Here is a 115,343-nt window from a genome sequence, read left to right on the forward strand (position 1 = left end):
CCCGGCCGCCCGGCCCGAGCCGCAGCTCACGCAGCGCCTGCGCGCAGTCCTGGCCGGGGTCGGGCAGCTTGTCGGCGGTCTCGCGGGCGAGCAGGCCGCAGGCGGCGGCCTCCTGGCGCGCGGCGAGCGCGGCGTGGAACTGCTCGGCCGCCCGCGCGGGGGACGCCGTGTCCACGGCGCAACCGACAGTAGTCAGGGCCGTCAGCGCGAGCGCCGTCACGATGAGCGGGAATCTCATGGGCCCCTGCTACCCACGGAAGAATCATGCATGCTGTCCCGATGCGGAGGAGCGAGGTGCCCGGCACCTGGGACGACCGCGCCACGCTGCTCGCCCTCCCCGCCGGGGGAGGGCGGGCGCGGCGTCAGCCGAGCTGGTCGAGCACGGGTGACACGAGCGCGTTCAGCTCGCGGGCCAGCACGGTCACCGCGCGGTGGGCGCTCTGCTCGACCCGCTCGTGCGGGCCCTCCGGCTCCGGCGGCAGGTCGTCGAGCGGCAGCGGCGCCTCCACGAGCAGCGAGGCCCGCAGGAACGGATTGCGGGCCAGGTCCTGCTGGGTCGGCTCGACGTACTGGCCGAAGGTGCGCTGCCAGCCCTGCCAGCCGCGGTCGCGCCACCACGCCCGCGAGCGCCGCAGCTCCTCGGGCAGCGGCGAGGCGAGCCTGACGCGGGCGAACAGGGAGCCGTCCCAGGTGTTGCGGTGGCAGGTGGCCTCCAGGATCCGGCGGTCCCAGCGGACGAAGCCGGGGGTCAGCGACGGCGGCGTGGCCAGCCGCCACGCCGTGCAGGCGAAGCGCACCGGCGCGATGTCACCCCACTCGAACTCGTCGAGACTCTTGCGTACGTGCACGGCATAGCGCCCGTCACGGTCCCTGTCGAACTCCTGGTCGGTCCAGAACGCCTTGCCCATGCCCCCTACGCTACGGCGCGGCCCCGCTTCTCGCGGGCGGACCCGTGATCTGCGCCGGCGGGCCGTCCGGCGCGTGGCCGGCGCCGGCAACGCCACCCATGCGGCTGCGCGACGGCGATCGCATCAGGGTGGACGGCGAGCGGGGCACGGTCGAGTTGCCGGGGTGAAAAGATCACGTCAAGTCGGCCGCCCGCCGGTCCCGCCTGTGATCACTGTGATGACCATGATCGAACAGTGGATTCTGGAAGACGAACGCGAGCTGGAGGCGCGCTGCGCCCGCTTCAGGTCCGCCCAGCTCGCGCCGGCGCGGGGAGGCGGGGAGGAGGACTCCGACGAACGCGCCGGACGGCGCCGTCCCGGCGAGGCGGACCCGGCGGCTTGACGGATGAGCCGGTAGCGGTGGCCGGTCAGCCCCGGCGCACGCTCTCCAGCAGCTCCGATCGGGGGTGAAGGGGGTGTGGCCGCCGGGGCTGAGCGCGCCGGCGAACAGGCGGCGCCCGCCGGGGGGCGGGCAGCGTGGCGGGGAAAATCGGTTGCCTCGTGGGGGGCGGTTTGATGTGCTGGCTGACCGCACGCCGAGGACGATCCAGAAGGAGCAGGAGAATGCGGACGACGTTCATGTCACCCGAGCCGGAAGAAGTCTTCTCATCGAAGGACATGACGTTCGTTGCGTATGCTCAACCTGGGAATCCTGGCGCATGTAGACGCCGGTAAGACCAGCCTGACCGAGCGGCTGCTGCACGCCGCCGGGGTCATCGACGAGGTGGGCAGCGTCGATGACGGCAACACCCAGACCGACACGCTCGACCTGGAGCGCCGGCGGGGGATCACGATCAAGTCCGCGGTCGTGTCCTTCGCCGTCGGCGACACCACGGTCAACCTGATCGACACGCCCGGCCACCCCGACTTCATCGCCGAGGTGGAGCGGGTGCTCAACGTGCTCGACGGCGCGGTCCTGGTCGTCTCCGCCGTGGAGGGCGTGCAGGCCCAGACCCGCGTGCTCATGCGCACGCTGCGCCGCCTCGGCATCCCCACGCTCGTCTTCGTCAACAAGATCGACCGCGCCGGCGCCCGCTACGACGGCGTGCTGCGCGAGCTGGCCGCCAAGCTCTCCCCGGCGGTCGTCGCCATGGGGAGCGTCACCGGCCTGGGCGGCCCCGCCGCCGCCTTCACGCCGTCCGGCGACTCGCCCGCGTTCGCCGCGGACCTGCTGGACGTGCTGGCCGCGCAGGATGACGCGCTGCTGGCCGCGTACGTGGCGGACGAGGACGCGCTCACCTGCGACCGCCTGCGCGCCGAGCTCGTCGCCCAGACCGGGCGGGCGGTGGCGCACCCGGTCTTCTTCGGCTCGGCCATCACGGGGGCCGGGGTGGACGCGCTGGTCGCGGGCATCCGCGAGCTGCTGCCCGCCGCCCAGGGCGACCCCGCCGGGCCGGTGTCGGGGACCGTCTTCAAGGTGGAGCGCGGCCCGGCGGGCGAGAAGATCGCGTACGCGCGCCTGTTCGGCGGCACGCTGCGCGTCCGCGACCGGGTGAGCTTCGGCGGCGGGCGGTCGGGCAAGGTCACCGCGATCACGGTCTTCGACGGCGGCACGGCCGTGCGGAGCCAGGAGGTGGCCGCGGGCCGCATCGCCCGCCTGTGGGGCCTGACCGACGTCCGCATCGGCGACCCCGTCGCCCCGCCGGACGCCGCCGCCTGCGACCCGCCCCCTAAGGCCCGCACGACGACGCGCTCCCCGGCCCGCGCAGGCGCCGCGCCGGCCCCGCCCGACGCCGTGGCGGGTTCGACGGGGCGTGCCGGGGCGGCGGGGCATTTCGCGCCGCCGACGCTGGAGACGGTCGTGGTGCCCGGCCGGCCGGGGGACAGGGGCGCGCTGCACCTGGCGCTGAGCCGGCTCGCCGAGCAGGACCCGCTGATCGGGCTGCGCCAGGACGACGTGCGCCAGGAGGTGTCCGTCTCGCTCTACGGCGAGGTGCAGAAGGAGGTGATCCAGGCGACCCTGGCGGCCGACTACGGCCTCGACGTCACCTTCCGCGAGACGACCACGATCTGCGTGGAACGGGTGTCGGGCACGGGCGCCGCCGTCGAGGTGATCGCCGTGGCGCCGAACCCGTTCCTCGCCACGGTCGGCCTGCGGGTCGAGCCGGGCCCGGTGGGCGGCGGGGTGGAGTTCCGGCTGGAGGTGGAGCTGGGGTCGCTGCCGTACGCGTTCATGCGCACGATCGAGGAGACCGTGCGCGAGACCCTGCACCAGGGCCTGCACGGCTGGGAGGTGCCGGACTGCGTGGTCACGCTCACCCACTCGGGCTACTGGGCCAAGCAGAGCCACTCGGGGGGCGTCTTCGACAAGAGCATGTCGAGCACGGCCGGCGACTTCCGCGGCCTGGTCCCGCTGGTGCTGATGGAGGCGCTGCGGCGGGCGGGCACCACGGTGTGCGAGCCGCTGCACCGCTTCGTCCTGGAGCTGCCCCCCGACACGGTGGGCGCGGTGCTGCCGGTGCTGGCCGGGCTCGGCGGCGTCCCGCGCGCCCGGCGGGCGGGGCTGGTGGAGGGGGAGATCCCCGCGGCCCGGGTGCACGCGCTGGAGCGGCGGCTGCCCGGGCTGACGCGGGGCGAGGGCATGCTGGAGAGCGAGTTCGACCGCTACGAGCCGGTACGCGGCCCGATCCCCGCCCGCTCCCGCACCGACCACAACCCGCTGGACAGGAAGGAGTACCTGCTGCACGTCCTGCGCCGGGTCTGACGCCAGGCCAAAGGTGCCGAAATCCTTTTCGCTCGATACGAAAATGTGACCAAGCGTTCGCTGGCTGATCAGCGGCCATGACGTCGGCCCGCCCCACGTCAGGAGCGGTGCAGCGGGTTGCAAACCCCGATTGACAGCTCCCAGGGGGCGGTCTACCTTCCCGAAAACCTTTTAGGTAGACCCGAGTCAACGGTGTTAGCGCTCACATCACTCTAGGGGCGAACGCATGAGACGACGATGGGCCGCCGCCCTCGCCGCGGCACTCCTCACCCTCCTCACCGGCGTCCGGCCCGCGCTGGCGGGCCCGCCGATCACCACCGCGATCTACACGGCCGACCCGGCCGCGCTGGTCGTGGGCGACACCCTGTACCTCTACACCGGCCACGACGAGGCGCCGCAGGGCGGCACGAACTTCGTCATGCGCGACTGGCACGTCTTCAGCTCCACCGACGCCGCCACCTTCACCGACCAGGGCGCGAAGCTGTCGATCTCGAACTTCTCCTGGGCGGGCGCGGACGCCTGGGCGAGCGAGGTCGAGCGCGGCGCCGACGGCCGCTACTACTGGTTCACCTCGGTCAACGGCAACGGCCCCGGCTGGATGAACATCGGCGTGGCCGTCGGCGACAGCCCCACGGGCCCGTTCACCGACGCCATCGGCGGCCCGCTGATCAGCGACGCCACCCCGAACTCGTCGCCGCTGAACATCGACCCGACCGTCTTCACCGACGACGACGGCCAGGTCTACATGTACTGGGGCTCCTACTACGGCCTGCGCGCCGTCCGGCTCAACGCGAACATGACCTCGACCACCGGCCCGGTCATCACCCCGAGCGGCGTGTCGAACTTCTGGGAGGCCCCCTGGATGTTCAAGCGCGACGGCGTCTACTACCTCGCCTACGCCGCCAACGACTCGGGCTGCTCCCAGCCGGGCTACGCCTGCGTGCGCTATGCCACGGCGAGCAACCCGCTGGGCCCGTGGACGCACCGCGGCGTCGTGCTCGACCAGGTCAGCTCCACCACGAACCATCCGGCGATCATCGAGTTCAAGGGCCAGTGGTACATGGTCTACCACAACGCCGCCGCCCCCGGCGGGGGGAACTTCCGCCGCTCGGTCACCATCGACCAGCTCTTCTTCAACGCCGACGGCACCATGCGGAAGGTCGTGCAGACCGGCGGGCCGGTGACCCCGGGCAACCTGGCCGCCACCGCCACGCCGTCCACCTCCTACGTCTCCCCGTGGGAGACCCTCGGCGCGATCAAGGACGGCCACACCCCCGCCGGCTCGCAGGACCGCAGCCACGGCGCCTACGGCAACTGGAACCGCCAGGGCACCGAGTGGATCGAGTACCGGTGGCCCACGGCGCAGACCATCCGCAGGTCGGAGGTGTACTGGTTCGACGACGACCAGGGCATCGACCTGCCGGCCTCCTGCCAGGTGCAGTACTGGAACGGCAGCGCCTACGTCAACGTGCCCGGCGCGTCCGGCTGCGGCGTGGCGGCCGGCACCTTCAACGCCACGACGTTCACCCCCGTCAGCACCACCCGCCTGCGCCTGAACATCACCTCCAGATCCGGCTACTCGACCGGCGTGCTCGAATGGAGAGCCTTCTCATGAGGCGTGCCCTGTCAGCCCTGCTCCTCGTCGCCGGCCTGGTCACGGCCCCCGCCGCCGCGTACGCCGACCAGACCATCGGCTACCCCGCCTTCAGCGGCCCGGCGATCCCCGCGCCGCCCGGCTCGTACACGACCGGCGACCAGATGCGCGCCATCTACGACGCCGAGAGCTCCGGCACCGACTTCTGGATGGACCGGCTGCTGGCCCGCCCGGGCAACGACCCGGCCGGCACGTGGCTCATGACGCGCGGCCGGGCGCTGTTCATGAAGACGCACACCCCGGGCACGCTCGGCTTCGCCGGGCAGGCCGCGTACTGGGAGAGCATCAGCGACAACAACGCCTTCACCGTCGCGGTCACGCCCGGCACGTTCACCGAGCAGGTCGGCTCGCGCCGGCAGGCGCCCAGCCACTGGAAGAGCCGGCACACCAGCGGCTCGATCACGATCGACCAGACGAAGTTCATCACCGACAACAACGTGGCCGTGGCCAACCTGGCCATCACCAACGGCGGCTCCGCCGCCACCACGCTGCAACTGCGGGCCACCTCGCCGTACGCGACCAGCGGCACCGGCAGCGAGCTGACCGGCCAGGTCAACGCCTACAACAACCTCACCACGCTCTACCCCCGGCTCACCTGCGACGGCTGCACGGTCTCCGGCGGCGGCCTGAACCGCTCGGTCACGGTCGCGGCCGGCGCCACGGTGACGGTCAAGGTCGTCATGGGCTTCGTCACCACCGAGATCCCGGCCTCCCGCACCGAGTACGACGCCTACGCCGGCTACGCGCCCGCCACCGCGTTCGCCACCCACGTGCGCGCCTACAACCGCTGGTGGGCCGAGAACGTGCCCTACATCGACGTGCCGGAACCGGCCATCAAGAAGAACATCTACTACCGCTGGTGGCTGATGCGCTTCAACCACCTCGACGCCGACATCCCCGGCCAGACCTTCCAGTTCCCCACCTCGATCGAGGGCGTGCTGGGCTACAACAACGCCATCGCGCTGACCCAGCCCATGCACATCGACGACCTGAAGTACCTGCGCAACCCGATCTACGCCTACGGCGACTGGCTGAGCGTCGGCCAGACCTCCAAGAGCGGCCGGTTCCTCGACAACCCCGGCGACCCGGAGAACTGGTCCAACAGCTACACGCAGTACATCGCCGAGGCGGCCTGGAAGAGCTACCAGATCCACGGCGGCCAGCCCGCCATCGCCGCGAGCCTGGCCCGCTACGCCGAGCAGGACGTCAAGGGGCAGCTCGCCCACTACGACACCGACGGCAACAAGCTCATCGAGTACGACTGGGGCGCCCTGACCGGCAACGACGCCGACGCCGTCTCCTTCCACTGGAAGCCGGGGCGGATGGACCGGGCCGAGGCCGCCTACCAGTACAGCGGCGCGCTGGCCGCCGCCCAGGCGTACGAGGCGGTGGGCAACCAGGCCAAGGCCGCGGAGATGCGCACGCTGGCCGGCCAGATCCAGAACGCCATCCTCACCGTGTTGTGGAACCCCGGCAGGCAGCTGTTCGAGCACCGGCTGAAGTCGACCAACGAATGGGTGCCGTGGAAGGAGATCAACAACTACTACCCGTTCGCCGTCGGCGCGATCCCGAACACGGCCACGTACAAGCAGGCCCTGCGCCTGTTCGACGACCCGGCGCAGTATCCGATCTTCCCCTTCTACACCGCCAACCAGGCCGACAAGGCGGCCTCGGGCACCGGCAGCAACAACTTCTCCACGATCAACTCCACCGTGCAGTTCCGCCTGCTCTCCTCGGTGCTGCGCACCTACCCCAACGAGTGGATCGACGCGACCTGGTACAAGAAGCTGCTCTACTGGAACGTCTGGGCCCAGTACGTCAACGGCAACACCCAGTGGCCCGACGCCAACGAGTTCTGGGCCGACTGGAACGGCTCCTCGATCACCTACCGCTCCTGGATCCACCACAACATCCTGGGCAGCGGCAACTGGACCGTCATCGAGGACGTGGCCGGGCTGCGCCCGCGCAACGACGCCAAGGTCGAGCTGTCGCCGATCAACGTCGGCTGGAGCCACTTCACCGTCAACAACCTGCGCTACCGCAACGCCGACCTGACCATCGTCTGGGACGACCCCGCCGACGGCGTCACCCGCTACCCCGGCGTGCCCCAGGGCTACTCGATCTACGTCAACGGCACCCGCGCCGCCACCGTCTCGACGCTGGTGCCGTTCACCTGGGACCCGGCCACCGGCGCGGTGACCACCTCCGGCACCGTCACCCACAACGCCGCCGTCCCCGGCCTCCAGGCCCCCACCCAGGTCGCCCACACCGGCGCCCGCATGGTGGACCTGCTCGGCAAGGCGGGCGTGGACCTGACCGCCGACCTCACCAACCTCGCCGCCGGCGCCACCGCCACGGCCTCCACCACCGCCTCGGGCAGCTCCGTCGCCGGCGCGGTGGACGGGCTCCCGACCAACGAGCCGTTCTGGGGCGGCACCACCGCCGGCCAGGACTGGTACGAGCTGAACTTCGGGGCCGCCCGCACCTTCAACGAGGTGCGGCTGCACGTCAAGGACAGCCGGCCGGCCGGCGCCACCTACCGGGCCCCGGCCTCCTACGACGTCCAATACCACAACGGCAGCGCCTGGGTGAGCGTGCCCTCCCAGGCCAAGACCCCGGCCACGCCGCGCGGCAACTACAACGTGGCGCAGTTCCCCGCCGTCACCGCCCAGCGGGTGCGGGTGCTGGCCACGGCCGCCGCCGGTGCCAGGACCGGCCTGACCGAGATCAAGGTCTTCAACCGGGGCGGCGTGCAGCCCCCGTCCAACCTGGCGCTGTCGGCCACCCCGACCGCCTCCTACACCTCCGCCTGGGAGAGCGTGGCCGCCGTCAACGACGGCATCACCCCGCCCTCCTCCAACGACACGGTCAACCCGCGCTGGGGCTGCTGGCCGGAGACCGGGCAGCAGTGGGTGGACCTCACCTGGTCCTCCGCCCGCACCCTGAACCGGGCCGAGGTGTACTTCTTCGACGACGACCAGGGCATCGACATGCCGGCGTCGTGGAAGCTGCAGTACTGGAACGGCAGCGCGTACGTGGACATGCCGGGCGCCTCGGCGTACACGCTGGCGAAGAACGCCTACAACACCGTCACCTTCACCGCCACCGGCACGACCCGCCTGCGGGTGCTGCTCACCGGCAACGGCGCCGGCTCCGTCGGCCTGCTGGAGGTCAGGGCCTACGGAACGTGAGATCGAGGGGGTGCGTCCGGGCCGGGCGCACCCCCGCCACGCTGCCGCTCTTGACGTCACCGGGCGTACGGGCGCACCATCTCGGTGCGACGGAGTAGTTACTTTCTCACTTTGAGTGACGGAGCGCAGCGGAAGCAGGCAGGCTGCTGTCACACCTTCGGCCGATGGGCAGGCGATCACGATGGCAGGAAAGTGGCAGGCGGGCAACCTCCCGGCGGAGCTGACGAGCCTGGTCGGGCGGCGGCACGAGCTCGACCAGGTCCGCCGCGCCTGCCGGCGCTCGCGCCTGGTGACCCTCACCGGCGTGGGCGGCGTCGGCAAGTCGCGCCTGGCCCTGCGCGCCGCTGCCGACCTGCGGCCCGAGTTCGGCGGCGGAGCCTGGCTGGTGGAGCTGTCGCCGCTGACCGACGGCACCCTCCTGCCGCACACCATCGCCGAGGCGCTGCGGCTGAGCGACCAGACCACCCGGCCCATGATCGAGGTGCTGGCCGACCACCTGTTCGGCCGGGAGGTCCTGCTCGTCCTCGACACCTGCGAGCACCTGGCCGGCGCCTGCGCCGAGACCGTGGGCACGCTGCTGGCGGCCGTGCCGGGGCTGCGCGTGCTGGCCACCAGCCGCCGCCCGCTGGAGGCGCCGGGCGAGCTGGTGCTCGTGGTCGACCCGCTGCCGGTGCCGCCCGCGGGCGCCACCGGCCCGGCCACCGGCGACGCGGTGGCGCTGCTGGCCGAGCGCGCCGCCGAGGCCATCCCCGGCTTCGACCTCGCCGACCACGACCAGGAGGCGGTGGCCCGCCTGTGCCGGCGGCTGGAGGGCATCCCGCTGGCGATCGAGCTGGCCGCGGCGCGGCTGCGCGAGCTGCCGGTCGCGCAGCTGGCCGACCGACTCGACGACCGCTTCGCCGCCCTGGAGGCCGAAGCCGCCGAAGCCGCTGAAGCCGCCGGGGGAGCCGAGGCCGCCGGGGGAGCCGAGACCGCCGGGCCTGCCGGAGCCGCCGGGCCCGCCGAGGCCGGCCTGCCGTGGCGCCGGGCGCTGCGGACCGCCATCGGCTGGAGCCACGAGCTGTGCGAGCCCGCCGAACGCCTGCTCTGGGCGCGGCTGTCGGTGTTCGCCGGCGACTTCGACGCCGAGGCCGTGCGCGAGGTGTGCACGGACGAGCGGCTGCCGGAGGCGGACATCGGCCTGCTGCTCGACGCGCTGGCCGACGAGTCGATCCTGACCTGGCTGCCGACCGGCGCGGGCGAGCGCTACCGGATGCTGGACACGCTGCGCGAGTACGGCGCCGGCTGGCTGCGCGACCTCGGCGAGGAGGAGCGCTTCAAGCAGCGCCACCGCGAGCACTACCTGTCGATGGCCACGCGCGGCGCCGTCGGCTGGCTCGGCCCCGGCCAGATCTCCTGGTACGACCGCATGGTCGGCGAGCACGACAACCTGCGCGCCGCCCTGGAGGTGGCGCTCGGCACCAAGCACGGCCTGCCCGCGCTGGAGCTGGCCGGCACGCTGGCGTTCTTCTGGTACGGCTGCGGCTACGCCAAGGAGGGCCGCCACTACCTCGGCCAGGCCCTCGCCCTGGGCGCCCGGCCCGGCCCCGCGCTGGTGCAGGCGTTCTGGGCCGACGGCCTGCTGGCCGCCACGCAGGGCGACGCGGACGCCGCCGACGCCCGGGCCGCGCAGATCGACCTCGTCGCCGACGCCGGCGACGCCTACGCGGCGAGCTGCGTCCGGGCGCTCAGGGCGATGACCGGGGTGATCCGCGGCGACCTGATCCAGGCGATGGCCGAGTCCGAGGTCGCCTACGTCACCCGCTGGGACGACGACGAGCCGCTGACCATCGCCCGGCTGATCGCGGTCCTGTGCCGGGCGCACGCCCTCACCGTGGACGGCCGGATCCAGGACGCCATCGGCGTCCTGGAGGATCTGCGCGCCCTGTGCGACCGGCGCGGCGAGCAGTCGATGCGCTCCCACGCCGACTACCTGCGCGGCCAGGCCGAGCTGAACGTCGGGCGGCTGGACGCGGCCGTCGCCTACGCCCAGGAGGCGCTGCGCACCAAGCGGCGGCTGCACGACAACTTCGGCATCGGCCTGACGGTGGACCTGCTGGCCCTGGCCGCCGGTGCGGCCGGGCGGGCGCACCGCGCGGCCCGGCTGCTGGGCCTGGCGCAGCGGATCTGGAGCACCCACGGCCAGGCCCAGGCCAGCGTGCCCGCCCTGGTGGCGGCGCGGGAGGAGTGCGAGGCGCAGGCCCGCGACCTGCTCGGCGACAACGCCTACGAGGCGGCCTACCGCACCGGGTTCGACAGCGACATCGACGCGGGCATCGCGTACGCGCTCGAACCGCAGGGCGAGGGCATGCACAACGGCTTCGCCTGAGCCCCCGCCGGGGCCGGGCCTGACCGCGGTGGGGCTCAGCGCTGCTGGGCCGGGCGGATGATCAGCTCGTTGACGTCCACGCCGGGCGGCTGGCCCAGCGCGTACGCGATGGCCTCGCCGATGCTCTCCGGCGGGATCGCATTGGCGCGGTAGGCGCGCATGGCCTCCCTGGCCTCCGGGTCGCTGATGCTGTCGGCCAGCTCCGACTCCACCACGCCGGGGGAGACCGTGGTGACCCGGATGCCGGGGTCGAGCTCCAGGCGCAGCCCCTCGGTGATCGCCCACGCGGCGTGTTTCGTGCCGCAGTAGACCGCGGCCGTCGGCACGACCTCGTGGGCGCCGATCGAGGCGACGGTGACGAAGTGGCCCTCGCCCTGCCGCCGGAAGTGCGGCAGCGCGGCGGCGATCCCGTGCAGCAGGCCGCGCACGTTGACGTCGATCATCCGGTCCCACTCCTCGACCAGCAGCGCGTCCAGCCGGGACAGCGGCATCACGCCCGCGTTGTTGACGATGGCGTCGATCCGGCCGTGCCGCTCGGCGGCCTCGTCGGCGAACGCGGCGACGTCGGCGCGGTCGGTCACGTCGAGGCGGCGCACGTCGGCCGTGCCGCCGGCCGCCTCGATCTCCTTGGCGGTGGTGGTGAGGCGGTCCTCGCGGCGGGCGCCGAGCACGACGCGGTGGCCCGCTGCGGCCAGGCGGATCGCGGTGGCCCGGCCGATGCCGCTGCTCGCGCCGGTGATCAGGACGACTTTCGACATGGTGCTACTCCTTGGTTACGGTACGTGATGATAGAAGACGTGCGGGAGTCGTGTGGGCCGGATCGGGCAGTGAAGGCCCGGATCGGCCGGTGAGAGTCCGGATTCAGGTGGTGCGGACCCCGGTCAGGCGGTCAGGCGGTGAGGCTGCCGAGGAGGGACAGCGCGTCCTGCGAGGGGCTGCCCGGGTCGGCGTGATAGACGACGAGCTGCTGGCCGGGGGCGCCGTTCACGGTCAGCGACTCGTAGTGCAGGGTCAGCTCGCCCACCAGCGGATGGCGGAAGCGCTTGGTCTCGTGGGTCTTCTGACGGATGTCGTGCCGGGCCCAGAGCCGGCGGAAGGTCTCGCTCTTGAGCGACAGCTCCCCGACGGCCTCGATGAGGCCCGGGTCGTCGGGGTCCGCGCCGGCCGCCGCGCGCAGGGCGGCGACGGTGTTGCGGGCGGCCAGGTCCCAGTCGGGGTAGAAGTCGCGGCCGTCCGGGTCGAGGAAGACCAGCCGGACCAGGTCCCCGCTGTGCTCGTGGCCGCCGAACAGCGCCCTGCCCAGGGGGTTGGCGGCCAGCACGGTCAGGCGGCGGCCCAGCACCACGGCGGGGGTGTGCGGCCAGGCGGCCATCATGCGCACCAGGCCGGGGCCGACCTCCTCGCGCCGGGCGGCCGGGCGGCGCCTGCGGGAGGAGGGGCGGCGGGCCAGCCGGTGCAGGTGCGCGGTCGCGTCCTCCTCCAGCGCCAGCGCCCTGGCCAGCGCGTCCACCACCTGCGGCGAGGGGTGGCGCTCGCGGCCCTGCTCCATCCGTACGTAGTAGTCGATGCTCACGCCGGCGAGCTGGGCGACCTCCTCGCGGCGCAGCCCCGCCACCCTGCGGCGGGTGGCGGCGGGCAGGCCGAGGTCCTCGGGGCCGACCAGCTCGCGGCGGGCGCGCAGGAACTGGCCGAGCGGGTTGCCGGTCTCGATCGCCTGAAGCTCCATGCCTTCGAGGCTAGGGGAGAAATGGGGCTGCAAAGGGTGTCCAGGGTGGGTGAGGTACTCCTACTCTCCCGTCCCCCAGTGAGCCGCCCGCCTCGCCCGGGGCCCGTCCGGCCGGACGGGCCACCCGCTGGAGCCCGTCCGGCCGGACGGCCACCCGCTGGGGTCCGCCCGGCCCGGAGACCGCTCGGCGCCGGCCGCTCAGTGCCGGCCGCTCAGTGCCGGGCGCTCAGCGCAGGCGGCCGGCGCCGGCTCCCGCCGGGACCAGGTGCCGCAGCGCCCTGGCCGGGTGCACGCGCGTGACCAGCGCCGGCGTCCAGCCGGCGTCCGTGCCGAGTGCCGTGCCGTTGGCCGTGTTGTACGCCGCCACGACGTCCACCGGCACGCCGTCCACGAGGTTGTCCATCGCCGTGATCGCCGTGCCGTTGAACACGGTCAGCACCTTCTCGGCGGCGATCCCGTCGAAGGCGTTGGCGTTGGCGTAGACCTTGGAGCCGAAGCCGACCCCGATGCTGTAGCCGTCCCCCGCGCCGCCCTTGTAGTAGTTGTTGTAGACGTGCACCTGGCCGAACCGCACCCGCGGCGTGCGCTGGCCGAGCGACTCGAAGTGGTTGTGGTGCAGGGTGACCTTGAGCTTGTCCGCCTCGGCGTACCGCGCCGGGTTGTCGGTGTTGCCGATGAGGGTCACCTTGTCGTGGCCGCTCAGGTGGTTCCAGGACAGCGTCACGTAATTCGCGCCGCGCACCACGTCGAGCAGGCCGTCGTGCACCTGGTACGGCCGGCCGAAGTACAGCGGCTGGCCCGAGTCCGGGTTGTCGCCGTCGTTGAGCGTGTTGTGGTCCAGCCAGACGTGCGTGGAGCCGGAGACCTCCACGTTGTCGAAGGAGGCGTTCCAGTTGCCCTCGGCGCCGTCGGTCGGGTCCCACTGCGGGAAGCAGTCGGCGGTGTCGGTGATGGTGAGGTTGCGCACGATGACGTTGTCGGCGTTGCTGATCCGCAGCCCGAAGCTCTTCAGCGCCGCATCCCTGCCCAGGCCCATGAGGGTGACGTTCGAGCCGATGGTGACCGTGACGTGCGCGGCCATCTTGGCGTACGACGCCTTGCGGGCCTCCTCCAGCGGCCCCGACGGCACGCTGTCCCTGCCCCAGACGGCCGGGTCGTAGGCGGCCAGGTAGGCGGGCAGGCTGTAGCCGTCCACCGCGTAGTCGTCGCAGGTCAACGGGTTGCCTGCGGCGTCGGTGTCGGCGTCGATGGCGCCCTTGACGTAGATGATCCGCGGCCTGTTGTCGGCGGTGCCGCCCAGCGCCGCCAGCAGCTCGGCCCTGGTGGAGACGGTGTGCACGTCCTCGCGGCGGGCGGCCGAGCCGCCCGTGGTGCCGGTCGTGGCCGCCGCCCAGCCGTCGCCGCGCGGCAGCACCTCGCGGCCCGGCTCGTGCCCGGGGGCGGGGGCGTGGGCGGGGCGGCGGACCGGGTTCCAGCCGTCGGCGCCCGCCAGGTACCGCTCCGGCGTGAACGCCCTGGCCTGCGCCGCGGTGAGCTGCGGCCGGTCGTCGCCGACGGCCGCGCCGGGCCCGTGGTTGCGGTACTCCGACAGGCGGGCCTCGCGCCAGTTCAGCCCCGACATGTCGGTCCAGGGCGCGTCCTTGACCTGCTGGCCCAGCCACGACTCGCGCACCACCACCTGGCCGCGTGCCGTGGCGGAGCCGCCGGCCGGCCACGGGCGGCCCAGGTGGACGGTGCGGGCGGGCGCGTCGCTGATCAGGTGGCTGCGGTGGATCAGGAAGCCGTACGGGTTGGCGAGCTCCGTGCTGGCGGCCGTGACGTAGCCGTTGTCGTCCGTGCTGCCCCGGTTCAGCGACTTGATCACGCAGCGGTCGAACACCGCGGTGGCGCGGCCGAAGATGAAGTCGACGTCGCCCTCGACGTAGCAGTTGTGGAAGTACTGCCGGGCCGTGGTGGTGGCGGAGGCGGTGTTGGCGTACAGGGTGTCCTGGTTGCCGAGGAACCTGACGTTGTCGTACACCTGCCGGTCGCCCGTCGTCCTGACCGCCACCGCCTGGCTGTTGCCGTGGGCGGCCTCGTCGTAGGAGTTCTCGAAGGTGAGGTTGCGGGCGGTGAAGTCGGGCGCGCTGATCACGTACGACGCGCTGCCGGAGGTGCCGTACGGGCCGGAGCCGTCCGGCTTCTGCTGAGACGCGGCGGCGTCGAACGTGAGCACCACCTGGCGCGGGTCGCGGGTGTCACCGGCCAGCGTGATGTGCGGCTTGTCGGCCGGGATGACCACCTGCTGCCTGTAGGTGCCCTTGCGGACCAGGATGGTGACCGGCCGGGTGTTGCCCGCGGGCACGGCGTCGACGGCGTCCTGCACGGTCGTGTGGTGGCCCGAGCCGTCGGCGGCCACCACGATCGTGGTGCGGGCCGCGGCCGCCGCCGCGGGGGTCACCGCGGGGATCATCGCGGGGACCATCGTGGTCGCGAACAGGGCCAGGGCGATCATCGGAGGGAGTAACGGAAGTCGCATGCGCGGGCCTCGACACAGAGTGCGGCAATCGGTTGCATGAAACGTTCGCCCAATCCGTTCACTCCGTCAAGGACCTGCAGTGAAACTGCACCCTTGCTGGAACAAGCGATTGCAGTGCACTCCTGGTTCGGGTGGGGTGTATTGACCGGGCATCGGGGGCGCTCTACAGTCCGCCTGATATTTATCGGCATTTCCCTGAAACTTTCATTCTCCGGATGCCCGAGGAGCCCCGTGCGCGCCCTGACAGCCCTGCTGGTCGCCGTCCTGTCATGCCTCGTGACACCGGGGCTCCCGGCCCGCGCGGCGGCCGACCTCGTCTACGACTTCGAGGACGGCACCACCCAGGGATGGGGGCCGCGCGGCGACGGCGTCTCCGTCACCGTTTCCGCCGAGGCGGCCCGTACCGGGACCGGGGGCCTGCTCACCGCCGGCCGCACGGCCACCTGGCACGGCGCGTCCCTCCCCGCGCCCTTCGCCCGCGGCCTCGGCTACACGGTGACCGCCTACGCCCGGCTGGCCCCGGGGCAGGCGGCGAGCACGATCGCGATGACCGTGCAGCGCACCCCGGCCGGCGGCGAGACCACGTACGAGCGGGTCGCCGCCGCCACCGTCACCGACGGGGAGTGGGTGCGGCTGTCGGGCGGCTACCTGTTCACCACCGAGTCCACCGGCGTGCAGCTCTACGTGGAGAGCTCCGACGCCGCCGCCGGCTACCACCTCGACGACATCGTCATCACGCCGCTCGGCGATCCCACGCGCGAGCCGATCACCAGCGACTTCGAGGACGGCACCGCCCAGGACTGGTCGCCGCGCGCCTCGGCGTCCCTCTCCGCCGGGACGGACGCGGCGCACGCCGGCACCCACGCCCTCGCCGTCACCGGCCGCTCCGCCTCCTGGGACGGGCCCGCCCGGAACGTGCTGGGCCGGATGGGCAAGGGCGACAAGTACGCCCTGTCGGCCTGGGTGCGGCTCGGCCCCGGCACCGCCTCCGGCCGGCTCGGCCTGTCGATCGAGCGCCGCACCGGCGGCACCCCCACCTACGAGCGCGTCGTGGCGCCGAAGGACGTGCCTGCGGGGGAGTGGGTGCGGCTCGCGGGGACGTACACGCTGGCGCACGACGTGGACTTCCTCAGCCTCTACGTCGAGTCCGACGCCGGCACCTTCCCCTTCTACCTGGACGACTTCACGATGACGTACGTCCGGCCCAAGCCCATCCAGACCGACCTCCCCTCGCTCAAGGACGAGGTGCCCTTCACCATGGGCTCGGCCTTCACCCGTGCCGGGACGTTCGGCGTGCACGGCGAACTGCTCGCCAAGCACTTCAACGGGGTCACCCCCGGCAACGAGCTCAAATGGGACGCCACCGAGCCCAGGGAGGGCGAGTTCGCCTTCGCCGACGCCGACCACCTGGTCGGCTTCGCCACCGGGCACGGCATGACCGTCCGCGGCCACACGCTCGCCTGGCACAGCCAGACCCCGGCCTGGGTGTTCGAGAACGCCACCAAGGAGGTGCTGCTGCAACGCCTGGAACGGCACGTGCGCACCGTCGTCACCCGCTACAAGGGCCGGATCGCCGTCTGGGACGTCGTCAACGAGGTCATCGACGAGAACCAGCCGGACGGGCTGCGCCGCTCCCCCTGGTACGAGATCGCCGGGCTCGACTTCATCCGCACCGCCTTCCGCGTCGCCCACGAGGCCGACCCGGACGCCAAGCTGTTCATCAACGACTACAACACCGAGTTCCCGCGCAAGCGCGAAGCCCTCTACAGGCTGGTCGAGCGGCTCAGGAACGAGGGCGTGCCGATCCACGGCGTCGGCCACCAGCTCCACCTCAACATCGAGCACCCGCCCGCCTCCGAGGTCGAGGCCACCATCGAACGCTTCGCCCCGCTCGGCCTCGACCAGCACGTCACCGAGCTGGACGTGAGCGTCTACACCGACTTCGTCTCCACCTACGACACGATCCCGCCCGAGCTGCTGGTCCGGCAGGGCCACCGGTACAAGGAGCTGTTCGACGTCTTCCGGCGGCAGGCCGGGCGGCTGAGCTCGGTCACCGTGTGGGGCGGGTCGGACGACGTGAGCTGGCTGCGCTCCTGGCCGATCCCGCGGCTCAACGCGCCGCTGCTCTTCGACGACGACCTCCAGGCCAAGCCCGCGTACTGGGGTGTCGTGGACCCGTCCAGGCTGGAGCCCGCGCAGCGCAGGCTGGCGGCGCCCGCCGCGACGATCCAGGTGGACGGCCGGCGGGACCTCGAATGGGACCTGCTGCCCGACGCGCCGATCGCGCGGGTCGGCGACGTGTCGGCCGGCTTCCAGGCCCGCACGTCCCGCGCCGGCCTCTACCTGCTGGCCGAGGTGAACGACGCCACCTTCGCCAGGGACGACCGCGTCACCTTCACCGTGGACGGCCGCACGCGCACCGTCACCCGCACCGCTCCCGGGGTCAGGCCCACCCCGGCCGGCTACCGCGTCGAGGCGCTGCTGCCCGGCGGCACGGACGTGACCGTGACCGTGCGCGACGGCGACACGGAGATCACCTGGACGGGCGAGGTGACCGCCGCGCCCGCCGTCAAACGCGCCACCGCGCCGCGGCGGACGGCCCCCGTCCTGGACGGGGCGGTGGACCGGGTGTGGGCCGGCGTGCCCGAGGTGCGCACCGGGACCTGGATCGAGGGCTCCTCCGGCGCGACCGCCAAGGTCCGCTCCCTCTGGCACGGCTCCACCCTGTACGTCCTGGCCCGCGTCACCGACCCGGAGCTGAGCGAGGAGTCGGCCGACCCCTGGGAACAGGACTCCGTCGAGATCTTCGTCGACCCCGAGAACGGCAAGACCAAGGGGTACGGCGACGAGGACGGCCAGTACCGCGTCAGCTTCTCCGGCCGCGTCACGGTCGGCGGCACCTTCGACGCGGGCGGGGTCAAGGACAAGGTGCGCGCGGCGGCGCGGACGGCGCCGGGCGGGTACGTGGTGGAGGCGGCCATCGACCTGCCCACGGTCACGCTCGCCGCCGGGTCGCTGCTGGGCTTCGACATCCAGGTCAACGACGCGGCGGGCGGGGCCCGTACGGGGGCGGTGACCTGGAACGACGCCACGGGCCGCAGCTACCTGGACACCAGCCACTGGGGCGTGCTCCGCCTGACTCGCTAGCTCTTTCCCCGGGGTGGGCCGTGTTCGCCCACCCCGGCCCGGGGTCAGACGATCGGGGGGCGGCCGGCGCGGGTCAGGCGGAGCACCGTGCGCCACGACATCGGGCGGCGCCCGCCGTGGCCGCCCTTCAGGCCCTCGCGGAGGCCGGCGAACCAGACGGCGAGGTTGGCGCGGGACCTGATCCTGGCGACGCTGAGCAGGGTCCAGGTGATCAGGTAGAGGGGGATCAGGGGCGCGGGCAGGCGGCGGTAGGCGAGCCAGACCCGGTTGCGGGCGACGAGGCGGTAGTAGGCGGCGTGGCGGGCGGGGTCGGTGGCGGGGTGGTGGATGACGATGTTGGGCGCGTACCAGCCGGTGCGCCCGAGGTCCCACAACTTCCAGCTCAGGTCGATGCCCTCGTGGAAGAGGAAGAAGTGGCCGGGCCAGCCGCCGACCCGCTCGTAGTCGTGGCGGCGCACGAGCACCACGCCCTCGGCCATGACGGTGATGGTGCCGGGACGGGTGGCGTCGCCGGCGCGCAGGCGCGGGACCCAGCGGCGCAGGGTGACGCCGGTGCGGGGGTCGGCGATGCGGGGCTGGACGTAGGCGGCCTCGGGGTGGCGCCGGGCCTCCGCGACGAGCCGGGCGAGCGTGTCGGGGGCGGACAGGACGGCGTCGTTGTCGAAGAAGAAGACGAACTCGCCCGCGTCCTGGCCGCCCAGCGCGTCCGCGCCGACGTTGCGGCCCTGCGGGATGCCCTCGTTGACCGGGAGGGTCACCGTGCGGACGCCGGCGGGCACGTGGTCGGGCTCGACGCCGTTGCCGACGATCACGACGCGCAGGTCGACGTCCCGCTGAGCGAGGACGCTGGCCATGGCCCGGGGGAACGCCTCCGGACGGTCGTTCATGGTGAGGACCACCACGTCCACGGTGCTCTTCTGGCTGGACATCAACTCTCCGGACGTGCGGCGCTCGGCATGGCGTGGCGGTGACACCTGCCGGTGGGGTGGACGAGAGGGCCAGGTCACCTGGTGTTCCCGCGCTCTTAACCCTGCCAACCCTAGCGATCGCACCGGGCTGACGTGCGCGGAATCGCGGGCGTGGCCCCGTCCGGCACCGGGATCGGCCGTGCGCCGTCCGTCCTGGTGGAGGGCCGCGGACGGGGGTGCGGGATCATGGGGGCGGCCTGGTCGTGGGCCGTCAGCTTCCTGTGGAGAATCGATGATCCGTAACCCCGTCCTGCCCGGTTTCCACCCCGACCCGTCCATCCTGCGGGTCGGTGACGACTACTACCTCGCCACCTCCACCTTCGAGTGGTATCCGGGCGTGCGCGTGCACCACTCGCGGGACCTGGTCAACTGGCGTTCCCTGGGCGGCATCCTGAACGAGCGCAGGCTGCTCGACCTGTCGGGCGTGCCGGACTCGGGCGGGGTGTGGGCGCCCGACCTGACGTACGCGAACGGGCTGTTCCACCTGGTCTACAGCGTGATGGACCACTACGCGCACGGCTACAAGGACGTCGCCAACTACCTGGTCACCGCGCCCGCCATCGAGGGCCCCTGGTCGGACCCGGTGCGGCTGCCGGGGCGCGGGTTCGACGCCGCGCTCTTCCACGACGACGACGGCAGCTCGTACCTGCTGACCATGGTCTTCGACTCCCGCCCGGGGCGCGGGTTCGCCGGGATCGAGCTGCAGCCGCTGGCCCTGGACGCGCCGCCGCGCCTCATCCTGGAGAACCGCAACGTCACCGAGGGGCCGCACCTCTACCGGGTGGACGGCTGGTACTACCTGATGGTGGCCGAGGGCGGCACCGGCTACGAGCACCGCGTCAGCGTGCTGCGCTCGCGGTCGCTGGAGGGCCCGTACGAGGAGGACCCGGCCGGGCCGATGCTCACCTCCCGCCACGACCCGGGCCTGGAGCTGCAGAAGGCCGGGCACGGGTGCCTGGTGCGGACGCAGGGCGGCGAGTGGTACCTGGCCCATCTGGCCGCCCGGCCCCACGGGCCGCGCGGGCGGTGCGTGCTGGGCAGGGAGAGCGCCATCCAGAAGGTCGAGTGGGTGGACGGGTGGCCGCGCGTGGCCGGGGGAGTGCCGGCCGTCGAGGTGCCCGCGCCCGGCCTGCCGCCGCACCCCTGGCCGGACGCGGGGGACGACTGGAGCACGCTGCGCCGCCCGGCCTCGCCCGACTGGGTGAGCTTCGACGGCGACCGGGTGACGATCACCGGCGGGCAGTCACCGTACGGGCGGCGCGCCCCCAGCCTGGTCGCCCGCCGGGTGACGGGCAAGAGGTGCGCGTTCGCGGCGAACGTGACGTTCGAGCCGGTCACCGTGCACCAGTCGGCCGGGATCACCGCCTACTACAACTCGCGCAACTGGTACCACCTGGCGCTCACCACCGACGGCCTCGTGCTGACCGGCAGCGATCGCGGCCACCGCACCGTGCACTTCACCGCAGGGGGCACCGCCCGCCGGCTGGGGCTGGAGTTCGACGGCCCGGTGCTGCGCTTCTCCTGCGACGGCGAGGTCGTGCCGGTGGAGCTGGACGCCACGATCCTGTCCGACGAGCACGCCGACGAGATCGTCGACGGGCTGGTGCGCTCCTTCGGCTTCACCGGCGCGTTCGTCGGGCTGTGGGTGCAGGACCTGGCCGGCGAGGGAGGCCGGGCCGTCTTCGAGGACATCACCTATCAGTCGGCGGACGGGGCCGCGGGCGCCGTGGCGGCGGCGCAGGGCGGCGCGTAGGGGCGGCCGGGGACGTGCCGGGCCCACTCGGCCCGGGTGATCGGCGTCCCCGACGTCTCGCAGACGTTCGCGGTCGCCTGCTCCACGTTCAGGCCCCAGAGCTGGGCGCCGGCGCCGGACGCGGCGGCCAGCATGGTGCCGTCGGGGCCGAGCTCCACGTCGGCGGCCGCGCTCCGGCCGCCGAGCACCGCCCACAGGGCGGGGCTGGACGGGGTGACGACGTTCCAGATCCGCACGGTCGTGTCCGCGGAGGAGGTGACGAGCGTGCGGCCGTCGGCGCCGAAGGCGAGCCCGGTCACGTCGGCGGAGTGCCCGGCCAGCTCCGACAGGCGCGTGGGGCGGGCGGTGTCGGCGACGTTCCACAGCCGGACGGTCCCGTCGGACGACGCCGTGGCCAGCGTCCTGCCGTCGCGGCTGAAGCGCAGGTCGAGCACGCGGCCGGGATGGGCGGCGAACGTGATCAGGCCGCGCGGCTCGGCCGGGGTGGAGATGTCCCAGAGCCGTACGGCGCCGGACCCCACGGCGGCGGCCATCAGCCGGCCGTCGGGCCGGAACGCGGCCACGCTCGCCTGCCCGTCGGCCGCGCCGGGCGCGGACACCCGGGTGGGACGGGCGGGCGTGGCGACGTTCCACACCATCCGCCTGCCGTCGCGGCCGGCCGTCAGGACCAGCTTGCCGTCCTGGCTGAACGTCGCGGACAGCACGTCGTCCGTGTGACCCGTCAGCGTGCCGAGCAGCTTCGGGGTCGCGGTCTCCGAGACGTCCCACAGCCTGGCCGTCTTGTCGGCCGAGGCCGTGACCAGGCGGCGGCCGTCGGCGCTGAACGCGGCGGCCAGGACCGGCCCGGTGTGACCGGACAGCGTGGACTGCGGGGTGGCCACCGCCGGGTCGGAGACGTCCCAGAGCCGGACGGTCCGGTCGGCCGAGGCGGTGGCCAGCGTGCGGCCGTCCCCGGCCAGGGCCAGGCCGTTGACCTGCCCGGTGTGCCGGGCGAGCCGGGCGTAGGGGGAGGTGCGGGAGGCGTTGGAGACGTTCCACAGGCGGGCGACGCCGTCGGTGGCGGCGGTGGCGAGGTTCTGGCCGTCCGGGCTGAACGCCACTCCTGTCACCCCGTCGGGGAACCCGGCCAGCGTGGCGGTCCGCTCGGGCGCGCCCGGGTTCTCCACGCTCCACAGGCCGGCCGTGCCGTCGGCGGAGGCGCTGGCCAGCACCGCGCCGTCGGGGCTGAACGCCACGTCGTCGACCGGTCCGGAGTGGCCGCGCGCCGTGCCGACGAGCTTGGTGGCCGTGATGTCCCACAGCTGCACCGCGCCCGTGGCCGAGGAGGAGGCCAGGGAGGAGCCGTCCGGGGCGAAGGCCACGCTCCTGACCGCGCCCTCCGCCGAGGTCAGCGTCGCCAGGCGGGCCGGCTTGGCGGGTGTGCGCACGTCGAGGAGGTGGATGGCGCCGCCGGTGGTGGCCAGCGCCACCAGGCGGCCGTCCGGGCTGAAGGCGGCCCTGGTCACGTCGGAGTCCTGCTCCACGGCGGCGACCTGGGCGGGCCTGGCCGGGTCGGCGACGTTCCACAGCCGCATCGAGCCGTCCGTGGACGCGGTGGCCAGCACGTCGCCCTTCGGGCTGAACGACACCGAGCCGAGCTGCTCCGCGTGGCCCTTGAGGGTGGCCAGGGCGCGCGGCCCCGCGGTGTCGGAGACCTCCCACAGCCGGGCCGTGCCGTCGGCGGAGCCGGTCGCGAGGATCTTGCCGTTCGCGGTGAACGCCGCCGCCAGCACCGGGCCGGTGTGACCCCTGACGACGCCGAGGGCCGCGGGGCGCAGCGGGTCGGCGACGTTCCACAGCCGGGCGGTGAAGTCGCCGGAGGCCGTGACGGCCACCCGGCCGTCGGCGCGGTACGCCACCCGCTCGACCGGCCCGGTGTGGCCGATCATCCGGGCGCCCACCGGGCGGGACAGCGAGCCGAGCAGCGCCCCGCGCGCCTCGGGGGTGGCCGACAGGCGGTAGGCGGTCAGGGCGAGCTGGGCGCCGAGCGAGGTGTCCCCGGCGGCGTTGGCGGCCGTGGCGAGCCGGCGCGACAGCGCCTCGTCGCGCTGCCTGGCCGCCTCGCCCGCCAGGCGGGCCGAGCCGCTGCTCTGGACGAGGGCCACGACGGCGCCGGCGGCGGCGGCGAGGAAGAGCACGGACAGGGAGGCGATGACGCCGCGGGTGATCGTCCGGCGCCGCGACCGCCTGCGCAGGGACGCGTCGAGGAACTCGCGCTCGACAGGGGTGATCCCCGGAGCGCTCTTCGAGGCGGCGGGCGGTGCGGTCACGGCGGCGTGCGCGGTGACGGGCGGTGCGGTCACGGCTGCCCGCGTGGTTGTGGCTGCCTGTGTGGTTGTGGCTGCCCGCGCGGTCGCGGGCAGTGCCGGCACGGCGGCCTGGGCGGTGGCGAGGCGGTCGTCGGTGTAGAGGTAGGACGCGTTCTGGCCGTCGCGCTGCCACAGCTCCGCGTCCTCGGCCAGGCGGCGCCGTACGAGCAGCGCGGCCCGGGTGGTCTCGGCCCAGTTCGCGAGCCGGGGCCAGGCCCGGATGAGCGCGTCGTGGGCGAGCTCCGCCTCCTCGCCGTCCACGGTGACCAGCCGCGCCCGCGCGAACTCGGCCAGCACCTGCCCCTCGACGGAGGCGGGGCCGGGGCTCAGCTCGGCGACCGGGACCCGCCGCCGCATGCCGCCGGCCCGCTCGTCCACGTGGACCAGCGGCACCAGCAGGGCCCGCGCCACCGGCTCGGAGGCGGCGCCCAGCCGGCGCAGCGTCTCCTCGCCGCTCAGCGCCACGGCCCGCGCCACGCCGCCGGCCGCGCGGTAGCCCGCCATGGTCAGCACCCCGCCCGTACGCCGCTGCCAGGTGGCCAGCAGCGCGTGCGAGAGCAGGGCGAGCAGGTCGTCGGAGCCCTCCAGGGCCCGCAGGTCGTCGAGGATCAGGTCGGCCAGGCCGGGTTCGAGCGAGAGCCCCGAGCGCACGGCCGGCTCCTCGATCACCTGGCGCAGCTCGGCCGCGGACAGGGGCGGCACCACCTCGGGCCGCCGCATCGTCTCCAGCAGCCCCGGAAAGGCCGCGCAGCGGCCGAAGAAGTCGCCGCGCACCGCGATCACCACGGCCGCCGACCGGGACAGCTCGGCCAGCGCCGCCACGAACCGCCGCCTGGCCGTCTCGTCGGCGCACAGCGTGAACAGCTCCTCGAACTGGTCCACCAGCACCAGCGTGCGCCGGGGCAGCCCGCGCCGCACCGCGCCCGGGTCGGACTCGATGACCGCGCGCAGCCGTTCCGGGTCGCCGCCGGTGAGCGCCGCCAGCTCGCGCGCCAGCCGCGCCATGGGCCACGCGCCGGGGGTCAGCGTGACGGTCCCGCCCACGTCGTCACCCAGGGCGGGGATCAGCCCGGCTTGCAGCAGCGAGGTCTTCCCGCAGCCGGACGGGCCGGTGAGGACGAGGGGGCCGCCGGTCCCGGGCTCCTGCCCGCCGATGGCCGCCGGGGGGCCCGCGGCGCGCAGCGCCTGGCGTACGCGGGTGGCCAGGGACCTGGCCGGCTCGTCGCGGCCGAAGAACAGGGCGGCCTGCCCGGCACCGTACGCCGCCAGGCCCCGGTAGGGGCTGTTCAGGTCGCCGGGCGAGGAGAGCGGCGGGCCCGGGCGCGTGCGGGGGGCCTGGTGGGCCGGGTTGGCGGCGAGCGGGGGCAGCTCCTTCAGCTCGCCGGCCTGCCGCCGGGGCCGCGGGAACCCCGCCCCGGGCAGGGCGCGCGCCAGGTGGTGGTGCACGTGGTCCAGGGTGAACGCGGCCGGCCCGTCGGGGTCGCCCTCGTTCAGCAGCCGGAGCAGCGCGCCGCTGAGCGCGGTGTGCCGGACGCCGGGCAACGCCCAGGAGTTCTCGTCCCTGCCGGCGGAGGCCAGCACGTACGCCCCCCGCCAGGAGGCGTCGAGCGGCTGCTCCATCGCCTTGGCGGGCACCGGCCGCGCGCCGCCGGTGAAGCAGCAGTCGAGGACCACGACGACCAGCCCGGCCCGCGACCCGGAGAGGATCCGGCGCACCATCGTCCACGGCAGCGCCTGGTGGCCGGGCGGCCCCTGCCCCAGGTCGACCGTGGCGTGCGTGGCCAGGTGCAGCTCGTTGCCGGCGCTGAACAGGCCGTGCCCGACGAAGTGGAACAGCAGCACGCTCGTGGCCTCGCGCGCCGCCCGCTCCAGCGCCTCGCCGAGGTCGGCGGGGGTGGCCGGGTCGACCAGCACGGTCAGGCCGGCGGGCGCCAGGCCCGCCCGCTCCACCAGGCACTGCCCGACGTCGGTGACGGTGGCGGGGACGGCGGGCACCTGCGGCAGCCGCGAGGAGGGCCGGTGGGCGCCGGTGCCGGCCACCACCGCCCTGGCGCCCTCGGCGGCCAGTAACAGAGGGGGACCGTTCCACCTGGAGGCCCGGACGACCCGGGTCTTCTCGAGCGTCGCTGAATCTTCCTCAGTCATCCGGCGCTCCACGCAGTGGACGGTCAATCGGCGCTGCCAGGGTACGCAGGTCTCCGCCGGTCGTCGAGTGGACTACCAGGACATGTACGGCGTGCTACCCGCCCACACACCCCGATTTAGGGCCAAAGATCACCACATTTGTGGGCAGATCATGACAACGCGGAATGCCATCTGGAACTCCAGATTTTGGGGGCGGGTCGCCCGGCCCTGGCTCACCAGTTGGCGGGCAGGCCGGGCGTCGTGGGCGGCAGCGGATGGTCCGGCGGGTGGATGACGTACGCCACGCCGCCGCTGCTGGAGCTGCGCAGCCAGACGTTCTCGAACGCGGCCCGCGGATAGACGCGCCGCACCGCCGCGTTGCTCGCCGAGGCCGGGTCGTTGGCGATCACGTCCCCCGACTCGGTGAAGCCGACGATGGCCATCAGGTGGCCCTCGGTGCCGTACCCGGCGCCGGGCAGCTCGCTCTTCTTGAACGACTGCGAGGTGATGACCGGCACCCCCGCCTTGATCAGCAGCTCCAGCTCGGTCAGCGACCGCAGCCGGGTGACGAAGCCGTCCATGCCGTAGCGCCCGGCGTAGGCCGTGTTGAACGGCCAGTTGCCCGCGCCCCCGTAGGCGTGGTCGTAGACGTGGCGGGCGGCGTGGTCGACCTCCGGGTTCGGGTCGGACGGATCGACCCACGCGGTGTCCTGCTCGCTCGGCCACCTGCCCCAGTAGCCCAGCACCATGGTGGTCGAGGTCGGGCTGCACCACGCCTCGCCGCCGCCGTTCCACTCGGGGTAGTGGCCCTCGTGGACGTTCTGGGAGCGGCGCGGCACGGCCAGCTCCGTGCCCCACGCGCCGCCGCCGGGGCTGACCGGCACGGTCTTGCGCTCGGGCACGTTGGAGCTCATCACGCCGGACGTGCGCACGCGTGGCGTCACCGCCGAGCCCGGCCGCCGGTAGAGGGTCAGGCGCAACTGGTAGCCGCTCAGCGGCTTGCCCGCCGCCGCGACCAGCGTGTCCACGGCCACCGTGGCGTCCGCGTCGCCCTGGCCCGGCACCGAGGTGCGCATGATGTCACCCTCGGCGTAGGACCAGCGGCCCAGGGAGTACCACTTCGTCAGGCCCTCCGCGTTCCTGCCCCGCGCCTCGACCTGCATCCAGCTCCCCTGCGGCACGTCCGCCGTCCAGGACGCGATCAGCTCCGTCGCCCCGAAGCCGATCGCCTGCTCGGGGCCGGTCCAGCGGGCGTACTCCCAGGTCCGGGTGCCCAGCGCGTCGGTGTGGGACACCGTGCCCGCCGCCGCGCCGAACGCCAGCCCGTCACCGGCCGTCGTGCCCTCGGGGGTGCCGGCGGTGAAGTCGGCCCGCTGGAACACGACCTCCGGCACCACCCGCCCGGCCGCCTCCGCCTCCCGCCCGGCGGCACCGGTCTTCGGGCCCGCCGGGTCGGCGAAGGCCGCGGCCAGGAGGAGCGCGGTGGACAGGATCACGGACAGCCCGGGCATGGCCCCACCTTCATCGCAGGCACTCGACGCGCCCGACACTAGGCACCCCGGCCCACCTGGGCATCGGCAAATCTACGTATCGGCCCCGCAGCCCGCGCTGTGCGCCGTCCCGGCGCATCCGATCGCCTTCGTAGGCATGAACCCGGATGGGATGGTGACGATGCTCAGAACGTGAATCATTCTCCCCGGGAAGTGGGACATGCGGAAATACGTGATCATGGGTGTGCAGGGGAGCGGCAAGGGCACGCAGAGCACGCTGCTCGCCACTGACCTCGATCTGGTGCACATCAGCGTCGGCGACATCTTCCGCTGGCACGTCAAGAACCACACCAAACTCGGCGCCCAGGTCCGCCGGCTGGTGGCGGCCGGGGAACTGGTCGGGGACGACCTGGTGGCGGACGTCGTCAAGGACCGCCTCCAGCTCCACGACTGGAACTACGGGTTCGTCATCGACGGCTTCCCGCGCAACCGGCGGCAGGCGGAGTTCTTCCTGGAGAGCTACGACCTCGACGGGGTGATCCACCTCGACCTGCCGGACGACGAGGTGCGCCGGCGCGTCCTGGCCCGCCGCCTGTGCTCGCGCTGCGGCATGGACTACAACCTCATCGCCCACCGGCCCGAGGTGGAGGGCCGGTGCGACGTGTGCGGCGGGGAGCTGGTCACCCGGGCCGACGACACCCCGGACGCCCTGGCCCGGCGGCTGGCCGACTACCACGGCAAGATCGACCCGGTGATCGAGCTGTTCCGGCGCAAGGAGTACGTCATGACGGTGGACGCCCGGGAGGACAAGGCCACGGTCCAGCGCGCCATCCGCACCCGCTTCAACCTCCCGCCGTACCTGGGGTAGGAGGCGGGAGCGGGTACGGTGGCACGCAGCGGCCGCTTCCCGGGCGGGTGGTCAACAGGTGCGGAGCATGTTGAGCAGGGCCGTCCTCTCCTTGCGGGTCACGAAGAGGCGGTAGTGGTGCTTGACGCTGATCCACGAGGTGGCGTACCGGCACCAGTGGGCGCGGCGCTGCGGACGCCAGCTCTGGGGCCCCTGGCCGCCCTTGGCGATGTTGGCGGAGTGGCTGACCGTGATCAGCTCGGGCCGCCGCACGTCGTTGGCGAACGCCCGCCGCTTGGCCGGGCTCCAGCGCTTGGCCCCGGACCGCCAGGCGTAGGCGAGCGGCACCACGTGATCGACGTCCACCTGCTTCTCGCTCTTGAGCACCTTGCCGTCGTACGGGCTGTACCAGCGGCCCCTGACCGGATGGCAGGTCTTGTCCTTGCGCACCTGCCGCCCGTCGCGGGCCAGCACGTACTCCCGCGTGCTGCACGTGCCCTTGTGCCGCGCCCAGAGCGGCTGGAACCGCTTGCGGCTGTAGCCGCGGATCGATAACGGCTCGGCGACCTTGAGTTGCGTCAGCATGCGCCGGGCGAGGGCCGCCCCCTCGGCCTGCGACCGCTCGCGCGGCTCGGCCACCGCCCGCGGGGCGGTGAGGGCGGCGGTGATCGGGAGGAGCACGAGAGCCAGCACGGCGACGGCGGCTGCCCGCCTGAAGAAGATCAAGGTACGACCCATACCCAGCGGCATGCCCGCCCACAGCGGGATTCCCACATGCCAAGGGTCACTTGCCGAGCCGGCCCGGGAGGCGAGGAAACTCGGCGTCGCATGGTGTCGTGCCGGGCCAGTCGATCACCTGCCGCCCATCAGTGATCGGAAAGAGACCGCGCGGCGAGATTCTCAGGGATGCCATCCCGATGGGGGAGGATCGAGAGAGGACGGCTCCGATGAGGCGATGGGTGACGACGATGGCCGTCGGGGTGAGCGCCGCCGTGGTGCTCACCGGACTCGGCGGCGCCGCGCATGCTCAGGCGCCGCTGACCGGTCCGGCCGAGGCGCTCCGGAGTCAATTGGCGGAGAACCGTGGTGTGACCATGTCAGAGGTCACCACATGGTGGGAAGTCGGGGACAAGGTGAGTTACCGGAAGAAGATCCGGGCCGAGTTCGGCAAGGGCATGGTGACGGCCACCGACATCAGAGACGTCCCTTCCACCGACGTCCCGGAACCCGCCCCACGGTTCCTCACGTTCAAGGGACGGAGGTACTGCCAGGGCTGGATCTGTCCCGCCCCCGAGGGAAAGACCTGGGTCCTGTCTTCCGAGAAGGAGAAGATTCGTCCCTTCCTGGAGTCCGGTGGAATCGACCTCGCCAATCCAGACACTTTGCGCGCAGTTCTGGCGACGGCCGAGGCCAGGCACGCCGGAGGGGTCTATGACGGCACTCGCACCACCGTTTACCGGGGGACGCTCACCTTCGGCGAGCTCTACAAGGTGTCTCCCGCGTTCCGCGACCAACACGGCGGGAAAGCGCCAACCGGGAAATACGCCAAGAAAGAACTCTCGTGGCGGCTGTGGCTGGGAAGGGACCAACTGGTACGAAGGGTCCGGACATCCTGGCCCGAACGACTCGGTCAGCGCCTGATCACCAACCTCCGCGACGCCCGACTGACCGGCTGGGGCGCCAAGACCGACATCGCCGTGCCCTCCGACGACGAGACGGCGGGACGGGACGATTGGAGAGACTCCCCGGCCTGAACTCTGCCGCCGATCGATGAGTCCCCACGTCGATGACCGGCGCCTCCTGGCATCCCGCTCCCAAGGGAAGCCGGTCAACCAGGCCGAGCGGCCTTTCGCCTGATCAACCAGCAGGTGGAGGCCGGTGAAGTCGCCGCCGCGCGCCGGCGCTGCGGATGGAGTCGTCAAGGTCCGGCCGGTGCCGTCCTTGCATCAGCCAATCAGCAAGATGCTCGGTGAGCACATGCAGCGCCGCCACGGCGGCCGTCACCAAAGCGGCGTCGGGAGGATCATCTCCCTCGGCCAACTCCAGGGCTCGTCTCAGATCGCCGATCTGCCGGGAGAACGCGTTTCCCGTCTCCCGCCCGAGGGAGAACATCGCGATCTCGGCCTTCAACACGTTGACCGTCCAGTTCTTGCTGTCGGTTATGTGCGGCAGCGCAGTGCCGTTGTCGAGCGATCGAGTCAGCTGTGTATCGATGTCGGCCAAGAGCACGAAGAACTCGATCGCGCTCGTCCGGGCTTCGATCTCAAGCGCGACTCGTCTCTCGTGGCGTCGCGTCGCCACGACCACGCCCCACGCGGTCATCGCCGCCACGATGCCGCCGATGATCGCGGACAAGGCCCCCTGCAACAGATTGGCCCACCAACCTTGCATACGTATCACTATGGCGACGGCCCGGAGGCCGGCCAACACGCGGCGGGCCTCCGGGCGGGGTTCTCGCTTGTCAGCCGCTACTTGGCCAGGTGGCGGCTGATGACCAGGCGCTGGATCTGGTTGGTGCCCTCGAAGATCTGCATGATCTCCGATCCCACGACATGCCACCTGGGAAACCGAGTCGATCATGTGGCTCAGCAGGGATTACGCTTGCGGACGCTTCGCATCGCTTGTCGCTGGTTTCGGTGCTCCCACGGAACAGGAACGGAACAAAGGAGGAGGTCGCCCCATGGCGATGCACGAGAAGGACTCAGGGCTCAGGCTCACCACAGTCGACAGCATCATCGACCGCGGATACGTCCAAGCCCACCTACTCCCGGGGAAACAGTTGGGAACCTATGACCTTAAGCGATGCGGTCGTGACATTCATGAAGGACCAGCACGATCCGTCCGTGAAACCCCGAGGTAGGACTCCAGTGCCTGCTTGATGACCTCGTACGGCGTGTAGTCGAGCTGTCGTGCGTGCTCATGGAGCCATACTTCCAAGTCGAGAGGGAGGTACTTCGACCGGTTGTCGAGGTTCTCCAGCTTGGTGACCCAGCGGCAGTTGTCGGGCGAGTAGCCGAGATCATTGTCGATTCGGTCGAGTTCCTTGCCTTCGACATAGCCGTGCCCCATTGCCCAGTCCCGGAATTTCTCGAAGCTGTCGGCCCACTCCGTGCAGACCGTGATCCCCCGTCCGGAGTAACGATGGGCTCCCCTGATGTTGGGGTTGGAGCAGCGCTGCTTCATAGCAGACCAGCTCCGGTAGAGCGGTGTCCCAGACTCACCGTGGGTGCGGCGCCTGGTCCGCCGGCTCTCGGTGTCGAGGCATCCGCAGCTTCGCGTGTTGGTGCTGCGCACGCTGCTCCATCGGAGCTCCTTTCGGGTCCGGTCGTGGCAGGAGCATTCGACCAGGACCCAGCGCTCGCTTCCTCGCCCAGAGAGCGCCGGTCGGAGGTCCAGCACCTCCACGACTGTCAGGCGTCCGGAAGTGAACCCGACCCTGGCACCACGGCCAGGGCGCGGAAGCGCCTCACTCCCGCCGGTCGGCGTCGCTGAGGTCGTCATGAGATTTGCTCCCTCTCAGCGCGCAGGGCTTCGAGGGCCGCTCGGATCACGGAATAGGTATCGACGTTATCCGCGGCGGCACGTGCCTCAAGCGCTTCGTGGAGTGGCATTGGGAGATACCTGGCACGGTTCAGTAGGTTCTCCAGATCAGTGACCCATCGGCAGTTGCCGGGCTCGTACCCGCGGTCGTTGTTGATCCGGTCGATGGTAAGACCGTCTGCGTAGCCGTTCTCCAAGGCCCATGCCTCGAATGCACGGAAGTTCTTCCAGCCTGGATCCACCGTTATCCCGCGGCCGCCATAACGCTTCCACTTCTCAGAGGTTGGGTTTGAGCAGCGCTCGCGCATGTTCGCCCAGATCCTATGAAGCCGGTCATAGGACTTCCCGTGATAGCGGTAGCGGTCGTATGTCTGCTGGCGGCCCTTCCATACGCGCTCTACGTGAATCCTCGCCTCGGGGTCTCCGTCGGGGCTGATGTAGCAGAAACCGCATGCTGCGGTTTTGCGCCGCTCCAGATCGTCCTCCCGGACATCGTCTTCCCATCCGCAGCCAGGGCCTGTGCATCGCAGCCGTACGAAGTAACGGTTGCGCATCTGGGATTGCCCGCTGCGACCCGGCACCAGCCGGGGAAATGGAACCGAGACGACCTCGAAGATCCCCAGATGTGTACCTATCGGCAGAGGTGTGCGGTTTCGCGCTGGCATCGGGTCCGTTCCATGGGCTTGGGGGCGGAGGAGATCCGCTGACACTATCGGCCAGCTCCGACAATTTCTCCCCCTCCGATCGAAGATGCTGGAACCGGGGGTTACGTTCCGATCTCGTACCTAGCCGACGCCGGACGCAGGTCCAGGGGTCCTGTTACTCCGCGACAGTGGTCCGGCCGTGACGTTCGCAAACATGAGCCTGATCCGGGCTCTTGCTCCCCCTTCCCTGACTCTCGCGAGATCTACTGTCGGATGCTGTTCGACAAGCGCCGACCTTCCGTTTTTTCAGGCGGACCGATCATCCTGCTCAGCTGATCGCCACCCTGGTCAGATGCGTGTAGAAGGTGGCTTGGATGCGTCGGCGTGCGGGGACGTTGCTGTCAACCCTGCTGTCACCTCGGCCAGAGATATCCGGTGGCAAGGCCCGACGTAGGAGGGCCGCGGCAGCCGATCGCCCCAGCCGCCTACGGGGAGGTCCGAAGTCAGCGATCGTCACGGCCTCCGCCGCGAACATCCCCTTACGAGTGAAGCGGGGACCCATGGTCGAGGGCCGGCGCTGCTGCCCAATCGTGTGACGGCGTACGGGACGATCAGGCTGTGCGAGGCGGCGCGGCAGCTTGAGCGTCGGTTGGTACGGCGCATCCGGCCGCAGAATCCCCAACTCATGTCCCCGGAACTCTGCGGCCGTGCTCTAGCGGCGGCGCTGCAACACCTTGATAACCCGGTCCAGCACCTCTAACGCAGCTTGACGCCTGTACTTCTTCCGCGACCAGATAGCAGGGAGCACTACGGCTCCCAAGAGGACGCATACGACCCCGAAAATCAGCGCCATAGAAGTCATGCCAGACACCACCGTGCGACTAGCGTTGACGGCTTCCTGAACTATGAGCGCATGGCTCTCCCCCGGCCAGACGCCAGAATCGCTCAAGACGACAACTTGCCGTAATCTGTTGAACAAGTGCACCTCCTAGGGTGTGCCTGCTTGAGGAAATGACGGCCTCCCGTTGCGAGCGGGGGGCCGTCGTCTTTGCGACGACCCTCGCCGTCTCCTGCTCCACGCTGGCAGAGTCAGGGAATGAGGCCAATGTAGCGCGAGAGCGGCGCTGGCGGGCGCCTAGACGCCTGCGCGACGTACGCTGCGCTACCTGGCCTTCCACACAAGAGAAGGTCGAAAATGGGGCATCTATTAGACCTTTCTCTCTCGCCGAAAAAGGCCCACTCATTCCAAGATGCTATCCGAATAGGTGTCGATAATATTCGGCACAACAAGCCACCCGCTGACGTCATGTCCGAACCAGGACGACCAGCAACGAAGCCGGATCGAATGAGATTGGAATGCGCATCTATCCCGCAAAAGGCCGCCGCGTCGCGACCTGAACACCACACTTTCGGCATGCCGACACACCACCTGCCCGCCTTTCGATCTCGGCATTAATCCAGGTGCGCAACTCTCAGATTTAATCCGAGAGAGACAAGTTTCGCGTATTGCAAGTGACGGCGCCAGCAAACCTGAGTGATGGCATCACCAGGAATGCGCTACGCAACGTGATCCGGACCGCCTCGGCATGTTCCACGACCCGCCGGTCAGTGACGAGATCAGGCACTCAGCCGCATCGGCGACCCGCCACCGAAGTCGTCCTGTCACTCGCGAGGCTGGTCCGGTTCTCTCGTACGGACGGATAGTCACGCCTTGACACAGAATGGCCGCCGCCCGTACGGCCCCGTCCCTCCACGCGGTCCGGTTCCCGCGCGGTCCGGTTCCCGCGCGGTCCGGTTCCCGCGCGGTCCGGTTCCCGTGCGGTCCGGTTCCCGTGCGGTCCGGTTCCCGTGCGGTCCGGTTCCCGTGCGGTCCGGTTCCCGTGCGGTCCGGTTCCCTCCCCGGCCCTGTCATACAAGCCCCGGACCACTCGCTGCTTTCGGGACGCTGCTTCGGCTGTCCTGTCCGGTGTCCCGTCCGGTGTCCCGTCCGGTGTCCCGTCCGGTGTCCCGTCCGGTGTCCTGCCCGGTGTCCCGTCCGGTGTTCCATCCGGTGTTCCATCCGGTGTCCTGCCCGGTGTCCCGTCCGCCGCTTCCGGTGTCCCGTCCGGTGTCCTGCCCGGTGTCCCGTCCGGTGTCCCGTCCGGTGTCCTGCCCGGTGTCCTGCCCGGTGTTCCATCCGGTGTCCCGTCCGGTGTCCCGTCGGCCGCTTCCGGTGTCCCGTCCGGTGTTCCGTCCACTGCTTCCGCACGGTCCGGTTCCCGGACGGTCCGGTCCCCGCACGTACGGTCCGGTTCCCGGACGGTCCGGTCCCCGCACGTACGGTCCGGTTCCCGCGCGGTCCGGTCCCCGCACGTACGGTCCGGTTCCCGCGCGGTCCGGTCCCCGCACGTACGGGCGGTCCGGTCCCCGCACGTACGGTCCGGTTCCCGCGCGGTCCGGTTCCCAGACGTACGGTCCGGTTCCCTCGTCTGGCTTCGTCTAACTCTTCGCATGAGCCCTCTGACAGAGTTGCAGGGCCTCAGCCCCTAGCCGAACCGATGGCGGCCGGAGGCGGTCGGTGCATCGGCATACGATCAAGCAGGACTGGCCAGGAGAACCGTCCTCGGTCACTATGCGTAGCACCCGTGAGCCGTAGATGCAGCAACACGCGTACCGTCTCATAGCAGTGAGCGGCTCTCTTCTGGGCGTCAAGAACGCCCATAGCGAGCCATCGGATTGCTGCTCCGGACCGAGCCGATATGCCCCACCTCTCCTGAAACCTCAACGAGGCGGAGTGAGCAAGTAACTCGGACAAGCTGGACGTGTCGGCCCGGGACGGTGAGGCAGATCTCATGCCTACGCAGGCTCGTAGCTGTCGTGGTCTTGTATGCAATCACCAGATTGGAGGACTTGATCAAGGAAGTCAGGATGCCCAAGCCCCCCTCCCCTGAGCCATCGAACGATCGGCCGGCCTCTGCGTAGAGACGCCCATGCTTGAGTCAGCGGAGCCAATTGGCGGGTCGGCAACCTGATGAGTGTGTGACGAACATCACAGATCAACTTGCTCTCCTGGAGGGCTCCGGCAGAGGCTTTGACGCCCGCCAGGGTCCTCGCAAGTGGCTGGATATCGAGCGCGGGCGGCGCTGGCTGCGACCGGCCGGAGAGCCGCAGCGCGGCCAGCGATCGCCCGACGCGCGGCAGGCCGCCGCAGGCGGGCTGCCCTTGAATGACGTGGAGAGAAGTTGCTTTCTGGTCTGGCCGGAGCTGTGTCTGCTGAGGTTTGAGCTACTAGTGGTGGGGCTGGGCGGTGGTCCAGATGCGGGTGAAGCTGGTGAGGTAGGTGCTTGCCGGTCCCTGGTCGTTGGTGTTGGTGAGGTGCAGGACGGGGGCGTTGGCGGCCGGGGTGGCGTAGGCGTGGGTGTTGATCAGGAGTTGGTCGTCTGCGCGGTAGAGGGAGTTGTAGAGGATCGTGCGGTGGAGCCGGAGTTCCACCCCATGAACGTCGAGTAGAGGGCGGTACAGCGTGAGGGCGTTCTTGACGCGGGCCGCCATCACCTCGGCGCCGATTCCTTCGTCGACTCCCCTTGCGGCGACTTCTGGGCTGTCGGGGTCGCCGAGGAGGATGCGGACCTGGACGCCGGCTTCGGCCCGTTCGGTGAGGATGCGCTGGGTAGCGTGGTCTTCGGCGAGGAAGAGGGCGCTGTAGGCGAGGATGTCGATCTGCTTCGTGGCGGTGGTGAAGTGGGTGCGCCAGGTCGTCTGGGGGATGGCCCAGCGATGGGGGTAGATCGTGTGGATGCCCTCGGCGAGTGCCCGGCGTTTCGGGGCGGCTTCTGGCCATAGGTCGACTTCGTCCACGTTGAGGAGGTCGGCGACGGCCCAGCGGTGGCGGGGGTAGGGGATGCGGCCGTTGAGCCATCTGCTGACGGTCTTGGGGTCGACGGCCAAGGCGGCGGCGACGTCAGTGGTGTTGAGGCGGGCTGCGGCCAGCGCGTAGCGGAGGTTGTTGTTCATGACCGGCCTGCTCCTCTCGCAGTACGACCCTGTGCTGCGACGTTAGCATTAGACGTCCCTAGACGTCCCTGAGTTGCGGTGTTCTCGACCCAGGCCGCGGAGTCAAGCTCGACGCACGGAACCGCACGGGACGTCGGGGAGGGTGAGAGTGCACAAGAGCCAGAGCATCAAGGAGCAGCAGCGGGCGTACGCGAAGAGGCTACTGGTCGCGCTGGGCGAGCAGCTCGGCGAACGGGGCGTCACACACGTACTGGTCGTCGCCCAGGATGGGCGGCCGGCGCTGGAAGTGACGGACAGCCAGTGCCGGGTGCGGCGGGTGTTCGTGCACCTGCCGTTCTGCTGGTTCTACTGGGGTGATCAGCAGGACGAGCGGGTGTCGTTCCTGAGGATGGCCACTGCGGTGGACCGGATCGAGGAGGCCGCGCGGGAGGGGTGGGCGGATGGTGAGCAGGGAGACCTGCGGGTTGACCTGGACAAGCTGCTTGATGCCTACCGTCGCTGAGCCGATGAGTGCGGGGGGATGGCTGACCGGCGGGCGGGTCTTCGTGCGGATCGCTGATCGGATGCGGGAGCGGATTCGGTCGGGTGAGTTCGCCCCCGGTCAGGTGCTGCCCTCGGAGGCGGAGCTGTGCCGGGAGTTCGGGGTGGCGCGGAACACGGTACGGCGTGGGTTGGCGATCCTGGAGGAGGAGAGGCTGCTGGTCACGGTTCCGTCCAAGGGGCGCGTGGTGCTCGGGGAAGGCGCGGCTGCCTCGTATCGGTATCGGCTGATCGCTGGGTGGTTGCGGGAGCGGATCGAGCGGCGTGAGTTCGCGCCGGGGGATCTGCTGCCGAGTGAGGCCGCGTTGCGGCGGCGGTTCGGGGCGTCGCGAAACACGGTTCGGCGGGCCCTGGCTCTGCTGGAGCAGGAAGGGCTGGTGGCGGCGGAGCATGGCCGGGGGCGTTTCGTCCAGAAATGGGACCCGAGGACGTCCCAGGACGTCTAGCCTCGCCATGGCGTTATCCGCCGACCGCCATGCCTATCGTGAGCTGCATGGTACATACCGAATGGGCATATGGCGTGGCCAAAGGCCTGCTGGAGACGACGTTGCCCCGGCGGTGGGCGCACACTCAGGGGGTCGCTGAGCAGGCCGAGTCCCTGGCGGTGGTCCTCGGTGCGGACACCGACATGTTGATCGCCGCCTGCCTGCTGCATGACATCGGCTACGCCCCTGATCTGGTCGACACCGGCATGCACCAGCTCGACGGTGCCCGCTACCTTCGCGACGTGGCCGGGGCGGATGAGCGGTTGTGCCGGCTGGTGGCGTACCACTCGTGTGCGGACAACGAGGCGCGGCAGCGGGATCTGCTCGATGTGCTGGCCAAGGAGTTCGATCAGGAGCGGCCGGACCTGGCGCGGGCGCTGACGTACTGCGACATGACGACCGGCCCGGACGGCAGGCACGTGGACGTGCTCGACCGGCTGGCCGAGATCCACTCCCGGTACGGGCCCGAGCACGTGGTGGGCCGGTCGATCACGGACGCCACCCCGTGCATCGTGTCCTCGGTGCGATCGGTGGAGGCGGCGCTATCCGATGTACGGCAGGCCGGCGCCGGTTAGGTAGTGCTCCATCCGCATCCGCATCGACCGGTCCATCGGCAGAGACAGGACCTCGTCCCGGGGCACCCAGCGGACCTCCCGGGACTCCTCGCTCGGGGTCGGCTCGCCTCCGATCTCGCGGCCGGTCAGGACGATGGAGAACTCTTGGCGGACCTCGCCGTCGGAGGTGTAGAGGATCACGTGCCGGGGGTCGCTGTAGGTGCCGACCAGGCCGGTGATCTCACACCTGATGCCGGTCTCCTCCGCCGTTTCGCGGACGGCCGCCTCTGGGATGGATTCGCCGAGGTCGATGGCGCCGCCGGGCACGGCCCAGTTTTCGTTGTCGCTGCGGCGGATCATCAGGACGTCCCCGGCCGTATTGATGACGATGACGTTCACGGACGGCACCAGGCTGTTCGGCTCGGGCGCGGTGGGGTCGTCGTAGAAGTCGATGCGCTTGGCCATGGTCAGGACTCCACCGGGACGGCTGCGGCCCAGACCTTCTCGAAGCTGTCGGCGTAGGTGGTGACCATCTCGCCGCCGGCCACCCTGCGCAGATGCAGCACGGGCGCATTCCCGGCACGGGTGCCGTACACGTGCATGTTGATCAGGTAGTCGTCATCGGCCCGGTAGATCGAGTTGTACAGGATCGTCTGGTGGAGCCGCAGCTCGAAGTTGTCCAGTCCAAGAAGCGGCCGGTAGAAGACCAGCACGCTACGGATCTGCGCGGCCATGCCATCCCCGACACCCTCGTCCTGACCCCGCTGCGCGACCTCGGCACAGTCCGGATCGCCGAGCAGGATGCGCACCCGCACACCCGCCCGCGCCTTTTCGCCGAGCAGGCGCACCATTGCGGCGTCGTCGGCGAGGAACAGCCCGCTGTAGACCAGGACGCCGATCTCCTGGGACGCGGCGGTGAACAGACGTCCCCACGTGTCCCGGGGGACGGCCCAGCGGTGAGGATAGATCGCCAGGACCTCGCTCTCGGACGCGGCGACCACCTGCTCGCGGGACAGGGCCTGCGGCCACAGGTACGTCTCGTCCACACCCAGGTACGAAGCCGTGGCAAAGCGGTGCTTACGGTACGGCTCGCGACCCTTGGTGATCCACCGCTCGACCGTCTTGGGATCGACCTCGATCGCTTCGGCCAGGTCCGCGACGCTCACGCCCTTCTGCAACAGCGCCGCGCGTAGCCGTTCGTTCGCCATCTCACCTGCTCCCAAGGACGTCCGGGGACCTGGCCATCGTAGGCCGGACGTCTTGAACATGTCCCGTCGTGTAGTGATCTCGTCCTAACGCTGCGTCGCATCCTCGGTTGCACAACGCCACAACGGCACCGACCGAAGGAGGAGATGCACTTATGAACATCGAGATCACGATCCTGGGCGAGACGCCCGCTTGCGAGTGCGGCAACGCCTTGGCCGAGGGACAGACCCGCTGCTCCAAGTGCCTGGGGCGGGATCGCTGGGCGCGTAAGGAACGGGCCAGGAACCGGCGCGGCCGGCGGCGCTCGGGGAGTCGGCGTCCCCCGCGCGCCCCTCGCGGTCTGGCTGAGGCGGGGGTGAGCTGGTCATGACCGCGATTCCCCTGATCATCGCCGGGCTCTTCGGCGTCGCGCTGCTCGTTGGGTACGTGATGGTGCTGGTCGGCATCCGCCGGGAGGACAAGCGGCTGAGCCTGCGTCAGGCGCCGGACGGGGCGTCGGCGTCGCTGGCGCGGAAGGTCACCGGCTGCTACGTCCGGAACGGCGTGTCGTGGACGTAGCCAACTGCTCCTCGACCTTCGCCAGGCGCACCGACAAGTCCTGGACGGCGGCGCGCAGCTCGGCCACCTCGTCATCGCGAGCCGGCGGCGGCTCCTCGGCCTCGCGGACGAACACGCCCTTGCCCTGCTGGCCGATCACCAGGCCCTCGTTGCGCAGGATGCCGACGGCCATCTTCACCACCGAAAGCGAAGCGTCGTACTGCTCGGCCAGTTGCGCGGTGGACGGCAACGGGGTTCCGGGCGCCAGAGAGCCGCCGCGGATCTGCGCGCGGAGATCGTCGGCGATCTGGAGGTAGCCGGGACGCCCGGTGTTCTTGACCATCGCCGTCCATCACACCACGAAAGTTCGACCAAGCCAACCGAGAGCACATTGACAACCAAGCCAACTAGGTTAACTATGTTGGTGAACGACGAAAGAGGAGGTCACAGACCATGCGTTCCGTCCCGATCCCTGTGGATGTCAGCAAGCTCGCCATCACCTGCGTCAAGGCCCCGCGCCCGCGGGTCCTCAACAAGGACACCGGCGAGATCAAGACCGACAAGAACGGCAACACCGTCTACGAGGTCACCGTCTCCGTCGAAGACGAGTTCGGCCGCATCGAACTCGTCAAGATCGGCATCACCGGCGAACCGCCCATCAGCGTCGGCGACCAGGTCAACGCCATCGGCCTGCTCGGCTACGTCTGGGAGATCGCCGGCCGATGGGGCATCGCCTACCGCGCCAACGCCCTGCTCCCCGTGCGGGAGGCCGCCGATGCGTGACGCGCTGGACGTGCTCGCAGTCCTGGCCGCTCTCGCGGCCGGGGCGTGGGCCTGGCGCCGCTACCACTACCCGTCCTTCTGGCTGGTCCTCGGCTTCCCGCTGGTGGCCCTGTCGGTACGGGCGTCCTGGCGGCGGGTCGCCCTCGGCTGCAACCTGACCAAGAAACGGCAACGCTGGTGGTTCACCACCGTCCCAGGGGCGATCGCCTCCACCGGCCTGGTCAAGGTCCGCCGCCGCTTCCAGCGGGTCGCCGTCGACACCAAGCCGTTCATGTGGCTGCCCCTGCCGACCCGGCACGGGTGGCGCGTGACCGTCCACACCTTGGAAGGTCAGACACCCGGCGACTACGCCGATGCCGCCGAACGCCTCGCCCACTCCTGGGGCGTCCATGCGATACGCGTCTCCTCACCCGGGCCTGGCCGGGTGGTCCTCATGGCCACCATGCGCGACCCGCTGGTCAAGGTCGACGAACTCCCGCCCTCATCCGAACTGCTCAAGGTCACCGTGGGACGCCTGGAGACCGGCAAGCCCTGGACTATCGACTTCCGCACCGTGCCGCACTGGCTCAACGCGGGCGCAACGCAATCCGGCAAGTCCAACCTCGCCAACGCCCTGATCGTCGGGCTGGCCCCGCAACCCGTGGCCCTGGTCGGCTTCGACCTCAAAGGCGGGGTCGAGTTCACGCCCTACAGCCCGCGCCTGTCCGCGCTGGCCACCTCACGCGCCGAATCAGGCGTACTGCTTGATGACCTGGTCGGCCTGATGGTCGAACGCATGGGCCTGTGCCGCCAGGCCGGTGCCCGCAACATCTGGCAGCTCCCGCCCGGCGTCCGCCCGGTCCCGGTCGTGGTCCTGGTCGACGAGCTGGCCGAGCTGTACCTGATGGCCGACAAGTCGGAAAAGGACGAGATCGCCAAGACCTCAACGGCGCTGCTGCGAGTCGCCCAGCTCGGACGGGCGTTCGGCATCTACCTGTTCTGCTGCGGCCAGCGCATCGGCTCCGACCTCGGCCCCGGCGTCACCGCCCTACGCGCCCAGTGCTCCGGCCGCATCTGCCACCGCGTCAACGACCCCGAGACCGCCACCATGACCCTCGGCGACCTCGACCCGGCCGCCCTGGTCTCGGCTCGCGCCATCCCGGCCGAGACACCCGGCGTGGCCATCGTCGCCAGCCAGGACGGCCAGTGGTACCGCGCCCGCTCCTTCTACGTCACCGAGCAGACCGCCGAACACGCCGCCCGCACCCACGCCCACCTCACCCCGACCTGGGACGAGATCACCGCCCACCTACCTCAGCCCATCAACGCCTGAACCACGAAGGGAGGAACGATGCGACGCTTCGCCTGCCGACTACTCGACACCGGCCCGGTCCTCGTCCTGGCCGCCATCGCGGGTGCCGGATCGTTCACCCACATCCGCGACACCGCCAGCCAGCACGGCCAGACCGGCTGGATGTCCTGGGCCGTCGCCGTCTGCATCGACCTGACCTGCGTCATGGCCGCCCGCGAACGCCAACGCGACAAGAAGCACAGCCGACCCCGGCCCGGCCGCCTCACCTGGCCCGTCCTCGTCCTGACCGGCGGCATCGTCCTGTCCCTGGCCGCCAACCTCGCCCAAGCCGACCCGACCATCTGGGGCTGGATCACCGCCGCCACCCCGGCCGCCGCCTTCCTCATCGCCATCTCGATGCTCGAACGCCGTGCGGCGAGACCCGCACGGTCCGTCACGTCAGTGGCGTCGTCGTCGTCCGTTCTGGCCTCGTCCACGACCCCGGAACTTGTCCCACACCATGCCCAGGACGAGGACCGCGGCCAGCAAGAACGGAACGGCGACCTCGCGCCCGCGCTCGTCGACTACGCCCGCCGTGTCGCCGACGACCACCACGCCAAACATGGCAAGCCCATCACCTGTGACGCCCTACGCACCCACCTGGGCGTGTCCAGCCAACTCGCCTCCGACCTTCTATGCGCCCTGCGCACCGCCTGAAAGGAGAACCGACGATGACCACCAACCACCGCACCGCCTTCATCAACGGCCTGCTCGACCTGGCCGCCTTCCTCGAAGCCCACCCCGACGTCCCCGTACCGCCCAGCGTCACTGTCCACCACTTTCCCGGCCAGGCCAGCGACGCCGACCAGTGTGCCGAGATCGACCAGATCGCCGCCTTCCTCGGCTCGGAGATCGACCACGAGGATTCGCCGTACGACCACCACGCCACCTCGCGCCTGTTCGGCCCGGTCGAATACCGCGCCGTCGCCATCCTGGCCGCCGCCCGCGCCCGCTACGACGCCGAAACCAGCTACCGCGGCTGCATCGAACCCGCCTCTTGAACAGGAGAACCGACCATGCGCATCCGCATCGACGGCACCCGAGCCGAGATCGTTGACGCCCTGTTCCGTCTACGCCTGCACTTCACCGTCATCGGCGTCTCACGCGCCTACCCCGACCGCGCCCGCCCCCACCACTGGCGCGTCTACCTCACCACCACAGCCCGAGACAGGAAGCAGCCGAGATGAACGAGGTGCTCCACTACCGCTGCTGCACCTGCCACGGCACCGGCATCGACTCCGACGACGCCCGCTGCCGCGACTGCGACGGCACCGGCATCGACAACCACGGCGCCTAACAGCGCAGCGCCCCCGGCCTGGCCGCACATCCGCCAAGACGACTGCCAGGTCGAGGGCCATCCCTTCACCCGGACGAGCGAAAGGAGGACACCATCTTGCCCACAACCCACGCCACCGCGCACGCCAAAGCGGGCATGATCGCCCGACTCAACCACCCCGACTACGACCGCTGGGCCGCTCAGGTCCGCAACACCGGCGGCTGCCGCCAGCCCATCCACCTACGCGGCAAGATCGACCACTACGACCGCGCCACCGGCCAACTCCTGCACCGCTACACCACCAAGCACGAGCCCGACGGCATCCTGCGCGTCCCGTGCAAGACCCGCCGCGCCTCCCGCTGCCCTGCGTGCGCCGAGACCTACCGCGCCGACACCTACCACCTCATCCGCGCCGGCCTCGTCGGCGGCAAGGGCGTCCCCGAAACCGTCACCAGCCACCCGACCCTGTTCGTCACCCTCACCGCGCCTAGCTTTGGAGCGGTCCATGCACGGCATGAGAAGAACGGCAAGCCCGCGCCCTGCCGCGCCCGCCGCGACGCCCAGGAGTGCCCACACGGGCGCGTCATATCCTGCACCGAACGGCACAGCAAGGACGACCCGCGTCTCGGCGAACCACTCTGCCCCGACTGCTACGACTACACCGGCTCCGTCCTGTTCAACGCCCTGGCCCCGCTGCTGTGGAAGCGGTTCGCCGACTCCGTACGCCGCCACCTCGCCAAACTCGGCGGACTCCTCCTCAAGGAACTCCGCCACCACCTCACTCTCTCCTTCGCCAAGGTCGCCGAATACCAGCGACGCGGCGTCGTCCACTTCCACGCCGTCATTCGCCTCGACGGCCCCGGCGGCCCCGAGGCACCGCCACCACCCTGGGCCACCACCGCCGTGCTGACCCAGGCCATCCAGCACGCCGCCAAGGCAGTCTCCGCCAAGGCCCCCGCCTACGCCGACCAGCCCGAACGAGCTCTGCGCTGGGGCGACCAGCTCGACATCCGCCCCATCACCCTGGACGGTGATCTCACTGACCAAGCCGTCGCCGGCTACATCGCCAAGTACGCCACCAAAGCCGCCGAATGCGTCGGCACCTTCGACCGCCGCATCAACCCTCTAGACAACCTCGACGCCTACAACCTGCGCGACCACGCACGCCGCCTCATCACCACCTGCCTACATCTCGGCACCGAACCCGACCTGGCTGACCTCCGCCTCGCCGACTGGGCCCACATGCTCGGCTTCCGCGGCCACTTCTCCACCCGCTCCCGCCACTACTCCACCACCCTCGGCGAACTCCGAGCAGCGAGAGAGCGCTTCGTTCACACCGAAGAGGTCACCCACGGACGCCTGCCCTTGTTCGACGAAGACACCGTCCTCGTCATCAGCGAATGGCAGTACGCAGGCAAGGGCCATTCCCTCGGGGACCAACTCCTCGTCGTCGCCATCACCGGAGGGTGCATATGAGCACCCTCGCCAAGCTCTGGACAGTGGAGGACGTAGCCACCTTCCTCGGCGTCCCGATCGCCACGCTCTACCAATGGCGCCACCACCGCACCGGCCCCAGAGGCCACAGAATCGGCCGACACCTGCGCTACGTGCCCGAGGACGTCATGTCCTGGGTCCAGGACCAGGAGTAGCCCATGGCCTTCGTGAAGGACCTGTGGACCAAGACAGTCCGGGACCAGGACGGCAAGCCGCGGAAGGTCAAGACCGCACGCCACGGCAAGGGCAAGCGCTGGCTCGCCGTCTGGGTGGACCCCGACGGCAACGAGCGCTCGACCGCCTACGACCGCAAGGCCGACGCCGAGCGCAAGATCGCCACCATGGGCGCCGACATCGCCCGCGGCGACTACATCGACCCGAACGCCGGCAAGGTGCTCTTCGGCGAGTTGGCCGAACGCTGGCTCGCTTCGCGCATCGTCGATCCGGCGACGAAGATCCGTTACGAGTACATCCACCGGCTCCACGTCGCGCCGGCCTTCGCCAAGCGCCAGGTGAAGACCATCAAGCCGTCGCACGTACAAGCGTGGATCAGTGACCTGAGCAGTCGCTTCGGCACCTCGACCGTCCAGACGGCCTTCCTCGTCCTCCAAGGCGTCTTCAGCCTCGCCGTCGCCGACGAGGTCATCAAGCGCAGCCCCGCCAAGTCGCCGGTAGTCCAGGTGCCCAAGCGTGCTGGCGAAGAGATCACCGCGTGGTCGGACGAGAGGGTCAACGCGGTGATCGACGCCCACCCTGTGCTGTTCCGCCTGCTGCCCATGATCGGGGCCGCCTGCGGGCTGCGGCAGGGGGAGCTGTTCGGCCTCGCCCTGGAGGACTTCGACTTCGAGGAACGTGTCCTCCGGGTACGTCGGCAGATCAAGAAGCTCGGAACCAACCACGTCTACGCCCTGCCGAAGAACGACCGGGAGCGCGTCGTCCCACTACCTGACTGGGCGGCCGAGGCAGTCAAGCGGCACGTCTCGGTCTACCGCCCGCTGGTCTGCTCCCTGCCCTGGGAGAAGCTGGACGGCAAGCCGCGCACCCACAACCTGCTCTTCCGCTGGACGGACGACCGCCACATCAGGTCCCGTACCTACAGCGAGATCGTATGGAAGCCCGCACTCGTCCAAGCGGGGGTGATCCCGCCACCCGGCAAGGACTCCCGCCAGCGCAGGCGCTACGTCACCTCCCGCAAGGAGGGCCTGCATCAGCTCCGCCACTACTACGCGAGCGTCATGTTGGCCGGCGGCGTCTCGGTCAGGGAACTCGCCGAATACCTCGGCCATGCCGACCCAGGATTCACTCTCCGCGTCTACGCCCACCTGATGCCCGGCTCCCACGATCGCGCCCGCAAGGCGATCGACGACCGCCTGTTCCGTCCACGCGAGGTCTCCCACGGAACAGGCACGGAACAGTGATCATCTAGACGCCCGATCCCCACACAGAGAACCCCGCCTCCCACCACAGGGAAGCGGGGTTTCCGCATGTCAACGGCTACTTGGCCAAGTGTCTGCTGATCACGAGCCGCTGGATCTGGTTCGTCCCCTCGAAGATCTGCATGATCTTGGCTTCGCGCATGTAGCGCTCCACCCGGAACTCCCGGGTGTACCCGTACCCGCCCAGCACCTGCACCGCGTCCGTGGTCACCTTCATCGCGGCGTCCGTGGCGACCAGCTTGGCGACGCTCGCCTGGCGGCTGTACGGCAGGCCCGCGTCGCGGCGGCGGGCCGCGTCGAGGTACGTGGCGCGGGCGCTGTCCACGGCGGCGGCCATGTCGGCGAGGAGGAAGCCGAGGCCCTGGTGGTCGATGATCTTCTTGCCGAAGGTCTGGCGCTCCTTGGCGTAGGACACGGCCTCGTCGAGGGCGGCCTGGGCCAGGCCGGTGGCGCAGGCGGCGATGCCGAGGCGGCCCGCGTCGAGGGCGCTGAAGGCGATCTGCAGGCCCTGGCCCTCCTCGCCGATCAGCCGGTCGGACTCCAGGACCGCGCCGTCCCAGTGGGCGCTGGTGGTCGGGATCGCGTGCAGGCCCATTTTCTCCTCCGGGCGGCCGAAGGTGAGGCCGTCGGCGGAGCCCGGGGCGAGGAAGCAGGAGACGCCGCGCGAGCCGGCGCCGGTGCGGGCGAACAGGGCGTAGAAGTCGGCGATGCCGCCGTGGGTGATCCACGACTTGTTGCCGGTGATCCGGTAGCCGGTCTCGACGCGTTCGGCCTTGCAGGTCAGCGCGCCGGCGTCGGAGCCGGCCTGGGGCTCGGAGAGGCTGTAGCCGCCGATCAGGCGGCCGGCCAGCATGTCGGGCAGCCACCGCGCGCGCTGCTCCGGCGTGCCGAACGCGGCCACCGGGTGGCAGGCGAGCGTGTGCACGCTGGTCGCCACCGCGACGGCCGCCCACCGCATCGCCAGCTCCTCGATCACCTGGAGGTAGACCTCGTACGGCTGCCCGCCGCCGCCGTACTCCTCCGGGTAGGCCAGGCCGAGCAGGCCCGCCGCGCCCAGCGTGGCGAACAGCCCCTCCGGGTACGTCTCCGCGCGCTCGTGCTCGTCCACCCGGCGCGCCAGCTCCTTGTCGGCGATCTCCCTGGTCAGCTCGATGAGGTCGGCGGCGTCGCGGTCGGGCAGCAGGCGGTCGACTGTCACGGTCACTCCTGAGTGGGGGTGAGGCTTTCCATGGCTTTACGGGCCCGTTCGCGGAATTCGGCGACCCGGGCGAGTTTGATGTCCTCGTACCCGCGGATGACGTCCGGCAGCCCCGCGATCTCCTCGACCCCGGCGGCGGTCTCCGGGGTGAGGCGGGACAGGGCCGTGCGCATCAGCGCGCGGTACTCGGTGACCAGCTCGCGCTCGACCCTGCGCACCTCGGCCCGGCCGAACAGGTCGAACGACGTCCCGCGCAGCACCCGTGCCGCCCGCAGGCCGCGGAACAGCACGCCGGCCGAGCGGCCCACCTTGATCTTGCGCTTCATGCCCATCGCGCGCAGCACCGGCGGGTGCAGCAGCACCGACACGACGGCGTCCGCGCCGAACTCGCGCTCGCGCCGGGCCACCTCGGCGGGGTCGAGGTGGAGGCGGGCGACTTCGTACTCGTCCTTGTAGGCCATGAGCTTGTGCAGGCCGCGGGCGTAGGCCAGGGCGATCGCGGTGCCCGCCGGCTCGCCGGCCCGCTCGACCGCCAGGTCCCGCACGCGGCGCACGTCGTCGGCGTACGTACGGGCGTAGGCGGCGTTCTGGTAGCCGGTCAGGTCGGCCACCCGGGTGGCCACCACGTCGTCCAGCCCCCGCTCCTGCGGCAGCGGGTCGTCGAGGCCCAGGGCCTTGCGCACCGCCTCCGGGTCGGACACGACGGCCCTGCCCCAGCGGAAGGCGGCCAGGTTCTGCTCGACGGCGGCCCTGTTCAGCTCGATGGCGCGCTCGATCGAGGCGGCCCCGACCGGCAGGCAGCCGTGCTGGTAGGCGGCGCCGAGCAGCAGCAGGTTGGCCGGCATGTGGTCGCCGAACAGCGCCTCCGACAGCGCGTGGGCGTCCACGCCGTGCTGCTCGCGGGTGGCCGACGCCACGCGCGCCACCGCGTCGGCGTGCCCGGGGACGGGGACGCGCCCGGTCACCATGGCGGCGGTGGGCACGACGGAGGTGTTCAGCACGGCGACCGTGCGCTCGGGGGAGGCGACGGCCAGGGTGGCGTCGGCCGCCGCGCCCAGCACGTCGAACCCGATGAGCACGTCGGCCCCGCCCCGCGAGGCGCGGACGGACCCGGCCGGCGCCCGCCGCCCGATCCGCACGTCGCTGACCACGGGGCCGCCCTTCTGCGCGAGCCCGGTCTGTTCGAGCCCGGCCGCGTGCAGCCCGTCGAGGTGGGCGGCCATCTGCAGGATCTGCGAGACGGTGACGACGCCGGTGCCGCCGATGCCGGGCATCCGGATCAGCACCTCCTCGGCGCGGGACGGCGCCGGGTCGGGCGGCTCCACGGGGAGCGGGGGCGGCGTGCGCCGCTCTTTCCTGGTGCCCGGCTCGACCAGCAGGAACGAGGGGCAGTCGCCCTTGAGGCAGCTCAGGTCGGAGTTGCAGGACGCCTGGTGGATGCGGGTCTTGCGGCCGTACTCGGTCTCGACCGGCTGCACGGACAGGCAGGTGGAGACGTCGCCGCAGTCGCCGCAGCCCTCGCAGACGCGCTCGTTGATGACGACCTTCCGGACGGGCGTGGGCAGCTTGCCGCGCTTGCGCAGCCGCCGCTCCTCGGCCGCGCACCGGTCGTCGTGGATCAGCACGGTCACGCCGCCCAGCGCGGCCAGCTCCTTCTCGACCTCGGGGAGGTCGTCGCGATGGCGGACGGAGGCGATCGGCGCCAGCCGCACCCCGCGGTACGTCTCGGGCTCGGGCGTGGTGACCACGATCCGGCGCACGCCCTCGACGGCCAGCTCGTGGGTGAGCGCGGGCACGTCCAGCCGGCCCTCCGCGCGCTGCCCGCCGGTCATGGCGACGGCGTCGTTGTAGAGCAGCTTGTACGTCATTGACACCCCGGCCGCGACGGCGGCCCTGATCGCCAGCGAGCCGGAGTGGTGGAAGGTGCCGTCGCCCAGGTTCTGCACGAAGTGCCGGTCCTCGGTGAACGGCGACAGCCCGATCCACTGGGCGCCCTCGCCGCCCATCTGGGTGATGCCGACCTGGGTGCCGCGCCCGTGCCCGTCCAGCGCGATCATCGCGTGGCAGCCGATGCCCACGCCGACCAGGGTGCCGTCGGCGGTGCGGGTGGAGGTGTTGTGGGGGCAGCCGGAGCAGAAGTACGGGGTGCGCGCCGCGACCACCGGCAGCAGGCCGCGCCGCCGGGGCTTCCTGGGCGGTTCGAGGCCGAGGCAGGCGGCGATGGCGGTGGCGACGTCCTCGGCGCCCAGCGTGCCCCGGGCGGTCAGCAGCTCGCGGCCCACGACGTCCGGCACGCGCGCGCCGCCGTACAGGGCCTGCTTGAGCTGCCCCTCCAGGAACGGCACCTTGTCCTCGACCACCAGCACCTTGTCCAGCCCGGCGGTCAGGGCGGCCAGCTCGTCGGGCGCGACGGGGAAGGGCATGCCCAGCCTGATCAGCCGGATCCCGGCCGCGTCGGCGTCGAGGCCCAGATCGCGCAGCGCGCGCTCGACCACGGTGTACGTGGCGCCGGAGGCGAGCACGCCCAGCGCCGTGTTGGCCGCGCCGGACACGACCCGGTTGAGGCCGTGGGCGCGGGCGTACGCGCGGGCCAGGTCGAGGCGGCGGGTGAGCATGTCGTGCTCGGCGTCGAGGGCGGCCGGGCCGAGCAGGATGGGCGCCGGGCCCCTGGCGCCGCCCTCGGGCGCCGGGATGCCGGCGCGCAGCGGGCCGAGGTCGACCGTGGCGGAGGCGTCGGCGATGTCGGCGACGATCTTCAGGCCCACCCAGAGGCCGCTGGCCCGCGACATGGCCACCGCGTGCAGGCCGTACTCGATGATCTCCGCGACCGTGCCGGGCGCCAGCAGCGGCATGGACAGGCTCTGGCACATCGGCTCGCACGAGCTGGGCAGCGTGGAGGACTTGCAGCCGGGGTCGTCGCCGATCCAGGCCACCGCGCCGCCGAGCGGGGCCGTGCCGGCCACGTTGGCGTGCCTGATGGCGTCGGCGGCCCGGTCGAGGCCGGGGTTCTTGCCGTACCAGAAGCCCGTCACGCCGTCGTGGCGCCTGCCCGGCACCTGCTCCAGCAACTGCGTGCCGGCCACCGCCGTGGCGGCCAGCTCCTCGTTCAGGCCGGCCTGGAAGACCACGCCCGCCTCCTCCAGGAAGCGCCTGGCGCGGCCCATCTCCAGGTCCACGCCGGCCAGCGGCGAGCCCTGGTAGCCGGTCACGTACGCCCGCGTGTCCAGGCCGCGTGCCTCGTCCAGGCGGCGCTGCTCCAGCGTCAGGCGGACCAGGGCCTGGATGCCGGAAATGAGCACCCGGCCGTCGTGCGCCGTGTACTTGTCGTCGAGCGACACGGGGGCGGGAGACTCGCTCACGCTCACGCGGACCTCCTGGGCGTCATACGTGCTCGATGGTGATTTCCAGCACAGCAATCGGGGCATGTTGTGCGCAAGTATTAGATGAGAAAGCATGCCAAAGACGCAAACAATGTGAGTTCATGGGCTGCGAGCATGACGTTATTTGCGCCTGAAGGAGGCGTTCTCCGTGCCTGACGTGGACGAGATCGATCACCAGGTGCTGCGGCTCCTGAGGGAGGACGGACGCCGGACGTTCTCCGAGATGGCCGAGCGTATCGGGCTGTCGGTGGCGGCGGTCAAGCGGCGGGTCGACCGGCTCAGGGAGATCGGCGTGATCACCGGGTTCAGCGTGCAGATCGACTACGCCAAGCTGGGGTGGGGCATCGAGGCGTTCACCGAGCTGCGCTACCCCGGCACGACGCCGGTCTCCGAGATCATCCGCACGGCCGCGGACGTGGCGGAGGTGCAGGAGGTGTTCACCATCGCCGGCGATCCGGACGCGCTGCTCCACGTACGCGTGCGGGACCTCGGGCACCTCCAGCAGGTCATCGACCGGCTGCGCCGGGCGGGGGACGTCACGGGGACGAAGACGCTGCTGGTGCTGGGCTCGTGGACGCGGGACGCGCCGGTGCCGTGACAGGCTCACCGGCCGGGCCGCCGGGCGTCGTGGCAGCCCTCGCTCGGGGCGTCGTGTCAGCCCTGGCTCCGGGCATTGCGTCAGCCGGGTCGCCGGCGGTGGCCATGCCTCCAGCGAACCGCCGGACGGGGTTCAGAGATCGGCGGTGCCCATGTCGCGGATCACCCGGGCCAGGGACAGGATGCGCTCGCACTCGGTGCCGCTGCGCCAGACCAGGCCCCAGCGCAGGCGTGGGGCGTCGCGGACGGGCAGGAACCGCACGTCCGGGCGGACGTGGTACCGGGCGGCGTGGGCGCCCAGGTGGTGGACGGCTTCCCCGGCGCCGACGATGGTGAGGATGTCGTCCATCTGCCGGACGGCCGGGCCGCGTTCGACCGGACGGCCGCTGGGGGTCTGGAACGGGATGAAGGCGTCCTCCCAGTAGTCGGGCAGGGGCTCCGACGCGCGCAGGGCGCCGAAGTCGCCCAGGGCCTCGATCGAGACGGACGCGTGTGCGGCCAGCTCGTGGCCGGGCGCGGCGAGCAGGACCCGGGGCTCGGTGAAGGCGACAGGGCCGACGGTGAGGTCGGGCTCCTCCACCGGCAGCCAGCAGACCAGGACGTCGATGTCGCCGTGACGCAGGGGGGCGAACGGGTCGATGAACGGGTTGTGGCGGATGCGCAGCTGCCACCGCGGGTGGCGGGCGCGGAACGCCTCCCAATAGGGGCGCAGGTCGTAGGCGTTGCTGCACAGCATGCCGATGCGCAGCGCGTCGCTCTCGTCCCGCGCGGCCAGCTTGGCGCGCCGCACGCTCTCGTGCAGCTCGCGAAAGGCGGGCCGCAGATCGCTGTACAGCCGTTCGCCGACGGTGGTGAGGCGGACGCTGCGGCTGGTGCGTTCGAACAGCTTGGCGCCGACCTCGCGCTCCTGCTTCCTGATCGCCTGGCTGATCCGCGCCGGACTCACGTGCAGCCGGTCGGCGGTCCTGGTGAAGTGCAACTCTTCGGCGAGTGTCAGAAAGATCTCGATGTCGCGCAGTTCCATCACACCCACCGATCATGAACCGCAGTGTTACCGGCATGGGGCAACAGCCGTTGTTCCCCTGCGGCTCCCCCTGCTGCCCGCACCGAGAAGCGGCCTCGGCAGACCCGTCCGTCGCGGACCGCGCCTTGCGGCCCACCGGCGCGGACTCGTCCGTCACAGGGCCATCGGGGGAACCTCAGGGCGTGTCGGCGACAGCATAGGCCCTCGTGTGCGCCCACAGGCCGATCGCCCCGTCGATCCGCTCGCACAGCAGGTCGGCGTGCCCGTTGTGCCGGGCGTGCTCCTCGACCGGATGAACGAACACCCAGCGCAGCGAGACGGTGCCCGTCGAAGTCCCCGTCGGGCCGGCTGCCCGCCTGACCTGCGTCACGGCAGCGGAGTGCGGCTACCAGGATTGCCGCTGGTAGGTCTTGGCGGCCTCCTCCAGCATGGCTATGTGCTCATGGACCGTCCGGCCCATGCCGTGGGTCTCGATCGTGACATGGGTCGCGCCCAGTTCGCGCCAGTGGTGGACGTAGGAGAGCCGGCTGTCCAGCGATCCGGCGGAGAGGCTGACCTTGATCTCGATGCCGATGTGCCGCGGGTTCCGGCCGGCTTCCTGGGCGGCTTGATGAATGTGGCGCAGCATGCCCTCGGCCTGGGGGCCGGGTTCGATCAGCGGCAGCCAGCCGTCCCCTTGCCGGCCGACCCTGCGGAGCGTCGCGTGTGAATGTCCGCCGAACCACACGGGTATGTGGCCGCGTACGGGGCGGGGGTTGATGCCGGCCTCCCGTATCGTGTGCCAGCGGCCCTGGAAGGTGATCTCAGGGTGGGCCCACAGCGCGCGCAGTACCTCGACCTGTTCCTCGGCGCGTCGTCCTCTGGTGGTGAAGTCCTGGCCCAGTGCTTCGTATTCGACGTCGTTCCAGCCGACGCCGATCCCCAGCCGTAGCCGGCCCTTGCTGAGGATGTCGACCTCGGCGGCCTGCTTGGCCACCAGAGCGGTCTGCCGTTGGGGCAGGACGAGGACGCCGGTGACCAATTCGGTGGAGGTGGTCAGGCCGGCCAGGTAGCCGAACAGGACGAAGACCTCGTGGAAGGAGTCGGCGCTGGTGTACCCGCGCCAGCCGGGCCGGCTTGCCGTGCCCGCGCCCAGGACGTGGTCGAAGGCCATGATGTGGTGATAGCCCAGGTCCTCCACCGCGGTGGCCCAGATCTTCATCGCCTCGGGGTCGGCGCCTATTTCATTGTGCGGGAATATCGCACCCAACCGCATGGGTGTCACACTCCTTCGAGGGGGGAGCCGGCGGAAGGTCAGCGGCAGATGCGGGGCAGCTTGGCCGGGTCGGTCGAGGCGATCTCCGCGGCTACCGCTTTGACGTTCTCCTCCATCAGCGTGGGAAGGGAGGCGACAAGGGGGTGGCCGGGGTAGGCGCGCTTCGTCGCGGCGATGATGGTCCGGCGTTCGGCGCCGGTCACACGAGGGCCTGCCGGGGAGTTCTCGGCCACGGCGGGCTTGACCAGCTTGCGGAAGCGCTTGAGGTAGGTCTGCTGCCAGGTGATCAGGCCGCGGGCCGGAGCGGGAGCGCCATGGCCGGGATAGGCCCGGCCCGTCGCGAGGGATGAGGTGCGCAGCCGCTCGAGTTGGCTGAGCCAGCCGCAGCTGTTGCCTTCTATGAGAGCGGGCGTCACCCGGTTGCCCAGCAGGTCGCCGACGAACAAGGATCGGCTTCGCGGCTCGTGGTACACGGTGGCCGCGTCCGACTCGCCGCCGGGGAACTCGGCGGTGCGTATCGTCAGCCCGGCGATCCTCAACGTCGTGCCCGCGCGGAAGATCTTGGTGGGGTAGGTGAGCTTCTTGGGGAAGTCGGAGCCGGGCAGGGACCGGGTCAGGGCGTAGAGCCCGCGTGAGTCCTGCCGCATGGCCTTGGCGCTGGCCTCGGAGGCGTAGATCGGCGCCTGCGGGAACGCCCGGTGGAACAGGCCCGCCCCACCGACATGGTCGGGATGGACATGGGTCAGCAAGATGGCCACCACCGGTTGGCCGGTGTCACGGACGCGGGCAAGGGCCTTGCGGGCATCGGCGGGCGAGCGCAGGGTGTCGATGAGGATCAGCCCCTGCGGTGCGTGGAGCCAGTAGGCGTTGACCGAGCCGGGGTTGGGTGAGGCGAAGCGTTGCACGCGCAGGTCCGCCGCCGTACGGCCCGTCATGGAGGACAGGGATGGTTCAGCCGCTGCCGGGCCTGCCGCGGCAAGGGGCACGGCGACCAGAGTGACCGCGAGAGTCGTCATGGCCTGCTTCTTCACGCGGGTCGGCCCTTTCGAGGTGGCGATGCGGTTTGACAGGTGAAAGCGCGTCCGGCGGCCGGCCTGGCGGTCATCGGCTCGCGCTCCAGCGTCCGGTCAGCCAGGTCAGCGGCAGGCAGGCCAGGCACATCAGCAGGCCGGCGATGACGACCGCGGACAGGCCGCTGCCGGTCAGGGCCCAGCCGCCGAGCAGCGCGCCGGCGGCGATGCCGGCGTTGACCGCCGAGGCGGGCAGGCTGGCGGCCAGGTCCCGGGCCGGGCCGGCCAGGGTGGCCACCCGGTACTGCAACGCCGGCACCAGCCCGAAGCCGACCAGCCCCCACACCAGCAGCGCCAGCGCCGTCAGGACGGGGACGGTCCCGGTCAGATACAGCAGGCCCAGCGCCAGCACCAGCACCACGTTGGCGGCCAGCAGCGTGCGGGAGGCGTCGCGGTCGGCCGCCCATCCGCCGGCGAACGTGCCGATCGCGGTGGCCACCCCGTAGGCCAGCAGGAAACCGCTCACTGCCGAATCGGAGATGGCGGTCACCTGCAGCAGGAAGGGGGTGATGTAGGTGAAGACGGTGAACTGCCCGCCCAGCAGCAGCACGCCGATGGCCAGCATGGCCAGCACCCGGGGCGCGAACGCCGAACGGGCCTGCGCGCGCAGCCCCGCCGCCTGGCCGCCCGCGGGGGCGGCGATGGCCGGCATCGCCAGCAGCAGCCCGGCCAGAACGATCACGCCGACGGCGACGATCACCATGAAGGCGCCTCGCCAGCCGAGCGACCGGCCCACCAGGGTGCCGATCGGCACGCCCATGGCGGTGGAGACCGCGATCCCGCCGAGCACGACCGCGATGCCCCGGCCCAGTCGCTCGACCGGCAACAGCGCGCCGACCGCGGCGAAGGCCGCCCCGACGAACGCCCCATGCAGTGCCCCGGCCACCACCCGGGCTACGAGCAGCAGCGCGAAGCTGGTCGTGACGACCATGGCCAGGGTGGCCAGCAGGAAGGCCAGCATGCAGGCCCACAACAGAGTCCGCCGGGGCAGGGTGATGGTCGCCGCGGTCAGCGCCGGCCCGCCCAGGCACAACCCCAAGGCGTAGGCGGTGACCAGGGTGCCGGCAGTACTGACGGTCACGCCGGTATCGGCGGCGATCAGGTCCAGCACGCCGACGACCACCAGCTCGGTGCTGCCGAGCACGAACGTGGCCAGGAACAACGAGATCAGGGCAAGGTTGCCGCGGGTCCGGCTGAGGGTGGGGGAGGGAGGCACGTCGATCTCCGGTTCAGGTCGTCAAGGGTGTTTCCGCGACGGCGGCTGCGGGGCTGGGCAGCGACGACGCGCGTCCAGCAGTGCAAGCGCCATGCGGTGACGGGGGAGGCGCCGTGCCGGGACGCTCCCCCGTTTCGGTCAGCGTCCCGGCCGGTTTCAGCGCCGATGGTTGCCGCCACGCCGGTCATCGCATGGAGGGTTTCTGTCGCTTGAGGAGTTACAGGGCCTGGATGAGCCCGGCCGCCAGGGTGATGAGCGCGGCCGCCAGCAGCAGGGCGCCGGTCCGCGTGAGCAGCGTGCCGGGCGAGCTGCGGCCCTGCCGGCCGATGCCCAGATGCAGGAAGAACCCGCCCGACTGGGCCAGCACCCCGGCCAGCAGAGCGGCACCGCAGGCCCATTCGAGGCCGTCTCCGAAGCCCGCGCGGGGCAGGTACAGCAGGTAGACGAGGGAAAGGATCAACAGCACGCCGGCATGGGCGTGACCGGCCCGGAAGAAACGTTCGCGGAAGGCTCCCAGCCGGTCCGGGTCGGTGGTGACGAAGCGCAGCAGCGCGTGCCCGCCGAACTCGACCGTCACGATCGACAGGATCGCCACGATCGGCAGGACCTCGGTGGGCTCCATCACCGTCCTCCGGCGCTCGCGCGCTGCGCCTTCACCGGGTGGAGGCGGGTGTCGCTGGAACGTCTCATCAGATCTCCTTGCTTGGGAGGGGCGCAGCCGAGGGCCGAGGCCTTTGTCCGGGCTGGTGGCCGCGGTCATGTCGCCCTGGAGATCGCCCGCCAGGGCGCAGGTCAGCTCCGGCGGCCCTCATCCGTGTCCCCGTCCGTGTCCCCCGTCTCGCCGCGATGAGCGTTCCGGCCGCTGCCCTCCAGGCAAGGTCCTTCACAACCGTCTCGTTCCTCTCCATAAGGTCGGCAGCGTCCGACCCCGATCACGGCTCCCGGCGAACGGCGGCGCCGGTGTGGACGACCAGGGCCACCCGCACCATGCGGCTGGCGCAGGAAATGGCGCCAGCTAGTGCCGTTTGTCCGATTTGCGAGATGCGAATGCTGTGGCGTGGCGATGCGCGCCGTAGCGTCCGCCACGCAAACCCCAACAAAGGGGAGCATTGCGGGCCGGACGGAGGGGAACAACGGCCATTTTCGCAACACCGGTTAACACGGTGGTTCATGATCGGTGGGGGTGATGGAGCTGCGCGGCATGGAGATCGTCCTGGCGCTCGCCGAAGAGCTCGAAGCGCCGTTTCCCGCCAAGCCACGATCCATCTACCGGATGATCCGCACCTCCGCACCGGGTAGGTCGGACCACCAGCGGTCATAGCGGCGGTAAACCCCCGGCTCGCGGCCGGCGAGCAGCGCCGCCAGCGCCTGCGCCTCGGCGGCCAGTTCGTCCCACACCTGGCCGGGCAACGGATGGAACGCGGTGGCCTCGATCCCCTTCTCGGCCGGCCGCCACACGCCGGCGACGTAGCCGTCGACCAGGAGGGTCGGCAGGACATCGCCGTTGGTCCGGGTGACGAGCTTGCGATACTGCGGCGGGATGATGCGGCTGCGGTCGGCGTGGGCGAGCAGGACGTTGTCCCACATGGGCAGCAGCCGTGCCGGGGCGGGCGTGTCCTCGGCCGGGCGAGGCGCGCCTGGCAGGTCGAACAGCTCCGAGCCGTCCGGCCCGGTCAGCCGCTGGAGTGTGCCCGCGAGGGCATCCATCGCGCTGCGGGCGCGTCTGCGGGTCACCAGCGCGAATTGCGCCACGTCGACAGCCGATGCCGGGCCGAACCCCTCCAGATAGCGCAGGACCAGCGTCTGCAGGGCTTGGTCGGCTTCCGCTCCGAGCGTCGGCGGGATTCCGGCGGCGACGTAGGCCGGGCGGGTGCCGAACGACCACGGCGCTCCCGTGGCTGCGTGCAGGAGCGGGGCGTAGGTCCGCAGCGCCCACCACACGCCCTTCGGTGGAACGCCGAGCCGCGTCTGGATCCATGACTGGATCTCGTCGGCGGACCGGGGCTGATCCGCGAAGGCCAGCAGGTCGCCGACCAGGGCGTCTGCGTCGGCGGGGGTGATGCCACTGCGCGTGAAGCGCGGGGCGCCGAGCCGGGCGGCGCGCAGCGAGGGCTGCATCGCCTCATGGAGGTGGGGGTGGTCGTCGGCGTGTACGGCGTGCAGCGTGATCCGCAGGAGCGTGGCCTTGACGATCTTGCGCTCGGCGAAGGCCGCGTCCAGGTCGGCCGGGTCGAACGCGGTGATCCGATTCCACAGGGCCAGATACGGCGAAGCCGCATGCTGCGCCTGCAGGGCGACCACCCGGCGCACCGCCTCGGCGACATCGAGGGCCTCCCGCCCCAGCAGCAACTGGCGGGCGAGGGTGGACCGGTTGAGTTCGCGCGCGGTGATCACGCCGTCATTCCTCCTCGACCGGCAGGGCCGGATAGTCCGTCATGGGATACAGGCCGACGGCGAATCCGTAGGTCGTCTCACCGGAGCGGGGCAGCAGGTCGAACTCCTGCACGAGGTCCTTGATCCGGTGCCAGAACTCGGTGGCCTGGTCCGGCGAGATGCGGGCATGCCGGATGAACGCATACAGCTGGCGAGCCTGGAAGGCCGCGGCGGACTCCTCGGCCGCGACCTCGAAGTCGTTGAAGTCCAGCGGCATCGGGGCGCCTATGGCGGAGATCTTGTAGTTTCACCACATTCAGGGGCAGACGACCGGATTCCTCGGCTTCGCCGACGAGCTACGCCAGGCCGGGCACACCGTGCACACGCCGGACCTCTTCGCCGGGCGCGGAGACCTCGACGACGGTGCCGGTGTGGCGGGCGTGTTCGGCGGCCCAGACGATGTGGTGGGAGGCGATCGACTCCTGGGGGCCGGAGGTGATGAGGGTGTGGTCGCCGGTGGCGACGGCGGCCAGGAAAGCGCGGATGAGCTCGGTGTCGGCGCCGCCGTGGCCGTCGGCGGCCGAGGCGCCGCCCTCTGGGGCGAGGTCGATGGTCTCGCGGGTGTCGGTGAGGAAGTCGTGGACGGTGAGGGTGCGGCCGTCGCCGTCGATGCTGCCGAGCGTGCCGAAGATCCGGGTCTTGCGGAAGTCGAGGGCGGTGAAGGCGGTCATGGTGAAGGAGGCGGTGACGCCACCGTCGTATTCGAGGTTGACGACCTGGTGGTCGACGACGTCGTTGCGGCCGGTGTAGACGCAGGTGCCGTACGGTCCGTCCTGCAGCGCCTTGTGCAGCCCCTCCAGGGTGGGGTCGTCGGTCAGGACGCCGAGCGGCCACTGCCGGTAGACCGGGTCGTCGAGGAAACGTTCGTAGATGCGGACGGCGGAGTAGGCGCAGGAGCGTTCCACGGGGCAGTCCAGGCAGCGGGCGGTCGCGCCGGGCGGGCGGTTCTCCGGCCGGAAGTGGAACAGGCCCCCGAAGGAGGAGACGCGGGTGACGGGGCGGCCGATGATGTGGCCCAGCCAGTCGATGTCGTGGCTGGACTTGGCCAGCAGCATCGGCGACGATTCGGCCTCGATCGCCCACTGGCCGCGTATGTAGGAGTGGGCCTGGTGCCACCAGCCGACGGGTTCGAGGTGTTCGACGCTGACGATCTGGCCGACGCGACCGGAGTCGACGATGGCCTTCAGCCGGCGGGAGTAGGGGGTGTAGCGCAGCACGTGGCAGACGGCCAGCAGCACGTCGTTGCGGATGACGGCGGCCACGATGCGCTCGGCGTCGGCCGGAGTGGGCGCCATGGGCTTCTCCAGCAGCAGCGCGTAGCCGCGTTCGGCCAGCGCCACAGCGGGGTCGGCGTGCAGCCGGTCCGGGGTGGCGATGATGGCGGCGTCGGCCAGGCGCGGCCGGGCGGCCAGGTCTTCCCAACCGGCGTAGACGTGCTCGGCCGTGATGGCGAACTCGGTGGCCGCGGCGGCGCGGCGGGCCGGATCCGGGTCGGCGACGGCCACCACCTTGCCGGTGCCTTCGGCGGTGGCGATGCGGGCGTAGGCGGTGCCGCGTGCTCCGGCGCCCACGATCGCCAGAGTGACAGTCATGAAGATTTCCCCCTATTTGACGGCGCCGGCGAGGATGCCCTTGACGAAGTGGCGCTGGAAGAACAGGTAGAGCAAGACGATCGGGGTGATGACGATGATCGTGCCAGCGGACAGCAGCGGGATGTTCTTGCCGAACTGCTGGACGAACTTGCCCAGCCCGGACGGCGCGGTGCGCATGGCGGGGTCCTGGATGAGGATCAGCGCGAGCAGGAAGTGGTTCCACGCCCACATGAAGTACAGCAGGCCGAGCGTGGTCAGCGCGGGCCCGGCGGTGGGCAGCAGCACCCGGGTGAGCACCCGTCCGCTGGAGGCGCCGTCCATCTGGGCGGCTTCGGTGAGCTCCTTGGGCAGCGACTCGAAGTGGCTGCGCATCCAGAACACGCCGAACGGCATGAACGCGCCGATCAGCGGCAGGATGACCGCCCAGTAGCTGTTGAGCAGGCCGATCGAGCGCAGGTCGTAGTAGAGCGGGATGACGATCGCCTCGTACGGCAGTGCCAGGCCGAGCATGAGCAGCGCGAACAGCGGCCCCTTGACGCGCAGGTCCATGGTGGCCATGCCGTAGCCGGCCAGGGTGGCCAGCACCAGCGACAGGGGTACGACGCCGAGTGCGATGATCGCGCTGGATTTGAGCAGTGTGGCGAACCCGGCGCTGCTCCAGGCGGTGGCGAAGTTCTCCCAGTGCGGGTCGCTCGGCCACTCCAAGCCGGGGGTGAGGTTCGACTCGGGCTGCAGGGCGGCGCTGAGGATGGCCAGGAACGGCAGCACGACGCTGGCAGCGGCCGCGAGCAGCGCCAGCCGGGTCAGGTGTCGGTTCATCCCCTCACCGCTCCCTGGTCAGGCGGTTGAGCCCGTACATGACCGCGCACGTGAGCAGGCTCAGCACGGTGGCCAGCGCGCACGCGGTGCCGACCCGGCCGGCGGTGAAGACGAGCTGGTAGATCTGCACGCCGGGGACCATCGTGGCGTAGCCGGGGCCGCCGCCGGTCATCACGTAGACCACGTCGAAGCTGGCCAGGGCGGCGATGATGGTGACGGTCGCGGCCACGGCGATCTCCTTGCGCAGCCCGGGCACGGTGACGTGCCAGAACTCGCGGACCGGGCCGCAGCCCTCGACCCTGGCCGCCTCGTACAGCGATGGCTCGATCTTGCCGATGCCCGACAGGAGCAGCAGGAAGCACAGCCCGGTGCTGACCCAGGTGCCGACCAGGCCCACGGCGGGGTAGGCGAGGGTGAAGTCGCCAAGCCAGGAACTGTCGAGCCCGAGCGGCCCGTCGGCGCTGTAGATCCATTTCCAGATGACGCCGACCGCGACCAGCGGCAGGATCTGCGGCAGGAACAAGATCGTCCGGATGAACGGCATGGCCTTCCACGGGGTCGCGGCCACCAGCGCGGCCAGCACCAGGCCGATCCCGATCGGCAGCACCGAGTAGAAGACGATGAAGCCGAAGGCGTGCAGCAGCGAGCTGCGCAGGGCGGCGTCGGTGAAGACCTCGATGTAGTTGGCCAGGCCGGCCCAGGTGGCCACGCCGATGCCGTTCCACTCCCACAGGGAGATCCAGAGGCTGTGCAGCCACGGCACGATGACGAAGGCGGCGTAGAAGAGCAGCGCGGGCAGCACGTACAGCAGCGGCGTCAGTCTGCCCCGGCGGCGCCGCGGCGCCGGCGCGGCGGTTTCCCGCCCGGCCCGGCGCGCCGGCAGCACGGCGGTGTCAGCCATGGGTCTTGGCCCACTCGTCCTGGACGGCGGTGATGAAGCCGGCCGGGTCGCTCTTGCCGCCGATCAGCTCCTGGGTGGCGGCGGTCAGCTTGTCGTTCATGGTGGCGGTGGCGTTGTTGTTGAAGCCGACCAGCCCGTCGTCGGTGTTGACCTTGGTCCAGGCGGCCACGATGTCGGCCATCACGGTGCCGGTCCCGGGCTTGGCGGCGGCCGGGTCGGCGGGCAAGAAACCGGCCTTGAACTCCTCGGCCGAGGCCTCGGGTGAGTGCAGGAAGTCCAGGAACGCCGCGGCGGCGTCGGGGTTCTTGCTCTTGGCGGAGATCGCGTACGCCACCGAGGTGCCGATCGCGGTGGCCTTGGCCCCGGGGAAGGCGAAGAAGCCGGCCTCTGCCTTGAGCCCGTCACCGATCTTGGCGGCGTCCCAGTTGCCGTCGATGAAGAACACGCCCTCGCCCTGGGTGAACTTGGTCACCGCGCCCTGCAGGTCGACGCCGTTGGCGTCCTTGGGCAGGTAGCCCTTCTGTGCCCAGTCGAGCAGCTTCTGCGCGCCCGCGCGGTTGCCGGCGGTGTCGAAGCTGACGCCCTTCTGGCCGAAGGTCCACTTCGCGGCGTTGGCGGCGCCGTCCTGCGACTGGCCGATGAGCTGGACGGTGAAGGCGGCGTGGCCCTGGGCGTTGCCGAGTTGCAACGGCAGCTCGCCGGCGGCCTTGGCCTTGGCGAGGGCGGTCTCGAAGTCGGCCAGCGTGGCCGGCGGGGCGGTGATGCCGAGCTTGGCGGCCTTGGCCTTGTTGTAGTAGACGCCGACGAGGGAGAAACCGGCCGGGGCGGCGTACAGGTCGCCGCTGCCCAGGGTGCTGCCGTCGGCGGCGACCCGCCATTGGGCGAGCTGGGTGCTGGGGTAGGTCTTGTCCCAGCCGTAGGCCTTCTCGTAGGCGGCCAGGCTGCGCACCAGCCCGTCCTTGACCGTGGTGCCCACCGAGTTGAGCAGCGCGATGTCCGGCGCCTGGTCGGAGGCGAGCGACAGGTTGAGGCTTTTGTTGTGGAGCGGTACGGCTCAGCGTCGCCGTCCCCGGCTGGAGCGGGATGCGTCTGACCGAGGAGATCGGCGGGCAACTGGACTGCCCGATCGTGGCCATGAAGGACACCAACCTGGCCGTCCTGGCCGAACACCGTCACGGCACCGGCCGCGACGTCTCCCACGTCCTGTACGTGCACGTGGGCCACCGGCTCGGCGTCGGCCTGCTCATCGACGGCCGCCCCTTCACCGGCGGCACCGGCGCGGCGGGCGAGATCGGCCGCCATCCCGGCCTCGGCTGGGAGCAGGCCCCCGCACGGCTCCTGGCCGAGGCGGGCGCGAACGCCATCGAAGCGGTCTTCACCCGCGCCCGGCAAGGCGAGCCCAAGGCGCTGAGCGCCGTGGACGGCTTCGCCCAGGCGCTCGCCAACGGCATCGGCGCCATGGTCCTGGCCGTGGACCCGCAGCTCATCGTGATCGGCGGCGGCGTGGCCAAGGCGGGCACGACGGTCCTCCAGCCCATCGCCCGGCACCTGACCTCCCTCTGCTACGAGGTGCCCGACCTGCAGATCTCCACCCTCGGCGAGGACGCGGTGACCATCGGCGCCATAGAGGTGGCCCGCGACCGGGTGCGAGCGGAGTTGTTCGCGGACTCTTGACGCCGCATGGCGGACTCTTGAGGCCGCATGGCCCCGGGCGCTGCGTCAGCCGGGGCGCCGGGCGTCGTCGCGGAAGCCGGGCCGGTCGGTGCCGGGCCGGCCGCCGTGGGTCCGGCCGCCTTGGAGCCGGTCGCTGTGGGGGCGGTCGCTGTGGGGCCGGTCGCTGTGGGGCCGGTCGCGTTTTCTGCGGCGGTCGCGGTGGCCCAGCAGGCGGTCGTGGCTGGAGAAGTAGCCGACGAGCAGGCCGATCGACAGCAGCACCGCCACGCCCAGGACCAGCATCCAGACCGAGGCGCCCGTCAGCGGCAGCTCCTCGCTCCGGTGGTGCGCGGGAGGCGGCACGTCGGCGGCGGCGGGGACCTGGCCGGGGCCGGGGTCCGGGTCCGGGGCGGGGGCTTCGGCGGGACGGGGCTCGGGACGGCCGGGGCCTTCGCCCTTGCCCTCGCGCCGGCCCTGCTTCTCACCCCGGCCGGGTACCTGGACCTGCGCGGCGCCGGTGTGGACGGGGGCCTGGCTCGGACTGGGGGCGGGCTCGACGACGGTCTCCGTACAGGAGCGGTTGTCGGCGGTACGCGTCTCGCGGCCGGCGGCGTGCACGGTGGCGCAGCCCGTCACCGTGCCGGTGCTGTCGAAAGTGGTGGCGAACCTGAACGTCCTGCTCTCGCCGGGCGCGAGCGCGCCGATGGGGCACGACAGGGTCTGGCCCTCCCCGCCCGGGCACTCGGGCGGGCGCTCGGCGATGGGGGCCTGGAGGGGGGCGTGCACGGTGACGTTCGCCGCCCGGGAGGGGCCGTGGTTGACGACCGTCAGCGTGTACCTGATCGTGTCGCCGGCGCTCGCGGCCGGCGGGGCGCTCATCCGGAGCTCGACCTCGGCCCTGGCCTGGGCGCGGGTGATGAGCTGGGTCTCGTCGCCGTTCGCGGCGGTGGAGGCGACGTGGACGCGGCTGGTGAGGGTCGTGCCGTCCTGGAGCGCGGGGTCGGTCGTGACGGGGAGCTCGTACGTGGTGCTCCGGCCCGCCGGGATCGTCAGGCCGGGGCCGCCGCAGGTGACGGTCGCGCGGCCGGTGAGCAGGCAGCCGTCCGGGAGGCGGCCGGGGATGACGTTCCGGTCGAGGAGGCCGGCCAGGACGACGTCGTGGGCGTCCTGGCCGCCGGTGTTCGCGACGGTCAGGGCGTAGACGGACTCCGCACCGATGATCATCGGGTCCGGGGTGACGGAGCCCGTGACACGCAGACTGGGACCGGCCGGGGCCCGCGCCACTGACGCCGCGACGCCGGCCGCTTGGGTCACCCCCGTCCGAAGGCCGGACCCCTCCGGAGCGGCGGACCGCTCCCGAGCGGCGGACCGGTCCGGAGCGGCGGACCGGTCCGGAGCGGCGGACCGCTCCGGAACGGTGGCCCGGACCGGCGTGTGGGCCCGGACCGGGGTGTCGGCCCAGGCGGTGCTCAGTGCGCAGAGCGCGGTGAGCGCCGCGATCCCGGGCCTGACACCCATGTCCTACCCCCGCGTGCTGCCGTCGTGCCTGCTCGACCCGGGGTCGATCCTCCTCCTGGCAGGTGACCCGCGAGTGCGGTCAGACCGCACCCATGCGCCGCCGTGGCGGAGTCTTTGCCCTCGCGGTGGGTTCAGGTGCGTGGCGATGCGGGTTCGACGTGTGGCGCGATGCGGGGTCGGCGTGCGGGGCGATGCTGGTTCGGCGTGCGGGGCGATGCTGGTTCGGGGTGCGAGGCGGCGCGGGGGTCGGCGCGCGGGGCGAGGCTGGTTCTGCGTCAGAGCTCCGCGTCGGAGCTCCGCGTCGGAGTTCCTCGTCGGAGTTCCGCGTTGGACGAACAAGGGGCGGGCGCGTGGCGGCGGGTGCTTAGAGTCGTGGGCATGGCAGGCGTTGCGCGTTACGACGAGATCGCCGACTTCTACGCGTCCGGCTGGACCGACGACATCGGCGACCCGGCCTCCCTGCGGCTGCTCGACCTGCTGGGGCCGGTCGCGGGCCGGCGGGTGCTGGAGCTCGCCTGCGGTCACGGCCGGATCAGCCGCGAGCTGGCCCGCCGGGGCGCCGAGGTCGTGGGGGCCGGCCTGTCCGCCGCGCTGCTGGAGAAGGCGGAGGCCGCCGAGCGGGAGACCCCGCTGGGCGTCCGCTACCTGCACGCCGACGTCACCGAGGCCGCCGCGCTCGGCGACCTCGGCCCGTTCGACGCCGTGGTGTGCAGTTTCGGCCTCTCCGACATCGACGACCTCGACGGCGCCGTCACGACCGCCGCCGCGGCCCTGCGCCCGGGCGGCGTTCTCGCCTGCTCGATCCTGCACCCCTGCTTTCCCGGCGGCCGGGACGTCTCGGGCTCCTGGCCGGCCGGCGCCCGCTACCACGCCGAGGGCTGGTGGCGGGCCGGCGGCGAGCAGTCCTCGCTGCGCCGGCGGGTGGGCGCCAGCCACCGCACGCTCTCGACCTACCTCAACACCCTGCGCCGCCACGGCCTGTGGCTGGACGAGCTGGCCGAGCCCGAGCCGCCCTCCGAGTGGGCGGCCAGGCGCCCTGACGCCGCCCGGTTCCCCGTGTTCCTGGTGCTGCGCTGCGTCAAGGCCGCCCAGGTGCCGGGCCCGTAAGCCGCATCTGGCCGCAGGGGCTCCTGCGGGCCGGGGCCGATGCTCGTACCGTGCGGAATGAGGGGGTGGCCGCGTTGTGGCGTCTCAACCCGATGTCCGGCCACCCTCTCGTCCGCGTCACGAGGAGCGGTCACGGCGCGGGAGAGTCGCGCGGGGTCAGCACCCGGCGCCGGTTCATGACCTTGTAGCGCAGATGGGCCGGGTCGTCCGGTCGGTCGCCCGGTTGGCGAGATTCGCACCTGACCCCGGGCACGCCGATGGCGGCCGCTCGCCCGCGGCCGCCATCGGGTCGGTGATCAGGAGCTGGGGCAGGTGTGGCGGTACTCCTCGATCGCCAGCCCGCTGGGCGGCGGGCAGAGGAACCGCTCGTAGCGCGTGTCGTCGTCCACGAAGCGCTTCAGCCAGGCCACCATCGACTTCGCCATGGTGGTGTTGGTCGTCTGCGGGAAGAAGTGGCTGGCGTTGTTCAGCTCCAGGTACGCCTTCTCCGACGACGACGGGATGCTGTTGTAGAACGGCTCGGAGTGGGTGCTGACCGAGGCGACGCTGTCGCTCTCACCGCCGATGATCATCGTCGGGACCCGGATGCCCGACCAGCTCTTCTGCAGGTTCCACGGCGCGAGCGGCACCGCGGCCTGCAGGGACGGGCGGTCGTTGGCGGCCTCCAGGCTGCCGCCGCCGCCCATCGAGTGGCCGGCGACCGCGAGCCGCGAGCCGTCGATGCGGCTGCGCACCGTGGCGGAGCTGTCCTCGACCAGGTAGTCGAGCGCGGCCAGGAGCTGGCGGCCCCGGCTGGCGGGCTGGTCGTAGCGGCTGTTGGTCTCGATGCCGATCACCACGAAGCCGTGGGAGGCGATCCTCGGGCCGAGCCAGGCCAGGCTGGACCAGCTGGCGGTGTACCCGGGCGAGATGGCGATCGCGCCGAACGTGCCCTGGCTGGTGTCGGTCGGGTAGTAGATGGTGCCGCCGCCGAAGCCGCTCACGCTCAGCGAGGAGACGCTGGTCTGCGCGGTCGAGAACGGGCCGCGGGAGGCTTCGAGGATGGCGTCGGTCGGGTCCGGGCCCCGGTCGTACGGGCCGGCCGCCGCCTGTGCGGGGGAGGTGGCCGCGAGGGCGCCGGCGATCAGTGAGACGGTGAGGGCGAGCTTGGTCAACGTTCGCGCGCCTGATCGGGGGGTGGGAAGCTGCACGTCGTCATACTCCCTGCTCATGTGGGGGTTCGCTGGGGGGTGACAGCTGTCTGTGGCCATTGTTCGGACGCGCAGTAAGCCGTGCATCGGTGAAATCACCGGTCCTGCCATCGGGACATGAGGCTTACCGCTTCGACCGAAAATCAGCGGTCCTGCGATCGGCACGTGAGCCTCGCCGGTCCGGCGGGGATCGGCGGTCCCGCACGTGAGCCTCGCCGGTCCGGCGGGGATCGGCGGTCCTGTACGGGAGTCTCGCCGGTCCGGCGGGGATCGGCGGTGCGGCGATCAGGACATGAGCCGCACCAGTTCGACGCGGGAGCGGATGCCGAGGCGGCTGAAGATGTTGCGCAGGTGGTGCTCGACGGTGCGGCGGCTCAGGAAGAGCTGCTCGGCCACCTCCTTGTTGGTGGCGCCCTCGGCCACCATGCGGGCGATCTGCAACTGCTGGGCCGTGAGCTGCCCGGTGGTCGCCTCCTGGGCCGGCCGCACGGGCTCGCCGGAGGCGCGCAGCTCCGTCCTGGCCTGCTCGGTCCACAGGCGGGCGCCGTACCGCTCGAAGGTCTCCAGCGCCGCGTGCAGGTGGGCCCGGGCCGCGCCGGGGCGGCGGTCGCGGCGCAGCGCGCTGCCGTACAGCAGCCGCGTACGCGCCGCCTCGAACTCGTAGACCCCCTGCCCGTGCAGGTCGAGCGCCTCCCTGAACAGCTCTTCCGCCTCCCCGGGGGCGGCCAGCAGCGCCCGGCAGCGCGACACCAGCGCGCGCAGGTCGGGGCTGCGCGTGCTGCCCACCCAGCGCTCCAGCACCCGCAGCGCGGCCCCGGCCGCCTCGTGGTCGCCGGTGCGCGCGCACGCCTCGATGAAGTGCGGCGTGGCCATGACCCGGATCACGACGTGGTTGTTGTTGCGGCGCTCGGCGCGCAGCCGCCCGGCGGCGTCGGCCGGGCGGCCGGCGGCCAGGTCGAGGTAGGCCAGCGCCCAGTTGCCGATCGCGCCCGCGATGCCCAGGTCGTGCGCGTCGGCCAGGCCGATGGCGGCGTCGGCGCGCACCCGGCAGGTCTCCTGGTCGCCCTCGACGGCCGCGGTGATCGCCAGCCAGGCCAGATGCTGGGCGGCCGTGTTGAGCTGGCCGGTCTCCTGCGCCAGCCGCAGCCCCTGGGCGGCCGTGGCGGCCACGGAGGCGTAGCGGCCCATCCAGATCTCCGGGTAGATCGTGTACTCCAGGAGCTGCGGCATGGCCGACACCACGCCGCGCAGCCGGGCCGTCTCCACGGCCCGGGCCGACAGGCGGTGGGCGGTGGCCTCCTCGCCGAGCAGCATGCTGGCGATGCAGGCCCAGACGAGCACGGCCGGGTCGCGCACCGCGCCGGCCAGCTCCACGACCCGCCGCAGCGGGGCCGCCGCCTCCCGGTGGGAGCCGCTGAAGGTGGAGGCCATGCCGGCGAGGTACTCGAACATGAGCTGCGTCGGCACCGTCTCGTCCGGCCGGCGCAGCGCCGCCGCCTGGCGGGCGATCGCGATGAACGCCCGGTTGTCGCCGGCCCGGTAGCTGGCGTCGGCGGCCCTGACCAGCGCCCGCACGCCCAGCATGCGATGGCTGTCCAGCAGCCAGGCCGCCGCCGCGAGCAGCTCCTCGCGGGCGCTGCCGGTCTCGCCGCCGAGCAGTTCGAGGCTGCCGTGCAGGAGCTGGACGCGGCCGCGCAGCTCGTCGGGCGCCGCCAGGTCGCGCAGCCGGGCCAGGAGGGACCTGGCCGCCTGCGGATGGCCGGTCACCCAGGCGTAGCGCGCGGCGGCGGCCAGCCGCTCGGCCTTGGCCGGGTCGTGCGGGCCGGTCAGCTCGGCGGCGCGTTCGAGCGCCAGGTACGGCTCGGGATGCGTGTGCGCGGGATGGGCCTCCAGCGCGGCGGCGGCCAGGTCGTCGGCCAGCCGCGCGGCGGGCCCGTCGAGCGCGCAGGCGCGGTGCCAGGCCCGGCGCAGCCGCCGCGACTCCCCGCCGGGCCCGTCCTCCAGGAGGGACTCCCCGCCGGGCCCGTCCTCCAGGAGGCCCGCGAGAAGGCGGTGGGCGCTGCGCCGCCGCAGCAGCGACGCCCCGTGGTACACCACGCCCCGCAGGGCCGGGTCGCGGAAGTCGTACCGGTCGCCGGTGGAGTGCAGGACGCCCGCCCGCTCGGCCGGCTCCAGCGTGGTGAGCGGGCACGCGGGCGCGGCGGCGCGGATCAGCGTGGGCACGTCGAGGCCGGGGTCGGCGGCGATGAGCAGCAGCAGCCGCTGCGCCTCCGGCGACAGGGCCGCCAGCCGGTCGGCGTGCTCCCGCCACAACCGGCCGTCCCTGGGCAGCGTCACGGGCGGCGCGGCCAGCCCGGCGAGCTGGTCGGGGGTGAGCGAGCCGATCAGCTCGGCCAGCGCGAGGGGGTTGCCCCTGGCGATCTGGTCCAGCGCCGCCAGCAGGTCCTCGGCGATCTTCCCCGGCGCCAGGTCGCCGGCCAGCTCCCGCACCGCCGCCGCGTCCAGCCCGCCCACGGGCCGCACCGGCACGCCGTCCAGCCCGTCCTCCCGCGCCGCGAACAGCAGCGCCACCGGCTCGCCCGGCACCCGCCTGGCGGCGAACGACAACACCTCGCGGCTGGCCGGGTCGAGCAGGTCCACGTCGTCCACGCAGGCCAGCACCGGCTGCTGGGCCGCCACCGCCGACAGCAGGCCGAGCACGGCCGCGGGCAGCGCCAGCCCGGCGGCGGCCGTGCCGGACTCCAGGGCCGAGACCAGGGCGCGGGCCTGCGTGCCCGGCAGGGAGACGGCGGCGCCGGCGGCGACCGGGCGCAGCAGGCCGTGCAGCCCGGCGTACGGCAGCCGCGACTCCGACCGCACCCCGGAGACCCGCAACACCCGGCACCCCGCGGCGCCGGCCAGCGCGGCGGCCAGGTCGAGCAGCGCCGTCTTGCCCACGCCCGGCGCCCCTCTCAGCAGCAGGGCGCCGCCGGAACCGGCGCGGGCGTCGTCGATCAGCCGCCGCAGGGCGCGTTCCTCCTCGCCGCGGCCACGTAACACGGGTGGGGGCTTGTCAGGGGACACGCCGTCAAGTGTCACCCGCGGATGTCAGGACGGAAAGGGCGTGTCACGCAGGGGCCGGTGATTTCACCGATAGGGGAGCTCCTTCCGGTTCTTCGCCAGGCGGGCGGAGATCGCGGGGACCAGGCCGCGGGGCATGAACAGGACGACCACGATGAGGACGAGGGCGTAGACGGCGTACGACAACACGCTCGGCGCGTACGTCGGCATGCCCGGCAGCGACGCGAGCCGGTCCAGGCCCTGCACCAGCAGCGTGATCGCGGTGGCCCCCACCACGGCGCCCCAGATCGTGCCGAGCCCCCCGACCACGGCCATCACGATGTACTGGATCGAGATCAGGACGGGGAACGAGCCCGGCGCGACGTAGCCGGTGTAGAAGCAGTAGATGCCCCCGGCCAGGCCGGCGAACGTGGCCGACAGGGCGAAGACCACCAGCTTGTAGCGGCCCACGGGAATGCCCGACGAGGCGGCGGCGGTCTCGCTGGTGGCCAGCGCGCGCAGGGCGCGGCCGGGGCGGGAGGTGATGACGTTGCGCGTCACCAGCATCACCAGGGCCAGGCCCGCCCACGTCAGGTACGCGTACACGGCCGCGCCGCCCGCCTCGAACGAGCCCACGCCGAACTGCGGGATGCCCTGCAGCCCGATGTCGCCGCCGGTGAACTCGAGCTGGCCGGCCAGCGAGAGCAGGATGAGCTGCACGGCCAGCGTCGCGAAGGCCAGGTGGTGGCCGCGCAGCCGCAGCAGCGGCGTGCCGATCACCAGGGCGGAGAGCGCGGCGGCCACGGGGGCGGCCGCCAGGCCGGCCAGCGGGGGGACCCCGGCCAGGGCGAGCAGGGCCGCGGTGTAGGCGCCGATGGCGTAGAAGGCGCCCTGGCCCAGCGACACCTGGCCGGCGTAGCCCATGAGCAGCGACACGCCGACCGTGACCATGGCGGCCAGGCCGAGCAGGATGTAGACGGCCAGGGCGCTGTCGTCGAGCACGGCGGGCAGCGCGAGCGTGACGGCGGCGACCAGGGCACCGGCCGCGAGCCCGGCCCTGTTGTTCATGCGGGCTCCTCAGAGATGGCCGAGCGGCGGCTCGCCTGGACGATCATGACGAGGATCATGAGGCCGAGCGCCACCTCCAGCTGGTGCGAGCCGTAGCCGTACCCGGCCGCCATCGTCTCGGCCACCCCCAGCAGCAGCGCCCCGGCCAGCGCGATCACGGGCCGGGTGAGCGCGCCGAAGACGGCCGCGGCGAAGCCGTTGACGATCAGCGTGACGTCGGTGTCGAACGAGATCGGCCGCAGCGGCGTCACCAGTACCCCGGCGATGCCGCCGAGCACCCCGCCCAGCGCGAACGCCAGCAGCCCCATCCGCCGCACGTCGATGCCGACGACGCGGGCGGCGTACGGGTTGGAGGCGCACGCGGTCAGCGCCTTGCCCAGGTAGGTGCGCCCGAAGAAGAGCGCCAGCAGCACGAACGTGGCCGCCGTCACCCCGATGACCAGCAGGTAGTGCGTCTGGATGCGCGCCCCCGCGAGCGTCACCGACCCGGCCAGGCCCGGCGCGGAGCGCGGCTGGTCGCCCCAGAGCACGATCTCCACGGCGTACGCCAGCACGCCCACGCCCAGGGTGACGATCAGCGACGACAGCGGCGTGGTGCCCCGCCTGCCGATGGCGGCCAGGCCGGTCAGCAGGCCCGCCACCCCCGCGGCCAGCACGGCGGACACCTCGCTGAGCCCGTGCGGGAAGCCGAGGCCGAGCAGGGAGGAGGTGCACAGCCCGGCCACGACGGCGAACGTGCCCTGCGCGAAGTTCACCACGCCGGTGACGCGGTGGATGGTGACCAGGCCGCTGGCGATGAGGGCGATCGCGCACCCGACCGCCAGCCCGTTCAGCAGGTACGTCAGGAACGCGCTCATCGGGGCGCCGCCTCCCCTCTCAAGGACCCGCTCAAGGACCGGCCCGGGGACCCGCCGAAGGGTCTGCTCAGGTGCCCGTTCACGTGATCGCCCCGCCCAGGTAGGCGCTGGCCACCCGCGGGTCGCCGGCCAGCTCGTCGCACGGCCCCTCGGTCACCAGCCGCCCGGACTCCAGCACGTACGCCCGCCGGCACAGCTCGAAGGCCAGCCGCGCGTTCTGCTCGATGAGCAGCACCGTCAGCCCGTGCGACCGGTTCAGCCCGGCCAGGTGCGCGGCCAGGTCGGCCGTGACGTTGGGGGCCAGGCCCAGGGACAGCTCGTCCACGACCAGGACGTCGGGCCGCGACATCATGGCCCGGCCGAAGGCGACCATCTGCTGCTCGCCCCCGGACAGCACGCCGGCCCGCCGGGAGGACAGCTCGGCCAGGCGGGGCAGCAGTTCGTACACGAAGGAGGGGTCGCGCTGCCCGGAGCGCCAGCCGCCGAGCGCCAGGTTGTCGGCGACGGACAGGTCGGGGAAGAGCTGGCGGCCCTCGGGGATGAGCGCGAGCCGGCCGTCCACCCGCACCGTGCCGGCCGCGGGCCGCAGCAGCCCGGCCAGGGTGTCGGCCAGGGTGGACTTGCCGGCGCCGTTCGGGCCGAGCAGGGCGACCATCTCGCCCCGGCCGACCGTGAGCGTGAGGCGGTCGAGCGCGGTGGCGGTGCCGTACGAGACCACCAGGTCCCGGACCTCGATCATGAGGTCTGTCCGAGGTAGGCGGCCAGCACCAGCGGGTCGGCCCGCACCTCGGCCGGCGGCCCGTCGGCGATGACCTGGCCCAGGTCGAGCACCACGACGCGGTCGGCGAGCCGGGTCACGAACGCCACGTCGTGCTCGATGAGCAGGATCGTCAGCCCGTCCGCCCGCAGCTCCTCCACCAGCGCCGCCAGGCGCTCGCGCTCGGCGCCGCGCAGCCCGGAGGCGGGCTCGTCGAGCAGCAGCAGCCGGGGCCGCGCGCACAGGGCGCGGGCGAGCTGCAGCGCCCGCTGCTGGCCGATCGGCAGCAGGTCGGCGGGCCGGTCGGCCCAGTCGGCCAGTCCCACCCGCTCCAGCGCGCGGTCCGCCGCGGCGGCGATCTCGCGCTCGTCGCGCCGGTGCCGGGGCAGCCGCAGCGCCGCCGAGACGAACCCGGCGCGGGTGTGCCCGTGCGCGCCCACCATGACGTTCTCCCTGACGGTCATGCCGCGGAAGACCCGGGCCGCCTGGAAGACGATCGACATGCCCAGCCGGGCCCGCCGGTGCGGCGCGAGCCGGTCCACCCGCTGCCCGAGGAAGGAGATCCGGCCGTGGTCGGCGGCGAGGTGCCCGGTGATCAGGTTGAACAGGGTGGACTTGCCGGCCCCGTTCGGGCCGATGACGCCGCAGACCTCGCCGTCCGCGACGCTCAGCGAGACGTCGCGGACGGCGTAGACGCCCCCGAAGGAGCGGGAGACCCCGGTGACGGTCAGCACCCTGTCTACCCCTGCGCGGTGACGGTCTTGGTGAGCTGCTCCATGGCCCACTCGGTCGGGACGAACTGGCCGTTCTTCACCGTGTTGACCGAGATGTACTCGGGGGAGAGCCCGGAATGGTCGGTGGGGGAGTAGCGGAAGCGGCCGTTCGGCGTGATCAGGTCCATCTTCTCCAGGGCCTGCTGGATCTTGGTCTTGTCCGTGCTGCCGGCCTTCCTGATGGCCTCGAACAGCAGCAGCGACGCGCTGTAGCCGTCCTGCGCGAACTGCGGCGGCGGATAGCCGTGCTTCTGCTCGTACGGCCCCGCCATCTGGTCGATGACCTGTTTCTGCTTGCCGGCAGGCAGGTGGTCGCCCACCACGCCGATGGCGCTCTGCACGGTCATGCCCTCGGCGGCGGCGCCCATCGGCTCCAGCCAGAGCTTGCTGGCCTGGGAGGCGGTCAGGAACAGCGGGGTCTTCAGCCCCGAGGCGACGTACTGCTTGGCCGCCGTCACGCCGGGCGCGCCCGAGCCCCAGAACACCAGCGCCTCTGCCTTGGAGTCGCGCACGTGCTGGAAGAGGGGGCTGAAGTCGGAGGTGGTGGTCTCGTACGGCTCGTCCACGGCGATCGTCACGCCGTACTTGGGGGCCAGCTCCACCATGGACTCGTGGCCGGAGACCGAGTAGGCGCTCTTGGAGTCCCAGGCCACCGCGATCGTCTTGATGCCCTCGGCCTGGATGTACTGCAGGTAGCGCTCGGCGTACATGCTGGACAGGGCCGGGGTGACGAAGATGTAGGACTTGATCGGCTCGACCTGCTCCTGCGCCGGGGCCAGCGACAGGTACGGCATCTTGTCGCGCTGCGCGAGCGGCTCGACCGCCAGCGCCGAGTTGGAGAACACCGGCCCGATCAGCGCGTCGATCTCGCCCTTGATCTGGTTGTAGGCCACGATGCCCTGGTCGGGGGCGGTCTTGTCGTCGCGCGTGACCAGCTCCACCTTGCGGCCGAGCAGCCCGCCCTGCGCGTTGACCTGCTCGACGGCCATCTCGACGGCCTTCTTGTCCTCGCTGCCGAGCGGCGTGTAGTTGCCGGTCAGCGAGACGATGAGGCCCACCCTGATCGGCTCCTGGGCGCCCCCCGAACCACCGCCGCCCCCGCACGCGGTCACGGCCACCAACAGGCAAGCCAGGGACGGAAGAAACCTGCGCATCAGGACCTCCTGGGCCGGGTGGCCCCAAAAGTAGGCAGGTACATTACGGCTGTCAATAGAGTGCCTAACATCCGGAGACAAGCTGTTATGCGGCCTCAATCGGTGATCCTCACCTTCCTCGGCGACCATGTCTACGGCCGCGGGATCTGCGTCTCGTCGCGGAGCTTCATCGAGGCGTTCGGCAAGGTGGGCATCTCCGAGCAGGCCACGCGCTCGACGCTGACCCGGATGGTCAGGCGCGGGCTGCTGCGCCGCCGCAGGGCGGGCCGGCGCATGTACTTCGGGCTCACCCCGACCAGCGCCGACGTGCTCAGGGACGGCGAGCGGCGGATCTGGCACAGCGGCGTGGTCAACGACGCCGACGAGGACCGGTGGACGCTGATCGGCTTCTCGCTGCCCGAGTCCTGGCAGCGCGAGCGGCACGAGCTGCGCTCCCGGCTGGTCTGGGCCGGGTTCGGGCCGCTGCAGAACGGCTTGTGGATCGCTCCAGGCGAGGTGGACGCCGCCGGGGTGATCGACGACCTCGGGGCGAACGTGAAGGTCTTCTCCGCCGAGCCGCGCCGCCCGACCGACATGCAGGCGCTGATCGGCGACGCCTACGACCTGGACGGCCTGGGCGCCCGCTACCGGGAGTTCCTGAGCCGTTGGGACCGGGCCGACCCGGCGCCGGACGCGGCCGACGACCTGGCGCGCTCGCTGATGCTGCTCACCGGCTGGCTGCAGATCATCAGGAGCGACCCGCGGCTGCCGCTGCGCTACCTGCCGCACGACTGGCCGGCCGACAAGGCGCAGCGGGTCTGCCACACGCTGCACGAACGCTTCCGGCCGGAGGCGGCGCGCGTCGTCGCCGGGCTGCTCGACGCCATTCCCGACGAGACCTGGCCGGGCACGGCCGTCCCGCAGGAAAGTTCGGCAGAACGGTGACAGCAGTCGCATAGTGGCCTAATTTGAGGGCCTGAGCGTCTCAAGGAGGCCCATGAGGAATCAGGGGATCGGCTCGTGGCCGGCGCGCAGGGCACGCATGACGCCCGAGCGGGTGGCGATCTCGTACCGGGGGGTCGACCGCACGTACCGGGAGCTGCGGGACCGGGTGAACCGGCTGGCCTCGGCCCTCCGCGCGGGCGTGGGGCGGGGTGACCGGGTGGCCTTCCTCGGGGCCAACCAGCCGGCGATGGTGGAGACGTTCTTCGCGGCGGGGCTGCTGGGGGCCGTGTTCGTCCCGCTCAACACCCGGCTGGCCGGTCCGGAGCTGCGCCGGATCCTGGACGACGCCGAGCCGGCGCTGCTCGTGCTGGGCGAGGAGCGCGACGACGGCGGCCTGCCGGGCCGCCACCTGCGCGCCGCCGACTACGAGGAACTGCTCGCCTCGGGCTCGCCCGAGCCCGTCGACGAGCCGGTGAGCAGGGACGACGTGGCGATGATCATGTACACGTCGGGCACCACGGGCCGCCCCAAGGGCGCCATGCTCACCCACGGCAACCTCACCTGGAACGCGGTCAACCTGCTCGTGGACGTGCCGCTGGGACACGACGAGGTGGCGCTGGTCGCCGCGCCGCTGTTCCACATCGCGGCGCTGGGACAGGCGCTGGTGCCCGGCGTGCTCAAGGGCGCGCGGGCCATCCTGGAGCCGTCGTTCGACGTGGACCGCGCCTTCGACCTGATCGAGTCGGAGCGGGTGACGCTGATCGCCGGGGTGCCGACGATGTTCGCCTTCCTCGCCCAGTCCCCGCGCTGGCCGGAGGCCGACCTGTCGAGCCTGCGCCACCTGGTGTGCGGGGGCGCGCCGCTGCCCCTGCCGCTGATCCGCGCCTACCAGGAGCGCGGGCTGGCGCTGCTCCAGGGCTACGGCATGACGGAGACCTCGCCCGGCGCGCTGTTCCTGGCCGCCGAGCACGCGCTCGGCAAGGCGGGCACGGCCGGCGTGCCGTGCTTCTTCTCCGACGTGCGGCTGGTCGCGCCCGACGGCTCGCCCGCCGCCCCCGGGGAGCCGGGCGAGCTGTACGTCCAGGGCCCCAACGTCATGAAGGGCTACTGGCGGCGGCCGGAGGAGAGCGCCGAGGTGCTGTCCGGCGACGGCTGGTTCCGCTCGGGGGACATCGGCGTGGCCGACGCCGACGGGTACGTGCGCATCTCCGACCGCGTCAAGGACATGATCATCTCCGGCGGCGAGAACATCTACCCCGCCGAGGTGGAGAGCGCCCTGCACGAGCACCCCGCGGTCGCCGAGTGCGCCGTGATCGGCGTGCCGGACGACAAGTGGGGCGAGGTTGGCAAGGCGTTGGTCGTGCTCCGGCCCGGCGCGGCGGCCGGGCCGGAGGAGCTGCTCGGGCACCTGGACGGCCGGCTGGCCCGCTACAAGATCCCGAAATACCTGGAGCTCGTCGCCGAGCTGCCGAAGAACGCGGCGGGCAAGCTCCTCAAGGCCCCGCTGAGAAAGCTCTACGGAGGAGGATGATCCCCTTGCGCACCTCACCGCCCTTCCGCGCCGACCATGTCGGCAGCCTGCTCCGGCCGCCCGCGCTGCTGCGCGCCCGCCAGACCCTCACCGGCGACGAGCTGCGCGCGGCCGAGGACGCGGCGATCAGGGACGTGGTGCGCAAACAGCGCGACGCGGGCCTGCAGAGCGCCACCGACGGGGAGTTCCGCCGGGCCTCCTGGCACATGGACTTCATCTACCGCCTCGGCGGCGTCGGCCAGGCCGCGGACGAGCACATCACGGTCCGCTTCCACAACGCGCGCGGCGACATCGAGTTCACCCCGGCGGCGCTGCGCGTGCACGACCGGATCCGGCTCAACGAGCCGATCTTCGCCGACGACTTCGCGTTCCTGCGCGACACGGTACGTGAGACGGCGGGTGACACGGCGGGTGACACGGCGGGCGGCTCCGGGGGGCTGGTGCCGAAGCTGACCATCCCCTCGCCCAGCATGGTCCACTACCGGGGCGGCCCCGCCGCGATCGACCCCAAGGTCTACCCCGACATCGAGGAGTTCTGGCGTGACCTGAGCGCGGCCTACGCCGAGCAGGTGCGCAGGATCGGCGCGCTCGGCTGCACCTACCTGCAGTTCGACGACACCAGCCTGGCCTACCTGAACGACCCGGCGCAGCGCGCGGAGCTGGCCGGGCGCGGCGACGACGCCGAGCACATGCACCTGCGCTACATCAAGCAGATCAACGCCGCGCTCGCCGCCAAGCCGGCGGGGATGACGATCACCACGCACATGTGCCGGGGCAACTTCCGCTCCTCCTGGGCCGCCTCCGGCGGCTACGACTTCGTCGCCGAGGCGCTGTTCAACGAGCTCAAGGTGGACGGGTTCTTCCTGGAGTACGACGACGAGCGCTCCGGCGGGTTCGAGCCGCTGCGCTTCGTGCCGCCCGGCAAGATGGTGGTGCTCGGGCTGGTCACCACCAAGCGGGGAGAGCTGGAGTCCAAGGACACGCTCAAGCGGCGCATCGACGAGGCGGCCAAGTTCGTCGACCTGGACCAGCTCTGCCTGTCGCCGCAGTGCGGCTTCTCCTCCACCGTGGAGGGCAACGAGCTGACCGAGGCCCAGCAGTTCGCCAAGCTCGCCCTGATCGTCGAGACCGCCCAGGAGGTCTGGGGCTGACCCGGCCGGCCGCCGCCCGCGTCCGCCGGTGACACGGCCGCTCCCGCGCGCCGGTTGCGCCGGGCGCCACGATGAGCCCCGGCGGGAGCCTTCTCTCCCGCCGGGGCCCGCGTCAACCGCCGGCGGCCGGGGTGAGCGGCCGCGGGGTCACTTGACGACGATCGTGGTGAGTGCCCGCGGCTGCAGGGTCACCGTGCGGCCCGTCACGGCGGACGGGGTGAGGTCGTTGGCGCTGTCGGTGACGTACGCGGTCGCCCGGCCGCGCACGCCCTGCCAGATGATCGGGGCGGTGCCGGTGTTGAGCGCCACGATCACCCGCGAGCCGTCCCGGTTGCGGAAGGCCGAGACCTTCAGCGCCGGATCGGCCGCGCTCGCCTCCACGCGGACCGCGCCGGGCCGGATGAACCTGCTGTACGCCGCCAGCGCCCACAACCGCTTCGACACGTGGTATTCCTTGGCCACGTCGTCGAGCTGGAGCAGCGCCCTGGTCGCGCCGCGCGAGCCGCCCAGCCAGTAGATGTAGGCGCTGACGTCGCCCAACGTGAGCGCGTCGTGCACGGCCGAGGCGACGGTGAAGCCGTCATAGCCGCTGCCGTCGTCCCACGCCTCGTTCCAGGTGTTGCCGTTGGGGTTCCACTCCGACATCCAGCTCTTCCTGGCCGTCGGGAGCGGGCCGTCCACCGGGCTGGCGTAGGTGTGGCCGGTGTGCGTCTTCACCCAGCGGCGGGCCTCGGGGTCGGCCTCGATCGCCGCCGTGTACGCCTTGGCCTGGTTCCAGCCGAACGAGTCGCAGCAGACCAGCTTCGTGCCCCTGGCCATGGGGCCGAGCACCTTGACGAACTCGGCGGCCTGCTCCGGGGTGAAGCGCATGGAGGCGTACGGGGCGGTGTAGTCGGGCTCGTTCGTGAACCCGAGATCGGTGATCCTGATGCCCTCCTTGGCGTAGAACCTGGTGTAGTCCACCAGGTACCTCGCGTACGCGCGCTGCCACTCGGGCAGGAGCGTGCCGCCGTTCTTGTCGTCGCCGTTGTCCTTCATGTAGCCGGGGGCGCTCCAGGCGTCGGCGAAGAAGCGCTCGACGCCGTACTTCCTGGCCTCCTTGGCGACCCAGACCTGGCTGTTGTCGTCGCCGTCCCAGACGTACTTCGGCGGGGCGTCCGGGCCGCCGGGGTTCTCGGGCTGGATCGACACCATGTGGTCGTACGGGCTGCCGGCGGGGGAGGAGCCGATGCCCAGCCGCAGGATGCTCAGCCCGGCCCCCTTCCTGCGGTCGAACCACAGGTCGAGGACCTCGCGCTGCTGCCGCTCCGACAGGGCGGCGAGCAGCTCGTTGCGGCGGAAGGCCTGGGAGATGCCGAAGCCGTCGATCTCCTGGTGCCTGACGCGCTCGTTCACGGTGATGGCCGGGGGAGCGGCGAGCTGCTCGGGGGCGACGGCCGGCGAGCCGAGCAGGGTGAGGGCGACGAGACCTCGCAACATGGCGCCTCCGAAAGTTTCGGACAGGTGACGATATATTTCGTCGAACGCCGCGACCGTAAGCGTCAGGAGGCACTCCCGTCAACCAGTGATCGATCGGCCTGCGGCCTTCCCGCCGGGGCGACGCCGGCCGGGAACGGCGATCGGGCCCGCGCCTCCCCGGCCTGCGGCCTTCCCGCCGGGGGCGACGCGGGCCGGGAACGGCGATCGCCCCGGACCGGGCGGTCCGGGGCGATCCGCGGGAACTTCGGGGAACCGTCAGCGGGCCGACTCGGCGCGCTCCTTGATGGCCAGCATCTGGCGGCGCATGGCCAGGAAGTCGCCGACGTCCGTCATCGCGAGGTAGGCGGTGCCGCGCACGGTCGGCTGCGCGCGGACGCGCAGGCGGAAGATCATCCGGGTCTTGCCGTCCTCCAGCTCGCGCAGCCGGATCGAGCAGGTGGCGGTGGCGTCCGCGCCGCGCATGGCCAGCACCAGCGTGTGCGGCGGGTCGAGCAGCTCCACCGCGAAGCCGCCGTCCGCCTCGCCGTGCAGCACGTCACCGACCTTCAGCCCCTGCGGCTCGGCCGGCGGCCCCTCCTGCCCGGTCGCCGCCGGGGTGCCGCCCGGGCGGTAGCCGCCGAGCCGGACCAGCCACGCCCAGACGGTGGCCGGGGGCGCGCCGACGGTGACCGCCCGGGTGGCCTGGTGCTGGGGCAGGCGGATGAGGTCGTCGCCGGGCATCTCCGCGTGGACCTCCCGGTCGTCGGCGCCCCAGCGGAGGTGCCACGGGCGGACGGCGAGCAGATAGCCTGCCGCCGCGCCGGCCGCCAGCCTGAACAGCGAGCGGGTCATGAACATGCGCACTCCTTCGATCGCACCGGTTGCGCGGGCTCAGCGGCCGAAGCAGATCGTCCGGCCCGCTCTGACCTGGTCCTCCTTGTACGTCACCCGATCCGCCGAGCCGCCCTGCGGATCGACCAGGATGATCGTGTCACCCCGGTTGCCGAGCCGCACCGCCCCGTCCAGCGTCACCCGCAGCGCGGCGCCGCCCTCGATCGTGCCGGTCAGCTCCCTGCGCCCGCCCGCCGCGTCGGTCAGCGCCCAGCCCGCCAGGTCGATCGCCGCCGGCGTGAGGTTCAGCAGCGTGACGCTCTCGCGCCCGAGGTCCGCGCCGGCCGGGTCGGGCAGCGCGGCCACGATCAGCAGGTCACCGGCCTTGACCAGCGGCGGCTTCACCGGCGTGCCGGGCCCCGCCGGGTCCGGGCTGATGATGAAGTCCTCCGGCCACGTCGTGAGCTGGATCTGCTGCCCCGCGCCCCTGACGACGTCGTGCAGGTTGCCGCGCTCCAGCGTGGGGATCAGGAACAGCTCGTCGTCCCGGTTGACCGGGTCGGCGCGCAGCCAGCCGTCGAAGCCGTCGAAGTCCGTGAACCCGGCCGCCAGGTATGGCACCAGCCGCCGGAACAGCTTCGGCCACATCACCAGCCGCTCCAGCCCGGCCAGGTCCCGCACGGTGGCCGCGCCGTTGGGGTCGGCGGCCGAGCGGGGCCAGAGGCCGCCCGCCTTGCGCCGGGCCGCCTGCGACACCTCCGCCAGATGCGTGCGCAGCTCCGCCGGCAGCGTCGCGTAGAAGGCCGGGTAGGCCAGCCCGGCGGCGAGCAGCCGGCCGTTCACCGACTGGTCCACGAGCGGCCCGTCCACGAACACGGTGGTCCCGTCGGTGCCCGGGTGGTCCCCCGCGTACACGAAGGCGATCAGCCGGCCGTTGGCGTCGATGCCGTTGGCCAGCGCGTGGCCCCGGATGGAGTCCTGGTCGGCGGACTCGACCCTGTTCGGCAGGTCCTCCCAGAAACGCACGTTCGTGAAGCCGAGCAGGCGCAGCAGCTCGTCGCGGGCGGCGTTGGCGCCGTCGAGCTCCTGGTGGGTCTCCGAGAAGTGGGTCTCCAGCGCGTCGATCGCCTCCAGCCGGACGGAGACGCCGCGGGCGTTGAGGTCCGGCGGCCGGCCGGAGCGCCGCGGCAGCGCCTCGACCAGGGCCGGCGAGTCGGGCAGGAACTTGACGGTGTCGCCGTCGGGCTCCGGGCCCTGGCGCGGCAGATCCGGATACCGGATGACGAAGCTGCCGCGTAACAGCGTGTAGCTCATCGATGCCCCCCATCCACGTGGCCGTCCCCCCGACAGGTAGCCAGCGGAGCGTAACTCGCATAGAGGGCATCGTCCACGTACCACGGCAAAAGGCTTCTAGCGGTACACGGCGACGGCCGCCTCCGCGACCAGGACGTCCACGATCTCCACGAGCTCGCCGACGGGCGGATCGGCGGCCGTGGCGATCTCGCGCAGCCGCGCGACCAGCCGGCCGGCCGGCTGGTCGAGGTAGAGCTGCTCCTCCAGCCGCAGCACCGCGACCAGCCCGCACAGCCCGGCGCAGCGCGCGTCCGGCGGTTTCCAGCCCTCCACGGCCGAGCGCACCCCCGAGGAGGCCCGGACGACCGAGGCGATGTCGGCGAGCTCGTGGCGCGTGTACGGCAGCATGCCCAGGCGCCGCCGGCTCACCCGCACCAGCACCCCCGAGGCGAGCAGGCCGTCACGGGTCAGACCGCACAGGTCGGCCGCCGCCGCCCGCTTGAGCAGGGACCTGGCGTCGGGGCCCCGGGCGGCGAGCGCCACCAGGCCGTCGGCGACGGCGTCACCGGCGTCCTGCCCCGCCCCGGAGTCGCCGGCCGGCCAGGACCACGGCCCGTCACCGCCGGTCCGGCCCGTGGCGGAGTCGCCGCCGGCCCGGCCCGCGGCGGGGTCGTCGCCGGAGGGGAGTGGCCGGACCGCCAGCCGGCCGGCCGACGGGACGATCCGGCCGGCGAGCAGCAGGTCGAGCAGCGCCGCGCCGGCCAGCCCGAGCGCCAGCGACGACGCGTGCACCAGCGGCTTGCCGGACTGGTCGTGGGCGAGGAGATAGAGGTCGTGGTGGAGCGGCAGCCTGGTCATCGGGCCGCTCCTACAGGTGCCCGGTCAGGGTCGGGCGGCGGCCCAGGGCGTACAGGGCGATCAGCACCAGGACGCCGGCGCCGAGCCAGATCAGGCCCAGCACCTGCGCCAGCAGGTTGGCGTTGATCACCACGAAGACCAGGATGCCGGCCCCGATCAGCGGCGCGACCAGGTGCCGCCACACGTCGTCCGAGCCCTGCCGGAGCGAGTGGTGCACGATGACGGAGACGTGCAGCACGATGAACGCCACCATCGCGCCCATGTTGATCAGGCTCGACAGCAGCGTGACGCCGTCGGCGCGGGTGGACATCCACAGGCCCAGGCCCATGGAGAGCAGGCAGATGAGCAGGATGGCGTTGGCCGGCACCGAGTGCCGGACCGACACCTTGGCCAGGAAGGACGGGAGCTGCCTGTCGCGGGCCATCGCGTACAGCAGGCGCGAGACGGCCACCTGCGCGACCATGGTGTTGACCAGCCCCCAGGACAGCGCGGTGGCGAACGAGGTGAGGTGCCTGAGCCACTCGCCGCCCGCGACGGCCGCGGCGTCGTAGAAGGCGGTGTCGCTGGGCCGGGCCAGCAGCCCGGCGGGGTCGGGCACCAGCAGGGCGGCCACCCAGACCTGGACGATGAAGAGCACGCCCGCCAGCAGGAGCGCCGTCCGCATGGCCCGGCCCACCTCCGCGGAGCCGCCCTTCGACTCCTCCACCAGCATGCTGATCCCGTCGAAGCCGAGGAAGGACAGCACGGCCACCGACACCGCGGCGAACACCACCGGCCACGAGAACGTCTCGGCGTTGAACAGCGGCGAGAGGCTGAAGCCGCTGCCCTTGCCCTGGAGCAGCGCCCAGAGGCCGATCAGCAGGAACAGCGCCAGGACCACCAGCTCGACCACGATCATGATCCTGGTGAGCTTGACGGTCATCCTGATGCCGCGCAGGTTGATCAGCGTGTTGACGGCCACGAAGATGATCAGCCAGGCCCAGACGGGCACCTGCGGCACGCTGGCGTTCATGGCGACGGAGGCCACCAGGTAGAGCAGGCAGGGCACGAGCAGGTAGTCGAGCAGGATCATCCACCCGGTCAGGAACCCGACCGGCGGGGCGATGCCGCGTCCCGCGTAGTTGTAGACCGAGCCCGACAGGGGGAACGCCTTGACCATCTGGGCGTAGGACGCGGCGGTGAACAGCAGCGCGACCATGCCGACGAGGTAGGCCAGGACCGGCATGCCACCGGAGGCGGCATAGACGCTGCCGAAGATCGCGAACGGCGCGATCGGCACCATGAACGCCAGGCCGTAGAAGACGAGGTCGGCCAGCCCGACCCCGCGACGTAACTCCTGCCGGTACCCGAACTGCTCGATGTTCTGTTGTGTGCGCACGACAGGCCTCTCCAGTCGTCATGCAGGGGCGGGGGGTTCGATTCGGAGATCCTTTCGTAGCCCGGGGCCGCCTCGCAAGAGCGCAGGACGTGCCAGGCACGCCGCCGCCGAGAGCGTGGTCAAGATCGCCACGCGCGGGAACGCCGCCTCGGGCTGACCCCGGAAGCCGCCGCGCCGTCGGCGCCGGGCGTGACCGGCAGCGGCCGGGGCGGGGCCGCCGGTCAGTGGCCCATGCCGTGGCCGCGCCGCGGAGGCTTGCCGTAGCCGAGCACGCCCATCATGCCCAGCTCCTGGTGGTAGAGGTTGTGGCAGTGGAACATCCACTCGCCGGGGTTGTCCGCCAGCACGTCGATGTTCAGCTTCTTGTACGGCATCACGTTCACGGTGTCCTTGCGCGGCCCCTTCCGGCCCGTCGTCTCGACCTGGAAGGTGTGGCCGTGCAGGTGCATCGGGTGCCACATGTGCGTGTCGTTGTGCAGCACGATCCGGAGCGTCTCGCCCCGGTCCACCCGCAGGCGCAGCGGGTCGTCGGCGAGCCGGTCGTTGAGCGTCCACTGGTTGCCCCCCGGGCGCTCGCGGAAGCCGAGCTTGACCGTGACGGTCCTGGACGGCGCGTCGAGCCGGTCGGCGCGCCGCGCCTGCAGGTCCTGGTACCTCAGCATCCGCCGGTGCAGCTCCGGCACCTTGACGTCCGGCGGCGGCGTGACGGCCCGGCGCGAGGTCCGCACCACCGCGAACGCCCGCCCCCTCTTGCCCTCCGCCAGCGCCATCAGCGGGAACGCGCCCGAGTCGAGCGTCACGAGGAAGTCGTAGCGCTCGCCCATGCCGATCAGGAACGTGTCCACGGTGACGGGCCTGCACGGGAACCCGTCGGTGTGGGTGACGGTCATGCGGTGCCCGCCGAGCGCGACCCGGAAGGCGGTGTCGGCGGCCGCGTTGATCACCCTGAACCTGACGCGGGCGCCCGGGCGGCCCACGAACGTCGTGGGGTCGTCGGCGGTGTTGCCGTTGACCAGGTAGTACGGGTAGCGCACGTGACCCGAGGTGCCGCCGAGGACGTGGCTGGTGAGGCTCTCGTCGTGCGGGGTGGTGTTGACCCGCTTGAGCGCGGCGTCCGCGTCGCCGTTGACGCCGTCGACCCAGTCGTCGAGCACGACGGTGTACTCCTGGTCGTAGGAGAGCGGCTCGTGCGGGTCGGCCACGATCAGCGGCCCGTACAGGCCGCGGTCGCTCTGCATGCCGACGTGTGAGTGGTAGAAGTACGTGCCGGGGTCGGGGACGGTGAACACGTAGTCGAACGTCCCGCCGGGCGGGGTGGCGCGCTGGGAGAAGCCGGGGGCGCCGTCCATGGCCGCGGCGATCCTGATGCCGTGCCAGTGCACGGTGGTGGTGGCGGGCAGCTCGTTGACGAGCCTGGCGCGCACCACCTCGCCGGCCGTGGCCCGGATGGTCCGGCCGGGCATCGCATCGTCGTAGGCCCAGGTGGTGACAGTGCGGTGGCCGAGCCGGATCGTCGTGGGCCTGGCCCGCAACACCACGCCGCCGCGCTCGGGCCGGCCCGCCGCGGCGACGGCCGGGGCCGCGCCTGCGCCCAGGCCCGTTCCCGCGCCCGCGAGAGTGCTGAACATGCCGGTGACGAACAACCTGCGGGACACGCCCCCGTACGAACCATTCACTGCAGATCCCCCCATCCACCTGGCAAGGTAACGGACAGTGACCGGCGAACCCGTGCGCCACGCGGGTGAGCGGCCCGGAAGGCGGTGGCGGGCCCGCGGTGCGCCGTCCGGCCGCGCTCACCCCTTGATCGGCCGGAAAGCGGGAAATATGGTGTTAATCGTTTAACACCGGCGAGCGGCCGGGAGGTGACATGTCCCCGCATGAGAGCTGAAGGCCGAGATCGCCGCGGACAATTACCCCATAATCCTATAGGAAATGCTAGGTTATTCGACTAACATGAGACCCACAGCGCGACAAGTGGCCGAGCTGGCGAACGTGTCGGTGGCGACCGTCTCCTACGTGCTCAGCGGCAAGGACCGGCCCGTGTCCGCCGAGACCAGGCAGCGGGTGCTCAACGCCGCCAGGCAGCTCGGCTACACCCCCAACCAGGCCGCCAGAAGCCTGCGCAGGCGCCGCACCCAGCGCGTCTGCCTGGTGCTGAGCTCGTTCGGCGGCGTGCCGACCGACGAGCGGCTCTCCACCGACCTGCACGAGATGGCCGACGCGCGCGGCTACTCCGTGGTCTCGCTCGCCGTCTACTCCGAGGCCCGGGCCAAGGCCGCCGTCGAGGCGCTGCGCGGCGGCATCGCCGACGGGGCGCTGATCAACGTCGCCGGCGACCACCTCGCCCACGACCTGCTCGCCGGGCTGGCCGCCACCGGGCTGCCGATGGTGGTGCTGAGCAACGAGAGCGGGCTGGAGGGGTGCGACGTCGTCCGCACCCCCGAGACGCAGGCGTGCGCCGAGGCCGTCGATCACCTGCTGGCCACCGGGCGGCGGCGGATCGCGTTCCTGGCGCACCGGCACGAGCTCTACCGCGACGAGCCCGTGGGCCGGCTGCTCGGCTACACCACCGCCCTGGAGCGCCACGGCGTCACCGACCGCATCGTCACCGGGGGCGCGGACGACCGCGTGGCGGCCTACCAGACCGCCGCCGAGCTGCTGCGCTCGCCCGACCGGCCCGACGCGATCTTCGCCGCCTCCGACCGGGCGGCGATCAGCGCCATCTGGGCCGCCAGGGACCTGGGGCTGCGCGTGCCCGAGGACGTCGCGGTCGTCGGCGTCGGCAACATCGACGAGGGTCTCATCAGCAACCCGCAGCTCAGCACCGTCGGCCCGCTGCGGCACGACTACACCGACGTCGTACGCCTGCTCTTCGACCGCCTCCGGGCCGAGGAGCCGCCGCCCGCCCGCGAGATCGTCCGTTCGTGGACCTTCGTGCGGCGGGGCTCGTCCTAGAAGGGAATCCGCCAGATGTCCTCCCACCCCTCACGCCGCGAGCTGTTCCGTCTCGCCGGGGCGGCCGCCGCCGTGCCCGTCCTGGCCTCCTGCGCCGGAGCGCCGAGCGCACCCGCCGCCGCGCCCGGCACGTTCACCGTCTACTGGAACGCGGGCCACGACTACCAGGCGTACCGCGCGGTGATCGCCGAGTTCGAGCGGGCCCACCGGGTCAAGGTCAACCTCCAGAAGTACCAGTGGCCCGACCTGCGGACCAGGCTGCTGGCGGACTTCGCCTCCGGGACCGTGCCGGACCTGGTGGAGGAGCCCGGCGGGTGGGTGCAGGAGTTCGCCGTCTCCGGCAACGCCCGCCCGCTGCAGGACTACGTCGACCGCGACGGCGCGGCGATGGGCTTCCCCGCCGACTGGCAGCCGGTGACCGTGGAGCGCAACTCGTACCAGGGCAAGGTGTACGGCGTGCAGCTCCACCTGACCTGCAACACGCTCTTCTACAACCGGGGGATGCTGCGCGAGGCCGGCGTGGAGCCGCCCACCACCTGGGACGAGTTCCTGGAGGCGGCCCGGAGGCTGACCCGGGACGGCGTGTACGGCGCCGCGCTCAACCAGGACTACACCTACATGTGGCCCTGGATGGTGCAGGCCGGCGTCACCCCCTACGACCTGGAGACCAAGGCCATCATGGAGCCGCGCGCCGACGCCGTCGCCGCCCTGCAGTTCCAGGCCGACCTCGTCCACAGGCACAAGGTGGCACCCGTGCCGACCACCGGCACCGACTACTCGGGCCCGCAGAAGCTGTTCTCCGCCGAGCGCGCCGCGATGATCTTCACCGGTCCGTGGGACCTCGACCCGATCAGGAAGACCAGCGCCGGCATCGAGCTGGGCGTCGCGCCGCCGCTGAAGCACAGGACGGCGGCCACCCAGGCGGCCGGCGTCAGCCTGTTCGTGCCCGCCAAGGCGAGCAGGCCCGAGCTGTCCTGGGACTTCATCAAGCGCGTCACCGCCCTCGACGTCGAGCGGGCCGCCACGAAGGAGACCGGCATGCTCATGCCGCGCAAGTCGTGGGTGGACCTGCCCGAGGTGCAGAACGACCCCGTCACCAAGGTCTTCGCCGACGCCCTGCCCACCGCCAGGGACTCCTCCCAGCAGGTGCGCCTGACCGGGCAGCTGGGCAGGTGGGAGGAGCAGCTCAAGGTCATGTACCAGCAGGTGCTCATCCAGAACAAGCCGGCCGCCGAGGCGCTGGCCGACTTCGTCAAGGCGGCGGAGGGCTTCCTGAAGTGAGGCCGCGCACGCTCTCCGGCCGCTACGCCAGGACCGCCTACCTCTTCCTGCTCCCCGCGATCCTGTTCTTCGCGGCCTTCTTCTACCTGCCGATCGGCAACGTGGTGGCCACCAGCCTGCGCACCGGCCCGATGGCCGACCAGTGGACGGGCCTGGGCAACTACGCCCAGGCCCTGGGCGACCCGGCCGTGCGGCACTCGTTCCTGATCACCGCCGGCTTCTCGGTGCTCGTGGTGGCGGGCTCGATCGTGCTCGGGCTGGCCCTGGCGCTCGCGCTGGACCAGCCGCTCAAGGGGCGGGTGGCCTTCCGGGTGCTGCTGCTGGTGCCGTACCTGACGTCGGTGGCGATCGTCGGGCTGCTGTGGCGCAACATCCTCGACCCCGAGCTGGGCGTGCTGAACCGGCTGCTGGCCGAGCTGGGGCTGCCCGGGCAGCAGTGGCTCAACACCGCGCCGCTGCTCACCATCGCCGCCGTCACGCTCTGGCAGAACGTCGGCTACACGATGGTGTTGTTCCTGGCCGGGCTGCAGGGCATCCCCGAGACCTACCACGAGGCCGCCAGGATCGACGGGGCGGACGCCTGGCACCGGTTCTGGCGGATCACGCTGCCGCTGCTGGCCCCGACCACGCTGTTCGTCTCCGTCATGGCGGTCATCTCGGGGCTGCAGGCGTTCGGGCAGGCCTACATCATCACCAACGGCGGCCCCGGCGACGCCACCGACCTGTCGGTCTTCCACATCTTCAACGTCGCCTTCCGCGCCAGGGACTTCGGCTACTCTTCGGCCCAGTCGGTGCTGCTGCTGATCGTCATCGTGGCGTTCACCCTGGTCCAGCTCCGGGCCGGGCGGCGCGGGGAGGTCCAGTACTGATGCGCAAGGCCCTGCTCTACACCCTGCTCACACTGGCCTCGCTCGTCACGGTCGTGCCGCTGCTCTACATGGTCTCGCTGTCGCTCCAGACCGAGACCGAGACACTGTCGGCCGAGGCGGTCCTGTGGCCGCAGACGCCGCAGTGGGGCAACTACGCCGAACTGTTCACCAGGGCGCCGTTCGGCGACTTCATCGTCAACAGCCTCGTCGTGGCCGGCGCGATCACGCTGGCGCACCTGCTGTTCGACCCGCTCGTCGGCTACGTCTTCGCCAAGTTCCGCTTCCCGCTGCGCAACACGCTGTTCGTGGCGCTGCTGGCCACGCTCATGGTGCCGTTCTTCGTGCGGATGATCCCGCTGTACGTGCTCATGGCCAACCTGGGCTGGCTGAACACCTACCAGGGGCTGGTCACGCCGTTCCTCATGGACGCGTTCGGGATCTTCCTCATGAGACAGTTCATCCAGCCCATCCCCGACGACCTGATCCACGCCGCCCGCATCGACGGCGCCTCGGAGCTGCGCATCTACCGCAGCGTCATCCTGCCGCAGACGCGGCCGGCGCTGGCGGTGCTGGGGCTGTTCACGTTCGTCTTCCAGTGGAACGAGTTCCTCTGGCCGCTGGTCGCCACCACCACGCCCGAGATGCGCACCATCCCGGTCGGGCTCACCCTGTTCAACCAGGAGTACTTCACCCTGTGGCACCTCACGGCCGCCGGCTCGGTGATCCTCTTCGTGCCCACCGCCGTCCTGTTCGTCCTGACCCAGCGATACTTCGTCCGGGGCATCGCCCTGACCGGTCTCAAGTGAGGAGTTCCTTGTCGTGCGCCCGAACGTGATCGTCGTCTTCACCGACCAGCAGCGGTGGGACACCGTCGGCCCCTTCACCCCCAACCTCGACAGAATGGCCAGGCACGGCACCCAGGCCACGGTCGCGATCACCCCGCAGCCGGTGTGCGCGCCGGCCCGCGCCGCGCTGCAGACGGGCCGCTACCCGACCACGACCGGCGTCTACCGCAACGGCCGCGTGCTGCCGCCCGGCGAGCGCACGCTGGCCCACCACTTCGGCGCGGCCGGCTACGCCACCGGCTACATCGGCAAGTGGCACCTGGCGGGCAGCGAGCCGGTGCCCGAGGAGCAGCGCGGCGGCTACCGCTCGTGGCTGGCGGCCAACGCCCTGGAGCACACCTCCGACGCCTACCGCACGATCGTCTACGACGAGGCGAACGAGCCCGTCCTGCTGCCCGGCTACCGCTCCGACGCGCTCATCGACGCGGCCGTGCGATTCGTCGCCGACCACGCCGACGAGCCGTTCTACCTGTTCCTGTCGCTGCTGGAGCCGCACCACCAGAACGAGGTGGACGACTACCCGGCCCCCGACGGCTACGAGGAGCGCTACCAGGGCCGCTGGATGCCGCCGGACCTGGCCGCGCTCGGCGGCACCGCCCACCGGCACATGGGCGGCTACCTGGGCCAGGTCAAGCGCCTGGACGAGGGGCTGGGCCGGCTGCTGGACGCGCTGCGCAGCATGGACCTGCTGGACGACACGATCGTGGCCTACACCTCCGACCACGGCAACCACTTCAAGACCCGCAACGGCGAGTACAAACGCTCCTGCCACGACGCGTCCCTGCGGGTGCCGCTGGCGCTGCGCGGCCCCGGCTTCGACGGCGGCGGCGCCATCTCCCGGCCGGTCAGCACCCTCGACCTGCCGCCGACGCTGCTGGAGGCCGCCGGGCTGCCGGTGCCCGCCGGGATGCAGGGGCGCTCGTTCCTGCCGCTGGTGCGCGACCCCCGCGCCGCCTGGCCCGAAGAGGTGTTCTTCCAGGTGAGCGAGTCGGAGGTGGGGCGCGGCATCCGCACCTCGCGGTGGAAGTACTACGCCGTGGCCGAGGACGCGCACCCGTGGGACGACCCGGCCGCCGGCCGCTACCGGGAGCAGGCCCTGTACGACCTGGAGCACGATCCGCACGAGCTGGTCAACCTGGCCGGCCACGCCTCGCACGCGCGGGTCGCGGCGGAGCTGCGCGAGCGGCTGGTGGCGCGGATCGCCGCGGCGGAGGGGGCCGCGCCGGTGGTCGAGCCCGCGCTGCCGCGCGAGGGGCGGCACCAGGCGATGCCCGACCCCGAGGTGCGGCTGCACGGCCCCAAGCCGGTCCGCTTCGGCCACCAGCCCCGCGCCGCCTCCTGACCGTCTTCGCCTCCTGACCCTCTGCGCCTGCGGGTCCGGGCCTGCGGGTCCGGGCCTGCGCGTCCGTGCCTGCGGGTCCGGGTCCTCGGGGCCGGCCCCCGGGGGCCGGGCCTCCTGGTCCGCGTCCCGCGGGCGCCGCGTGATAGGGAAGGAACGACCACTTATCCGTCGTGTCAGGAAGTGGGAACGTCGCACTCGGCAAGGTGAGGAACCGCATGTCCATATCGCTCCCGTCCACCGGCACGCTGGCCGTCGGCGGCAAGACCGTGCACCGCCTCGGCTTCGGGGCCATGAGCCTGACGGGGCCCGGCGTCTGGGGGCCGCCGCGCGACCACGACGGGGCCGTCCGGGTGCTGCGCCGGGTGGTCGAGCTGGGCGTGACCTTCATCGACACGGCCGACTCCTACGGCCCGTACGTCAACGAGGAGCTCATCCGCGAGGCGCTGCACCCCTACCCGGAGGAGCTGCTGATCGCGACCAAGGCCGGGTTCGTGCGCACCGGGCCGGGCCAGTGGCACGCCGTGGGACGGCCCGAATACCTGCGGCAGGAGGTCGAGATGAGCCTGCGCAGGCTCGGCGTCGAGCGGCTGGACCTGCTCCAGCTGCACCGCGTGGACCCGCAGGTGCCGCTGGAGGACCAGGTCGGCGAGCTCGCCGCGCTGCGCGACGAGGGCAAGATCGCCGCGATCGGCCTGTCCGAGGTGGGCGTCGAGGAGCTGGAGCGGGCGCGGCGGGTCACCGCGATCGCCTCCGTGCAGAACCGCTACAACCTCAGCAACCGCTTCTCCGACCCGGTGCTCGACCACTGCACCGGGCAGGGGATCGTGTTCATCCCCTACAGCCCCGTCGCCAAGGGCGCGCTGGCCGGGCCCGGCAGCCCCGTCGAGCACGTCGCCAAGGCCACCGGGGCCACGCCGGCCCAGGTCAGCCTGGCCTGGCTGCTGGCCAGGTCGCCGATGACGCTGCCGATCCCCGGCACCTCGTCCATCGCCCACCTGGAGGAGAACCTGGGGGCCTCGACCGTGTCGCTGACGGCCGAGCAGCTGGCCGAGCTGGGCTGAGCGGCGGGCAGGACCGGCCGCGGCGGGGGCAGGACCGGCCGCGGCCGGCGGCGGAGACAAAGAGAGGGGCCGGCCCCCAGGCGCGGAGGGCCGGTCCCCGGTCTTCAGGGGGTCAGCTCAGGCCGTTCTTCATGGCCGTGAGCAGCTCCGCGTTGGTCGTGTCGCCGCTGAGCTCCCAGAAGAACGCGCCGCCGAGGCCCTGGTTCTTCGAGTAGCTCATCTTGCCGCCGATCGTGGCCGGCGTGTCGTAGCTCCACCACTGGTTGCCGCAGTGCGCGTACGCCGTGCCCGCGACCGTGCCGGTGGCCGGGCAGCGCGTCTTGAGCACCTTGTAGTCCTCGATGCCCTGCTCGTACGTCCCCGGCGCCGGACCCGTGGCCGTGCCGCCCGGCGCGGCCTGCGTCACCCCGGTCCAGCCGCGGCCGTAGAAGCCGATCCCGAGCAGCAGCTTGCTCGCGGGCACGCCCTTGCTCTTGAGCTTCTGGATCGCGTTGTCGGAGTGGAAGCCGGCGATCGGGATGCCGGGGTAGGAGGTGAGCGGCGAGTGCGGGGCCGTCGGGCCCTGCGCCGCCCAGGCGCCGAAGAAGTCGTAGGTCATGACGTTGTACCAGTCCAGGTACTGCGCCGCGCCGCCGTAGTCGGCCGCGTCGATCTTGCCGCCGTCGGTGCCGTCGGCCGTGATCGCGGCGGTGACCAGGTAGTCGGGGCCGAAGCGGGTGCGCAGCGCCGACATGAGGTTCCTGAAGGCCGCCGGGCCACTGCTGTCGCAGGTCAGGCCGCAGGCGTTCGGGTACTCCCAGTCGATGTCGATGCCGTCGAACACGTCCGCCCAGCGCGGGTCCTCCACCAGGCGGTGGCAGGACTCGGCGAACGCGGCCGGGTTCTGCGCGGCCTGGCCGAAGCCGCCCGACCAGGTCCAGCCGCCGAAGGAGAAGAGCACCTTCAGGTGCGGGTACTTCTTCTTCAGCTTGCGCAGCTGGTTGAAGTTGCCGCGCAGCGCGCCGGCGTCCCAGGTGTCGGCGACGCCGTCCACGCTCTCGCCCGCCTGGTAGAAGCGGTCGTAGTCGGCGTAGCTGTCGCCGATCGTGCACTGGCCGTTCTGCACGTTGCCGAAGGCGTAGTTGATGTGCGTCAGCTTGGCCGCCGAGCCGCTGGTGTCGATGTTCTTGACGTGGTAGCCGCGCTGGTAGACGCCCCACTGCACGAAGTAGCCGAGCACCTTGTCCCCGCCGTTGCCGTTGCCGCCGGTGGTGGTGGCGGTGACGGAGGCGCTGTGTGCCGAGCGGTTGCCGGCGGCGTCGCGGGCGCGGACGGTGTAGGTGTAGGCGGTGTTCGCGGTCAGCCCGGTGTCGGTGTGGGTGGTGCCGGTGACCGTGGTGACGAGGGTGCCGCCGCGGTAGATCTCGTACCCGGTGACGGCCACGTTGTCGGTCGAGGCGTTCCAGGCCAGGGTGACGCTGGTGGCGGTCACGCCGGTCGAGCGCAGGTTGCCGGGCACGCTCGGCGCGGCCGTGTCGGGCTCGCCGCCGGTCGCGACCTTCCACAGGGCAGGCACGTTAGGGGGCTCCCAGCCGGGCTGGGAGGTGTGGCTCTGCACGCACTCGTACTCGACGCCGTTGTGGGTGACCCGGGCGCCCGCCGCGTACGCCGTCCACGGCGCCCAGGCGGCGGCCTGGACGGCGGCCTGGGAGGCGGCCTGGGAGGCGGTGGGGGCGGCGAGGGCTCCCGGCGGGGCGACGACGGCCGCGGTGAGCGGCAGCGTTAACGCCGCCAGCCCGGCGAGGACCTTGCTCAGGATGGTGTGTCTCATGACGCTCCGACATCCGGTTGGGGGGTGTACAGGGGGTGGGATGCCTAGGAAACTATTAGTAAAGTTTCCTTTTAGTTATGGGGCGACGGTATCCCCACCCGGCGGAGGCAGTCAATACGTTGCGCGCAGATCGTGAAATCAGGTGGTAAGGCCCGCGAGCCTTCCGGGGGCGCTCCCGTGACCGGCCGGCCCCGGCTGATAACGGTTGCGGAACGGACGGTGACGCCGCGTACGCCCATACCTCAGCATTGAGGTGTGGCAGGTATGACCGCCTGGCGGCGGGCGGCTGAACGTCGGGGGCCCTACGTGGCCCGTGCGGTGGCGGAGCTGCGGTCCTGGCCCGCACTGGTGATCAGCGACGGCCGGCGCGGCACCAGCTTCGCCGTGCGCGGCACCGAGATCCTCCGGCTGACCGGCGCCGCCGAGGTCCAGGTGCGCCTGACCGCCCCGGCGATCCACCGGCTCGGGCCGTACCTGCGCGCGTGCGCCCAGGTGCAGGAGTGCCCCGACGGCGCCTGGGTGGCCGTCCAGGTGGACGCCGAGCCGGACCTGGAGCTGCTGTTCGCCCTGACGAGCGTGGCCATCAAGGAGCACGTGCCCGTGGAGGCGTGACCCTCCGTCCCGCGGGGGAGGCTGCTGGATGGCGTGCACCGTGGTTCGGAAGGAGGGCCGGCATGGCCGTGTTGCTCGTGGGGACCTTCGACACCAAGGGCGAGGAATACGCCTACGTCCGCGATCTCGTCACCGCGGCCGGGCAGGAGGTCGTCCTGCTCGACACGGGCGTGCGGGGCGAGCCGGCCCCCGAGGGCGCGCCCGCGCTCGTCCCCGACGTGGCGGCGGCGGAGGTCGCCGAGGCGGGCGGGACGAGCCTGGCCCGGCTCAGGAGCGACGGCGACCGCGGCGCGGCGCTGCGCACGATGGCCGCGGGCGCGGCCAGGATCGCGGCCCGGCTGCACCGCGACGGGCGCGTGAGCGGCGTGCTGGCCCTCGGCGGCAGCGGCGGCTCCTCCGTCGCGGCGGCCGCCATGCGCGCCCTGCCCGTCGGCCTGCCCAAGCTGCTCGTCTCGACCATGGCCGCCGGCGACGTGTCCCCCTACGTGGGCGAGCGCGACGTGACGGTCATGTACAGCGTCGTCGACATCGCCGGGCTCAACTCGATCTCCCGCCGCATCCTGGGCAACGCCGCCGCCGCGATCGCCGCCATGGCGGCCGCTTACGACGCCCGCGCCGCCGGCCGGGAACGCCCGCGGATCGCCGCCACGATGTTCGGCGTCACCACCCCCGCCGTGGACGCCGCCCGCGCCCGGCTCGAAGAGCTGGGCTACGAGGTGCTCGTCTTCCACGCCACCGGGTCGGGCGGGCGCGCGATGGAGGCGCTGATCGCCGACGGATACTTCGCCGGGGTGCTCGACCTCACCACCACCGAGCTGGCCGACGAGCTCGTGGGCGGCGTCCTGTCCGCCGGGCCGGCGCGGCTGACCGCCGCGGGCGCGGCCGGCGTGCCGCAGGTCGTCAGCCTGGGCGCGGTGGACATGGTGAACTTCGGGCCGATGGAGACCGTGCCCGAGAGGTTCCGGGACCGGCGGCTGCTCGTGCACAACCCGACCGTGACGCTGATGCGCACCACCGCCGGCGAGTGCGCCGCGATCGGCCGGGAGCTCGGCACGAAACTGGCCGCCGCCACCGGGCCCGTCGCGCTGTTCGTGCCGCGCGGCGGCGTCTCCGCCGTCGACGTCGAAGGCGGCCCCTTCCACGACCCCGACGCCGACGCCGCCTGCTTCGCCGCCGCCCTGGCCGCCGTGGCGGGCGGCGACGTGCAGGTGGTGGAGAGCGAGGACGACATCAACCAGCCCCGGTTCGCGGTCGCCGCCGCCGACCGGTTGCACGAGCTGATCCAGAAGGGGGCGGCATGAACCGCGAAGAGGCACTCGGCAGGCTGCGCGCCGAACGCAAGGCCGGCCGGCTGATCATCGGGGGCGGCGCGGGCACCGGGCTGTCCGCCAAGGCCGCCGAGGCGGGCGGGGTCGACCTGCTCATCATCTACAACTCCGGCCGGTTCAGGATGGCCGGGCGCGGCTCGCTGGCGGGGCTGCTGCCGTACGGCGACGCCAACGCCATCGTGGTCGAGATGGCCGGGGAGGTGCTGCCGGTCGTCAAGGACACGCCCGTGCTGGCCGGCGTGTGCGGCACCGACCCGTTCCGGCTGATGCCGCAGTTCCTCGACCAGCTCAAGGCGATGGGCTTCACCGGCGTCCAGAACTTCCCCACCGTCGGCCTCATCGACGGCGTCTTCCGGGCCAACCTGGAGGAGACCGGCATGGGCTTCGGCCTGGAGGTCGAGATGATCCGGCTGGCGGCCGAGCGCGGCCTGCTCACCGCCCCCTACGTCTTCACCGCCGAGCAGGCCACCGCCATGGCCGAGGCGGGCGCCGACATCCTCGTGCCGCACATGGGCCTGACCACCAAGGGCAGCATCGGCGCCAAGACCGCGCTCACGCTGGAGGAGTCGGCCGCGCGCATCCAGGAGATGCACGACGCCGCCGTGGCGGTGAACCCCGACGTCATCGTGCTGTGCCACGGCGGCCCCATCGCCGAGCCCGACGACGTCCGCCACATCCAGGAGCACACCACCGGCATCGCCGGCTTCTTCGGAGCCTCCTCGATGGAGCGCCTGCCCGCCGAACGCGCCATCGCCGACCAGCTGCGCGCCTTCAAGGCCCTCTGACCCGAGACCGCCGACCGGCTCCGGGCCCGCGCGGCCCGTGGCCGGTGGACCACCGACCGGCTCCGGGCCCGCGCGGCCCGTGGCCGGTGGACCACCGACCGGCCCCGAAGCCCGCCGACCCCGAAGGAGCACGCCATGCACCGCCGCCCGGACGCCGTGCCGACCATGCAGTTCGGCTGGGGCTCGATCAAGTGGCACATCACGCCGGGCACCGTGCCCGGCGCGTCGTCCACGTTCGGCGAGGTCGTGATCAACCCCGGCCAGGGGCACGACCGCCACCGGCACCCCTTCTCCGACGAGGTGCTCTACATCGTCGAGGGGGAGGGCCGGCAGACGGTCGGCGACGGGCCCGAGTTCGCGGTCCGCGCCGGCGACGCCGTCTACATCCCCATGGGGACGGTGCACTCGACGTTCAACACCGGGTGGCGCCCCATGCGGATCATCGCCACGTACACCCCGGGCGGGGCCGAGGACGCGCTGCGCGACCTGCCCGACTTCGTCGAGCTGGCGCCCGGCGAGCAGCCCGCCTGGGAGGCCGTCAATCGCCGGTGATCTCCCCTTCCTGACGCTTTGATCATTCGCCCCTGTTCTGTCGGCCCGCTCCGGTAAGTTCCCGGATCAATTGATCAGCCGGCCGTACGGGCACGGGCACTTCCGCCTGCGCTCATGAGCCGGCGGGCGGGAGGTTCTGAAGTCGTGGACGCGGACATAACCGCGTGGGAGCAGCGCAGCTCGGTGCGGGTCGTGCCGCCGGTCCAGCCGCGCAAGCTGGCGAAGGTGCCCTTCGTCGAGCTGGCCGACGGCCGGTTGCAGGGAGTCGTGTCGAGCGGGTCCGACATCGAGCGGGTCTACGTCTCGTCGATCACCGCCGGCACCCACACGCTGAGTTGCAGCACCAACAACAACCGTCCGTGCGGCGCGCTGCACGGTTACGCGTGCAAGCACATCTGCATGCTCGCCGACGAGGCCGTCGTGCAGTACGGCCTGGACCGGGTGGCCCGCTACCTGCGGGTCGAGGTGCCCGAGGGCGGCGACCTGATGAGTCACGTCAAGGGGCCCGTCGAGCGCACCCCGGCGGCCGTCGTGTTCAGCCGGTTCCTGCGCCACCTGGCCTACCTGGAGGTGCCCGACAGCACCGAGCCGCTGGCCGAGCTGCACTGGTTCCCGGCGACGGGGGCGGTGCGGTGATGCGGGCCACAAGAGACGAGACGCGCGGGCCGGCCGGCGCACGGAGGCGGGCCGCCGGAGGCGCGGCCCGCCTTACGGGGCCGGTGACGGGAGACGAGACGCGCGGGCCGGGGCCGGTCGTGACAGGGAAGGCGGTGTGGTGATGCTCGACGTACAACTGAGTGAGCTGCTCGGCGACGCCCCCGCCGGGGTCGGCGAGGCGCTCGACCTGGTGGCGGGGTTCGACGACGCGCTCGCCCACGGGTTCGCCCGGATCGGCGAGGAGCCGGGCGCGGCGCTGGCCGCCCTGGCGGGCGCGCTGGCGGGCAGCCCCCTCGGTGAGCGCGTGAGCGAGGCCGTGGCGAAGGTGAGCGCCGGGTCGGTCGCCGACGAGCACCTGGCGGCGCTGGCCGGCGCGCGGGCGGCGCTGTTCGGATCGGTGCACGACGCCCTGCTCGGCCGCCTCGACGCCGCGCTGGGCCGCCCGCGCGCCGCCTGGGAGGCCGGCCCGGGCCGGGCGGAGACGCCCGGCAACCTGCTGGCCGGCTGCCGTGACTGGCTGCGCGAGCTGGCCATCGTGGGCTGGCGCGGCGTGGACCACGACCTGGTCTCCTCGGCCGACCGGACGATCGAGGCGCTGCTGGCCGTGCCGGAGCTGCGCGGCCTGGCGGTGCTGCTCGACGGGCTGGCGGCGGAGCTGCGGGCCTCGTCCCCGGTCGCCACGATGGCGCGGCTGCCCGCCCGCAGGTGGGCCGACCTGTGGACGCGCGCCCTGCTGCTGGCCCAGCAGGGCCCGTGGCACGGCGGCGCCGAGCAGGTCTCGGGCCGGCTGCTGATCCTGGGCGCCGACGTGCACGAGCACGCGACGGTCGTCCGCGTGCAGGTTCACGGCATTCTGGAGCGCAACGGCGGGCCGGCCGGGCTCGTCCGCACCAGCGTGGCCGCCGCCAAGGTCGACACGATCGTCGGCCCGACGCTGTGGCGGCTGTTCGGCGGACAGCCGGTGCTGATGAGCGCGCTGGCCGGGCGCCGCAGCCTGGAGATCACGGACATGCCGCTGCTGCCCGGCGGCGACCTGGTGTGGCACGACGACCGGGCCCGCGCGGGCGAGGAGGCCGACCCGTTCGCCGTCGCCCGGGTGCAGCTCGCCTCCGTGACGGCGCCGGCGGTGACGCCGCTCGAACGCCACCCCGTACGCATCGCCGAGCCCGTCTTCGTCGAGGGCTACAAGAGCGACGGGCAGACGCTCACCCTGGGCGGCGACCGGCTCGCGCTCGACCTCGACCGGCTGCCGTCCTGCGGCCCGCTCACCCCGGCGCTGGTCAAGGCGTCCACGGCCTGCATCGGGCTGGTGCGCTGGGACGCCGGGCAGTGGTCGCTGCAGCCGCTGGCCGTGCAGACGGCGGTCAAGAAGCAGCCGGTCGCCGTGCACACCGGCGACTGGGCGCTGGGCCCCACCGACCCCAAGGCGGCCAAGGCCGAGACCAAGAACGGCGACGTGGTCGCCGTGCTGCGCGAGCGGGCGGGACGGCTGCTGCGGAAATGACCGAGATCACGGACACGACGCAAACCGGCGGCACCCCGCAAACCGGCGACACCACGCAGGGCGGCACCACGCAGGGCGGCACGACGCAGGGCGGGGCCGTGGCGGACGTGCAGAGCGCCGACCAGACCAGGCGTCAGGTGCTCTACTGGCGGCTGCTGTCCCGGCTGTTCGGCCCGGACGAGCAGCCCGCGCTGGAGAACGCCAGCCTCGGCATCGTCGGCGACCTCGACCTGCCGCACGCGCTGCTCGACCCAGGAGTTTCGATCGACAACCTGGTGCAGCGCTTCCCCGAGCTGGCCGCCGAGTTCCAGGGCCTGATGGCCGACCAGGAGCACGAGGCGGGCGACGAGGTGCGCCGCGCGGCGCTGGTCTCCAAGCTGCTGCTCAACGTGTTCGCCACGGGCACGGGCAACGTCACCGCGACCCGGCTGGAGAGCTGGAAGGCCGACGCGGGCTGGTTCGAGCGCGGCATGGGCTGCGAGCCCGGCGGCCTGCGCCACCGCGTGGGCGACGAGGAGCTGGCCAAGGTCCTGGCCGGCCTGGAGGGCGACCTGGTCAAGCGCATGCACCTGCGCGAGGTGCTCAACGACCCGGCGCTGGCCAGACAGCTCACGCCCAGCATGTCGCTCATCGAGCAGCTCCTGCACGACAAGTCCAACCTGTCGGGCGTCGCCCTGGCCAACGCCAAGGCGCTGATCCGCAGGTTCGTGGACGAGGTCGCCGAGGTGCTGCGCACCCAGGTGGAGAAGACCAGCGCCGGCGTCATCGACCGGTCGGTGCCGCCCAAGCGGGTCTACCGCAACCTCGACGTCGAGCGCACGATCTGGAAGAACCTCACCAACTGGAGCCCCGAGGACGAGCGGCTCTACGTCGACCGGCTCTTCTACAAGCAGACCGCCCGCCGCACCACCCCGGCCCGCCTGATCGTGGTGGTCGACCAGTCGGGCTCCATGGTGGACGCCATGGTCAACTGCACCATCCTGGCCTCGATCTTCGCGGGGCTGCCGAAGGTGGACGTGCACCTGATCGCGTACGACACCAGGGCGCTCGACCTGACCCCCTGGGTGCACGACCCGTTCGAGGTGCTGCTGCGCACCACGCTCGGCGGCGGCACCGACGGCACCGCCGCGATGGCGCTGGCCCGGCCGAAGATCAGCGATCCGCGCAACACCGTGATGGTGTGGATCTCCGACTTCTACGACAACCGCTCACTGATCAACGACTTCGAGGCGATCCACCGCTCGGGGGTCAAGTTCATCCCCGTCGGCTCGGTCAACAGCTCCGGCCACGCGAGCGTCGACCCGTGGTACCGCCAGAAGCTCAAGGGCCTGGGCACCCCCGTGATCTCGGGCCACATCCGCAAGCTCGTCTTCGAGCTCAAGAACTTCCTCACCTAGGAGAACGTGAAAATGAGTGACGACATGCTGCGCGCCCCGGCCGAAGTGAAGTACGCCGAGGAGCTCGACTACCTGGAGTCGATCGACGACGGCCCCAAGCCGTTCTCGTGGCGGCTCAGCCCCCGCATGATCCGGCTGTTCATCCTGGGCTCGGAGCGCTCGGACGGCATCGACAGGGAGATCCCGCAGAAGTGGTTCGGCGACCGCAGCTTCGTCGAGCGCAGCATCGTGACCCTGGCCTCCGACCGGGGCCTGCTGCTCATCGGTGACCCGGGCACCGGCAAGAGCTGGCTGGCCGAGCTGCTGTCGGCGGCGATCAGCCGCAACTCGACCCTCGTGGTGCAGGGCACGGCCGGCACCACGGAAGACCACATCAAATACTCGTGGAACGTCTCCATGGTCATCGCCAAGGGCCAGTCCCGCGAGTCGATGATCCCCTCGCCGATCATGACGGCGATGGAGCGCGGCGTGATCGGCCGCTTCGAGGAGCTGACGCGTTCGACCAGCGACGTGCAGGACGCGCTGATCTCGATCCTGTCGGAGAAATACGTCTCCATCCCCGAGCTCGACGACGACAACATCGTCTTCGCCCAGCCCGGCTTCTCCATCATCGCCACCGCCAACAGCCGCGACCGTGGCGTCAACGACCTGTCCTCGGCCCTCAAGCGGCGCTTCAACTTCGTCCGCATCCCGGTGGTGACGAACAAGAAGAGCGAGGCGGAGATCGTCCGCTTCCGCACCGAGGAGCTGCTGCGCCGGCACCGCATCGAGCTGGACCTGCCGCCCACGCTGCTGGACATCCTGCTGCAGAGCTTCGCCGACCTGCGCTCGGCGGCGGCCTCGGCCACCAGCGACGACGACAAGCTGGAGTCGGCGCTGTCCACGGCCGAGCAGATCGGCGTGCTGGAGGACGCCATCCTGCACAGCCACTTCTTCGGCGACCGGGTGCTGCGCGCCCAGACGCTGGCCGGGTCGCTGGTCGGCTCGCTGGCCCGGCGCAGCCCCGAGGACCTGGCCATCCTCAACAAGTACTGGCACGGCGTCGTCGAGCCGCGCAGCAAGAAGGACGGCGGGGAGTGGCCGGAGTTCCTCGAGGGCGGCCGCGAGGCCATCAAGACCCTCTCATGACCGGCAGCCAGACGAGCGTCCGGGACGACCGCGGCCAGGCGGGCCCCTTCGGGGAGCTCCGCGGCCAGCTCCTCGACGCCGCCGAGAAGTTCGCGGGCGGCCCCGTCGCCGTGTCCGGCATCCTGTCGGGCCTGGTCGACGACGTGGACCGGGCGCTGCGCGAGGAACTGGAGATCTTCCCCGTCTGCCACCACTCGCCGGCCTCCGCGCTGGCGATGGTGCGCAGGCTGCGCGAGAAGCAGCCGAAGGTCATCTACCTGGAGCTGTGCGAGGACCTCCAGCCGCTGCTGACCGAGCTGCGCAACTGCACGCTGCCGGTGGCGGTGCAGGCGTTCGCCACCGACATCGACGGGTTCCCGCAGACGTGGGCGCCGCTCAGCGTGGTGGCGCCCATCACCGAGGCGTCGGCCGAGTACCAGGCCATCGCGTACGCGCTCGACACCCCCGGCGTCGAGCTGGTGCTGGTGGACCGCTCGACCGACCACGTCTTTCAGTGGGCGCCCAAGGAGGACCCGTCCGGCGCCCCCAAGGAGGAGGAGGCGGGCCTGCACGGCGACGCCGTCGGCGTCGAGATCGGCGACCTGCGCCCCCGCTTCGCCGAGCTGGAGGAGCACCTGCTGCACCACGGCAAGGTGCGCCACTGGTCGGAGTGGTGGGACCAGTACGTCGAGCAGCCCCTGTCCGGCGCCGACTACGACACCTACCGCCAGGTCATGGTGCTCATCGGCAGCCTGTTCCGCCGGCTCGGCCCCGGCGGCGACCGGCTGCGGGTGGACGAGGAGCGCGAGCGCTACATGTGGACCAGGATGCGCGAGCACCTGGCCGCCTCCGGCGCCGACCCGGCCGACTGCCTCTACGTGTGCGGCGCCTTCCACGCCGCCAGCCACGTCGAGCAGTTCGGGGTGCGCTCCACGGCCCCCTACGAGATCAGCCCGCGCACCGGCACGAAGTGGCTCTACGGCCTCATCCCGTCCAGCCACTCGGCGATCGAGGCGCAGTTCGGGCTGGCCTCGGGCTCGGTGTCGATCGCGGCGGCGACCTGGGCCAAGGCCCTGACCCGGGGGCGGCTGACCCCGTTCAGGCTGGCCGGGCAGAAGGGCGCGCGCAAGAGCGCCGCCAAGCTGCCCCCGCCGCAGCCGAAGGGCGAGGTCGCCGACAAGCTGACCGGGTTCCTGTCCAGCCCGCCGGCGCTCGACGCGCTCGACGAGGCGGAGCTGCTCGGCTGGTCGGTCGACATCGTCCGGCTGGCCCGCCGCAACGGCTACCTGGCCAGCACCGCCGACGCGATCGCGGTCTACGAGACCTCGATCCTGCTGGCGGGCATGCGCAACCGGGCCAGGCCCACGCCGTACGACTTCCAGGACGCCGCCGTCACCTGCATCGAGAAGGACGTCGTGCCGGGGCGGCGCGACGTGCGGCGGTTGTGCGAGATCCTGCTCGGCGGCGACCGCATCGGCGAGGTCGGCTACGACGCGATGCCGCCGCTGGCCAGGAACGTCTACGACCGGCTCGCGCCGCTCGGGCTCGACCTGGAGAAGCGCACGATCCAGCGGGCGCTGCTCGACCTCAACGCCGAGCCCGAGCTGGTGCCCTGCTCCGACCTGCTGTGGATGCTGCGCTACCTGCTGCCGTCCGACGCGGTGCGGCCCATCATGGGCGAGCGCCGGCTCGGCGAGCGCTCCATCCAGGAGAGCTGGGACCTGGCGTTCGGCAAGCACCAGCGCTCGATCATCGAGCTCGGCTACGAGGGCGTCACCATCGAGCAGGTGGTCGAGCAGCGGCTGCGGCGCTCGGTGTGGGACCAGAAGGCCACCGCCGCCACCGCGCTGGCGGCGGTGGAGGACTCGATCCTGTTCCTGGGCAGCCGCCGCTTCACCGACGAGCTGGGGGTGCGGGCGGTCGAGCTGCTCGCGGCCGAGCGCACCGTGGACGACGCGCCCGACGTGCTGCGCCGGATCCGGCGGCTGCTCGCCTACTACCGGAGCACCGAGCCGGAGCTGCCGGCCTGGTGCGAGGCGTTCGTGACGGCCGGCTACGCGCACTACTGCACGCTGCTGCCGACGGCCTTCGTGGCCGACGACACCGGCGTGCGGCAGGTGGGGGCCATGCTGGGCTTCCTGTTCAGCATGGAGAGCCTGGCCCTGGCGCTGGGCTGCGACCGGGCCCAGCTCGAACTGGCCGTGCAGCAGTCCCACCCGGAGGCGCCCGACAAGGTGGCGCTGTTGTGGGCCGCGCACCACCAGCTCGGCCTGCTGCCGCTGGCCGAGCTGCGCGCCCGGGTCGACGAGCTGCTGGCCAACCCGCTGGTGATCCCGTCGTTCCCGCTCTACATCACCGGGTTCGTGCAGGCGATGGAGCCGGCGCCGGGGTTGTCGGGGTTCGTGGTGGAGGTGATCTCGAAGGCGTTCGGGCGGCTGCCGGACAACGTGCTGCTGCCGTGGCTGCCCAAGCTGATCACCGTGCTGCGCGACGGGGCGGCGGAGCTGGTGCCGGTCCTCGTCCGCGAGGCCGGGCGCACGTTCCCCGGCTCGCTGACCGCCGTGGACGCCTGGGTGCCGCCGTGGAGCGAGCGCCCCGAGCCGCTCGCCGCCGCGAGCGCCGCGCCGGTGGCGTCCGGGCCGGTGGCCTCGCTGCTGCGGGAGCATCCGGCCGCCTGCGACGCGGTGGCCGGGCTGCTCGGATGCGAGGGCGAGTGGCGCGTGGCCGGGGAGGGCCCCGCCGGGCATCGGGAGGTGCGCGCGCTGCTGGCCGCGCATCCGGAGCCGGCGCTGGCGGTGGCGGGGCTGCTGTCCTGACCCTGCTCTGACGCGCGGGCGCGGTCTGGCGCGGCGCGGTTCGCGCGGTCTGGCGCGGTTCGTGCGGTGCGGCGCGGCGCGTGCGGGTGTGGCGCGGCGCGGTTCGCGCGGTGTGGCGCGGTGGGGTTCGCCCCGCCGCGCCACGGACGTCCTGGGAGCGCTGAGAGGAGGCGGGGGAGGTCGGGGCTCATGCGCGATCACCGCTCACACCGACAGATACGGCGACCCCTCGACCGAGGTTCACCGAACACGAAAGAACCCCGCGATCCCCCGCCACCCTCCAGGCGACCCTCCACGACCACCTGCCCCGGACCGTCTCAAGCGGTGACGGGTGGGAGGAGGGCGGTCAGCGGCCGTAGACGAGCTTCGGGGGTCTGCCTCCGTAGAGCCGGCTGACGGTGACGAACGTGTAGCCCCGCGCGGACAGGCGCTTCAGCACCTTCGGCATGGCGGCCACCGTCGTGGGGTGGATGTCGTGGAAGAGGATGACGCTGCCGGGGCGTACCGACTTGAGGGTCTTGCGGGCCACCCGGGAGCTGTCGCGGTGCAGCCAGTCCAGGGTGTCCACGCTCCACATCACCAGTGGCCGCCTGGTCTGCTTGCGTACGGCCGCGTTGAACGCCCCGTACGGCGGACGCACCAGCTTGGGCCGGACCCCGATCGCCGCCTTGATCGCCCGGTCGGTACGCGCGAACTGGGCGCGCACCTTGGCGGCCGGCAACGTCGTCAGGTCCGGGTGCGACCAGGTGTGGCTGCCGATCTCGTGCCCCGCCGCGTACGTCCTGCGCACGATGGCCTGGTTCGCCGCCACGTTCCGGCCCACGACGAAGAACGTGGCCCGCGCCCGGTAGGCGGCCAGGTGGCGCAGCAGCGCGTCCGTGTGCCGGCCGGGGCCGTCGTCGAAGGTGAGCGCCACGCACTTGGCACGCTTGCAGTCCACCCTCTCGCCCGCCGCGCCGGCGACCGGCTTGGCGTCCTTGACGGTGGGCGCGCCGGCCGCCTTGGTCCGGGACGCCGCGACGGTCCTCGTGGTGGCCGAGGCCGGGTCGGGTGCGGCGGTAGGCCCGCCCGTCCCGCAGACCGCCGCCACCAGGGCCGTCACCGCGACGGTCCCGGCCGTCCCCCGTCGCATGCCGGCCGTCAAGGGCCGGCGCGGCCGCGCGCCGATCTTCATGCGTCCCCCTCCACGCACCGCCCCCGGTGCGTCCCCCTGAATGACGGTCCTGGCCACCCCCGGACAGGACCGTTCCAACGGGTTGGACTACCGTCTTCCGCACCTGGTTCGCGAAAGACGGCATTTCGGATCACTGCGGCGCGGGCCCTTGACAGCCGTCCGGGGCTGGTCTTCTCTCGACCCATCGGGGCCGGAAGGGGAGCCCTCGCGGACATTCCCGGGAAACCCGGCACGTCCGCGACTCCTTCCCGGCCCGCCGGGGTCGGGAGGGGAGTCCTGGCATGTCCGCGATCCGCCGGTCGGTCCGTGCCCTGATCGTCGCCGTCCTGGTCGCCGCGGGGCTGGTCGCCGTCCCCGCCGCGGCCGCGCCGGCCCGGGCGCCCGCACCGGGCGGGCCGGGCGCGGCCGCGCACTTCGGCCTGGCGCGCAAGGACTGCCTCGGCACCTCCGCCGGCCGCGCCTCCAAGGTCTGGTACACGGTCGCGGGCGGCGTCCTGTCCGACGTGTACGAGCCCACGATCGACAACACCAACGTCGAGACCCTGCAGTTCGTGGTGACCGACGGCCGCACGTTCACCGGCCTGCAGTCCCGCGACACCACCTACCGGGTCGCCACCGATGGCTCCGGCATGACCTGCACCATCACCTCGACCGACAGGTCCGGCCGCTACCGCCTGACCACCACCTACGTCACCGACCCGGACCGGAACGCCGTGGTCGTGCGCACCCGGCTGGAGCCGCCCACCCTGCGGCTGTACGCGCGCCTCGACGCGAGCGTGAACGGCCACGGGGGCGGCGGCGCGCCCAACGGCGGCGCCGACAGCGGCGCGGTGGACGGCGCCACCGGCGCCCCGGTCGTCTGGGACGACACCACCGAGACCTCCGCCCCGGCCCGCGACTACGCCGTCCCCACCCACCTGGCGCTGCGCGCGGAGCGCCGGCTGCCGGAGGCGAGCGTCGGCTACGCGGGCACGCCCGGCGACGGCCTGGCCCAGCTCGACGCGGCTCGCGCGCTGACCCCGTACACCGAGGCCCCGGCCGGCAACGTGGTCGCCACCGCCCGGCTGCCGATCGACGCCAGGGGCGAGGTCACGTTCGCGCTCGGCTTCGGCCGCGACCGGGCCGCCGCGCTGCGCACCGCCGGCGCGGCCGTGGCCCGCCCCTTCGCGAGCACCCGCGCGCGGTACGAGGCCGGCTGGGCCGCCTACGACGCCGGGCTGCGCCGGCCGCCGAAGGAGCAGGCCGGCTTCTACCGGCTGTCGGCGAACGTGCTCAAGGCCGGCGAGGACAAGACCTTCCCCGGCGCCGTCGTGGCGTCCCTGGCCAGCCCGTGGGGGCAGGCCGTGCGCGCGAACGAGCTGCCCGGCGGCCGGCCCGTCTACTTCGGCTCCTACCGCGAGGTGTTCGCCCGCGACCTGTACGAGGCGTTCACCGGCTTCCTCGCCGCCGGCGACGTGGCGACCGCCCGCGCCACCGTGCGCTTCCTGCTGGAGCGCCAGCAGTTGCCCGACGGCCGCATGCCGCGCAACTCCTTGCTCAACGGCGAGCTCGCGCCCGACTCCGGCGGCGACCAGCTCGACGAGACCGCCTACCCGCTGCTCATGGCCTACCAGGCCGGGCTGGCGGGCGACGCGCGGCTGTGGCCGGGGGTGCGGGCGGCGGCCGACTTCGTGCTCTCGCGCGGGCCTGCGTTCGGCGTGGAGCGCTGGGAGGAGCAGTCGGGCCACTCGCCGTCCACGATCGCGGCGGAGATCGCCGGGCTGGTGGCGGCGGGGGAGATCGCCGACCGGCAGGGCGACCGGGCGCGCGCCCGGCTCTACCGGGCCACCGCCGACCACTTCGCCCGCTCGGTCAAGAAGTGGACGGTCACCACGACCGGCCCGTACGCGCCCCGCTACTTCCTGCGCCTGTCCAGGAACGGCGACCCGGACGCCTCCGTCTCCTACAACCTGGGCAACGGCGGCCCCACCGAGGACCAGCGGCGCGTCGTGGACGCGGGCTTCCTGGAGCTGACCCGGCTCGGCATCCTGCCGCCCGGCGACCCCGACGTGCTGGCCAGCCTGCCCGTGGTGGACCGGGTGATCGGGCGCGAGACGGCGCGCGGCCCCGGCTGGTACCGCTACGGCAGCGACACCCCCGGCACCGAGGACGGCTACGGCGACTGCCACGAGCCCGACCCCACCTCCTGCGCGCCGTCGGGCCGGCCGTGGCCGGCCGGCAACACCGGCTCGGGCCACGTGTGGCCGGTCCTGGCGGGGGAGCGGGCCGAACAGGCGCTGCAGACCGGCGACCGGGCCACGGCGGCGTCGCTGCTGGCCGCCATGCGGGCGATGGCGTCGGGCACCGGGCTGATCCCCGAGCAGGCGTGGGAGAACCCGGACCTGGCCGCGTCGCCGTACGGGACCGACCCCGCCGTCGCGTCGATCGGCTTCCGCGACGGCGGGCCCGCCGGCTCGGCCTCGCCCCTGACCTGGGCGCAGGCCCAGGCCCTCCGGCTCATCCTGTCCATGGGCGGCAACGAGCCGGTCGAGCAGCCCGGCGTCGTGCGCCGCCGCTACGCCGACCCGCCCGGGGCCGCGCCGCTCACCCTCACCGCCCCGGCCGACGGCGACGCGGTCGCCGGCACGACGGTGCCCGTCACGGGCACGACCGCGCCGGGCGCGCGGGTGGACCTGGCGGCCACCCCGGTCGACACCGGCGCGCCCACCCAGGTCGTCTCGGTACGGGCGGGCGCGGACGGCGCCTTCTCGGCGCGGGCCCCGGTCTCGTTCGGCGAGGTCGTGCTCACCGTGACCGCCACCACGGGGGACGGCCGCACCGGGCACGCGCGCCGCACGGTCGTCGGCGACATCGCGGACGCCACGACCGTGCTCGACGTCACCGACCCCGACGGCGACGACGACGGCCCCGGCACCTACGCCTACCCGACGGCCGCCGACTTCCGCGACGGGGCGTTCGACCTGCGCAGGTTCCAGGTCATCACGGACGAGACCACCGTCTACCTGCGGGCCGGGCTGCGCGACCTCACCCCCACGTTCGGCAGCCGGCTGGGCGCCCAGCTCCTCGACGTCTACGTCCAGGACCCGGCCGTGGCCACCCGCTCGACCGACCCGGCCTACCCCCAGCGCAACTACCGCATCGCCGGGCAGGACGCCTGGACGCAGCGGGTGGAGGCGCAGGGCTTCGCCGCGCCCGTCTGGGTGACGGCGACCGGCGCGGCGCGGGCCGGGGCGGCGGTGCGCGCGTCCGGCACGACGCGGACGATCACGATCGCGCTGCCCAGAGCCGCCTTCGGCACGCCGGGGCCGGGGTGGCGCTTCGCCGTGGTGCTCACCGGGCAGGACGGCTACAGCGCCGACCAGGCCAGGGGGTTCGCGGCGACGCCGCAGCCGTACCAGTTCGGGGTCTGCGCCGAGGGCGGCACCGATCCGGTGTGCGCCGCCGACCCCGGCGCGGTGCCCAAGGCGCTCGACGTGATCGTCCCCGAGGGCCGGTCACAGGCGGACGTGCTGAACCCGCTGCGCGCCCCCGTCACCGTGCCTGCCGTCACCGTCCCCTGATCCTGAGGACGGCTGAGCAGCGCGGCGAAATGTGACAGGCGGCGGCGCCCGGATTCCGGATTCAGGCGAAGCGCTCCACGGTGACGGGGATCAGGCCCTGGTCGCGCACCGCCTGCCGGTGGTGGTGCAGCAGCGCTCCCAGCGTGGTCATCGGGCCCGAGCCGAGCCGCGCGGTCACGTCCACGCACCAGGCGATGCCCGCCCCGATCCGGCGCAGCTCCCACGTGAACCCGTGGCCGCCGGCGCTGGCCGAGGCGGTGCCGACCACGCGGGGGTCGCCGGTGGGCTTCAGCCGCAGCGCCGTGCGCGCGTTGGCCAGGCCGTCCTCGCCGAGCTCCCCGGCGAACAGGATGCGGTAGCGGCGGGCCCCCGAGCCGCCGCCCAGGTTGAGCGGGGACGTGGTGGGCAACGACCGGCGCTCCTGGAAGAGCGTGCGCAGCCCCGCCTCCTCCGGCAGCTCACCGCCGCCGAGCAGCGCGAAGGCCCGGGACGCCTCCTGCCTGCTCACCGGCGTCACCCGGGCGCGCAGCGCCGTGTCGGCGCGGATGGCCCTGCTCAGCTCGGCGGAGGCGGACCAGGCGCCGATCTCCGGTTGCCACTCGGCGCCGTCGATGCCGACCGCCGTGTAGTCGTCACACAGGACGAATTCCTCCACCAGCAGCCCGGCGGGCGATCGATCGCCCGCCGCCGCGGAGATCAGGTAGTAATCCACCGGCCCATGATTGTGGGCGGCGGAACACCAGATCAAGATCATTGCAACGCGCCGCGGCGGCATGTCGCGCCACCGCACCCCGTCTCGTCACGAATGTCATGACCGGGTACGGCTACGGCGCCCGGCACGGCATCCGACCCCGGCCCCGCCGCGGGATCGAGACCGGCCGGGCTCAGCGCGGGATCCAGACCGTCGGGACCTCCGCGGCGTTCAGGGGCCGGCACACCAGCCGGAACGCCTCCTGCGGCATCGGCCTGACCCGGAAGCGGCCGGCCTCGTCGAGGGAGACGGTGCTGATGTGGCCGGACAGCGTCTTGACGTCCACGTCGCCGGGACCGCAGCAGAACCCCGGAGCCGTGGAGATGAGCTGACCGACGACCTCCTCCTCCGCGAACCCGAGCTCGATGATCGCCGTCGCCGAGGACAGCGTCACCAGCCGCACCACCGCGGTGTCCGCCCGGCTCGCCGACACCTCCTCCGGCGCGGCGAAGGCCGAGTCGTAGGTCAGGGCGGCCAGCTCCTCCTCCAGCGAGTGCACGGCGAACAACGCCTTGCCCACCGCCACGAACTCGGCCGGGACGCTCTCGGACTCGGCCAGCGCCCTTTTCAGGGCGGCCAGAAGCGCGTCGTCGCTCTCGCTCATCCACGGGCTCGCCATGGCTTCTCACCTTCCCGTGGTTCTCATGCCGACACCGGCCATATCCATTTCGGCGAGCTTCTTGCGCAGCGCCGCGAGGCTTCTGGCCCGCTGGGGGCCGATGCTGCCGATCGGCCGGTCGAGGCGGCGGCTGATCTCCTCGTAGCTGACCGGCGGATCCGCCATCAGGAGCAGAAGGAGCTGCCGATAGCGGTCGGGCAGCTGCGCGAACGCCTCGCGCAGCAGCGCGTTGTCCCGCTCGGCGGCGCTCTGCTCGAGCAGCTCGTCGAAGGGGTCGACCTGCTCGGACGGTTCTCTTTTGATCCGCTCCTCCGTACGTTCGAGCCTGCGCGTCGTCTGCACGACACGCAGGCACTCGTTCTTCGTGGTCCGCTCGAGCCAGCCGGGCAGGGCGGCCGGCTCGCGCAGCCGGCCGAGGTTCTCCAGCAGCCGCAACCACACGGTCTGCCCGACGTCGTCGGAGTCGAGCCGATCGAGCCCGTAGCGACGGCAGATCGACCAGACCAGCGGCGCGTACCGATCGACGATGGCATCCCAGGCCTGCTGATCCCCGTTGCGGGCGCGCAGGACCAGAGTGCTCACTGCCGATTCATCACCCATGGGGGCTCCCCGACGGTCTGCTACGCGTTGAGCTTGCGGACGCTGCCCTCGGCGACGAGTTTCCCCAGTGCCGTGAGCGCGCCCGCGCGGCCCTTCAGACCGCTGGCCGCCATCGTACGGGCGATCATCCCGGTCAGCGTCGCCGTGGCGAAAGAGGCGCCGGACCACTTCGCGAAGCCCTCGGGGAACTGGCGGGCCTCGGGGTTGGGGATCGGGTTGCCGTCGCCGTCCTTGAGGTCGCGCAGCAGGTTGCCGTGCGGGTCGCGGCGCTCGATCGAGACCTCGCCCCGCAGGTAGGGGCCGCGCACGTTGACGCCGGGCAGGCCGTAGCGCAGCCACGGCGGCGCCTGCGCCGGACGCTCGGGACCCTCGGGGTAGATCTTCGGGGTGAAGGGCGCCAGCTCGCCGTCGTCGGTGAGGCTGCCCACGGAGATCACCTCGGGCATGGCCGCCGGCCACGTGGGGGCGCCCCTGCTGAGGCCCTTGGGCAGGTCGGGCATCTTCTCCGCGTCGACGTTGCCGTGGTTGCCGCCCGCCGCGACGATCAGGGTGTCGGGGAACATCCGGACGATCGCGTCGAAGATGAGCGGCTTCCTGCCGTCGTCGGTGTGCAGCTCGCCCAGCGAGAGGTTGAGCAGGTCGGGCTTCATCCACGCGAACTCCGCCAACTCCTTGGCCAGGGTCCAGGAGTTGACGGAGGCCCCCGCGTCGAGGATCTGGCGCACGGTCACCCCGGCGCCAGGAGCCTGCCTCAGGATGAGCCCCGCTATCATGGTCGCGTGCCCCTCGGTGTGCTTGGGCGGCTCGCCCGTCGGCCGGAGCCGGTCCCGGGGCCGGGTCGCGACGGTCTTGTTCGCGAAATACGGATGCGCGTCGTCGAGCTGGGTGTCGAAGACGCCGACCGAGATGCCCTCGCCCACCTCCGCCGGGTGCAGGTCCCAGCCCGCGCCGTCCGCCGCGGTGGGATCGCCGTCGCCGCCGCCGTCGAGATACGGCTCGCCGCGCACCTGCGCGACGCGGTTCTTGCCCATGTCGGGCACATAACCTTCGAGCAGCTCGGCGAAGTGGTGCCGCAGCAGCGCGAGGATGCGGTCGATGGCGTTCGGCGAACGGGTGTACGACTCGTCCTTCGCGACATCGGGGTAATGCGCGAGGAGCTTGTCCGGCACGGCGTCCGGGTCGTCGATCTCGATGAGCGCGAGCCCGAGCGTTTCGCTCCTGTCCGCGACCGACGCGTGGGTGTGCGCGGCCAGCCTGTTCAGCTCTCCGCACACGAATTGGTCGTACGGCAGAGCCACCACGAGCCGGCCGGACTCGTAGATCTCGCGGGCTCCGAATGCAAGTCGCATGGTTGACGTTCCTTCCGGGGGGACGGTCGGTCGCCGCCTCGCCAGAAGCAGAAAGCGCTCGCCGACTCCTGATACACCTGCGGCCGAAAAAAAGTCCGTTGACACCCGAGAGCCCCGCACGCTTGGCTCAGGTGTGACCGTGAGTCCCGGCCAGGAGCGTGCCCGCGAGGCGCTGCGCCTGGCCGACACCGACCCGGCGCGATCGGTGCGCATGGCGGAGAGCGTCGCGCGCGACGCGCGGGCCGCCGGCGACCTGGCCTCCGCCGCCGTCGCCCTGCGCGCGGTGGGCCTGGCCAAGCTGCACCTGGAGGACCCCGACGCGTCGCTGCGGCGGCTGCGCGAGGCGGTCAAGCTGGGCCGGCGCTCCGGCTCGCAGGTGGTCGAGGCCGAGGCCCGCATGACGCTGGCGTTCGTGCTCAACGTGCGCGGCAAGCCGGCGGCGGCGCTGCGCGAGATCGACGCCGCGCTCGACGCCCTGGGCGGGGTGGAGTGGGCGCGGGCGCAGGCCCAGCGGGGCACGATCCTGGCCCAGCTCGGCCGGCTGGAGGAGGCCCACGAGGGCTACCAGACCGCGCTGCCGATCCTGCGCGCCGCCGGCGACCACCTCTGGGTCCAGCGCACGCTGCTCAACCGCGCCGTCATCCGCGGCCGGCGCCACCAGTTCGCCCGCGCCGAGGCCGACCTCGTCGAGGCGGGCGAGATCTGCGTGCGCCACGATCTCGGGTTCCGGCTCGCCTTCGTGTTGCAGAACCACGGCTGGATCAAGGCCGTGCAGGGCGACGCGCTGCCCGCGCTGCGGCTCCTCGACGAGGCCGAGCAGCGGCTGCGGGAGCAGAAGGCCCAGGTGGCCTGGCTGCTGATGGACCGCACCGAGCTGCTGTTGTCCCTGCGGCTCACGGCCGAGGCCCGCGAGAGCGCGCAGGCGGCCGTGGCCGCGTTCGAGCAGGAGCGGCGCTGGATCGGCCTGCCCGAGGCGCGGCTGCAGCTGGCCCAGGCGCTGACGCTCGACGGCGACCCCGACGCGGCGCTGCGCGAGGCCGGGCGCGCGGTCAGGGAGCTGACCCGCCAGCAGCGGCCGGAGTGGGCGGTGCTCGCCCGCTTCACCGCCTTCCAGGCGCGCCTGCGCAGAGACGGCCTGACCGCGCGCACCCGGCTGGACCAGGTCGAGGAGCTGGCGCAGGCCCTGGCCGCCGCCGGCTGGCAGACGGCCGCGGCCGAGGCGGCGATCACGGCCGGCAAGCTGGCGCTGGCCCGCGGCCGGGCCGAGCGCGGCGAGCGGCGGCTGCGCGAGGTCAGCGTCCGCCGCCGCCGCGGGCCCGCCCAGCTCCGGGCGCTCGGCTGGCACGCGGAGGCGCTGCTGCGGCTCTCGGCCGGCAACCGGCGCGGCGCCGCCCTGGCCGCGCGCACCGGGGTCAAGATCCTGGCCGAGCACGGCTCCACGCTGGGCGCCACCGACGTGCGCGCCCACGCCGCCGCCCACCAGGTCGAGCTGGCCGAGTTCGGGCTGCGCATCGCGCTGGAGGACGGGCGGGCGCGACAGGTGCTCGAATGGGCCGAGCAGGGGCGGGCGGGCCAGCTCATGTCCCGCCCGGTGCGGCCGTCCTCCGACCCGGCGCTGGCCGCCATGCTGGCCGAGCTGCGGCAGGTCATGGTCGAGATCAGGGACACCGCCGGCCGCACCACGCCGCCCCGCCTGCTGCACGAGCAGGTCGCGCTGGAGCGGCGCATCCGCGACCACTGCCGCACCCACCCCTCGCGCACCGGCCAGGGCCGCCTGCCCGGGCTCGACGTCGCCCGGCTGGAGGCGGCGCTGGGCGAGTCGGCGCTGGTGGAGTTCGTCTGCCTCGACGACTGCCTCCACGCGATCACGCTGGTGTCCGGGCGGCTGCGGCTGACCACGCTCGGCCCGGTCGGGCCCCTGCGCGACTCCATGGCCTTCCTGCCGTTCGTGCTCCAGCGGCTGATCAGCCCGCGCACCCTGGAGCCCAGCCGCGTGGCCGCCCGCCACCTGCTCGCCGACATCTCCGCCCGCATGGACCAGGCGCTGTTCGCGCCGCTGGCGGGGATCCTCGGCGACCGGCCGCTCGTCCTGGTGCCGACCGGCCTGCTGCAGTCCGTGCCCTGGTCGCTGCTGCCCTCCTGCACCGGCCGCCCGATCACCGTCTGCCCGTCGGCGGCCCTGTGGCACTCCGGCCGCGACTCGTCCGCCGGCCGGGACTCGTTCACCGGGCGGGACTCGTCCGCCGGCCGGGACTCGTCCGCCGGGCGGGAGCGGCAGCGGGTCGTCGTGGTGGCCGGGCCCGACCGGAGCGGGGCCGAGCTGCTCGGGGCGCACGAGGAGGCCACGGGCGTGGCCGCGCTGCACGGCGTCGAGCCGCTGCTGGGCGCCGACGCCAGCGTGCGCACCGTCATGTCCGAGCTGGACGGCGCCGCGCTGGCCCACCTGGCGGCGCACGGGCGCGTCCACTCCAGCAACCCGCTGTTCTCCTCGGTCCTGCTCTCCGACGGCCCGCTGACGGCCTACGACCTGGAGACCCTGCCCAGCGCGCCGGAGCTGGTGGTGCTGGCGGCCTGCGACGTCGGCCGCTCCGCCGTGCTGGCCGGTGACGAGCTGCTCGGGTTGTGCGCCACGCTGCTCGCCCAGGGCACCCGCCAGATCATCGTCCCGGTCATCTCCATCCCCGACATCGCGACCGCGCCCGTCATGATGGCCTTCCACCGCGCGCTCTCCTCCGGCATGA

92 protein-coding genes and 2 pseudogenes (2 of these 94 cut by a window edge) are annotated in these 115,343 nt (G+C 72.2%); 44 read left to right on the plus strand and 50 right to left on the minus strand.

The features are described from left to right. Both IO39_RS24330 and IO39_RS24335 read right to left on the minus strand, forming a co-directional pair. On the minus strand, nt 1-238 hold the 5' portion of the coding sequence (locus IO39_RS24330) for a hypothetical protein (RefSeq protein ID WP_043627546.1). The gene continues 152 nt to the left of window position 1, outside the view; the window shows 238 of its 390 coding nt (coding positions 1-238); it begins with the start codon at nt 236-238; its stop codon lies beyond the left edge, outside the window. Between the two features lie 124 nt (nt 239-362). After that, complete coding sequence (locus tag IO39_RS24335; protein WP_043627548.1) at nt 363-908, minus strand: hypothetical protein; 546 nt, start codon at nt 906-908, stop codon at nt 363-365. A gap of 217 nt (nt 909-1,125) precedes the next feature. On the opposite strand from IO39_RS24335, the gene IO39_RS54720 reads away from it, so the two are divergent. The 5 genes from IO39_RS54720 to IO39_RS24355 all read left to right on the plus strand — a co-directional run bounded on the left by IO39_RS54720 (nt 1,126) and on the right by IO39_RS24355 (nt 10,864). Continuing rightward, on the plus strand, nt 1,126-1,290 hold the full coding sequence (locus IO39_RS54720; protein WP_157548830.1) for a hypothetical protein: 165 nt from the start codon (nt 1,126-1,128) through the stop codon (nt 1,288-1,290). 291 nt (nt 1,291-1,581) lie between these two features. Next, the gene (locus tag IO39_RS24340; RefSeq protein WP_043627550.1) at nt 1,582-3,651 is read left to right on the plus strand and encodes an elongation factor G; all 2,070 of its coding nucleotides are present in this window, start codon (nt 1,582-1,584) and stop codon (nt 3,649-3,651) included. A 226-nt stretch (nt 3,652-3,877) separates the two neighbouring features. Next, nucleotides 3,878-5,266: a glycoside hydrolase family 43 protein gene (locus IO39_RS24345; RefSeq protein WP_043627552.1), complete on the plus strand. Its 1,389-nt coding sequence runs from the start codon at nt 3,878-3,880 to the stop codon at nt 5,264-5,266. Then, nucleotides 5,263-8,496 carry a galactose-binding domain-containing protein gene (locus IO39_RS24350; protein WP_157548832.1) on the plus strand — a complete coding sequence of 1,078 codons (3,234 nt, stop codon included), beginning with the start codon at nt 5,263-5,265 and terminating at the stop codon, nt 8,494-8,496. Before IO39_RS24345 ends, IO39_RS24350 begins: the two co-directional genes overlap by 4 nt. 181 nt (nt 8,497-8,677) lie before the next feature. Continuing rightward, nucleotides 8,678-10,864, plus strand: coding sequence for an ATP-binding protein (locus IO39_RS24355; protein ID WP_043627554.1), 2,187 nt, complete (start codon nt 8,678-8,680; stop codon nt 10,862-10,864). A gap of 35 nt (nt 10,865-10,899) precedes the next feature. Here the strand turns inward: IO39_RS24355 and IO39_RS24360 are convergent, their stop codons facing one another. From IO39_RS24360 to IO39_RS56850, 3 genes are all read right to left on the minus strand, one after another. Then, nucleotides 10,900-11,622 (minus strand): SDR family oxidoreductase, encoded by a 723-nt coding sequence (locus IO39_RS24360; RefSeq protein ID WP_043627556.1) that lies wholly within the window; start codon nt 11,620-11,622, stop codon nt 10,900-10,902. A gap of 131 nt (nt 11,623-11,753) precedes the next feature. Then, nucleotides 11,754-12,590, minus strand: coding sequence for a helix-turn-helix transcriptional regulator (locus tag IO39_RS24365; RefSeq protein WP_043627557.1), 837 nt, complete (start codon nt 12,588-12,590; stop codon nt 11,754-11,756). A 226-nt stretch (nt 12,591-12,816) separates the two neighbouring features. Continuing rightward, nucleotides 12,817-15,084, minus strand: a complete 2,268-nt coding sequence (locus tag IO39_RS56850; RefSeq protein ID WP_245642185.1) for a pectinesterase family protein — start codon at nt 15,082-15,084, stop codon at nt 12,817-12,819. 255 nt (nt 15,085-15,339) lie between these two features. Here IO39_RS56850 and IO39_RS24375 point away from each other — a divergent pair, with 255 nt between their 5' ends. Next, the gene (locus IO39_RS24375) at nt 15,340-18,255 is read left to right on the plus strand and encodes an endo-1,4-beta-xylanase (protein ID WP_052423311.1); all 2,916 of its coding nucleotides are present in this window, start codon (nt 15,340-15,342) and stop codon (nt 18,253-18,255) included. Nucleotides 18,256-18,299: 44 nt separating this feature from the next. Here IO39_RS24375 and IO39_RS24380 read toward each other — a convergent pair whose 3' ends face one another. After that, the gene (locus IO39_RS24380; protein ID WP_043627558.1) at nt 18,300-19,184 is read right to left on the minus strand and encodes a glycosyltransferase family 2 protein; all 885 of its coding nucleotides are present in this window, start codon (nt 19,182-19,184) and stop codon (nt 18,300-18,302) included. A 271-nt stretch (nt 19,185-19,455) separates the two neighbouring features. On the opposite strand from IO39_RS24380, the gene IO39_RS24385 reads away from it, so the two are divergent. Then, nucleotides 19,456-20,976: a glycoside hydrolase family 43 protein gene (locus tag IO39_RS24385; protein ID WP_043627559.1), complete on the plus strand. Its 1,521-nt coding sequence runs from the start codon at nt 19,456-19,458 to the stop codon at nt 20,974-20,976. Here the strand turns inward: IO39_RS24385 and IO39_RS24390 are convergent. Together IO39_RS24390 and IO39_RS24395 are read right to left on the minus strand one after the other, a co-directional pair. Further along, nucleotides 20,922-25,469, minus strand: a complete 4,548-nt coding sequence (locus IO39_RS24390) for a caspase, EACC1-associated type (protein ID WP_043627561.1) — start codon at nt 25,467-25,469, stop codon at nt 20,922-20,924. The genes IO39_RS24385 and IO39_RS24390 overlap by 55 nt on opposite strands. A 212-nt stretch (nt 25,470-25,681) precedes the next feature. Continuing rightward, entirely contained in the window at nt 25,682-26,959 is a 1,278-nt protein-coding gene (locus IO39_RS24395; protein WP_043627563.1) for a C39 family peptidase, read from the minus strand. 199 nt (nt 26,960-27,158) lie between these two features. Between IO39_RS24395 and IO39_RS24400 the strand changes: the two genes are divergently transcribed. After that, complete coding sequence (locus tag IO39_RS24400) at nt 27,159-27,806, plus strand: adenylate kinase family protein (RefSeq protein ID WP_043627565.1); 648 nt, start codon at nt 27,159-27,161, stop codon at nt 27,804-27,806. Between the two features lie 51 nt (nt 27,807-27,857). On the opposite strand, the gene IO39_RS24405 is transcribed toward IO39_RS24400, so the two are convergent. Further along, nucleotides 27,858-28,523, minus strand: coding sequence for an HNH endonuclease family protein (locus tag IO39_RS24405; protein ID WP_043627568.1), 666 nt, complete (start codon nt 28,521-28,523; stop codon nt 27,858-27,860). A gap of 221 nt (nt 28,524-28,744) precedes the next feature. Here IO39_RS24405 and IO39_RS50910 point away from each other — a divergent pair, with 221 nt between their 5' ends. Continuing rightward, on the plus strand, nt 28,745-29,539 hold the full coding sequence (locus IO39_RS50910) for a hypothetical protein (RefSeq protein ID WP_052423313.1): 795 nt from the start codon (nt 28,745-28,747) through the stop codon (nt 29,537-29,539). A gap of 103 nt (nt 29,540-29,642) precedes the next feature. Here IO39_RS50910 and IO39_RS24415 read toward each other — a convergent pair whose 3' ends face one another. The 4 genes from IO39_RS24415 to IO39_RS24430 form a co-directional block, all read right to left on the minus strand. Then, nucleotides 29,643-30,176 (minus strand): hypothetical protein, encoded by a 534-nt coding sequence (locus tag IO39_RS24415; RefSeq protein WP_157548834.1) that lies wholly within the window; start codon nt 30,174-30,176, stop codon nt 29,643-29,645. A 426-nt stretch (nt 30,177-30,602) separates the two neighbouring features. Then, nucleotides 30,603-30,968, minus strand: a complete 366-nt coding sequence (locus tag IO39_RS50915; RefSeq protein WP_052423314.1) for a hypothetical protein — start codon at nt 30,966-30,968, stop codon at nt 30,603-30,605. A gap of 314 nt (nt 30,969-31,282) precedes the next feature. Next, a complete protein-coding gene (locus IO39_RS54735; RefSeq protein ID WP_157548836.1) occupies nt 31,283-31,879 on the minus strand; it encodes a hypothetical protein in 597 nt (198 codons plus the stop codon). Nucleotides 31,880-35,236: 3,357 nt separating this feature from the next. Then, nucleotides 35,237-35,962 (minus strand): helix-turn-helix domain-containing protein, encoded by a 726-nt coding sequence (locus tag IO39_RS24430; RefSeq protein WP_052423315.1) that lies wholly within the window; start codon nt 35,960-35,962, stop codon nt 35,237-35,239. 142 nt (nt 35,963-36,104) lie between these two features. Here IO39_RS24430 and IO39_RS24435 point away from each other — a divergent pair, with 142 nt between their 5' ends. From IO39_RS24435 to IO39_RS24445, 3 genes are read left to right on the plus strand one after another with little or no spacing between them, the layout of a single operon-like run. After that, nucleotides 36,105-36,464 carry a hypothetical protein gene (locus tag IO39_RS24435; protein WP_157548838.1) on the plus strand — a complete coding sequence of 120 codons (360 nt, stop codon included), beginning with the start codon at nt 36,105-36,107 and terminating at the stop codon, nt 36,462-36,464. After that, nucleotides 36,448-36,948 carry a GntR family transcriptional regulator gene (locus tag IO39_RS24440; RefSeq protein WP_245642187.1) on the plus strand — a complete coding sequence of 167 codons (501 nt, stop codon included), beginning with the start codon at nt 36,448-36,450 and terminating at the stop codon, nt 36,946-36,948. Before IO39_RS24435 ends, IO39_RS24440 begins: the two co-directional genes overlap by 17 nt. Nucleotides 36,949-36,995: 47 nt before the next feature. Next, nucleotides 36,996-37,562: an HD domain-containing protein gene (locus IO39_RS24445; protein ID WP_043627577.1), complete on the plus strand. Its 567-nt coding sequence runs from the start codon at nt 36,996-36,998 to the stop codon at nt 37,560-37,562. On the opposite strand, the gene IO39_RS24450 is transcribed toward IO39_RS24445, so the two are convergent. Next, nucleotides 37,530-38,006, minus strand: coding sequence for an NUDIX hydrolase (locus IO39_RS24450; protein WP_043627579.1), 477 nt, complete (start codon nt 38,004-38,006; stop codon nt 37,530-37,532). The two genes, IO39_RS24445 and IO39_RS24450, sit on opposite strands and share 33 nt — an antisense overlap. A gap of 2 nt (nt 38,007-38,008) precedes the next feature. Then, entirely contained in the window at nt 38,009-38,749 is a 741-nt protein-coding gene (locus IO39_RS24455; protein ID WP_043627581.1) for a helix-turn-helix domain-containing protein, read from the minus strand. A 364-nt stretch (nt 38,750-39,113) separates the two neighbouring features. Between IO39_RS24455 and IO39_RS24460 the strand changes: the two genes are divergently transcribed. After that, the gene (locus tag IO39_RS24460) at nt 39,114-39,305 is read left to right on the plus strand and encodes a hypothetical protein (RefSeq protein ID WP_043627583.1); all 192 of its coding nucleotides are present in this window, start codon (nt 39,114-39,116) and stop codon (nt 39,303-39,305) included. Here the strand turns inward: IO39_RS24460 and IO39_RS24465 are convergent. Next, nucleotides 39,265-39,627 carry a GntR family transcriptional regulator gene (locus IO39_RS24465; RefSeq protein ID WP_043627585.1) on the minus strand — a complete coding sequence of 121 codons (363 nt, stop codon included), beginning with the start codon at nt 39,625-39,627 and terminating at the stop codon, nt 39,265-39,267. The two genes, IO39_RS24460 and IO39_RS24465, sit on opposite strands and share 41 nt — an antisense overlap. Before the next feature lie 110 nt (nt 39,628-39,737). Between IO39_RS24465 and IO39_RS24470 the strand changes: the two genes are divergently transcribed. The 8 genes from IO39_RS24470 to IO39_RS24500 all read left to right on the plus strand — a co-directional run bounded on the left by IO39_RS24470 (nt 39,738) and on the right by IO39_RS24500 (nt 45,585). Further along, on the plus strand, nt 39,738-40,067 hold the full coding sequence (locus IO39_RS24470; RefSeq protein ID WP_043627586.1) for an SCO3933 family regulatory protein: 330 nt from the start codon (nt 39,738-39,740) through the stop codon (nt 40,065-40,067). Then, on the plus strand, nt 40,060-41,379 hold the full coding sequence (locus IO39_RS24475; protein WP_043627588.1) for an FtsK/SpoIIIE domain-containing protein: 1,320 nt from the start codon (nt 40,060-40,062) through the stop codon (nt 41,377-41,379). The genes IO39_RS24470 and IO39_RS24475 overlap by 8 nt, the downstream gene beginning before the upstream one ends. Nucleotides 41,380-41,397: 18 nt before the next feature. Further along, entirely contained in the window at nt 41,398-42,054 is a 657-nt protein-coding gene (locus IO39_RS24480; RefSeq protein ID WP_043627590.1) for a DUF2637 domain-containing protein, read from the plus strand. Nucleotides 42,055-42,068: 14 nt separating this feature from the next. Continuing rightward, entirely contained in the window at nt 42,069-42,398 is a 330-nt protein-coding gene (locus IO39_RS24485; protein WP_043627592.1) for a hypothetical protein, read from the plus strand. 15 nt (nt 42,399-42,413) lie between these two features. Next, nucleotides 42,414-42,584, plus strand: a complete 171-nt coding sequence (locus IO39_RS54740) for a hypothetical protein (RefSeq protein ID WP_157548840.1) — start codon at nt 42,414-42,416, stop codon at nt 42,582-42,584. 245 nt (nt 42,585-42,829) lie between these two features. Further along, nucleotides 42,830-44,149: a replication initiator gene (locus IO39_RS24490; protein ID WP_043627750.1), complete on the plus strand. Its 1,320-nt coding sequence runs from the start codon at nt 42,830-42,832 to the stop codon at nt 44,147-44,149. Beyond that, nucleotides 44,146-44,322 carry a helix-turn-helix transcriptional regulator gene (locus tag IO39_RS24495; RefSeq protein WP_043627595.1) on the plus strand — a complete coding sequence of 59 codons (177 nt, stop codon included), beginning with the start codon at nt 44,146-44,148 and terminating at the stop codon, nt 44,320-44,322. Before IO39_RS24490 ends, IO39_RS24495 begins: the two co-directional genes overlap by 4 nt. A 3-nt stretch (nt 44,323-44,325) precedes the next feature. Beyond that, nucleotides 44,326-45,585, plus strand: coding sequence for a tyrosine-type recombinase/integrase (locus IO39_RS24500; RefSeq protein WP_043627597.1), 1,260 nt, complete (start codon nt 44,326-44,328; stop codon nt 45,583-45,585). A 76-nt stretch (nt 45,586-45,661) separates the two neighbouring features. Here the strand turns inward: IO39_RS24500 and IO39_RS24505 are convergent, their stop codons facing one another. Continuing rightward, nucleotides 45,662-46,801, minus strand: a complete 1,140-nt coding sequence (locus IO39_RS24505) for an acyl-CoA dehydrogenase family protein (protein ID WP_043627599.1) — start codon at nt 46,799-46,801, stop codon at nt 45,662-45,664. 2 nt (nt 46,802-46,803) lie between these two features. Next, on the minus strand, nt 46,804-50,166 hold the full coding sequence (locus IO39_RS24510) for an indolepyruvate ferredoxin oxidoreductase family protein (RefSeq protein ID WP_211267148.1): 3,363 nt from the start codon (nt 50,164-50,166) through the stop codon (nt 46,804-46,806). Nucleotides 50,167-50,329: 163 nt separating this feature from the next. Between IO39_RS24510 and IO39_RS24515 the strand changes: the two genes are divergently transcribed. Next, nucleotides 50,330-50,779, plus strand: a complete 450-nt coding sequence (locus tag IO39_RS24515; protein WP_043627753.1) for an Lrp/AsnC family transcriptional regulator — start codon at nt 50,330-50,332, stop codon at nt 50,777-50,779. A 132-nt stretch (nt 50,780-50,911) separates the two neighbouring features. Here IO39_RS24515 and IO39_RS24520 read toward each other — a convergent pair whose 3' ends face one another. The 12 genes and pseudogenes from IO39_RS24520 to IO39_RS24570 form a co-directional block, all read right to left on the minus strand. Beyond that, nucleotides 50,912-51,802, minus strand: a complete 891-nt coding sequence (locus IO39_RS24520; RefSeq protein WP_043627601.1) for a LysR family transcriptional regulator — start codon at nt 51,800-51,802, stop codon at nt 50,912-50,914. 175 nt (nt 51,803-51,977) lie between these two features. Then, nucleotides 51,978-52,148 (minus strand): annotated as a pseudogene (locus tag IO39_RS52905) (mycothiol transferase); the annotation flags it as partial. A gap of 39 nt (nt 52,149-52,187) precedes the next feature. Beyond that, complete coding sequence (locus tag IO39_RS24525; RefSeq protein WP_043627604.1) at nt 52,188-53,057, minus strand: LLM class F420-dependent oxidoreductase; 870 nt, start codon at nt 53,055-53,057, stop codon at nt 52,188-52,190. A gap of 38 nt (nt 53,058-53,095) precedes the next feature. Continuing rightward, nucleotides 53,096-54,073 (minus strand): MBL fold metallo-hydrolase, encoded by a 978-nt coding sequence (locus IO39_RS24530; protein WP_211267149.1) that lies wholly within the window; start codon nt 54,071-54,073, stop codon nt 53,096-53,098. Between the two features lie 85 nt (nt 54,074-54,158). Then, the gene (locus tag IO39_RS24535) at nt 54,159-55,343 is read right to left on the minus strand and encodes an MFS transporter (protein ID WP_043627755.1); all 1,185 of its coding nucleotides are present in this window, start codon (nt 55,341-55,343) and stop codon (nt 54,159-54,161) included. A 217-nt stretch (nt 55,344-55,560) separates the two neighbouring features. Beyond that, entirely contained in the window at nt 55,561-55,965 is a 405-nt protein-coding gene (locus IO39_RS24540; RefSeq protein ID WP_043627608.1) for a hypothetical protein, read from the minus strand. A 644-nt stretch (nt 55,966-56,609) separates the two neighbouring features. Continuing rightward, a complete protein-coding gene (locus IO39_RS24545; protein WP_043627610.1) occupies nt 56,610-57,737 on the minus strand; it encodes a winged helix DNA-binding domain-containing protein in 1,128 nt (375 codons plus the stop codon). Between the two features lie 4 nt (nt 57,738-57,741). After that, nucleotides 57,742-57,993 carry a hypothetical protein gene (locus IO39_RS24550; protein WP_052423318.1) on the minus strand — a complete coding sequence of 84 codons (252 nt, stop codon included), beginning with the start codon at nt 57,991-57,993 and terminating at the stop codon, nt 57,742-57,744. Between the two features lie 79 nt (nt 57,994-58,072). Next, complete coding sequence (locus IO39_RS24555) at nt 58,073-59,368, minus strand: Gfo/Idh/MocA family protein (RefSeq protein WP_052423319.1); 1,296 nt, start codon at nt 59,366-59,368, stop codon at nt 58,073-58,075. A gap of 12 nt (nt 59,369-59,380) precedes the next feature. Then, the gene (locus IO39_RS24560; protein ID WP_052423320.1) at nt 59,381-60,187 is read right to left on the minus strand and encodes a carbohydrate ABC transporter permease; all 807 of its coding nucleotides are present in this window, start codon (nt 60,185-60,187) and stop codon (nt 59,381-59,383) included. Nucleotides 60,188-60,191: 4 nt separating this feature from the next. After that, nucleotides 60,192-61,088 (minus strand): carbohydrate ABC transporter permease, encoded by an 897-nt coding sequence (locus IO39_RS24565; RefSeq protein ID WP_052423321.1) that lies wholly within the window; start codon nt 61,086-61,088, stop codon nt 60,192-60,194. Continuing rightward, entirely contained in the window at nt 61,081-62,112 is a 1,032-nt protein-coding gene (locus IO39_RS24570; RefSeq protein ID WP_211267156.1) for an extracellular solute-binding protein, read from the minus strand. Before IO39_RS24570 ends, IO39_RS24565 begins: the two co-directional genes overlap by 8 nt. 56 nt (nt 62,113-62,168) lie before the next feature. Between IO39_RS24570 and IO39_RS24575 the strand changes: the two are divergent. Further along, a pseudogene (locus tag IO39_RS24575) lies at nt 62,169-62,762 on the plus strand (ROK family protein); the annotation flags it as partial. Nucleotides 62,763-62,807: 45 nt separating this feature from the next. Here IO39_RS24575 and IO39_RS24580 read toward each other — a convergent pair. After that, nucleotides 62,808-63,965 (minus strand): DUF11 domain-containing protein, encoded by a 1,158-nt coding sequence (locus IO39_RS24580; RefSeq protein WP_157548844.1) that lies wholly within the window; start codon nt 63,963-63,965, stop codon nt 62,808-62,810. A gap of 672 nt (nt 63,966-64,637) precedes the next feature. Here IO39_RS24580 and IO39_RS50920 point away from each other — a divergent pair. Continuing rightward, nucleotides 64,638-65,366, plus strand: coding sequence for a class I SAM-dependent methyltransferase (locus tag IO39_RS50920; RefSeq protein ID WP_052423324.1), 729 nt, complete (start codon nt 64,638-64,640; stop codon nt 65,364-65,366). 296 nt (nt 65,367-65,662) lie between these two features. Here the strand turns inward: IO39_RS50920 and IO39_RS24590 are convergent, their stop codons facing one another. The 7 genes from IO39_RS24590 to IO39_RS24620 form a co-directional block, all read right to left on the minus strand. Further along, nucleotides 65,663-66,577 (minus strand): alpha/beta hydrolase family protein, encoded by a 915-nt coding sequence (locus IO39_RS24590; protein WP_043627614.1) that lies wholly within the window; start codon nt 66,575-66,577, stop codon nt 65,663-65,665. Between the two features lie 264 nt (nt 66,578-66,841). After that, nucleotides 66,842-69,619 carry a LuxR C-terminal-related transcriptional regulator gene (locus IO39_RS24595; RefSeq protein ID WP_043627617.1) on the minus strand — a complete coding sequence of 926 codons (2,778 nt, stop codon included), beginning with the start codon at nt 69,617-69,619 and terminating at the stop codon, nt 66,842-66,844. A gap of 63 nt (nt 69,620-69,682) precedes the next feature. Next, the gene (locus IO39_RS24600) at nt 69,683-70,663 is read right to left on the minus strand and encodes a branched-chain amino acid ABC transporter permease (protein ID WP_043627619.1); all 981 of its coding nucleotides are present in this window, start codon (nt 70,661-70,663) and stop codon (nt 69,683-69,685) included. After that, nucleotides 70,660-71,520 carry a branched-chain amino acid ABC transporter permease gene (locus IO39_RS24605; protein ID WP_043627621.1) on the minus strand — a complete coding sequence of 287 codons (861 nt, stop codon included), beginning with the start codon at nt 71,518-71,520 and terminating at the stop codon, nt 70,660-70,662. Before IO39_RS24605 ends, IO39_RS24600 begins: the two co-directional genes overlap by 4 nt. A 79-nt stretch (nt 71,521-71,599) precedes the next feature. Further along, nucleotides 71,600-72,259, minus strand: a complete 660-nt coding sequence (locus IO39_RS24610) for an ABC transporter ATP-binding protein (RefSeq protein WP_043627623.1) — start codon at nt 72,257-72,259, stop codon at nt 71,600-71,602. Continuing rightward, entirely contained in the window at nt 72,256-73,011 is a 756-nt protein-coding gene (locus tag IO39_RS24615; RefSeq protein ID WP_043627625.1) for an ABC transporter ATP-binding protein, read from the minus strand. The genes IO39_RS24610 and IO39_RS24615 overlap by 4 nt, the downstream gene beginning before the upstream one ends. A 5-nt stretch (nt 73,012-73,016) precedes the next feature. Next, on the minus strand, nt 73,017-74,204 hold the full coding sequence (locus IO39_RS24620) for an ABC transporter substrate-binding protein (RefSeq protein WP_043627628.1): 1,188 nt from the start codon (nt 74,202-74,204) through the stop codon (nt 73,017-73,019). 87 nt (nt 74,205-74,291) lie between these two features. Here IO39_RS24620 and IO39_RS24625 point away from each other — a divergent pair, with 87 nt between their 5' ends. The 3 genes from IO39_RS24625 to IO39_RS24635 are packed head-to-tail and all read left to right on the plus strand — an operon-like array spanning nt 74,292 to nt 77,810. Next, nucleotides 74,292-75,128, plus strand: coding sequence for a PaaX family transcriptional regulator (locus tag IO39_RS24625; RefSeq protein WP_052423325.1), 837 nt, complete (start codon nt 74,292-74,294; stop codon nt 75,126-75,128). 52 nt (nt 75,129-75,180) lie between these two features. Beyond that, nucleotides 75,181-76,659 (plus strand): acyl-CoA synthetase, encoded by a 1,479-nt coding sequence (locus IO39_RS24630; protein WP_043627630.1) that lies wholly within the window; start codon nt 75,181-75,183, stop codon nt 76,657-76,659. 5 nt (nt 76,660-76,664) lie between these two features. Continuing rightward, a complete protein-coding gene (locus IO39_RS24635; protein ID WP_245642189.1) occupies nt 76,665-77,810 on the plus strand; it encodes a 5-methyltetrahydropteroyltriglutamate--homocysteine S-methyltransferase in 1,146 nt (381 codons plus the stop codon). Nucleotides 77,811-77,957: 147 nt separating this feature from the next. Here IO39_RS24635 and IO39_RS24640 read toward each other — a convergent pair whose 3' ends face one another. The 6 genes from IO39_RS24640 to IO39_RS24665 all read right to left on the minus strand — a co-directional run bounded on the left by IO39_RS24640 (nt 77,958) and on the right by IO39_RS24665 (nt 85,283). Beyond that, complete coding sequence (locus IO39_RS24640; protein WP_043627632.1) at nt 77,958-79,289, minus strand: glycoside hydrolase family 30 protein; 1,332 nt, start codon at nt 79,287-79,289, stop codon at nt 77,958-77,960. Nucleotides 79,290-79,544: 255 nt separating this feature from the next. Continuing rightward, nucleotides 79,545-80,126 (minus strand): SRPBCC family protein, encoded by a 582-nt coding sequence (locus tag IO39_RS24645; RefSeq protein WP_052423326.1) that lies wholly within the window; start codon nt 80,124-80,126, stop codon nt 79,545-79,547. A 33-nt stretch (nt 80,127-80,159) separates the two neighbouring features. Then, the gene (locus tag IO39_RS24650; protein ID WP_043627634.1) at nt 80,160-81,413 is read right to left on the minus strand and encodes a lamin tail domain-containing protein; all 1,254 of its coding nucleotides are present in this window, start codon (nt 81,411-81,413) and stop codon (nt 80,160-80,162) included. Nucleotides 81,414-81,509: 96 nt separating this feature from the next. Then, the gene (locus IO39_RS24655; RefSeq protein WP_043627636.1) at nt 81,510-82,250 is read right to left on the minus strand and encodes a GOLPH3/VPS74 family protein; all 741 of its coding nucleotides are present in this window, start codon (nt 82,248-82,250) and stop codon (nt 81,510-81,512) included. A 10-nt stretch (nt 82,251-82,260) separates the two neighbouring features. After that, entirely contained in the window at nt 82,261-83,628 is a 1,368-nt protein-coding gene (locus tag IO39_RS24660) for an APC family permease (RefSeq protein ID WP_043627639.1), read from the minus strand. Nucleotides 83,629-83,849: 221 nt separating this feature from the next. Then, nucleotides 83,850-85,283, minus strand: coding sequence for a multicopper oxidase family protein (locus IO39_RS24665; RefSeq protein ID WP_245642190.1), 1,434 nt, complete (start codon nt 85,281-85,283; stop codon nt 83,850-83,852). Between the two features lie 298 nt (nt 85,284-85,581). On the opposite strand from IO39_RS24665, the gene IO39_RS24670 reads away from it, so the two are divergent. The 6 genes from IO39_RS24670 to IO39_RS24695 all read left to right on the plus strand — a co-directional run bounded on the left by IO39_RS24670 (nt 85,582) and on the right by IO39_RS24695 (nt 91,981). Then, nucleotides 85,582-86,583 (plus strand): LacI family DNA-binding transcriptional regulator, encoded by a 1,002-nt coding sequence (locus IO39_RS24670; protein WP_043627643.1) that lies wholly within the window; start codon nt 85,582-85,584, stop codon nt 86,581-86,583. Nucleotides 86,584-86,598: 15 nt separating this feature from the next. Beyond that, nucleotides 86,599-87,864, plus strand: a complete 1,266-nt coding sequence (locus IO39_RS24675) for a sugar ABC transporter substrate-binding protein (RefSeq protein WP_052423327.1) — start codon at nt 86,599-86,601, stop codon at nt 87,862-87,864. Then, entirely contained in the window at nt 87,861-88,733 is an 873-nt protein-coding gene (locus tag IO39_RS24680) for a carbohydrate ABC transporter permease (RefSeq protein WP_043627645.1), read from the plus strand. Before IO39_RS24675 ends, IO39_RS24680 begins: the two co-directional genes overlap by 4 nt. Then, nucleotides 88,733-89,539, plus strand: coding sequence for a carbohydrate ABC transporter permease (locus IO39_RS24685; protein ID WP_043627647.1), 807 nt, complete (start codon nt 88,733-88,735; stop codon nt 89,537-89,539). The genes IO39_RS24680 and IO39_RS24685 overlap by 1 nt, the downstream gene beginning before the upstream one ends. Before the next feature lie 13 nt (nt 89,540-89,552). After that, a complete protein-coding gene (locus tag IO39_RS24690; RefSeq protein ID WP_052423328.1) occupies nt 89,553-90,920 on the plus strand; it encodes a sulfatase family protein in 1,368 nt (455 codons plus the stop codon). Nucleotides 90,921-91,135: 215 nt separating this feature from the next. Further along, complete coding sequence (locus IO39_RS24695) at nt 91,136-91,981, plus strand: aldo/keto reductase (RefSeq protein WP_043627649.1); 846 nt, start codon at nt 91,136-91,138, stop codon at nt 91,979-91,981. Between the two features lie 112 nt (nt 91,982-92,093). Here the strand turns inward: IO39_RS24695 and IO39_RS24700 are convergent, their stop codons facing one another. Then, nucleotides 92,094-93,791 carry a glycosyl hydrolase family 18 protein gene (locus IO39_RS24700; RefSeq protein ID WP_052423329.1) on the minus strand — a complete coding sequence of 566 codons (1,698 nt, stop codon included), beginning with the start codon at nt 93,789-93,791 and terminating at the stop codon, nt 92,094-92,096. A gap of 264 nt (nt 93,792-94,055) precedes the next feature. On the opposite strand from IO39_RS24700, the gene IO39_RS24705 reads away from it, so the two are divergent. The 9 genes from IO39_RS24705 to IO39_RS24745 all read left to right on the plus strand — a co-directional run bounded on the left by IO39_RS24705 (nt 94,056) and on the right by IO39_RS24745 (nt 104,549). Next, nucleotides 94,056-94,403 (plus strand): luciferase domain-containing protein, encoded by a 348-nt coding sequence (locus IO39_RS24705; protein ID WP_245642197.1) that lies wholly within the window; start codon nt 94,056-94,058, stop codon nt 94,401-94,403. A gap of 62 nt (nt 94,404-94,465) precedes the next feature. Further along, a complete protein-coding gene (locus tag IO39_RS24710; RefSeq protein ID WP_043627653.1) occupies nt 94,466-95,704 on the plus strand; it encodes a Tm-1-like ATP-binding domain-containing protein in 1,239 nt (412 codons plus the stop codon). After that, nucleotides 95,701-96,516, plus strand: a complete 816-nt coding sequence (locus tag IO39_RS24715) for a phosphoenolpyruvate hydrolase family protein (protein ID WP_043627655.1) — start codon at nt 95,701-95,703, stop codon at nt 96,514-96,516. The genes IO39_RS24710 and IO39_RS24715 overlap by 4 nt, the downstream gene beginning before the upstream one ends. A gap of 135 nt (nt 96,517-96,651) precedes the next feature. Continuing rightward, nucleotides 96,652-97,068, plus strand: coding sequence for a cupin domain-containing protein (locus tag IO39_RS24720; RefSeq protein ID WP_043627657.1), 417 nt, complete (start codon nt 96,652-96,654; stop codon nt 97,066-97,068). A 144-nt stretch (nt 97,069-97,212) separates the two neighbouring features. Then, the gene (locus IO39_RS24725; protein WP_211267151.1) at nt 97,213-97,704 is read left to right on the plus strand and encodes a hypothetical protein; all 492 of its coding nucleotides are present in this window, start codon (nt 97,213-97,215) and stop codon (nt 97,702-97,704) included. Between the two features lie 142 nt (nt 97,705-97,846). Next, on the plus strand, nt 97,847-99,229 hold the full coding sequence (locus tag IO39_RS24730) for a hypothetical protein (protein WP_043627783.1): 1,383 nt from the start codon (nt 97,847-97,849) through the stop codon (nt 99,227-99,229). After that, nucleotides 99,226-100,626, plus strand: a complete 1,401-nt coding sequence (locus IO39_RS24735) for a VWA domain-containing protein (protein WP_084773433.1) — start codon at nt 99,226-99,228, stop codon at nt 100,624-100,626. The genes IO39_RS24730 and IO39_RS24735 overlap by 4 nt, the downstream gene beginning before the upstream one ends. 12 nt (nt 100,627-100,638) lie before the next feature. Next, the gene (locus IO39_RS24740; protein WP_043627662.1) at nt 100,639-101,754 is read left to right on the plus strand and encodes an ATP-binding protein; all 1,116 of its coding nucleotides are present in this window, start codon (nt 100,639-100,641) and stop codon (nt 101,752-101,754) included. Continuing rightward, nucleotides 101,751-104,549, plus strand: coding sequence for a DUF5682 family protein (locus IO39_RS24745; RefSeq protein ID WP_052423330.1), 2,799 nt, complete (start codon nt 101,751-101,753; stop codon nt 104,547-104,549). The genes IO39_RS24740 and IO39_RS24745 overlap by 4 nt, the downstream gene beginning before the upstream one ends. A gap of 346 nt (nt 104,550-104,895) precedes the next feature. Here IO39_RS24745 and IO39_RS24750 read toward each other — a convergent pair whose 3' ends face one another. Next, nucleotides 104,896-105,723: a polysaccharide deacetylase family protein gene (locus IO39_RS24750; RefSeq protein WP_245642192.1), complete on the minus strand. Its 828-nt coding sequence runs from the start codon at nt 105,721-105,723 to the stop codon at nt 104,896-104,898. 281 nt (nt 105,724-106,004) lie between these two features. Here IO39_RS24750 and IO39_RS24755 point away from each other — a divergent pair, with 281 nt between their 5' ends. Next, complete coding sequence (locus tag IO39_RS24755) at nt 106,005-109,283, plus strand: glucodextranase DOMON-like domain-containing protein (RefSeq protein ID WP_211267152.1); 3,279 nt, start codon at nt 106,005-106,007, stop codon at nt 109,281-109,283. A gap of 61 nt (nt 109,284-109,344) precedes the next feature. Here IO39_RS24755 and IO39_RS24760 read toward each other — a convergent pair whose 3' ends face one another. The 4 genes from IO39_RS24760 to IO39_RS24775 form a co-directional block, all read right to left on the minus strand. Then, nucleotides 109,345-109,995: a hypothetical protein gene (locus IO39_RS24760; RefSeq protein ID WP_043627663.1), complete on the minus strand. Its 651-nt coding sequence runs from the start codon at nt 109,993-109,995 to the stop codon at nt 109,345-109,347. A 172-nt stretch (nt 109,996-110,167) separates the two neighbouring features. Beyond that, a complete protein-coding gene (locus IO39_RS24765; protein ID WP_043627665.1) occupies nt 110,168-110,653 on the minus strand; it encodes a hypothetical protein in 486 nt (161 codons plus the stop codon). A gap of 6 nt (nt 110,654-110,659) precedes the next feature. Beyond that, a complete protein-coding gene (locus IO39_RS24770; RefSeq protein WP_211267153.1) occupies nt 110,660-111,235 on the minus strand; it encodes an RNA polymerase sigma factor in 576 nt (191 codons plus the stop codon). Between the two features lie 38 nt (nt 111,236-111,273). Then, nucleotides 111,274-112,602, minus strand: a complete 1,329-nt coding sequence (locus IO39_RS24775; RefSeq protein WP_043627670.1) for a S8 family peptidase — start codon at nt 112,600-112,602, stop codon at nt 111,274-111,276. A 139-nt stretch (nt 112,603-112,741) separates the two neighbouring features. Here IO39_RS24775 and IO39_RS24780 point away from each other — a divergent pair, with 139 nt between their 5' ends. Continuing rightward, a protein-coding gene (locus IO39_RS24780) for a CHAT domain-containing protein (protein WP_169789111.1) crosses the window boundary here: on the plus strand, nt 112,742-115,343 show its 5' portion. 164 nt of this gene lie beyond the right edge of the window; 2,602 of the gene's 2,766 nt are visible here — the first part of the coding sequence; its start codon is at nt 112,742-112,744; its stop codon lies beyond the right edge, outside the window.

This window comes from Nonomuraea candida (genome assembly GCF_000725485.1).
GTDB classification, from domain to species: domain Bacteria; phylum Actinomycetota; class Actinomycetes; order Streptosporangiales; family Streptosporangiaceae; genus Nonomuraea; species Nonomuraea candida.

Bases quoted from the DNA above. Each gene is read 5' to 3' on its own strand.
- IO39_RS24335 (WP_043627548.1), bottom strand. From the start codon at position 908: ATGGGCAAGGCGTTCTGGACCGACCAGGAGTTCGACAGGGACCGTGAC.
- IO39_RS54720 (WP_157548830.1), top strand. From the start codon at position 1,126: ATGACCATGATCGAACAGTGGATTCTGGAAGACGAACGCGAGCTGGAG.
- IO39_RS24340 (WP_043627550.1), top strand. From the start codon at position 1,582: ATGCTCAACCTGGGAATCCTGGCGCATGTAGACGCCGGTAAGACCAGC.
- IO39_RS24345 (WP_043627552.1), top strand. From the start codon at position 3,878: ATGAGACGACGATGGGCCGCCGCCCTCGCCGCGGCACTCCTCACCCTC.
- IO39_RS24350 (WP_157548832.1), top strand. From the start codon at position 5,263: ATGAGGCGTGCCCTGTCAGCCCTGCTCCTCGTCGCCGGCCTGGTCACG.
- IO39_RS24355 (WP_043627554.1), top strand. From the start codon at position 8,678: ATGGCAGGAAAGTGGCAGGCGGGCAACCTCCCGGCGGAGCTGACGAGC.
- IO39_RS24360 (WP_043627556.1), bottom strand. From the start codon at position 11,622: ATGTCGAAAGTCGTCCTGATCACCGGCGCGAGCAGCGGCATCGGCCGG.
- IO39_RS24365 (WP_043627557.1), bottom strand. From the start codon at position 12,590: ATGGAGCTTCAGGCGATCGAGACCGGCAACCCGCTCGGCCAGTTCCTG.
- IO39_RS56850 (WP_245642185.1), bottom strand. From the start codon at position 15,084: ATGATCGCCCTGGCCCTGTTCGCGACCACGATGGTCCCCGCGATGATC.
- IO39_RS24380 (WP_043627558.1), bottom strand. From the start codon at position 19,184: ATGTCCAGCCAGAAGAGCACCGTGGACGTGGTGGTCCTCACCATGAAC.
- IO39_RS24385 (WP_043627559.1), top strand. From the start codon at position 19,456: ATGATCCGTAACCCCGTCCTGCCCGGTTTCCACCCCGACCCGTCCATC.
- IO39_RS24390 (WP_043627561.1), bottom strand. From the start codon at position 25,469: ATGACTGAGGAAGATTCAGCGACGCTCGAGAAGACCCGGGTCGTCCGG.
- IO39_RS24395 (WP_043627563.1), bottom strand. From the start codon at position 26,959: ATGCCCGGGCTGTCCGTGATCCTGTCCACCGCGCTCCTCCTGGCCGCG.
- IO39_RS24400 (WP_043627565.1), top strand. From the start codon at position 27,159: ATGCGGAAATACGTGATCATGGGTGTGCAGGGGAGCGGCAAGGGCACG.
- IO39_RS24405 (WP_043627568.1), bottom strand. From the start codon at position 28,523: ATGGGTCGTACCTTGATCTTCTTCAGGCGGGCAGCCGCCGTCGCCGTG.
- IO39_RS24415 (WP_157548834.1), bottom strand. From the start codon at position 30,176: ATGCAAGGTTGGTGGGCCAATCTGTTGCAGGGGGCCTTGTCCGCGATC.
- IO39_RS50915 (WP_052423314.1), bottom strand. From the start codon at position 30,968: ATGAAGCAGCGCTGCTCCAACCCCAACATCAGGGGAGCCCATCGTTAC.
- IO39_RS54735 (WP_157548836.1), bottom strand. From the start codon at position 31,879: ATGCGCAACCGTTACTTCGTACGGCTGCGATGCACAGGCCCTGGCTGC.
- IO39_RS24430 (WP_052423315.1), bottom strand. From the start codon at position 35,962: ATGAACAACAACCTCCGCTACGCGCTGGCCGCAGCCCGCCTCAACACC.
- IO39_RS24440 (WP_245642187.1), top strand. From the start codon at position 36,448: ATGCCTACCGTCGCTGAGCCGATGAGTGCGGGGGGATGGCTGACCGGC.
- IO39_RS24445 (WP_043627577.1), top strand. From the start codon at position 36,996: ATGGTACATACCGAATGGGCATATGGCGTGGCCAAAGGCCTGCTGGAG.
- IO39_RS24450 (WP_043627579.1), bottom strand. From the start codon at position 38,006: ATGGCCAAGCGCATCGACTTCTACGACGACCCCACCGCGCCCGAGCCG.
- IO39_RS24455 (WP_043627581.1), bottom strand. From the start codon at position 38,749: ATGGCGAACGAACGGCTACGCGCGGCGCTGTTGCAGAAGGGCGTGAGC.
- IO39_RS24460 (WP_043627583.1), top strand. From the start codon at position 39,114: ATGACCGCGATTCCCCTGATCATCGCCGGGCTCTTCGGCGTCGCGCTG.
- IO39_RS24465 (WP_043627585.1), bottom strand. From the start codon at position 39,627: ATGGTCAAGAACACCGGGCGTCCCGGCTACCTCCAGATCGCCGACGAT.
- IO39_RS24470 (WP_043627586.1), top strand. From the start codon at position 39,738: ATGCGTTCCGTCCCGATCCCTGTGGATGTCAGCAAGCTCGCCATCACC.
- IO39_RS24475 (WP_043627588.1), top strand. From the start codon at position 40,060: ATGCGTGACGCGCTGGACGTGCTCGCAGTCCTGGCCGCTCTCGCGGCC.
- IO39_RS24480 (WP_043627590.1), top strand. From the start codon at position 41,398: ATGCGACGCTTCGCCTGCCGACTACTCGACACCGGCCCGGTCCTCGTC.
- IO39_RS24485 (WP_043627592.1), top strand. From the start codon at position 42,069: ATGACCACCAACCACCGCACCGCCTTCATCAACGGCCTGCTCGACCTG.
- IO39_RS54740 (WP_157548840.1), top strand. From the start codon at position 42,414: ATGCGCATCCGCATCGACGGCACCCGAGCCGAGATCGTTGACGCCCTG.
- IO39_RS24490 (WP_043627750.1), top strand. From the start codon at position 42,830: ATGATCGCCCGACTCAACCACCCCGACTACGACCGCTGGGCCGCTCAG.
- IO39_RS24495 (WP_043627595.1), top strand. From the start codon at position 44,146: ATGAGCACCCTCGCCAAGCTCTGGACAGTGGAGGACGTAGCCACCTTC.
- IO39_RS24500 (WP_043627597.1), top strand. From the start codon at position 44,326: ATGGCCTTCGTGAAGGACCTGTGGACCAAGACAGTCCGGGACCAGGAC.
- IO39_RS24520 (WP_043627601.1), bottom strand. From the start codon at position 51,802: ATGGAACTGCGCGACATCGAGATCTTTCTGACACTCGCCGAAGAGTTG.
- IO39_RS24525 (WP_043627604.1), bottom strand. From the start codon at position 53,057: ATGCGGTTGGGTGCGATATTCCCGCACAATGAAATAGGCGCCGACCCC.
- IO39_RS24530 (WP_211267149.1), bottom strand. From the start codon at position 54,073: ATGACGACTCTCGCGGTCACTCTGGTCGCCGTGCCCCTTGCCGCGGCA.
- IO39_RS24540 (WP_043627608.1), bottom strand. From the start codon at position 55,965: ATGGAGCCCACCGAGGTCCTGCCGATCGTGGCGATCCTGTCGATCGTG.
- IO39_RS24550 (WP_052423318.1), bottom strand. From the start codon at position 57,993: ATGCCGCTGGACTTCAACGACTTCGAGGTCGCGGCCGAGGAGTCCGCC.
- IO39_RS24555 (WP_052423319.1), bottom strand. From the start codon at position 59,368: ATGACTGTCACTCTGGCGATCGTGGGCGCCGGAGCACGCGGCACCGCC.
- IO39_RS24560 (WP_052423320.1), bottom strand. From the start codon at position 60,187: ATGAACCGACACCTGACCCGGCTGGCGCTGCTCGCGGCCGCTGCCAGC.
- IO39_RS24565 (WP_052423321.1), bottom strand. From the start codon at position 61,088: ATGGCTGACACCGCCGTGCTGCCGGCGCGCCGGGCCGGGCGGGAAACC.
- IO39_RS24580 (WP_157548844.1), bottom strand. From the start codon at position 63,965: ATGATCATCGGTGCGGAGTCCGTCTACGCCCTGACCGTCGCGAACACC.
- IO39_RS50920 (WP_052423324.1), top strand. From the start codon at position 64,638: ATGGCAGGCGTTGCGCGTTACGACGAGATCGCCGACTTCTACGCGTCC.
- IO39_RS24590 (WP_043627614.1), bottom strand. From the start codon at position 66,577: ATGAGCAGGGAGTATGACGACGTGCAGCTTCCCACCCCCCGATCAGGC.
- IO39_RS24600 (WP_043627619.1), bottom strand. From the start codon at position 70,663: ATGAACAACAGGGCCGGGCTCGCGGCCGGTGCCCTGGTCGCCGCCGTC.
- IO39_RS24605 (WP_043627621.1), bottom strand. From the start codon at position 71,520: ATGAGCGCGTTCCTGACGTACCTGCTGAACGGGCTGGCGGTCGGGTGC.
- IO39_RS24610 (WP_043627623.1), bottom strand. From the start codon at position 72,259: ATGATCGAGGTCCGGGACCTGGTGGTCTCGTACGGCACCGCCACCGCG.
- IO39_RS24620 (WP_043627628.1), bottom strand. From the start codon at position 74,204: ATGCGCAGGTTTCTTCCGTCCCTGGCTTGCCTGTTGGTGGCCGTGACC.
- IO39_RS24625 (WP_052423325.1), top strand. From the start codon at position 74,292: ATGCGGCCTCAATCGGTGATCCTCACCTTCCTCGGCGACCATGTCTAC.
- IO39_RS24630 (WP_043627630.1), top strand. From the start codon at position 75,181: ATGAGGAATCAGGGGATCGGCTCGTGGCCGGCGCGCAGGGCACGCATG.
- IO39_RS24640 (WP_043627632.1), bottom strand. From the start codon at position 79,289: ATGTTGCGAGGTCTCGTCGCCCTCACCCTGCTCGGCTCGCCGGCCGTC.
- IO39_RS24645 (WP_052423326.1), bottom strand. From the start codon at position 80,126: ATGTTCATGACCCGCTCGCTGTTCAGGCTGGCGGCCGGCGCGGCGGCA.
- IO39_RS24650 (WP_043627634.1), bottom strand. From the start codon at position 81,413: ATGAGCTACACGCTGTTACGCGGCAGCTTCGTCATCCGGTATCCGGAT.
- IO39_RS24655 (WP_043627636.1), bottom strand. From the start codon at position 82,250: ATGACCAGGCTGCCGCTCCACCACGACCTCTATCTCCTCGCCCACGAC.
- IO39_RS24670 (WP_043627643.1), top strand. From the start codon at position 85,582: ATGAGACCCACAGCGCGACAAGTGGCCGAGCTGGCGAACGTGTCGGTG.
- IO39_RS24675 (WP_052423327.1), top strand. From the start codon at position 86,599: ATGTCCTCCCACCCCTCACGCCGCGAGCTGTTCCGTCTCGCCGGGGCG.
- IO39_RS24685 (WP_043627647.1), top strand. From the start codon at position 88,733: ATGCGCAAGGCCCTGCTCTACACCCTGCTCACACTGGCCTCGCTCGTC.
- IO39_RS24695 (WP_043627649.1), top strand. From the start codon at position 91,136: ATGTCCATATCGCTCCCGTCCACCGGCACGCTGGCCGTCGGCGGCAAG.
- IO39_RS24700 (WP_052423329.1), bottom strand. From the start codon at position 93,791: ATGAGACACACCATCCTGAGCAAGGTCCTCGCCGGGCTGGCGGCGTTA.
- IO39_RS24705 (WP_245642197.1), top strand. From the start codon at position 94,056: ATGACCGCCTGGCGGCGGGCGGCTGAACGTCGGGGGCCCTACGTGGCC.
- IO39_RS24710 (WP_043627653.1), top strand. From the start codon at position 94,466: ATGGCCGTGTTGCTCGTGGGGACCTTCGACACCAAGGGCGAGGAATAC.
- IO39_RS24715 (WP_043627655.1), top strand. From the start codon at position 95,701: ATGAACCGCGAAGAGGCACTCGGCAGGCTGCGCGCCGAACGCAAGGCC.
- IO39_RS24720 (WP_043627657.1), top strand. From the start codon at position 96,652: ATGCACCGCCGCCCGGACGCCGTGCCGACCATGCAGTTCGGCTGGGGC.
- IO39_RS24730 (WP_043627783.1), top strand. From the start codon at position 97,847: ATGCTCGACGTACAACTGAGTGAGCTGCTCGGCGACGCCCCCGCCGGG.
- IO39_RS24735 (WP_084773433.1), top strand. From the start codon at position 99,226: ATGACCGAGATCACGGACACGACGCAAACCGGCGGCACCCCGCAAACC.
- IO39_RS24740 (WP_043627662.1), top strand. From the start codon at position 100,639: ATGAGTGACGACATGCTGCGCGCCCCGGCCGAAGTGAAGTACGCCGAG.
- IO39_RS24745 (WP_052423330.1), top strand. From the start codon at position 101,751: ATGACCGGCAGCCAGACGAGCGTCCGGGACGACCGCGGCCAGGCGGGC.
- IO39_RS24750 (WP_245642192.1), bottom strand. From the start codon at position 105,723: ATGAAGATCGGCGCGCGGCCGCGCCGGCCCTTGACGGCCGGCATGCGA.
- IO39_RS24755 (WP_211267152.1), top strand. From the start codon at position 106,005: ATGTCCGCGATCCGCCGGTCGGTCCGTGCCCTGATCGTCGCCGTCCTG.
- IO39_RS24765 (WP_043627665.1), bottom strand. From the start codon at position 110,653: ATGGCGAGCCCGTGGATGAGCGAGAGCGACGACGCGCTTCTGGCCGCC.
- IO39_RS24775 (WP_043627670.1), bottom strand. From the start codon at position 112,602: ATGCGACTTGCATTCGGAGCCCGCGAGATCTACGAGTCCGGCCGGCTC.